Here is a 115,343-nt window from a genome sequence, read left to right as displayed (position 1 = left end):
CTTTCCTGTGAGGCCTTCCACAATTTTTCAAAAGCCATAGACATGCCCCACGGATTGAGCTTTGCTGCTTTCAGAAATTCATAACCGTAGTTGTCGGCCTGGCTTTCCTGGTTGCGGGAATACGCGGAGTTAGCAACTGCTTCTCCCAATTCGCCGAGCTGTGAATCGCTCAGGGTACCGGCAGTACCGCCCTGTGAAGAAACGCCATCTTTCAGTGCAGAGGTCATCAGCGCTGTTTTGAACGCATCTTTGGAATCCTTGTTTTTTACATGCCCGATTTCATGTCCTATTACACCCATCACTTCATCATCTGTCATGGTTTGTAATAACCCGGCGCATACACGCACGCTGCCATCTGCACAGGCAAAAGCGTTGATATCCCTTACCAGGTACACTTTAAAGTTAAGGTTCATGCCCTCATAGCTGGTTACATGGTCGGTGAGCTTTTTCAGCCGCTGTGCCATCGGATCATCAGCAGGTGCAACGGGGTTGTGCTCATCCATCCACTGGATATACTCTTTGGTATACCTGATCACATCATCATCTGTGAGGGTGGCTGCTTTCACTGCTTTGGCGCCGGCGCCCAGTGTTTTTGCGTTTAATTTTAATTGTGCATTTGAGGCTAACGCAAATGACATAGTCAAAGCGCATACGAAACCGAATCGTGCGTAAACAGACATAATAAAGGTTTTTATTGTTGAAAAGGGTTAAATACTTAATGACTGCATTCAAGGCTACGGCGCGAAGATAAATATTGTTATGATTTCGTACAAACAATTTTAAATCCTCCGCCACGGTAAAACTATTTCATATATCGATGATAAGATCTGATCTTCACCTATCTTTGCCCCGTTGATTCTAACAGGTGATCATTTAATTGATTTTTAAGATGATAAACTTATATCGTAAAACAGCATTGATCGAAGCCATATCTTATCTGATATTATTATTTGTGGCGATGCCCATGAAATATATCTTCTCTGTTCCCGAGCCGGTAAAGTATTTCGGGTGGCTGCATGGTGTATTATTTATCCTGTTTATTGCGCTCCTGCTTTCCTGCTGGATTAAATACAGATGGAGCATAGTTAGGGTTGCCGGCTTTTTCGTGGGGTCGCTGCTGCCGTTTGTGCCATTTATATTTGAAAAAAGGCTAAAGAAAGAGTACGGAGCCTGATAGGTCCCTGGGTGTGCTTCACGCGGGCAGTATCAAAAAAACAAGCGGCAAATGGCGGTAACCGCCTTGCAGGGTGTCTACTCTAAAAGCCGTCATCACGCAATGCAGATACCACGTATAAGAAACGCCCGCCGGTTTTTCACCGGCTTACTTTGCAGCTTCTCCCTCGCCACAGCTGCGCAACAAAAAGAACTGGTCGCCTATGCCAATACATTACAGGGCACCAATTCCGAATTTTCACTCAGTAATGGCAATACGCATCCTTCTACAGCACTGCCTTTTGGCATGCATGCCTGGTCTGCACAAACAGGCAAAAACGGCGACGGCTGGAAATATCAATATAAAGCCACTACCATCCGCGGCTTCCAGCAAACGCACCAGTGCAGCCCCTGGGTGGGCGACTATGCCGTATTCAGCCTGATGCCGGTAACAGGAAAGCTCACCGTTGGAGAAGAGGAGCGCGCTACGGCTTTCAGTCATGCGGATGAAGTAGCCCGCCCGGACTACTACAAGGTAACTTTCGCCAATAAAATCACCACCGAATTATCGCCTACGGAACGAGGCGCACACCTGCGTTTTTCTTTCCCGGCAAAGCAACCTGCCTACATCGTGCTGGACGGCTATGATGCCCTGAGTGGCGTACAGATATTTCCGTCAGAAAGAAAAATTACCGGCTACGTCACCAATGGCCGCTTTATTCCCAAAGGCTTCAGGAACTATTTTGTGATCGTGTTCGACCAGCCCTTTGAAGCCAGCGGCGCCTGGGAAAATACAAACAACCGGATCTTTGCAGATACCCTATCCGCCGAAGGAAAAGGGGTAGGCGCATTTGTCCGTTTTAAAAACGGCGCTGTGGTACAGGCCAGGGTTGCTTCTTCCTATATCAGTACCCAACAGGCGGAACTTACCTGGCAACAGGAACTCAAACCCTTCGCCAGGCTGGAACAAACAAGAGCGGCTGCCACCAGAATCTGGAACACCCTGTTTGGCAGGGTGCTGGTGGAAGGTGGAACAGAAAAAGATAAAGCCACTTTTTATTCCTGTCTTTTCCGCGCCAATCTTTTCTCACATACATTCTTTGAATACAACAGTAAAGGAGAACCTTATTACTTCAGTCCATACGACGGCAAGATACACAACGGGTACATGTACACCGACAACGGCTTCTGGGATACTTTTCGCGCACAGTTCCCGCTAAACACCATCCTGCACCCCACTATGGAAGGGCGCTATATGCAGGCGCTGCTGGATGCGCAGCAACAATGCGGCTGGCTCCCCGCCTGGTCGTTTCCCGGCGAAACAGGCGGTATGCTCGGTAATCACGCCATTTCCCTGCTGGCCGATGCCTGGGTGAAAGGTATCCGCACCTTCAACCCCAAACAGGCGCTGGACGCCTATTTCCACGAAGCCATGAACAAAGGCCCCTGGGGCGGCGCCAATGGCCGCGCAGGTTGGAAAGAATATTATCAGCTGGGCTATGTAAGTTTCCCGGAGTCGCACGGCAGCACCTCGCAAACATTGGAATACGCATACGATGATTTCTGCGGTTATCAACTGGCGAAGCTCACCGGCAACGATTTCTATCAGTACGTTTTTGGTCGCACCATGTATAATTATAAAAACCAGTACGACAGTCTCACCGGGTTTATGCGTGGCCGTAAGCTGGATGGCGCCTGGCTGGAAAACTTTGATCCGTATGAATGGGGCGGCCCCTACACAGAAGGAAATGCCTGGCACTGGCAATGGTCGGTATTCCACGATGTACAGGGCCTGATTAACCTGATGGGTGGAAATACACCCTTCATCACAAAACTGGATTCGGTTTTCAGCGCCCCCAATAAAGTGAATGTTGGCGCTTACAAACAAACGATCCACGAAATGACGGAAATGGTAAACGCCGACATGGGACAATATGCACACGGCAACCAGCCCGTGCAACATATGATCTATCTTTATAATTATGCCGGTCAACCCTGGAAAACACAGGCGCACGTACGGAATGTAATGACCAGACTTTACAATGCAGGCGAAAACGGGTACCCCGGTGATGAAGACCAGGGGCAGATGTCGTCCTGGTACGTGATGAGCGCTATGGGCTTTTACAGTGTGTGCCCCGGCACGGATCAATACGTGATCGGCAGCCCGCTGTTTCCGAAAATGACGGTAACACTGGAAAACGGGAAGCGGTTTGTAGTGGAAGCCCGCAACAACAGCCCGGAAAATGTATATATCCAGTCGGCGGTGCTCAACGGCAAACCCTGGCCGCATAACTGGCTCCGGCATGCGGATATCGTTAATGGCGGCGTGCTGCTGCTGGAAATGGGCAATAAACCGGCTACCGGCCGGGGCATCACAAACGAGGATAAACCTTTTTCGTTAAGCAGCCGGTAATAACACGGCTGCAGGTAATTTCGTACCGACATTAAGAATTTCGTACTGAAACGATTAAATTAGCCCGTAGTTCGAATTCATGTCGATGCGAAAAGATTTTTCCACGTATACAGATGAAGAGTTGTTCCTGTTTGTAAAGCAGGGGCACAAGGATGCGTTTGAGGATATCTACAGGCGCTTCTGGCAGGAGTTACTGGATGCCGCTTACCGGCGCGTAAAAGTGCAGGAATCCGCCATGGAGCTGGTGCAAAGCCTGCTGGTAGACCTGTACCTGAAAAGGGAAACCATTTCTCTGAACACCTCGCTCCGCAATTACCTGCACACGTCACTGAAAAACAGGGTACTGAATACCATCCGTTCACAATTGGTGCGTAACACCTATCAGCAACACGTATTGAACGACAACAGCCACTATGCGTCCGATGCCGCCAGCACCCTGCAATTAAAGGAATTGCAGCGGCACATAGATGAGTCCTGCGCCAGCATGCCCGAAAAATGTAGGGAAGTATTTTACCTGAGCAGGAGAGAGCAGTTGTCGTACCAGCACATCGCGCGGCAACTGAATATTTCGGTGAACACCGTAGAGAAACATATGGTGAAAGCGCTGAAAATACTGCGCTCTCACCTGAAACAATACCACTACATCGTGTTCTGGTGCGTGGTATCCCTGTTGCTGCTGTGGGGGCAAATGTCAAACTATTTTGAATCGTGATGGCGGTAAGCCATTTTTCAGGTGTCTAATGTTAGAGAGACTATGGATATGAACAACACCCGGTTAAAAGAATTATTGGATAAATACCTGGACGGTACAGCCACTGAAGTTGAAATCAGTGAGGTGGACAATTGGTACAGGTCTTTCGAAAATGATCCGGCCTTCACCGCGCAATTCAGCCCGGAGCAACGCGCTGCGTTGGAACAGCTGATCTTCCTGCGTATCAGTCGCCAGGTAGACGCAGCGGAACCACGGGTGAGCTACCGGTCTGTTCGTTGGTGGGCCGCCGCTGCTGCTGTGGCTTTGCTCATTACCGCAGGCGCATTCTTCCTGATTCGTAAACAACCGGTTCAACCGGGAAAAACGATAGCAAGCGTAACAGAACAAACAACTAAAAAAGGTATAAAAAAGATCAGCCTGCCGGATAGCAGTATCGTGTGGTTGAATATAGACAGTAAGATCCGGTATGAAGAAGCTAAAGGCCGGGAGATCTGGCTGGATGGAGAAGCCTACTTTGAAGTAGCACCCAAACAAGGCGCTCCCTTTTTGGTACATGCCGGTACACTCAACGTTAACGTACTTGGAACCAGCTTTAACATCGACGCCTATACGCCGGAGGCAAAAGTAACCGTAACGGTAGCCAGCGGAAAAGTAGCTGTTGGCAATGATCAGCGTAGCCACACTACATTGGTGGCCAATCAGCAGGCTATTTACCACGCTGCAAAAGATCAGCTGGAAACAAACAACATCGCTGCCGCCGACATCAGCGCCTGGACACAGGGCCAGCTGATCTTTAAGAAAGCTTTGTTCCGTGATATTGCACAAAAACTGGAACGCAGGTACGATGTACGTATCCTGTTTGCCAGCGAACAAATTGCCAACTCATTGCTCACCGCCCGGTTCGATGCCAACGTACCGTTTAAAAACGTATTGGGTATGCTGTGTGATATCTATGGGTTTAGCTACCGGCAAACGCCGGGCAAAAACGAATACCTGGTTTACAAAAAAAGTCAACCAAATAAATAATCCGGAAGGATCAGCCATGAGGCGTGATAATTTCAAGTTATGAAAGTGAAAACAGCGGAGTGCTTGCACATGACGCCCAGGTGGCTTGCCTGCCTGGTGCTGGCATTGTGTTGCCTGTACCCGCCGCGGATCACGGCCCAACCGGGAACAACAGAACTGAAACGGACTACGGTAGATATATACGTTGTGAATGAAACACTCGATAAAGTGTTTGAACAGGTGGAAGCAGCCACCACATTCCGGTTTGTATATAACCCGTCGGAAATAGCAAAAAGCGGAAAAGTAACGATCAATAAAAAGAATATTCCGGTGGAACAGGTGCTGAAATTATTGCCAGCTGTATTACAATATGAACTGCGTGGCAGGAACCTCCTCATCACCCGGAAGGAACCGCCGCCTTTGAACCAGGCTTCGGTATTAACAGGAAAGGTAACGGATACCAATGGCAACCCACTGCCGGGTGTATATGTGATGAAGAAAGGGTTGCCACCCCGCATCGTAACAGATCCGGACGGCTCCTTCAGCATCCATGCCGATCCGGGCGATACCCTGCGCTTCAGTCTTCCGGGCTTCGGTGAACAGGAAGTGCCGGTGGAAAGAGTGAATATGCTGTACGTTTCCCTGCTGGCAAAATATGCCTCTCTCAAAGAAGTAGTGGTGATCGGCTACGGCACTTCCAGCAAGGAAATGCTCACTACGGCCGTGGGCACCGTAAGCGGCGATGTATTAAAGGAACGCGCTACTACCATGAACCTCATGCAGGGACTGGCCGGAAAAGTTGCCGGCGTAAGCGTGATGATGAATTCCGGAAAACCCGGCGGTAACCCGATCGTAAAAATCAGGGGCACGGGTTCCATCAACGCTTACAACGGCCCGCTGTATGTGGTAGACGGGATTGTGGGCGCCGATCCGCTGATCCTTGATCCGAATATTGTGGCTTCGGTAGACGTGCTGAAAGATGCGGCTGCCTCGGCAATTTATGGCGCAAGGGGATCCAATGGCGTGATCGTGATCACCACCAGGAAAGGAACAAAAAGCAGCCCGGCTATTTCGTTCCGCAACACCCTCAGCTTTGGCTCACTGGCCCGCAAAGTAAAGCTGATGAATGCAGAAGAAGCACTGGAGATGTTTAAACGGGAGTATGAATATCTTCCCGGCCGCACAGCGCCGCATCTCGATGCCTCCTGGCAGTTTCCGCGGAAGGAAGAACTTTTCAATGCGGATGGTACGCCTAAATATCATACGGACTGGCAAAAGGAAGCAAGTCGCCTCGCAGTGTCCCACGAGCATTCGTTGTCGCTGTCTGCGGGAAAGGATGGCTTCTCTGCCCTTGTCAATCTTTCTTACAACGACCAGCAGGGAATCCTGATCAATAGCTACTCCCGGCAAATCAACGGCTTTATCAATCTCGGCTGGGATGTTACAAAATGGCTGCACGTACAGGCGGTGATCAACAGCGGCGCGGCGAAACAAAATAATGTCGACATCAATACATTCGGACTGAATGCTGTGCGCCAGATCTATGAATTTCTGCCTTTCCTGCCGGTACGTTATGCCGATGGCACGTATTCGCGCAAAGGGGATTACCCGGGTGCAGAGGATTCTGAAAACCCGGTAAGACTCATGCGGGAAGTGAAGTCGGTGGCCGGCCGCACATATACGATGGGCAACCTGATCACTACCATCCGCCTGAACAGTAAACTGCATATCACAGCAGGTTTGAGCGGACAAACAGGCGCCACCTACAACCTGTATTATTCCGGCCGGGATATCCGTGGCTATTCTGATACACAACAGGGCGTGGCCACCCGTGCAAATGGAAATTCCGGCTCCTGGACTTCGGAAGATTACCTGACCTGGAACAACCAGTTTGGCAAACATAAAGTCACCGCCGTGGCTGGCGCCAGCTGGTACTATTTCGGGAACATGAGCACCCAGGCGGGAAGCGAAGGCTTCTTCGATGATTTCTTTTCCTATAACAGCCTGCAAACAGGGCTGGTGCCGCAACGGCCACAGTCGGGAACAAGCAATACAGCGATGAACTCCTATTATATGCGGTTCAATTACGACTACGACAGCCGCTACCTGTTCGGGTTTTCTTTCCGCGCAGATGGGTCTTCGCGTTTCGGCGCCAATAACGTGTACGGCTATTTCCCCAGTTTCTCAGGCGCGTGGCGGTTGTCGTCGGAGCCTTTCCTCCGGCACGTGCGCAGCATCAACGACCTGAAGATACGCGGCAGCTACGGCATTGTAGGCAATGCGGATATCGGCGATTATGTAACACAGGACAGGCTGAGGAGCGGCCAGGTAGCATTCAATGGTCAGGCCGCACCGGCCGTGATGCTGGAAGCATTGGGCAACAAAAATCTTAAATGGGAAAAAGCCCATCAGCTGAATATCGGCGTCGATGTTTCACTGCTGGATAACAGGATACAATTTACCGGCGACGTTTATAACCGCGTAACAAAAGACCTGTTGTATTACAGGTTGATGCCTGCTACTACCGGCTACGAGGGCGTGTTTGACAATATCGGTTCTATCCGCAACAGGGGCGTTGAACTGTCGCTGGTCACCAACAACATCCGGCGCAAACAGTTTTCATGGAACACTTCCCTGATCTATTCCATGAACCGCTCCCGCGTGCTGGAACTGAATGGCGATATCATGTATCCCTGGGGCGGCCGCATCATGGAAGGACGCCCGTTAAACGAATTTTATGGCTACCGCCGGCTGGGCACCTGGGGAACAGCTGAAGCGTCCGAAGCGGCTGCCTATGGCAAAAAGCCAGGCGATGTGAAATATGAAGATGGAAACAATAATAAAGTGAAAGATGCCAACGACCGTACGGTACTGGGCAACGGCATGCCCGCCTTTGAGGCAAGTCTGAGTAATACGTTTACCTATAAAAATTTTTCGCTGTTGGTAGATGTGCAAACGATTTATGGACACAGCCTGGCAAATTTTACCAGGATGCTCATGGAAAATGCAGCGCCCACCACCAACAGTTACCGCAACCTCCTCAACGCCTGGACGCCGCAACAGCAAGGTGGCATGAACCCGGCGCTGCGGCTGCCACAGGACGGACTGGATAATGAGATGGACAGTTACTACATAGAGAAAGGCACGTTCCTGCGTATACGCAATATCGCGCTGGCATACCGGCTGAAGGAAGACTGGCTCGCACGGTATCATATAAAGTCCGCCGCCATCAGTGTCAGCGCAGAAAACTATTTCCTGTTCACAAAGTATAAAGGATATGATCCCGAAGCCTCCTCATTCGATGGCGACTTTAACCAGGGAGTGGATATGTATCAGTACCCGAAAGCGAAAACACTGGCGTTCACATTAAATGTTACATTCTGAATAAAGGAATTGAAATATGAAACAACTGGTCCTGTTGGGGATGATCATATTGATTACTTCCTGCAACAAATTCCTGGAAGAGGAACCCTCGGGTTCTCTCAGCCTCACACATTACTACAAAACACGGGAGCAGGTGAGCGCTGCGGTAAACGGTACATACGACGGTCTTGCTACTCCTTTCGTAGCAAACATCGGCGTAGCCGTAAGCCCCGTGTATTCACTGGAATATATCACCGGGTACAGCCGCCGGCCACGGCCATCAGGTTTTGAAGACGACCAGTTCCTGCGGTTAGACAGGCTCGATAATGCCAATTCAAAATTACAGGCATGGTGGAACGCTACTTATTACCCGGTGGAAAACTGCAACAGCGTTATTGAAAACGTGAGCGTAACATTGGTGGTAGATGAATTAACAAAGCAGCGTTATCTCGGTGAAGCACATTTCCTGCGGGCATGGTATTACTTTCAGGCAGTACGGCTTTTTGGTGATATCCCCCTGAAGCTGACCACTACAAAAGATATTAATGACGTGAAGATTCGCCGCTCGCCAAAAGAAGCCGTGTATGAACAGATTGTGAAAGACCTTACAGCAGCAGAAAACGCCGGCCTCTCCTGGACGGATCAAAGCGGGCATGTAAGTCTGGGCGCCGTAAAATCTTTGCTGGCGAAAGTATACATCACCATGGCGGGTTATCCTTTGCAGAAAGGAATGCCCTATTACCGGATGGCATATGATAAAGCGATGGAAGTGATCGACAGCCACCAGTTTTCCCTGTTTGAGCAATACAGCGATCTGCGCAACCCTGCGGTGCAAAATACGAGGGAGCATATTTTTATGCTGCAACGTCATCCTACTGTGGCAGTGAGCAACATTCACTGGGCGTATCTTCCATATCCCGGTCAGCCGGTTTCTATTCAACCGGCCTATGGCGGGGCAATGGCGCCGGCCCCTGCATTCTATAATTCATATGCAGCAGATGATGGACGCAAACAGGAAAAGGCTTTTTTCTACACAAAATATCCGCGTTATGGCAACCCGGCCGAAACCATCTTTTTCTCCGAACCCTACATCTTCAAATTCTGGGATGAGGAAGCAGAGAAAACCGGCCGCTCAGGAGCTAACTTTCCGCTGATACGTTATGCAGATGTGCTGCTTTTATGTGCAGAAGCAAAAAGCGTGATCGACGGTGGTATTACTTCTGATGCCGCCGCTATCGACGCGTATTATTCGGTGCGCCACCGGGCATTTCCCACGGCGCCCAAACCAACAACTTTAACAACAGATGATATCCTGAAGGAAAGATATTGGGAACTGTGTTTTGAATTCCAGACCTGGTACGATATGCTGCGCACCCGCAAAGCCTTTGATGTGGCGCATGGCAGCATGATCAACCTGGTTGGATACAAAGCCCCCAATCACCTGCGGAGCTTCGAAGAAACTGATTTTCAATTTCCATTACCATTAGCTGAAGTTCAGAAAAACCCGGACTTGGCCCTTTAACAACAGCATGAAACGAATGAATATTTGCCTGGCGGTTTTACTCACCGCTGCGGCACAGGAATCTTTTGCCCAGCAGCCTCACTTTATTGATGGCTATCACGGCGGCGTTTACGGACATTATCCCGCAGGATACACCCGGTTTATCACCGGCCAGCTGCAGGCGAATCCATACTGGAAAATTAACCTGGAAATAGAACCCGAAACCTGGGATATGGTGAAGGTCCGCGAACCGCAGGCGTATGGTGTTTTCCAACAACTGTTTGCCGATCAATCCGGCAACGGCCGCATAGAGTATGTGAACCCGGGATATGGCCAGAGTTATCTTTACACCGGCTCCGGCGAAAGCATGATCCGCCAGTTCAGCTACGGCATGCAAAAAGTAAGGGAACATTTCCCCGGCGCTGTATTCACCACCTATTCAAGTGAAGAACCCTGTTTTACCAGCGCACTGCCGCAGGTGCTCCGCTCGTTCGGATTTAAATACGCCTCCCTGAAAAATCCCAATACCTGCTGGGGTGGCTACACCCGTGCATTTGGCGGTGAGCTGGTACAATGGGAAGGCCCCGATGGCAGCCGGTTGTTAACCGTACCCCGATATAGTTCGGAAGCCTTATTACCTAATTCTACCTGGCAAACTACCGCGTGGAATAACAGCAAAGAATATTTAGCATCCGCCCGCGCAGCCGGCATTGCCAATCCCATTGGTATGTGCCTGCAGGATGCCGGCTGGCACAACGGCCCCTGGCTGAAACAAAATGCGCAGTATGAAACGTGGCGGAATTATATCGGCAACGTGGCCAACAAAACAAATGTGCCATCGTGGCGGGTGAGCCAGGAAGATATCCAGGTAAGCCTCGTATGGGGCGCACAGGTATTACAACGCATTGCGCAGCAGGTTAGAGCCGCGGAAAATAAATTGATAGCCGCCGAAAAATATGCCGCTATCACCGCTTTATATGATCATGTTCCGTGGCCGCAGCAAAAACTGGATACCGCCTGGAAATCGCTGCTGCTGGCCCAGCACCACGACTGCTGGATTGTGCCCTACAATGATACCTGGATCGATAAAGTGCAGCATTGGACAGATAACACTATCGCCGTAAGCGACAGTATCTTACAAAAAAATAACAGCGCCACTTATATACGCGTATTGAACACCACCGCACTTCCCCGTGAAGAGTGGATTGATTTGCAGGGTAATTGGAAAGTAACAGATAGTAAAGGAAGACAGGTGCCTACAGTGCCGGGAGCCATTAAAGTTTCGGTGCCGCCAATGGGATTCAGTGTTTACAGGTTGCAGCCGGTAACAGGTGGTGAAAACCACATCACGCCGGAAACCCTGGAAACAGACTTATACCGCATAACGATAGATCCCGCCAGGGGTGGCGTTATCAGCAGTTTGATTGTGAAAGCCACCGGCAAAGAAATGGTGGATACAAAAAACAACCGCGGCTTCAATGAACTCCGGGGATACTTTTACCAGGAAGGCGCCTGGCGCTCCAGTATGGACACTGCAGCAGGTATCCGCATCACGGAAAATAGCAAAGCCCGCGTGTCGGTGGAAATCAACGGCTTTATCGCCGGTCATCCGTTTACACAACACGTTACACTCACCAATGGCCAGCGGAGAATAGATCTGAAAGTGAAAATAAACTGGAAAGGGAATCCCGGTATTGGTGCATATTCCCAGGCGGATAATTATAACACGGAAGCATATCGCAAAGCGTTTTATAACGATAGCTGCAAACTACAGGTACTGTTCCCGCTTTCTCTCTCTCAGCAAAAACTTAGTAAAGACGCACCGTTTGACGTGACAGACAGCCGCCTGGAGAACACTTTCTTCAGCAGCTGGGACAGCATCAAAAATAATGTGATCCTTCACTGGGCGGATGTAACCGACGGCAATACCGGCCTGGCCCTGTTTACCGATCATACTACCAGCTACGTGCATGGGAAGGATTATCCATTGGGCCTTACGCTGCAATATGCAGGCCGTGCGCTCTGGGGGCGTAACTACGATATCACCGGACCTACGGAAGTAAACTATGCCATCGTACCGCATAATGGCAACTGGGAATCTGGAAGCATCAGCAACGAAGAAACGCGCTGGTGCGAACCGTTGCAGGTATTGCCTGCCACCGGAGGAAAAGATTTTTCATTGCTCGCCTTGCAGGATAATCATTGGCAGGTATCCACCCTGCTCATGGACGGAAAAGACTTGCTCATCAGGTTGTATAACGCCGGTGGAAACAGCGGGCAACAGCAACTGTCTTTCAACGGTAAAGCCACGCAGGCTGTGATAGAACAACTGGATGGCCAGGCCGTGGAAACCCTGCAACGCCGGCTGGTGGCCGGTAAAACAATCATCCGCCTGGCAATACCCCGTTTCGGTATCCGCACCATCCGGCTGAAAAATGTAATTGTAAATAATTAAACCACTATATGAAAAAGTTCGTGTATTCTATCGGGTTATGCCTTGCCACCTTGTTTGCACAGGCACAGGTAAAGCCCTTTCAACAAAATGATCGCGTCATTTTTGTAGGCAACAGTATTACCGAAGCAGGCGCCTATGTCTCGTATATCTATCTCTACTACATGACCCATTTCCCCGGAAAAAAACTGGTGATCCTCAATGGTGGAATTGGCGGCGACAAAGCTTCGGATATATACCGTCGCCTGGATTATGATATCCTGGCGAAAAAGCCAACGGTACTGGTGCTTACTTTTGGCATGAACGATACCGGCTATTATGAGTTTAACAACAGCGATGCCGCTAAAACCGCCGCTGAGCGCATAGCCGCTTCCCACCGCAGTTACGGGCAAATAGAGCAACGGCTCCTCAAATTACCGGCGATACAAAAAATAATGATGTCGTCGCCGCCATACGATGAAACCGCGAAGATCCCGGGAAATTATTTCCCTGGAAAACAGCAGGCGATGCTGGAAATAATAAAGTTCCAGGAAGAGGCCGCACAGAAAAACAACTGGCCTTTTACTGACCTGTTCCGGCCCATGAAAGCGCTGAATGAACAACTGCAGCAAAAGGATTCTACTTTCACCATGATTGGCCCGGACAGAATTCATCCCGGCAACGCAGGACACCTGGTAATGGCATCCCTCTTCCTGAAAAGCCAGGGACTGAACGGAAAACCGGTTGCGGAAGTAAGCATCAACGCAGGCGCCGGTAAATTGCAGCAGGCAGTGAATTGCAATATCAACCTGCTCACGGCCTCCAACAACAAAGTAAGCTTTGGTTACCTGGCCGCATCATTACCTTTCCCTATAGATACGGTGGCCCGCGTTTGGGGCAATACGCAGAAACAATCTGATGCATTGAACTGGATTCCTTTTACGGAAGATTTTAACCGGGAAATGTTACAGGTAGCAGGACTATCCTCCGGGGATTATACGCTGCTGATAGATGGTCATGCTATGGGGAAATGGTCCGCGGCCGCATTTGCAGAAGGTATTAACCTCGCCACATTAACCGAAACGCCGCAGTACAAACAGGCATTTTCCATCATGCAGCTCAACCTCCGCCGGGCAGAGCTGGAGAGCCGTTTACGCCGCTACTACTGGATACAGGGCAACTTTTTTGATAAAAAGAATTTATTATTGCATGATGACGCAGCTGCATTAGATAGTGTACGCACCTATGCAAAAACAGATGGTATGCTGCGTTACCACGAAGAAAATTATGAAACAGCCATGTACAAAGAACTGCGTACCGCCTGGCTGCAGGAGATCGATACCATCGTTAAACTGATCTACACTATCAACAAACCGGTGCTTCATAAAATAGAGATCGTTAAAATTTAAAGATGAAAACCACTGCTTCCATATTCGTTTCGGCACTCTTCTTTGTTGCAACTACCAGCAAGGCGCAAGGTCCCGCCGCTTATGTAAATCCTTTTATAGGCGCCAGCACCAGTGAAGATGCGGCCGGCAGCTATCACGGTCTTGGTAAAACATTTCCCGGGGCCGCCACGCCTTTCGGCATGGTGCAGCTGAGTCCCAATACCATTACCGGCGGCGACAACGGCTCCGGGTACAGCTATGAACATACCACTATCGAAGGCTTTGCTTTTACGCAAATGAGCGGCATCGGCTGGTATGGTGATCTTGGTAACTTCCTGGTAATGCCTGCCACCGGCCCGCTGCAAACCGCCGCGGGCAGCCGGCAACATCCGGAAGAAGGGTATCGTTCTCCCTACTCAAAAAAAGAAGAGAAAGCCACTGCAGGTTACTACACTGTTAAGCTCACTGAAAATAATATCACCGCAGAAATGACCGCTGCTCCACACAGCGGCATCATGCGCTTTACATTTCCCGCCAATCAGCAATCACGTATACAAATCGATCTGGCCCGCAGGGTAGGAGGTACCTCCACCTGGCAGGAGGTAAAAGTGATCAATGATAGCACTATTGCCGGGTACATGCAGTGTACGCCGGAAGGCGGCGGCTGGGGAAACGGCGATGGGAAAGGCAATTACACCGTATACTTCTATGCGCAGTTCAACAAACCATTTTCCAGATATGGCGTGTGGAGTGCGGACATCCCCGACGGTTGGTCACGGAAACGCGAAGATGTTGAAAGCGCCCGCTATCAGCAACAGATCGCAAAGGCAACGGTAATACCCGGCGCTAAAGAAAAAGCAGGTAAACATCTTGGCTTCTACACGGAATTTGCTACCAACGTACAGGAAGCGGTACTGATGAAAGCAGGTATCTCTTTCGTGAGCATCGACGGCGCAAAAAATAACCTGGAATCAGAGATCAAAGACTGGAACTTTGATGCCATCAGGCAACAGTCATTCGACGCATGGAACAAAGCCCTCGGCAAAATAACCGTAGCAGGAGGCACAGAAGAGGAGAAGAAAATATTCTATACGGCATTGTATCATACCATGATAGATCCCCGCAATTTTTCTGATGCAGATGGAAAATATATAGGGGGAGATGGAAAGATTCACGCGGTGAAAAACTTCACCAAACGCACCATCTTCAGCGGCTGGGACGTATTCCGCAGCCAGATGCCCTTGCAAAGCATCATAAACCCCCGCGTGGTAAACGATATGGTAAATTCGCTGGTAACGCTGGCAGATGAAAGTGGTAACCACTACCTCGAACGCTGGGAATTCCTGAACGCATACAGCGGTTGCATGATCGGCAACCCTGCAGTGTCGGTGATGGCCGACGCGTGGGCAAAAGGGATCCGTAACTTTGATATCAACAAAGGATACGCCTTCGCCAAAAATTCTGTAGAGAAATTCGGAAACGGAACCAAAGGATATTCCACCGGCGGGTTAAGCGTATCGCTGACTTTGGAATACGCCTATTTCGACTGGTGCCTCGGCAAACTGGCCGGCGCACTGGGCAAAAAGGAGGACGCAAAAAAATACCTGGCCCGTGGCGCCAATTATAAAAATGTATTTGATACGGGCAAAGCGTGGTTCCGTCCCCGCAACGACGATGGCACCTGGCAACCCTGGCCGGAGCAGGGCCGCATGCAGCAGGGATACGGTACTATTGAAAGCAGTCCTTACCAGCAGGGTTGGTTTGTGCCGCACGATGTACCCGGCATGGTGGCGCTCATGGGCGGAAAGGAAAGGGTACTGGCAGATCTGACTACATTCTTCGACAAAGTACCGCAAAACATGATGTGGAACGATTATTACAACCACGCCAACGAACCGGTACATCATGTGCCGTTTTTATTCAACCGCCTGGGCGCCCCCTGGCTTACCCAGCAATGGACCCGCGAAATCTGCGCCCGTGCCTATCATAATTCTGTAGAAGGACTGGTAGGTAACGAAGATGTAGGACAGATGTCGGCCTGGTATGTACTGGCCGCCAGCGGACTGCATCCTGTATGTCCGGGAAGTACGCGGTACGAGATCACCAGCCCGGTGTTTGATAACATTACCATCGCCCTCGATCCGGCCTACGCCAAAGGCAAAACGTTTACCATCAGCGCCCGTAATAACACGCCTGCCAACCGCTATATTCAGCGTGCATGGTTAAACGGAAAACCATACCAACACTGTTATATCAACCACGCCGATATCACTGCCGGCGGTACACTGGTGCTGGAAATGGGCAGCCAACCGGCACAAAACTGGGGAATTAAATAAAATTTAACGGAAGAATGGCGGTACTGTCTTTTTAAGGTGTCATACCATAGGGACAAACAGTAACCAATCAAAAAAAGATCCCGCAGCACAAGCCACTGTAGAAGACTGCTTTTACAGACAGGCGATGTCATGCCACGTATGTAAATTTTTATCACCAAAAGCTGGATGCTAACACGTATTAACGTTATGAAAATGAAATTCGCGTTCACTGCTCCTGTATGCCTGTGCATAGGAATTTTTACCCTTGCTTCCTGCGGTAAAAAAAACTTCCTGGATCAGACGGAAACGACTAACCTGAACGAGCAAACGGTATTTGCCGACAGCGCCCGCACCGTCGCTTTCCTCACCAACATTTACGTAGACATTGGCTTTGCAGAAAGCGCCACCCGCTTCGGCAACGGCGGCCTCGACGCCTCCTGCGATGAGGCGGAACCACAGAAATCCGCCACCGTCACCACCTCCATACAATTTGCCACCGGGACTGTCAATCCTTCCATCATCAGCGCCGATGCCTGGAACCTGCCCTATACCAATATCCGCAGGGTGAACCAGTTACTGAAACACCTGCCCGGCTCACCCATCCCGTCGTTTATCCGCAACGTAATGGCCGCGGAAGCACGCTTCCTGCGAGCATGGTATTATGCTGATTTGCTGAAACACTATGGAGGCGTTCCACTACTCGGCGATGCTGTGTATAAGGTAGAAGATAAGATCCCCGCAGTGCGCAATTCCTATAAGGAGTGTGTGGACTACATCATATCGGAATGCGATGCCGCAGCCGCCGTGTTACCGCTGGTGCGGATCCGCGAAGACTATGGCCGGGCCAGCGGAGGCGCCGCCCTGGCGCTGAAAGCCAGGGTGCTGCTATATGCTGCCAGCCCGCTCTTTAATGGTGGCGGCATCAACCCGCAGGATGCCCCTACCGGGTATCCGGACAATGTTCCGGAACGCTGGAAACTGGCTGCCGATGCTGCTGCTGCCGTAATGAATACCGCCGCTTATTCTTTGAATGAAGACAATACTACCGCACCCGGTTATGGCTTTTACAAATTATTTACCCTGCGGGTGAACCCGGAATACATCTTCGCCAGGATGCAGGGCGGCAACCGTGAACTCGAAAGCGCCTGGCAACCACCATCGCGGAACGGCGCCCAGGGAGGCTTTCCTTACCAGGGTTTTGTAGACGCCTTCGGCATGGCAAACGGTAAATCTATTACCGACCCCTCATCAGGCTACAATGCAGCCGATCCGTACAGCCACCGCGATCCGCGGCTGGCCTATTCCGTGATCCGTGATCAAACGCTGCTGATCCAGAACACCGGCCTGAAAGAACCTGTCAATATTTATCTCGGCCCCGATGGCAAAGGTATCAGTCAGGATGCAGTACACGCCGGAACCCCCACCGGTTACTACACCAATAAAATGCTCGATGAAAATATTGCGGCCAACTTTATCCACGGCTCGCAACGCTGCTTTCCGCTGATGCGCTATGCAGAAGTCCTGCTAAACTTCGCAGAAGCGCAGAACGAATACGCCGGCCCGGTGCAGGAAGTATACAATGCGGTGGAGCTGGTGCGTAAACGGGCAGGGCTATCGCCGTATGAATTGCCCGCAGCGCTTACAAAAGAACAAATGAGAGAGGCCATCCGTGCGGAAAGGAGAGTGGAGCTGGCTTTTGAAGGCCACCGCTTCTGGGATGTAAGAAGATGGAAGATAGCAGCGCAAACGGAGAATAAACAGATGACCGGCATGGAAGTAAAACGCAATGGCGCTAACGTTACCTATACCATCTTCCCCGTACGCAAACACAATTTCCGCGAGGCCATGTACCTGTGGGCCATCCCGCAGGGAGAAACCGCGAAATCGCCTGAGTTAAAACAAAATCCATCCTGGTAAAAAGCAACATGATGAAATCAAGATTCCACATATGTTTACTGATGCCAATACTGGTACTCTTTATCAACTCCTGCCACCGCAATGAAATACTGGTGCCAGAGCCGGTAAAAGATATTGCCGGCGAATGGCGCATCGTGAAAGCAGCGCGCAACGGCGTAGATATCACTACACTTACGGACTTCACAAAGTTCAGGATACGGTTCACCACAGATCTTCAATACACCATTGAAAATCCACTGCCCTTTATAGTCAGCAAAAACGGCAGCTATGCACTGGATGATCCCAAATATCCTTTCCGGATCAGCTTCAGTCAAACAGGTATCAGCAACCCGGTCAGCACCACCTTCACCTACCCGGTGGTGAACGGGAAACGGAACATCAATTTTACGTTCAGTCCCGGCTGCGCCGCCAACACATACGACTACACACTTGAAAGATTGAATCCCTGATCCAACACAATACAACACGTTATGAAAAATTATACATACGGTATCGTCCTGTTCCTGCTGCTGCTGGCTGGCTGCGTATTCCTCGATGGGGTAGACGAGCCCTCCGCTGCGAAAGCAGGTGAGGAAATGACCATCACCATGCACAACCGGATCGATGTGGCGGATGGTGGCCGCACTGGCGTAAGACTGATCATCGGCTTCCTGGCGCCCAAAAGCTGGGCCGCTGCAGCCAATTCTACCATCACCTATACCACCACTTCATATGGCAACGGTAAAATGGTGCCGGTGCCTTCGTCTGTTCTTGTTGGGGGCTTGCCCTGGCCCGCTGCATTGAAAAACAGGTTCGGCATGGGCGGCAACTACATGACAGATAACCTCGAATGGGTGGTGTTCTGGACAGATCAGGCATATAATGTACCACAAGGGGTAAAAGATAAGATCGATGTAACAATGGTGATCAAACCCGGTCCGGATAATATACAGTTTAAAACGGGCTATTTCCTCGGCACCAGCAGCGATGGACTTAACGATGTATTCGGTTCCAACAACGTATACAAATGCATGTTCAAAGATTGCTTCTCCATTACAGATGGTCAGGGCGATATCATCGATTTCTGTAATCCGCAGATAGCGGCAGTAAGTCCCGGCGTAGCCACCGACAATGATTTCCTCACCCTGAGCTTCGACCCGGATGTAGTGCCCACAGCGCTCAATGGCGTAGGCAATATTTACCTCTGCGCAAAAGGATATACCAGCGATGGACATGTCCTCGAAGTTTGCACGCAAACGGAAACCTCAAAACTGAAAAGTTATACCGGCAATAAATCTGCTATCACCATCTGGCCCCGCTCATATTTCAACATGCAGGAAGGACAAACGCTGGAGAAGATCGAATACTTTTTTACAGATGCCACCGGCACGGTGAAAGTAGGATTTAGCAATACTGCTGCTCCTTTTGTGTACACATTCAAATGTCAATAACAATGGCTCACAGCTACATCAAAAAATATATTTCAGCCCTTGCCTGTGGTGTACTTGCGCTTTGCGCGAATGTGCAGGCACAGCAAACCGGTATCATTTCCGGCCGGCTGATTGATAACTATGGCCAGCCACTTGCAGGGGCAGCCATCTCCGTAAAAAATACCGGCGACACCACCAGCAGCAGTACCAACGGTACATTCAGTATCCATGCGGCACTGAACAGCACCCTTGTTATTCAATATCCCGGCTACAAAGCGATAGAACAAAAAATACGCGACACCACAGCGCTCACACTGCGCATGGATGAACTGTTTATCCCTTTACCACAACGTATTCCCGTACTCTATGGAGAAGCCTCCCCCAAAAGTTCAGTAGGCTCCATCGCTACGGTATACACCAATCAACTGTCCACTACACCGGCTACACTGTATGCCTATGCGTTACCGGGCCGTTTGGCAGGACTCTACACCCAACAGGTAAGCGGATTCCGGAATCCGGGTACGGGTAATAATTTCGATGTAGACATCTTCATCGGGAATATTCCTAAACCAGGTGCGTCGGAACCCAATGATAACACCGAAATGAATTTATCATTACGTGGGCAGGTACCGGTAACGATTATAGACGGAATCCAGCGGGATGTGTTTTCCATCGATCCTGAAAATATAGAATCGATTTCAGTACTGAAAGATGGATTGTCTACTATCATGCTCGGCCAACGCAGTTCCCGCGGCGTATTGCTGGTTACCACCAAACGGGCCCGCGCCGGCAAACCGCGTGTATCCTTTACTGCACAAACAGGTATCCAGCAGTCGCTTAGCCTGCCAAAGCCATTACCCGCGTGGCAGTATGCCTACCTGCTGAATGAAGCGCTGCAGAATGATGGTAAAGCGCCGCTGTACAAGGAAGCCGACTTCATCGCATTCCGTGATCATACAAAACCTTATACCAACCCGGATGTGAATTGGTACAACACCATTCTGAAAGATAACGTGCCTATGTCCCGCTACAACCTCAACATCAACGGCGGTGGTAATGTGGCCCGGTATTCTGTGTCACTCAATTACACCGGTCAGCAGGGTATCTTCAAAACGTCTTCCGATAATAACTATAATACCAACGCAGGATTAAAGCGTTACCTGATCAATACGGATGTGAACATCGATGTTACCCGTAACTTCAATGTAGGTATGCAGCTCTTTGGCCGCCTCCAGGAAGGAACACAGCCGGGCGCAGGAGCGAATAATATTTTGAAAACACTCCTGGGAACACCCAATGGCGCATATCCCGTTTATAACCCTAACGGCAGTTGGGGCGGTACCAGTAACCTCACCAGCAACCTCCTGTCGCAAACCATCAACAGCGGCTATATACAGGACAACAGCAAAGATGTAATGGCAAATGTGGATCTGCGCTACAACCTCGGCGACTGGCTGCCCGGACTGTCCGTAAAAGGGAAAGGCAACCTGTCTATACAATCAGCAAATGCAATAGACCGCAGTAAAAATGACCTGGTATACCGGGTAACCATAACAGATGAAGACACCCTGTATACCAAAGCCGGTAACGCCGTGGCGCAGCAGAATAATTTCATCTCCGTTTTTAACGCGCAGTATTTCTTTGGACAGGTATCACTGAACTACGACAGGCAGTTTGGTCCCCATGGCGTGAATGCCGTAGTGCTGGCCGATACCAGGCAAACCATCTTTAACTATGATCTGCCAGGTAAATCCACCAACATATCAGGTAAAGTAGCTTACAATTACGCCAATAAATATTTCATAGAGGGCGCTCTCAACAGGAGCGGCTTTAACCGGTATCTGCCCGGTAAACAATACGGTACCTTCTTTGGCGGTGGTATCGGCTGGGATCTTGCGCAGGAAAGTTTTCTTAAAGAAAACAACGGTTGGTTAAACCAGTTGAAACTAAGAGGTACTTATGCACACACCGGCAACGGTATCGATAATTCCGGCTATTACATCTGGCGCCAGGATTTTAGCGAAGACAATGGCATTGGCGGCGGCATATACTCCCAGGGAACGGCGCGCTCCCCGGCTTCCGGCTTCAAAGAGAACGGCCTGGCAAATGTGAACATCTCCTGGGAAACAGCACGCAAACTGGATGTGGGAATGGACCTGTCACTCTTCAATAACAGGTTGCAGATAACAGGCGATTACTACCACGACCGCTACGAAAACCTCCTGCAGATACGTGGAAAAAGTATTGCACTCTCCGGCGCCGCTTATCCCCCGGAAAATATCGGCATTAACCTTTACCAGGGCGGAGAACTCACCGCCACTTACCAGGGCAGGATAAAGCAGCTTAACTTTTTTGTTACTGCCAACGGAAGTATTGAAGGAACCAAAGTGATATTTATGGATGAACAACGCCGCGATTATGACTGGAACAAAAGAACAGGTCAGCCGGTAGGCATGCGCTTCGGATATGTAGCGGACGGCTTTTTTGCATCAGCAGAAGAAGCCGCCGGCAGCGCTACCATCGCCGGTTACAAGCCATTGCCGGGCGACATACGTTACAAAGATCTCAATGGCGATGGCGTCATCAACCAGTTTGATGAAGCGCCCATCGGTACTTATAAGCCACGTATTTATTATGGTGTTAACATCGGCTTTTCGTGGAAAGGAATAGAAGCAAGCGTACTGTTACAGGGCGTTGCCAACAGGATTAATTATGTAGACAATTTTGCCACCGAAGCAGGTTTTCAGTTCCAGAACTTTACGTACGGACAGGCATATGAGCAGATCACCGGCCGGTGGACACCGGAAACAGCAGGTACTGCAACCTATCCGCGGTTAACTGCCGACGCGAATAATAACTACAATAAATTCAGCTCCTCTTTTTGGGTACGCAATGGTAATTACTTCCGCCTGAAAAATATAAACATCGCTTACAATCTCCCTTACAGCTGGACAAACCGCGTGCGGCTCGGCAGCGTAAAGGTGTTTGCCAACGCGCAAAATCTGTTTACACATGCTGCATACGATTTCGTTGACCCCGAAGTAGGCGTGGGAGCCTATCCCATCCAGCGGGTACTGAACACCGGTATCAACATAAAATTCTAGTCAGCCATCTAAACAACGCACCATGAAACATTTCCGCATATTGATCTTCCTGGCCGGCTGTATGACAGTTATCATCAGCTGCAGAAAAGATTACGAAGTTATTCCACTCGAAAAGGTAACCATCGAGTATGTATTTGACCAGGATGATTCACTGGGTACCTATGCCAACAAATTTCTCAACAGCATCTATTCTAAACTTCCCGGTGGCTACAACCGTGTAGGCGGCGATTTGCTCGATGCCGCATCCGACGATGCTATTTCCGGTTTGGTGGGTACCTCCGCGGTATCGCAGCTCGCAACAGGCGCGTACACTTCCTATGCGCCTATCGGGGATGAATCGCCCTGGAACAACTGCTACGCCGCCATTCGTGCTGCGAGTCTTTTTGTATCCAATATCGATGTATCGCCCGTAAAAGAAAAATTACCCAACGGCGCCTCTATCCGCTACGCATGGAAAGCAGAAGCCCGCTTTATCAGGGCCCTGTTTTATTTTGAACTGCTGAAACGCTATGGTGGTATACCATTGATGGGAGATAAAGTAAGAGAATTGGGAGATGATGTACAGATACCACGCAGCTCTTTTTCAGACTGTGTAAACTATATTGTAAGCGAATGCAATGCTATCAAAGACAGCCTGCGACCCAATCCTGTTGTGGCGCCGGAGCTGAACAGCCACCGCGCTACGAGGGGCGCTGCACTGGCTTTAAAAGCGCGCGTGTTGCTATACGCGGCCAGTCCCTTGTTCAATGGACAAAATATTGAGGGCAATAATCCGCTGACAGGTTACAACAGTTATGATAAAGCCCGCTGGAAACAGGCTGCAGATGCCGCCCGCGAACTGATCAATGAAAGAACTTTTTCGTTGGTGCCCAATTTCAAAGACGTATTCATCACCCAAAACAACAGTGAGGTTATCTTCTTCCGCCAGGGGGGAAACACTACGGAAATTGAAAGTACCAACGGACCGGTAGGTTTTGCCGCGGTAGCGAGAGGGCGCACCAATCCCACGCAGGAACTGGTAGATGCCTTCCCTACCAATGCCGGGTTGCCAATCACCGATCCTGCATCCGGCTACAACTCCAATGATCCCTATGCCCGCCGCGATCCGCGCCTGGCCATGAGTATCCTGTACAATGGCGCCCGCTGGCTGAATACAGAGTTGCAAACATTTCAGGGCGGTCAGCACAGACCGGGCGGCGCAGAACCCGGCACACAAACATCTTATTACATGCGCAAGTTCATGGGCAACTTTGAAAATGCCACGCAATACAGCAACACCAGCCACGACTGGATCATCCTGCGCTACACGGAAGTACTGCTCAATTTTGCCGAAGCAGAAAATGAGTCTAACGGCCCCACCGCAGAAGTATACCAGGTGCTGAAAGACCTGCGCGCACGTGCAGGTGTCGCAGCCGGCAGCAACGGTATGTACGGGCTTAAAGAAAATATGACAGCAGATGAAATGCGCAACATCGTGCGCAACGAAAGAAGGATAGAACTGGCCTTTGAAGAGCACCGCTTCTGGGATATCCGCCGCTGGAAAATTGCGCAGCAGGTGTATGGAAAATCACTGCACGGCATGAACATCATCAAGGATGGACCAGCCTTTAACTACAATGTGGCAGCAGTATTCAAACCCGTGTTTATAGCGCCCAAAATGTATCTGTACCCCATTCCATACGATGAAGTGGTGAAGAATGATAACATGCGTCAGAATCCGGGCTGGTAAAGTCATATTCCTTACAAGAAATTTAACTGACTGAAGATGAAAAATATTATACTGTTTCTCCTGCTGCTGGTTGTTGCACCATTCTTCGCAACGGCCCAGCAAAAAAATATAAGTGGCACCGTGAAAGATGTGAATGGGGTACTGCCCGGCGCTTCTGTTTCGGAAAAAGGCGTGCCCACTAACGGCGTGATAGCGGATGCCAATGGCCGGTTTAAACTCGCGCTGAAAGGCAGTTCCCATACATTGATCGTAAAACTGATCGGGTTTTCCGTCCAGGAAGTGGATATAGCCGGCCGCGATGCGGTGGATGTAGTGTTGCAGTCTTCCACGCAAGGCATTGATGAAGTGGTGGTGGTAGGGTTCAACACCGCTAAACGTATCACCAGCACCGGCGCGGTAAGCGCTATTACCGGTGCTGAAATCAGGAACGTACCTACGGCCAACGTGCAGAATGCACTGATGGGGAAGCTGCCGGGATTTGTTTCGCAGCAACGTTCCGGTCAGCCGGGAAAGGATGCTTCCGATTTTTTTATCCGTGGCGTTAGCTCGCTTAACAGCGATGGTAATAAACCACTGATTATTGTAGATGACATAGAATATTCTTACGATCAGCTGCAACAGATCAACGTGAATGAGATTGAAAGTATCTCTATCCTGAAAGATGCTTCCACCACGGCGATATATGGTATCAAAGGCGCCAACGGTGTACTGGTGGTGGCTACCCGCCGTGGTAAAGTAGGACTTCCGCAGGTAAACCTCCGCGTGGAATCAGGGCAGCAGTCGCCGGTAAAAACGCCCAGGTTTTTGAATTCCTATGACGCTGCTACGCTGGTAAATGAAGCTTACAAGAACGATGGACTGGCGCCGAAGTTTACCGCCCAGGACCTTGAATTATTCAAAACCGGTGCCGATCCCTACGGTCACCCGGATATCAATTGGTATGACGCCGTATTCAAAAAACACGCTTACCAGGCTAATACCAACGTAGATATTTCCGGCGGAACAGAAGCCGTGAAATACTTTATCTCTGGCGGGTTCCTCACACAAAACGGACTGGTAAAAGATTTCTCTGATCCAAGAAACGAAGTGAATACAAACTACTTCTTCCGCAGGTATAATTTCCGCTCCAATCTCGATATGCGCGCTACCAAAACGTTAACCATGCGACTTAATCTCACCACCCGTTTCGGTGATATTAACCAGCCGAGGTCGGCCAACGTGGTATCGGAAGTATACAACTTTGAAAAAATACATCCCTACTCGGCGCCGTTAATGAACCCCAATGGCAGCTACGCTTATGCCGTGGATACAAAGGATGCGTTGCCCACACTCAACGCACGGCTGGCCAACGGTGGCTACAGCCGCACCAAAAGAACGGACTTCGATGTGCTGTACGACATCACACAGCAGCTCGATTTCCTGACGAAAGGATTGTCGCTCACAGGCCGTGTGGCATACGGCGGTATCGAACAGTATGCAAGAAATTTATTCCGCGAAGCAGAACCGCCGTCGTATTATTATAACCCGGTGGATCAGTCGTACACGCTCGATCCCCGTGGCAACTACCGCCTGCAGAAATACAGGGTAACAGGTAATACAGACCTCTACAGCCGGAATGTGAATACACAGGCTTTCCTCAGCTATAATCGTATTTTCGGCGATCATACCTTTAACGCATTAGCGCTGTATAACAGGCAAAGCTATACGTCGAAGGCAGATATTCCTGCCAACTTCAGGGGCTTCTCCTTTAAGGCCGGCTACAACTACAAACAGAAATACCTGCTCGATTTTAATGGCGCCTACAATGGGTCCGACAGGTTCCAGGCAAAGAAACGCAATGGCTTCTTCCCTGCTGTGGGCGTGGGCTGGAGCATTTCTGAAGAACCATTCTTTAAACGTAACAACAGCTTTGTAAGTCTCCTGAAAGTGCGTGGCTCATATGGCGTGGTAGGCTCCGACGTTACTTCAGGTAACCGTTACCTGTACCGCCAGGAATATATCAATGGCGGCGGTTATTCTTTTGGGGAGAATGATACGCAATCCGGCTCCATCTATGAAGGCGATCTTGGCAATATGGACGTGAGCTGGGAAAAAGCAAAAAAGGCAGATGTAGGGATCGATGTAAATCTTTTTAAAGACAAACTATCTTTTACGGTAGATTATTTTCACGATATCCGCTTCGATCAGCTGGTACGCAAAGGCTCTGTGCCCAACATGATAGGCATTGGCTACAGTCCCACCAACGTGGCCAGAACCAGCAACCAGGGCTTCGACGGGCAGATCAACTACCGGGGAAATATCCGCCAGGTGAACTTTAATACCAGCCTCGTATTCCAATACTTCAAAAACAAAGTACTGTTTAAAGATGAAGCACAACCCGCCTATCCCTGGCTGCGGCAAACAGGACTACCCATCGATCAGCCATTCGGGTACACTTTTATTGGTTTCTACACACCGGAAGATGTTCAGAAGATCCAGGCCAATACGCATGATAAACCTGCTGCACCACTTAGCGAATATCCCATCCAGGCGGGCGATCTCAAATACAAAGACATTAACGGCGATGGCATAATTGATAACAACGACCAGGGGCCTATTGGTAAACCCAATCTGGCCAGCACGGTGCTGGGTCTTACGCTTGGCGCCAACTACAAAGGCTTCAGCATCAACCTGCTGTTCCAGGGTTCTTTCGGATACAGCTTTAGTGTTGTAGGCACTGGTATTGAAACTTTCCAGAGCCAGTTCCAGCCAATTCACCAGCAGCGATGGACGCCGGAAAACGCTGATAAAGCGCAGTTCCCGCGGCTCACCAGTAACCCTACTACGGTAAACAGTGCACGTACATATATGTCGGATTTCTGGCTGATAGATGCGCGCTATGTAAGGCTGAAAACGGTGGACCTGGGCTATCAGCTGCCCAGCCGCTGGCTGCCGGGCCGGTTGAATAATGCGCGTGTGTACCTGAGTGCGTATAACCTGTTTACATGGACCAACTACGATAAATACCAGCAGGATCCCGAAGTAGCAAGCAATTCCGCTGGTGATGCCTACATCAATCAGCGCGTAATAAACCTGGGTCTCCAAATCAGCTTTAAATAAATAATCTTATGAACAAAATGCTATTGCTATTGATCACCGGCGGCATTTTCACTTCCTGTGTGAAGAACCCGCTCAGTGGTTATCAAAGCCAGGAACGCGCCATCATCTCTTTCCGGCTGCCGGAAGGCCAGGTGGGTACTTCAGAGATAGTAAACGGAGCAGATTCTGCTACCGTTACCGTTTGGGTAGAAGATGATGCGGACCTGAGCGCCGTCAGTCCTTTGGTAATGGTGTCTAAAAACGCTACGGTACTGCCGGCGCCGGGCGTGAAGGTGGATTTTTCTGCCAACAATAACCGTTATGCTTACCGGGTTACTTCCGAATCAGGGGAGCAAAAATACTGGTATGTGCGCATCCTGAAAAAGAACCAGGCCACAACCGGCCCGCGTTTGCAACTGCTGCAGAACAATGGTAAGTGGAACCCGGCGGTAACGGTATACAGCGATCTTGATTACAACGATTATCTCACGCGCTACCAGGGCTGGAACGGCGGCGATGGCTGCTACTCGGTATTACTGCCGGATGGCCGCCTCTTATGGTCATTCCAGGATAGCTTCTTCGGACAGGTAAGCGCCGACCGTAACCGCACCAACAACGTGATGCTCCGCAACGCTGCACACCTGCAACTGGATACCTCATTGCAAAGCTTTGTTCAGCTTAACCCCGGTTCAGGCAATGCCAGTCAAACCTGGATCAAATATGGCACTGCTCCTGAAGACCAGGACTGGTACTGGCCCGGCGCCGGACAGGTATATAATAATAAAGTGCAGATGCTGTTAAGTCATGTTAAGAAAACCGGCAGCGGCACCTGGGATTTTGCACACGTAAGCACAGATCTCGCCATTTTCGATTTGCCTTCCATGCAGCTGAACCAGTTGATCCAGGATAAAGATGTACTCAGTAACTACAGCGCCGGCAGCATGAAAGCCCCCGATGGCTATACGTATATGTACAGCACCGAAAATGGTTTTCTCACCTCCTCTATGTACGTAGCACGCGCCGCTAATCATGATCTGACGGGAACCTGGGAATATTACAACGGAACCGGATGGAGTACCACCCCGGTAAAGTATAATGTTTGTAATGACATCAGCCAGCCGAATGTGTTCTATAAAAATGGGAAGTATTACCTCGTATCGCAGCAGATTATTTTCGGACTGGATATCTATATTCTTGAATCAAATACGCCGGTAGGACCGTGGACGAATAAACGGACACTGTACCATATCCCGGATCAATACAGCGTAGGTTTCATCAGTTATAATTCGTTTGTGCATCATGCATTAAGCAGGGAAGGGGAGCTGGTAATTTCTTACAATATCAATCCTACTGATTTTTCTACCAACTTCAACAGTCCTGGTAGTGCAGACAGATACCGGCCGTATTTTGTACGGGTGTTTAACTGGCAATAGTATTTCCCTGGAAAATTGGCTTTATTTTCGCTCTTTTATATGAATTCCGGAAAATAGAGTGAAATTAAAAGGCTTTTTACCATTGCTATTCCTTAAATAATTTAAAAAGGTGAGCGGCATTTATGTAATGAGGTATTGAATGCCGTTCACTCACTTTTAGCACCCCCGTTTCACTTATAGGGCCGTATAGTCTACAACGCCGGATATTTTTTCGTCTGTAAAGCCCTGTGGTAAAGGGTTCTGTGATCAAGTCCACGTCCCCTCCACGTCCCCTCCGGGTTATCTCCATGTATTAAGCATGTACTAAGTATATGCTAAGCGTATGCAAAGTAACCATGAAGCACCCTATAGTCAATGTTTAAGCACGCTGTATTCAGCGCGTAATTCCCGTTAATTATATATATGTATGCTGCATCTGCCTAACGTTTTATTTTACTACTAAGATGAGTACCCATAGCTATCCTGTGTAAAATTTGTTAATAAAAGGTTGCGAAAAAACGATACATTCATAGTCAACCAAAATCAACTGCTGCTATGAGAAATCCAGTTCTTACCGGATGCCTTATTCTGTTATGCCTGTTTATAAGCATACTAACCCATGCGCAGGTAACCACTGCCACCCTGAGTGGTACTATTCAAAGTAAGGAAGGCAAACCACTGGCCGGCGCCACCGTAAAAATTGAATACCGGGAAGCGGGCATCAGCAAAGTCATTATTACCCAGAATAATGGCTCCTTCCAGGTACCTAACCTCCGGGTAGGCGGGCCTTACAAAGTGACCGCTTCTTTCGTGGGTTATTCAGAAAAATCGGAAGAGAATATTTTCCTTGAACTGGGGCAAAACACAGCGCTGGACTTACAACTGGAACTCAGCTCTGCAAACCTGTCGGCCATCACTGTTACCGGCCGTTCCAAAATTTTTGACAACCAGCGTACAGGCGCCTCTTCCAATATCAGTTCACGGCAATTGCGTCAATTGCCAACCATTTCCCGCTCCGCGGACGATTTTACGAGGCTCACTCCCTCCGCTTCCGCAACGATCAACGGTACCTCTTTCGCCGGCCGCAACGGGCAATATAACAACTATTCACTCGATGGCGCCGTATTCAATAATCCCTTTGGCCTGGATGCGCCTACACCCGGCGGACAAACAGGCGCTCAACCCATTTCCCTGGACGCTATTGACCAGATACAGGTGAACCTGGCGCCCTATGATGTAACCCAGGCGGGCTTCACCGGCGCCGGCGTTAATACCGTTACCAAATCAGGTACCAATACTTTTGGCGGTACCGTTTATGGTTTTTATCGCAACCAGGGCATGACCGGCAAAAAAGTGGACGGCAACAAAATCGCGGTACCCGACCTCACACAGCTACAGGCCGGCTTTGCAGTAGGAGGCGCCATTGTCAAAAACAAACTTTACTATTTCGCCAATTTTGAAACGGAACAACGGGAAGATGCCGCCAGCAGCTATGTGGCACGCACTGCCAGCAACGGCAACAATAACAATACTTCCCGCGTGCTGGAATCAGACCTGATAGCCGTAAGCGATATCCTGCGGGATAAATTCGATTATGAAACCGGTCCGTGGCAAGGTTTTAATCTCAAGCAAAAAAATTATAAATGGCTGGCAAAACTGGATTGGGTGATCAACGAAAATCATAGCCTCGCTTTTACCTACAACGGTTTGCAGGCAACGAAAGAAAAGCCTGCCCATCCCAACGCCATCCGCGATCGTGGCCCCGATTACCAAACCTTGCAATTCAGGAATTCCGGTTATGAGATCGAGAATAGATTGCAGTCGTTCGGTGCCGAGTTGAAGTCCAACTTCGGCAACCACTACGCCAATAAGCTGAGAGCGGTGTATACCACTTTCAAGGACAAGAGAACGCCTTTCTCAGAACCCTTTCCTGTACTGAATATCACCAAGTATGGTACCATGTACATCGTAGCCGGGCATGAACCGTTTTCCATCAACAACCGGCTGAACCAGGATGCTTTCCAGGTAACAGATAATTTCAATATCATTCTTCCAAAACATACTATTACTGTTGGAGGATCTTATGAGTCCTTTAAATTCGGAAACTCGTTCAACCTCACCGGTTATGGCGCCACCCTTTTCAGTGATGCGGATATCCAGGTTTTCAAAGACAGCGTTCCGGTGAGCGGCAAATATGTTTTTGGCGCATATCCCCTGGATGTTGATGTAGCGGCCGCAAGAGCCGCAGGCGCCGCCGATAAATGGAACTGGTATTACATCACTGTGGCACAGCTATCAGCCTATTTGCAGGATGAATGGAAAGCGTCCGATAACCTGCGCGTTACCTTCGGTCTCCGGATGGACATTCCGCTTTATATGAATTCCTCTTTTCAATCGCCGGACGGCAAAAAAACTTCGCCAACCATTCCTAATAATGATAACCTGACCCTCTTTGATGAACACGGAGAACCGGTTACAAACGGCCAGGGGAAACAACTGGATAATACCAGGCTTCCTTCGTCCAAGCCCCTGTTATCCCCGAGGATTGGTTTCAACTGGGACGTAAAAGCCGACAAGAGCCTGCAGTTAAGAGGCGGTTCCGGTCTCTTTACTGGCCGTTTCCCGTTTGTTTGGATTGGTAACCAGATCGGTAACCCCACTTCCGGTTTTTATTGTGCCACCGACCGCGATTTTAAATGGCCGCAGATCTGGCGTACCAACATCGGCGCCGATATCAGGGCCGGACTGGGAACTATCTTCAGTGTGGATGTAGCCTACTCGAAAGATGTAAACGCCATGATGGTAAGAAACTACAAACTGGGTACGCCTACCGGGTCACTGAACAGCGGCATCGGTGATACACGAAGCATTTATAAAGACACCGACAAAGGCGCTGTGAATGCGTATATTTTCACCAATACAAAAACAGGCGACCAGTTCAATACCAGCTTCACCGTTCAGAAAACGTTCAGCAACAACCTGTTTTTATACGGCGCCTATAATTACCTGGTGTCGCGCGATGCAAGCTCTATTTCAGCAGAGATCAGCGGCGACGCATTCGACCGGAACCCTATTCTCAATAACGCAAACGAGGCCAGGAATACGCCTTCCCTCTATGGAAACACCCACCGATTCGTAGTGGCTGCCAGCAAAAAGTTCAACTACGGAAAAGGTAAATATGCCACCACCGTTTCCCTCTTCGGTAACTGGAGCAGCGGCAACCGCTTCGCCTATATCTATGGAGGAGACATCAACAACGATGGTACTACCAGCAACGACCTGCTCTACGTCCCAAAGAATAGCGAAATCGACTTAATGCAGTTTGCACCCCTTACTGACGTAAACGGTGTAGTGCAGAATGCCGCAGCACAGAAAGCTGCGTATAAAGCATTCATCGAACAGGATCATTACCTGAGAAGCCGGCGGGGGATGTATACCGAAAAATATGCAGGAGTAAGCCCCTGGTTCAGCCAGGTGGATATGCGCGTATTACAGGACTTTTATTTTAAAACCGGGGAGAAAATCAGGACGGTGCAAATCAGCCTGGATGTAGTTAACCTCGGTAACCTGATCAGCAGTAAATGGGGCGTCCGGAAGTATGCGAGCAACTCGGGGTATTTCCAGCCGATATCTGTGACCGGCGTAACCAATGGAGTACCCACTTACCAGTTCGATCCTTCCTTGAAAGAAACCTTCATTGCCAGCCCGGATTTGTTAAGCCGCTGGCAAACGCAGCTGGGGTTGCGGTTTATATTCTAACGAAGCAGGATGGCAGGAATCTTTAAATAAGTAAGCAAAAAGAAGCTACCTCGTTAATAATGAGGTAGCTTCTTTCTTTATGTTTGCTTTAGTTATTTGGGATAACAATGAATGACAGGCCGGCTACTCTATCAGGAATTTAACAGACAGATAGTAGTATTGATCTGTAACCGGCCTGTAAGTGAGGTTTTCTTCAGATCCTGGTTCAGGAGAACTAAGATCTGTCACCGTAATAGCCGCGCCTAGTTTTCTATTGATTGCCTTTGCAATGCTGGCGGCCTTTTCTTTGCTGTCGCTAAATGCGGTCTCATACAGTTTTTTACTGTCTTTAACAGGTTTAAATTTTGACCTTGTGCTTATTATATTAACTACAACTCCGTTTGCCAATTTTGCAACTTTCAAAAGTTCTTCTTTGGAGCGGGTTTCAAATGTGTATAAGCTGCCTTCCCTGTAATATTGCAACGTCTGATAACCCATTTTATCTTCTTTAAACCGGCTTTCCTCAAAACCTGCTGCTTTAGCCTGGGCAAAAAATGCGTTCTTAATATCTTCAAAAGTTTTTTTCCCGTCATCTTCTCTCAGTTCGTCTATTATTGCAAAATCTATCAGGTAGGATTCAACTTCCCGGTCTATTTTGGCAATACCTCTCACTTCGATGGAGCTTTCCTTTTCCTGGGAGTAGCCATTCAATGCTGCAAACAATATCATTGCAGCCAGTAGTATTTTTTTCATTGGTTTATTTTTGACTTACTGGAAAATATATACTTATGCGATCGTAAATATTAAAGATGCTGCGATCATCCATGCGCCTACGATAATACCCAGTATTCCGAGTTTCCCTTGTTTTGGAGCAATTTTCGCCCTGATCTGTACTGCCTTTTCCATAGCTTTTTCACTTTTGGAAAGGAATAATTTGGTGATGAGCGGATATCCAAGTAAAAAACCTAAACAAGCTTCTACCAGGCTGCCTGCCACTAACGTTCCCCACCAGATGGGTGCTGCTGTAAGCCAGCCCATATGCAGTACGGCGGTTACTATGCCCCAGATTCCCCAGAAGCAGAAAATAATTCCTATCCATCCCTGGTATGGTTCCACTTTTTCCAGCAGTTCCTTTGCATTGGGCTTTCTTGACAGTAACAGGGAAGGGACAGCGATGATGCTCAATAAGATCAATGAGATTCCGTAAATCATAGTTATTATTTTTTAGTATTAGAAATGAAAATTGCAAGAATGATGAACAGCATTACCAGGCCGGAACCGGTAAACAGGTACCAGGGGATCTTTGCCTGTTTTTTAAGGTCACCGGCTTTTGCATGTAAGTCAGGCGGCATTTCGTTGCTGGTTAGGGCCTGCCGGCAATTGCTGCAAATGCTGTAAGTTTTTTTATAAACGGGGAATACGGGGATCCAGAACACATGGAAGTAAACGCAGTTCGTTTGTATGTACAAACTTTTCCTTTGTGAACAATGATTACAGGAGTGCTGATGCGCAGGCTCCAGGCTGATCTTCTTTTCCCTTATTCCAAAAAAAACTATCATGCTGTTTTATTTGAAACAAAGGTAGACCTGCACGTTGTGGGCAACAACATGGTTTCCAGTGAAAATCAATACCCTGTTTTCAGGGGGTTAGCTGAGTAGTCCCAGCTTAACGGCATACCTGGTGAGTCCTGCCAGGTTGCGTACTTTTAATTTGAGGATAAGTGTTTTGCGGTAGCTTTCAATGGTGTGTTTGCTTAAAAAGAGTTTATCGGCAATTTCCTGGGTGGTGTATTCTTCTGCAATTAATTTCAGTACATCCTTTTCCCGCGAGGTCAGCATTTCAAGGGTTTCTTTTTCCTTATAGAAAGCACTGTTGAGGTAACTCTGTTTTACGGCGTCTGAAAAGTATTTTTCACCTTTCAGGATCATTTTAATCGCTTTAAGAAATTCGCCGGAATCTGCGTTTTTTGATAAAAAGCCATCTACCTGGTGCTGGATAAGGGCATCAATCATGTTATTGTCCGTATGCATGCTTACCACCAGTGTGCTGATTTCCGGTCTTTTTTCTTTGATGTGATTATTAAGCGTTATGCCATCCACATCCGGCATACTGATATCCGTGATTACCAGGTCTACCTGCTCCTCCGGATGCTGATCCAGGTAGTTCATCACCAGTTTGCCATTGTGTGCATAATACAGAACATGCAGGTCGCTCTCTTTTTCTATGAGCCTGATAAGACCTTCCAGGAATAATTTGTGATCATCTGCTAGAATAATATTATGCTTCATACCATTCTGGTTTTAAGGATATTTCAATATCTATTACTGTGCCTTTCGATGGGAATGAGTCAATAGAAAGCGCCCCATCGAATAATTTTAACCGCTCCCGTATATTCTGGAACCCAATACCATGTTTGGTTGTTTCCACAGAAAACCCTTTGCCATTGTCTTCAAACAGCAGCTTTAGCAAGCCATCGATCTTCGTTAGTTGTATTTCAACTTTCGATGCCTGGCTGTGCTTTTGTGTATTGGTGATCAGTTCCTGTATTATCTTATAGATCTCCACTTTCAGCGTAGTGCCAATCAGGTCTATTTCTTCCCTGGGATAAGCCTGGAAAGATATCTTAGCGTTCCCCGGAACATCAAATTGCCTCAGATACCCGGCAATCAGTTCTGTAAATCCTGTATTGTTGAATTTCTGCGGAATGAGATCATGTGAAAGATCACGCACCTGGATGTAGGTGTCATCAATCTGTTTTATTACCTCTTTTAATCCATTCACACTATCCTGGTTCGACAGGCGAAGCTTAATGGCAGCCAGGTTCCCGCCAATGCTGTCATGCAATTCTTCCGCTATCCGCTTTCGTTCTTTTTCCTGTCCGCTTACAGAAGCTTTCAGCAACGCCAGTTCTTTATCTTTTAACAGCACCGCAATTTTTTGCTGATTCATTTCATCCATTGTTGCATTCAGCTTGCTTTGCGCCTGTAACTTCTGATAATACATATACAACAGGCCGATAACGGGTAACAGGATCACCAGGAATCCAATTAACAGGCTATATTTTATTGTTTTCTGGTGTTGCAGTTCGTTTTCTTTATTTAATATCTCTTTTTCTTTCTGGACAGTCTGGTATTTTATTTCCAGCTCATTGATCTCTTTTTTATTTTGCAGGTTTAACATTTCCCTGGAGATGCCCATATACTGCGTCATGATGGCATAGGCATTTTCATAGTCGCCGGTGGCTGCATGCACGGTTCGCAGGCTATTCAACACCTTTAGCTGTGCTTTCATGTCGTTCCACTGGATAGCATTTGTATATACCAGCGAAAGTAAGCGTTTGGCATCTTCATATTCCTTGTTGATAATAAGCAGATCTCCCAGTCGTTGTCCTGCGTTAATATAGATATCAAAAAACTGTTGGGCTTCTGCATTATTTTTTACTTCGTTGTATATGGAAAATGCTTCTTCCGTATGCTGATTAAGTTCAGCGATAATGCCCAGTGCCAATTTTGTCTGAAGCTCGTTTTTTAGCTGGTGTTCCTGCCGGAAAAATAAGAGCGCCTTTTCAGTATACGCTTTCGCCGTGGCCAGGTCTTTTTTCTCCAGGTAAATTATACCCAGTTGCTGATATGCAATATGTATCAGTTGCTCATCGTGGGAGGTATTCAGCAGATCGTTGTATGCTTCAATCGCTTTGTTGTATTCGTTCCGCGCAAAATATACATTTGCTATGCCCAGTTTATTTTCGTTAACAGCCGCATTATCGTTCAACGCTTCTGCACACCTGATCCCTTCCAGGTAATAGCGCAGCGCTTCATCATGCAACCCCTGTTCGCTATAAGCTTTCGCTAAAGTATGATATAGTGTGGATTGATAGGAAAGCTTGTCGTGATCCTTCACCGCACCATTGTTTACCGCATCGATCATCTGCCGGGAATAAAAGATAACCGAGTCTGTTGTTCCGTGAGCGGCATGGAATGCCGTTAAAGACTGTGTGGCAAGCATTCTGGCTTTAATATCACCGGCCTGCCTCAGGTGCTGCAATAACGAGTCAGGGGTTTTTACCGGAAGATTACCAAACCCCACAAAGGCTCCCTGGTTTTGCGCCAGGCAGGAAATAGAAACCAGGAGAAGACAGATAGAAAGCAACGCTCTTTTATTCATTCGCTTAATGCTGATATGACACCATTGTGTTTTGTTTCAAACATGGAAGATAATTAAACAATCCATTCCTGACAAAAGCCGCTCATTTTCACTGAATTGAATATTTTTTTGCTGATAGGTCCTAAATGCCCGGTTGCACGTCTGTTTTTAAGAAAGTGCCACGTTTGAAAAGATGAAACAAATGAAACATATTGGACTGTTGGTCCTGAGCTTGCTGCTATGCTACCTCGCTTCAGCGCAGCGCGTAAAAATTATTTTCGATACGGATATGGATTCCGATGTGGATGATGTGGGCGCCCTGGCGATGCTCCACGGTTTCGCCAATCTCGGGGAGGCGGAAATACTGGCGGTGATGGTGTCCAGTCTCAATCCGTGGTCGCCGGGAGCAGTGGATGTGATCAACACTTATTACGGCAGGCCGGATATCCCTATCGGCGCTGTGCAGCGGTTTGGCGTGTACCATAAATCAAAATATGCACGCCGGCTTTGCGAAGAATTCAAGCCCGATGCCAAATTGGGCGAGGATATGCCCGAAGCGACCATGTTATACCGGAAGGTCCTCGCATCGCAACCGGATACAAGTGTGGTAGTAGTAACAGTGGGCGACCTGACCAATCTTTCCAAACTGCTGGAAACGGAAGCAGACCAGTTTAGCAGCCTGAAGGGAATTGACCTGGTAAGAAAGAAAGTGAAGCACCTGGTATGCATGGGAGGCAGGTACCCCGCAGACCAGGACCCGAGACCCTGGGGGAATTTCAAGTCCGATCCGCGTTCTACCCAACATGTTGCTGCAGCATGGCCCACCCGCATATATTTCACCGGCGGTGGCGCTTTCGCCGACAGCGTGCCTACCGGGAAAGTTTTTTTCAATGAAAAATATAAGCACACCCCGATGGCTCATGCGTACAAACTGTTCCTTGAAAGCTGGAAAAGGAACTGGCATCACAGCGCTGATCTCATTGCTGTTTATGTAGCGGTTAAAGGCCCCCGGCCTTATTTCAGGCTGGAAGAACGGGGATATAACCATATTTTTGAAGACGGAACGAATGTGTGGCGTTTCGCACCAAACGATGAGCGGCATTTCCTGGTCAGTGAATTCGCCGGGGGGATTGATCCCAGGGCGATTGCCGAAAGATTCGATTCACTGATGGTGATACCAAAACAGGCGGAATAATCTACAGCCCCAGCAATCTCTCCGCATTTCCGCCGGCTATCTTCGCTACCTCTTCAGGAGGCAGCGGAATGCTTTCCAGCAGCTGCTTTCCTGCTTCGTTTGTGCTGAAAGGATAATCTACGGAAAACATGACATTATCGATACCAAAAGTTCCCAGTGCAGCCATCAGTGGAGGTAACGTAAAAATCCCACTGGTGGTAATGTGTACCTGGTCGCGCAGGGTTTGACTGACGGTGCGCTGGTGATAACCTGTGCTGCTAACATTGAATTTTTCATCCAGCCGGGACATCATCATCGGTATCATTTCTCCCATATGCCCAATGATGATCTTTAACCGGGGATACCGGTCTAATGTTCCGGTGATAATCAAACGCAGTACCTGCAGGGCTGTTTCAGCGTGCCATCCCCAGCCGCCGCATGCAAGCATAACCCCTGTTGATCCCGGCAGGTCGTTGTAATAGGCTTCGGCCACCGTTTCAGGCGGCATGCCGGGATGCAGGTAGAGAGGCATTTGCAATTGTTCCGCTCTTTGCAGCAATGGCCTGAATTCCGGAAGGTCCAGGAATTTACCATTTGTTAGCCCATTTATCAGAGCGCCGCAGAAGTGATGTTCCTCTTTTGCTCTTTCCAGCTCGTTTGCCGCCGCCTCCGGGGAAGACATAGGCAGATGTGCGAATGCTTTAAACCGGGTAGGGTGGGCGGCAATTCTTGCGGCAAGGATATTATTGTACCTGGCGGCAAAGCTCAGCGCTTCCCGTGTTGGTAAACTTTCTGCGCCCCTGCCTACTACAGACAGTACCTGCATGTCAATACCGTTATCGTCCATTGATTTTAAGCGGGTGTTACTGATGTCGGCGAGTTGCTCCACTGCCTGCTTAGGCAACGGCCATTGCTGTATCTCATGGGCAAACTCAGGCAAGGCAATGTGTTCTTCTAATGATATAATACGCATAGCTGATTGAATTGAGCTACAAAAATCCAGCTATTCAGTATGGATATTATTGATCCTGATCAAATAATCGTGTGCCGGATTTTATTCTGCTGAGTGCTTCCTGGGTAATATTGAGATAATTTGCCACCAGCTTATTAGGTAAACGGAGCACCATTTGCGGGTTTTCTTTCAGCAGCAATTGATAGCGCTCCCGTGGATTTAGGGTTATAAGATCTTCCAGTCGCCTGGTATTGGTTAAATAGGCATATTCCAGAAAACCACGATAAAATATTTCCCAACCGGGAATAGTATCCAGGAGGGAGTAAAAATCCTCGCGGTGGATATACAGCAATTCCGATTGTTCAATAGCTTGTGTATCTTCTTTGAGCAATGTACCATCAATAAAAGATGATAGCGAAGTAGAAAAGGAGTTTTCGAAAGCAAAACGGCGTGTAGCCTCTCTTCCGTCGGGTTTTATAAAATACACCCGTAAGCATCCTTTGTTTACAAAAAACATACGTCTCGACGGTTCTCCTGTTCTTCCTACCAGCTCATTCTTTTTTGCTTTCAGGAGGTTAAAACAGGAGAGTACTTTCTGCAAACCGGCTTCACTTAATTGAACCCTGTCTGTAATATATTTAGTCAGCTGTTCATACATACGGCAATATACTAAGGTAAAAGCGCATTTAACTGTTCATTATCTTTATCCAGTCTTTTACTATTTTCTGAAGATTAGCTTTGTGCTTTTTTACCTCCTCCATTGACCGGAATTTAGCATATGCTTTGCCTTTCGGTCCGGGTTCGAGAAGCCCGGTATTGTCGTTTAACAGCTCACCTTTGTGAAAAATTACGGCTACAAAATCAGTCATCCGTGGATTTAACGTGGGCATCGGTTCTTTGTAGTCAAAACTCGGGCCGCCCCATTTTACGTCTTCTTCCATTTGCGGGCTGGCTTCACGTTATACTCCTGCATCTCTTTACTGGGTCATCTTCACTCCCGATTTGGCTAAGCAGTCTAATAAAGTATACAAAAATAATTTAGAAATGAGTACAGTAATATAGCCTTATGAATTAATAAGGAGGTATTTTTCAGTGAATATAAACAGGCCTTGCCTGTGCTGAAAGCCGGCACCGGCTGCCGTAAGGTAACCCGCATCTCCGGACCAGACATTGATGTGGTAACTGGTGTATGGGAAGATGGTCGTATAGGTGTGCTCCGCGCCATAAAAAAGGGCCCCTATGGCTTCGGAGGCCATGTATTCGGAGAAAAGGCCATTGCTCCTGTCAGCGACTTCGATTCTTATAAACCACTGGTATACCAGATTGCCGCCTTTTTTGACACCGGTATAGTACCGGTAAAACCAGAAGAGACGCTGGAAATAATCGCATTTATGGAAGCGGCGGATGCAAGCAAAAGGAAGAATGGAGCTACTATAAAAATGGGGAACACCATTTTTTGATCATGGGAAAATGATTGATAAAATTTGAGAGGTGTGCTTGATAACTAATGTTTTTTTGCTGCAGACAGGGTTACTTCTTTCGGATCAACTGATCCCGGTGTAAGGAAGGAGTGGACCGCCGCAGTCGCCACTACGGTAGGGCGCCGGCCAGAGATCCCCTATGCAGCAGTTCACTTCTTGTTTTGCGGCGTGCCTCATGCCAAAACGGTGGATTACAAACAAAAAGGCATCGTTAAAAACGATGCCTTTTTGAATTTTGGAACGTCACTCCGGTGTACATGAATCCGTCATGTATGTGTTAAGTTTTACAACATCATAAAATGTTTTCATCTTGTTGATTTCGTTTTAAAACATTTGTAACATGCTATCTTGCTGGTAAGAGAGCTCCCTACCCAAATTTCGGCTCCAACGGCGATTGCCACTGTTCCCCATCCAAAGTCCCGGTCACCTCCATCAATCAGGGAATTAGCGGTAAATGTTACTGGATTAATTTCCGCAACTGAAAATTGATTACCGCCTACTGCCTGTTGGAGCGAATGCGCTTTAAAGAGAATAGCGGGACTTGCTTTTTGCCCGGCCAGAAGCAGATTCCCTTTTTCCGTCCAGCGTAAATTGTCGGTGAGAAAATCCAACTGGATATAGGAATCAACGATGGCTCTATTCAGTGAAAACCTCCATAATCGGCGCTTTGCCCATTCCGAAACATAAAGAATTTGTCCATCCCTGGATATTTCAATGCCATTGGCCCCTGATAGTAATTTGCCATTAAGCGTTTGCCATCCTTGGCCAGAGGTCCATTTCCAAACCTGCCCGGTAGGCTTGCCCTTTTCGAATTCGTCAATGAACTTTTTATCTGCCGGGTCATACATACTGGTCACGAAAACCGTTTCGTCCGGAGATACCACAATGCCATTGGCCCATACTGTTGTTGGAAGCCCGATACTCTTGCTCCAGGTAATCTGCAGGTCTTCGGACCGTAAATCAACATCAAAAATCTCAATTGTCTCTTCGCTTCCATGACTTATAACAAATAGCCGGTACTGATTGATTCCGGTTTGAAGACAATTTATTCCATGCGGTCTGAATAGTTTATTGATAGGATTATTATCAGGTAGATTGCCGTTTTTGAGAGGTGTCGGGCCTGGAAAAATTTCTAGTGGCGCGGTACCCTGTTTATCCAGATCAATAGCCATAAGCTTCCCGGATTTAGCCGTCGATGAACTGTAGCAACTGACAATGATCCAATGAGTCCCTGGTAATTGGAGCAGATCCTCCGGGTTTTGTACGCCGGTCAGAAATCGCTCTGGTTGATCCTGGGCCATCAGTTTTTGCCAGGAACCCGGTATTAGCAGGAGTGCAATCACCGGCAGTAAACTGGCGATAAATCTTTTTGTCATTAATTAATATATTATTTGAAAATCAGGTTATCAGTGATTAACCATTGCCATAGCACCTTCGCTGTAACGGGCGCCAATATTCGGATATTTCGCAGCTATTGCATCAATCAGTGCCAGCTCCTGATCGGTCAATTTAATCTCAACCGCACCGGCATTTTCTTCGAGATATTTTCTCCTTTTGGTTCCAGGGATCGGGATGATATCGTCGTCTTGCGCAAGTACCCAGGCTAACGCCAACTGGGCAGGAGTGCAGTTTTTATCTTTTGCCAATAGGGCGAAGTCAGCAACAAGCCGGGCATTATTTTCTGCATGCTCGCCATGAGAGCGTGGCAATGTTCGCCTGAAATCATCTTCGGCGAGACTACTGAGATCGAGTACATTGGAAAATAGCCCTCTTGCCAGGGGAGCATAGGGAATCAGACTGATTTGTAGCTCCCTTGTAGTTTTCAGGACTTCGCCTTCTACATCACGGGCCAGCAATGAATATTCGCTTTGCAGGGCTGCAATCGGGTGGATCGTATTTGCCTTTATAATGGTAGCGGGTGATGCTTCGCTCAAGCCGATATAACGGACCTTGCCTTCTTTGACCAGATCGGCCATTGCACCTACCGTTTCTTCAATCGGTACATTCGGATCAACCCGGTGAGCATAGTACAAATCAATGGTGTCAATTCTCAGGCGTCTCAGGCTTTGCTCCACGGCAATTTTAATCCAGGCAGGCGAACCATCGAAAAATGTATTTGCTGCTCCGCTATGCCCTGCTACACCATCTTTAAACCGAAAACCAAACTTTGTCGCGATGAATATTTTTTCGCGGTTAGGGACCAATACTTTTGAGATTAGCTCCTCATTCGCTCCATTGCCGTACATATCAGCCGTATCCCAAAAGTTGATGCCCAGGTCTAATGCCTTTTCAAGTGTGGCTATGTTTTCTTTATCATCTGCCGGGCCATAAGCAAAGTTCATACCCATGCAGCCAAGGCCGATAGCTGACAGCCGTTCATTGGTTTTTCCCAGATTTCTGTATTGCATAATCCTTAAATTTTATTCTATGCAAAAGTAGAAATAGGAAAAGCCTCCTGTTTATAACAATCAAACGGATTCTTACACTATTCAAACAACCATATTACGAAGTTGGTTGGGTGACATGCCGGTGTGTTTTTTGAAGAAATTGGTAAAATACGATGGGTACTCGAACCCCAGGCTGTATGCGATGTCCGCAATATTCCAGTCCGTATGTTGCAAAAGGGCGCCCGCTTCTTTAGTTATCCGGGCAGCGATCTGTTCGGAAGTCGTTTTTCCCGTGGCTTCCTTTACAGAGCGGTTCAGATGATTAATATGCACTGATAGCGCATGAGCGTAATCAGCAGGAGTTTTCAATGACAGACTTGCTAATGGCGAATCTATAGGAAATTGTCGCTCCAGCAACTCCAGGAATAGCCCCGAAACCCGCGCCGAGGCATTGGCATATGCTCCAAAATTATCGGCTGGATTGGATTTCATAGCCTCATGGATCAGCAAGTGCAGATAACTACGCAACACGTCATATTTCTGAGCGTAGCTGGAAGCCATTTCCGCCATCATCTTTTGAAAGATGACAGAAATTTCCTGCAGCTGTGCTTCTTCGGGAAAGAAAATGGGATTGCTCCCTATTTTAAAGAGTGGGGAATCCCGTAGGCTTTCTACGCGTTCAGTGTGCTGGATAAAGCCTTCAGTAAATAGACAGTACCATCCGGATTGGTTCTCGGACTCCGGTTCCCAGGAATAGGGGACTACCGGATTTGAGAAAAGCATTGCAGGGCGGTCTATCTGTACCCACTTGTCTGCATAATAGAGCTTGCCCCTCCCAATGATCAGAGATGCCTTGTAAAAATCCCTGCGACTATAGGGTGAAACAACAGAACAAGACTCCCGGCTGAAGACATTGAAATGACCTATCCCCGCATTATTTGTTGATTGCAGCGAGGTAACCTGCCTGGGCAGCCTTTTGTAAAAATCTTCAACACTTTCTGTCGTTTTCATGATACAAAATTATAAAAATCAAACATAACCCCAAAAGAAGATATAACGATGTTTGTAAAAACGCTTTTTGGAATGGCGGGACGGGATCAAATTAAAAACCATCATACCATCAGGGAAATTAGGGCATATTCCTGTACGTGTTCAAAATAGTTACTCCGCTTCTTCAAAACCATCCCAATAATATTCTCCCTCATAAATACCTGTGTCAATGTAATAATCAAATCGGAGTGGCAGCTACGAAGAAAATTTGCCCCTGTTTAAAGGTTTACTTATATTAGTTCAATCACTGTACTAACCAGCCCTAAGGCCAAAATAAAGTATAATGAAATTAGCACCTATCCAGACGTTTGAAATCCAGGATGCCGGACAAAAACAATTTCACAGGATCGTACTCTTAAATACAGGAACCGTTGTGGGATATTATTCGCAGGACGAGACCTGCTTTTTAGAGTGGTTTAAAGGAAATGAAATCGTGGAAACAAAGGTAGATGAAATAGCCTGTGATGTTTTCGAAACCCCGGCTTTCTTCCATTTTCAAAACTACGTAGGACTTTATTCTTCCAAAAATGACTTCGTCATTCTATATAGTGAAAGCAATAAAAACACTCCCACCAGGATTTCTATCACGAATCATCTTCCTGAAACAAAGTATCCAGATTTCGATAGACCCTTGTCGAATTACCACTCGGCAGGCAACACTGATACCAACATAATGCCTATACTTTTCACCAATGGAGGCATGTTACCTGTATATGCAGCCAACCTTCAGGTTGATGTAGAAAAGGGAACTGCCAGTTGGCTGGATTTAAAGTACTGGAACAACAAACAACCGATCGCCCTGGAAAACGAGAGTTTCGATAAGCCGCAAAAACCATTTACAATCTTGCATGCACTGAATAAAAAGAACGTTACTTTCCTGTACGGGATCGGCGACAGGGACGGCGGTTATTTAAAGCCGGGAATGGAGTTCTCGGAATTAAGTATGGTAGATGAAAAAGGAACGGTAAAAGAGACATTATTTTCTCTGGGAAGATTGTACAAAGAGCATAAAAAGGGAGGTAAAGAATGCACATTCTCCTCATCGGGCAAGTATGCCATACTGACGCCGGCATTTAAATCAGACGATTGGAAAAACAAACAGAAGTTATTAGAGCTGGATAGTAAACAGCTTATAGACCTGGAACTTCCGAAAGCGCTTTCGGATTACCGGGTAATCGATCATAATAATGAAGTGTTTTTGTTAGTGAACCGGCATCGCAACCTGGTATTTGCCGGTACTGATAGTATTATTATTTGTAAAGCGCAATAGCCGTTAGCGTTATATCAACATCCACAAAAGTTACTTTGATAAACAGGCATAGACTTGCTATCCTTTTCTTTTTCTTAGACAGAGTATTCCCCGGAAGACGGAGTAACGGCAACAATAGACTTAATATACAAAGAAGGTTGATGCCAGTAGCATAGACCATTCTCCAGGCATGTTACATGCGAAGCCTGTAGTTTACCTATGCGCTTCTGTACCCATTTCTTTGATATGGAAGATCAGCCTGTCTTAATTGTTTTTGAATGTTTGAAGGATCATTTACCCAAAGTAGTAGCGGATTCCGAAGGGCGGTGCTGTGATATGCCTGTGCAGAAATGCTCTGACTTCGGCTTCGATATGACAGGATCACTGGAAGGGCTAAACGATGAACTAGTCGTTAGCCATTCATGTCATTGTTGTGATAGAAAAGTTGAAGAAACTGTAAAAGCTGACTGGACGGATTTCTCGCGGAGGGAAGCGAACTCTAAAATCTGGTAATAAAAAACCGTCGTAAATCTATTGTTTTTCAAATAGTTACGACGGTTTTAAGTGCCCCGGATGGGCACTGTTTGGAACACATTAAACGAAATCATTCATAAGCAACTAAGGTTATATTCCTGTAATTCATCAATCAGGCATCCACCATATCCTGCTGGTAAATATATTGATGATCCCCTGCTGCTTTACATTTTCAGCATTGTTAATATACTCAAGGCTCTGGTAAGGCATTCTGACTGGCAGGATATTGGAAGTGCGCCCCGGATCAGCAGATAAGGGAATGGCAGGATAAGCATTGTTCCGCCTGTAATCCACCCATGTTTCGAATGGCTCAATGCCATTGAATGCCAGGTATTTCTGGAACATCAGCAATTTGTATTTATCCGGGGCAGCAGCCCAGCTTACATTTGGATTTCCGTTACCTGCCTGATCGTTATACCATTCATCAAACACCGCTTCAGACAATTCCGGTAAGGTGCTGTTCCTTCCTACATTAAGCCATCTGAAAGATTCTTTTACGGCATTTTTGTAAGCAGATTCTGCATCTCCTGGTATCCACCTTCTTTGTACAGCTTCTGCCTGCAAAAAAAGGCTTTCAATGCTTGTAATTATCCACGACTTCATATCATATCCTTTCAGTATCCCTGAAGAAAACGGCGTAACGGGCCCGTGGGCAGATATACTTCCCACCTGCGATACATACAGTGCGCCCTGGTGCTGATATTCAACCTCATTAACAGGAAGTCCGAATTTATTGCCCCTGTATTCCAACGGGCCAGGTTGAGAAAAGGGTTCAGGCGCCCCCGCCGGCACAGGCTCCCTGGCAGGAGCATAGAAAAACTTTAGCCTTGGATCATTATTCTCTTTCAGGAAATTCAGGCTTATAACATTCGCTGATGCCACGTCCGGGAAAAAGGAATAGATATAGTGCCTGCAATATACCTGGTATAGCAAACTTGGTTGTTGTTCATTATACCCCGGATCAATGGCTGCATCCTCACCACTTCTCAGGAAGCCTGATCCGTCCGCCAATATTTTAGCCATCTCCTTTTGAATGTACGCAGTTCTTTCGATACGGTTAGCCTGATGAACAAGCAAACGAAGTTTCAAGGTATTTACAAACCTGATCCATTTAAGCTTATCGCCATGGAACATAATATCAGCTGTTGTTATTCTCTGGTTCTTATCAATGGAGGCCTTTTTTATAAGACTAACAGAGGTATCCAGCTGCTTCATCAATTCTTCGTAAATAAATTGTCCCTTATCATATCTGGGTTGCCTGATCTGTTGTTTAAAAGCCTCCTGGTAGGGAATATTATTCAGCACATCCACATTCCTGCTCCAGGTGAGTACCTGTATGATTTTGGCAATTCCTTCGTAAAAGGTCTGATTAGTACGGTGGGCCTTATTTTCCAGTAATACTGCACTGATCTTCGGATCGCAGGACCAACTGGAGCTTACGATATTATATGTCTGGCCCGGAGTACCTGAGGTAGCTAACGGGGCGCACCAATATCCCATCCATTCGTTTAATAAGCCATTAAAATTTACTTTGAAATCGATACCGTTTGCGGCTGTCCATTCATTCAGCAATGAAGGCAACACCAGATCGGGAGTTGCAAGGCTGTCTGTAAGCTCTCCTGGATTGTAATTCACATCCAGCCAACCTTTACGGCAGCTTGTGTGCATCACGGTGAGCAATAGAAGCACGAAAATTATTTTATTACGAATACTCATACTTGTTAGTGTTGATAATAATTAGAAACCTACGTTTACCACAAATCCATACATGATAGTACCGGGAAGTCTTGATTCATTTGCCGCAGCACCTGCCACATTGCTCATATTGGAATCACCGCCGGTATTGATCATTGCCCTTGTCCATCCCGGGCCTCTAATCATCAGAGGATCTCCGTAGATATTCTCTTTTGAGTAAACGGATGCTATATCGCGGCCATACAGACCCAGTGAAACACTCTTAATGGCTTTTATTTTAAATGTCCAATTGTAGGAGAGAGAGAGTTCCCGCAGTTTAAAAAAGTCAGCTTTAACGAGATAGGAGGTAGTTGTGTAGGTGGCGGCGTTCTGATAAAAATCACGGATGGCTGTTATTTTTACATCCGTATTCTCCACATACTTCCCTGAGCCATCGTCATATACAGAATTGGGGAATACAAATGGCGCTCTGTTATTATATAGTGTGAGTGGCGACCATCCTGTGCGGGTATCAAAGCCTCCGGCGCCATTATACTGGTGATTACCTCCTCTGAATTCTCCGAGAATGTAAAGTTTAAATTTCTTCCACTCCAGGTTTAAATTAGCTGCGGCAGAATAGCGGGGCAGTGTTCTTCCGGTAAATACCGGATTCCTGGAATCCGGTTCCGGCATTCCGGTTACATTGTTCACAATTACTTTCCCATCAGGCGTGCGCACCCAATCGGTTAAACTAAACTCAAAAGCATGGTGGCCGGTACGGGCAACCACCTGTGCAGGACCTACATAGGCTATTAGCTGATCATTATATACAGGTGGCAGTGAAATCACTTTATTGTCATTCAGCGCCAATCGCATATCAATGCCTGCAATGAAATTACCTGCTTTCAGTAACCTGTTGATCTTTACATCAAACTCCCATCCCGTATTATCATATACTCCTGCGTTATCGATGGTTGGCGATCCGCTGTAGATGGAATTAACCACTTCAAGTATAAGCCCGTTATTTCTTTGCTTATAATAGGTGACGTCCAGGTTGATACGCTCGTTTAAAAAGGAAAAACTACCGCCATACTCCTGTGAGATAACATTTTCCGGTTTTATGAACGGATTGGGGTTATTTGGTTTGTAAATATAGGATACCTGCTCGCCATAGATCTGGTAGAGATCGAGGATCCTTTCCATTTGGTATGGCCTGATGTTCATATTGGCTGTACGGGTAACAGATGCCCGCAACCTGGCGGACGACAACCATTTCATTTCTGATAACCAGGGGATCATTTCTGAAAGCACCACTGATGTATTGGCTCCGGAATAAAAGTTTTTATTGCGGGCACTCACGGCAAGTTTAGAATCCCAGTCGTTCCTTCCTGTCAACTCAACAAATACCATGTCTTTGTATCCCACTGAAAATGTACCGAACAAAGAATAGAATCTTGAAAGCACAGCCTGCTCCCGGGAATAGGTGTTTCCCATTCGTCCGAATGCAAGATTATAAACAGGGATGACTAGGTGCGATGAACTGCCTGTAACTTCTTTTGTATAGTTTTGCCTTATGGTATTACCCAGTGTGGTGCGGAAGGAGAAGGAACCGGCATTGTGCAGGCCTGTCAGCAAAAGGTCGTTATTAATAGCCAGTGATGTAAATGTTTCCTCATTGAGCCTCGCCGGAAGATCCCGGTAACTCACTGATCTTCCTATAGCGCCATATGCTTTTGCAAAATCAGAATAGAACCTGGGTGCCGTGATTGCCTTAGTATAGGAAGCGCTATAGGTGATCCCCGGACGCTCTGTGATACTAAGCCATCTCAATGGCTTTATCGTAAAATCAAGATTCCCTGTTAATGCATTCTCTGTTGATTTACGCCTGTTACCGTTTATTGTTTCATAAGGATTTTCGGTTTCATCTGCCCAGTAATGATTACGATCCGCCCAATGATCATTTGTAAAATCTTTATAGCTTGTGAGCGGAACATGTGGCGGCGTCATATCTGTTCTGATAGTGCTTGGCCCTTTATCAGCATTGGTCAATGTATAACCGAGGTTGATGCGAACATTCCATTTATTGAATTGCCTTCCTGTGTTCAGGAGTATCCCCGCTTTATGCTGTTTGTCGCCCGGAAGAAGGCCTGTTTGGTTGGTATAAGAAAGGCCAAGATAAAAATCAGACCTGTTGTCGGATTGTGAAATGGAAAGATTGTGCTGCGTATTCCTTGCAAGGTCCCAGAATTTCTGCCTTTCATTCGAATAGCTGTAAGGGACTTTCTGAGTATCCCCATTTTCATCCGGCCTTCCCAATGGAACGAGCATATCGTTATACGCCGGTCCCCACAATTCGGATCCAACGGGATTATAAATGGGGTTGTTCTGATCATCCGTAAGATCTCCTGCACCGAACTGCTCCTGCACTTTTCTCTGGCTAAAATCTATATACTGAAAAGAGGTGCTGCTCCTGAAATTTACTTTAAGCCCTTCTTTATCGCCCCGTTTGGTTGTAATGATAATAACGCCGTTCACGCCTTCAGGGCCATACAATGCAGCACCATTCGCACCTTTCAGCACTGTGATATCCTGAATATCGTTCGGATTGATATTATTCAGAAAGTCCAGCGCCAGGGTAGCTGAATTCTGGTCTGCCCCAAAAGAAAGGGGAGAACCATTCAGTATAAATAAAGGCTGATTATTCGAAGATTGATTGATAGATCTGATACCTCTCAGCATAATGTTATTATCCGGCGTCATATCAGGACTTAATGAAGAAATATTCAGGCCGGATACCTTACCTACCAGCCCTGTAAGAATGTTCCCCGGGTTGGTGCGGTTAATATCTTCGCCCTTTATTTTTGCGACAGCATACCCCAGCTCTTTTGTTCTTTTTTCAATTCCATATGCGGTAGTGACAATCACGTCATTCAGAGAAACAGGCTGCTGCTTAAGCTGTATAACACCGGCATTGGCTGCATCGATCCTGACCTCTCTTGTACTATACCCCATAAAAGAAACGATCAGCACATCGCCTGTTGCAGCTTCGATGGAAAAATTTCCAAACTGGTTGGAAGTTGTTGTGAGGCGCGGTTTATTCTTAACCGCAATAGTAGCGCCACTAAGCGCCGCGCCGGTTGAATCAGTTATTTTGCCTGTGACCGGCTCTGAGGTATTGGGTTGCCGGTCAGAGAACGCGGCAACCCTGGTATCAGGATATATATTAATAGTCTTACTGCTGATCAGGTACTTCAAGGGCTGATCCCTGAAAATATTATCAAGAAACTGCAAAAGCGGCTGGTTAACGGCCTTAATGGTAACAGGTTTGGCTGCTTCCAATGCATTTTCCCGGTACAGGAAATGATAACCTGTTTGTTTTTCTACCGCGGAAAAAACTATTTCCAGGGCAACGCCCTTTCCTGAGAAGGTTATATTCTGAGACAATCCTTTGGCGGATACCATTATACAGGCGACCGTGAGAAAAAATACAGTTAGCTTCATAACTAACAGAATTTGGCTGATATGACGATTGCTTCCACGAACTGACCAACCGCATAAAGCAGTTTTTACCATATATTTGTCTTGTTTAGGTGATTAAATAAGCCGTCTTTTCCGAGACCGGTGTTTGTTTTATTACTGAAACATCCGCCGGAAAGTGGTGTCAACACTTTCCGGTTTTTGTTTGAATTGTGTATTTATGAACCTGCAGTTGGTTCTTTTATTGTCAATGTTCTGCCTTCCTGCCGTACCTGTAGCCCGAATCCCTCTATAAAGCGTATCAGGTCAGATAGTTGTACTCCTTTATCCATCTTACCTTTTAGTTTGAAAGCAGGTATAGTGCCTTCATACTTTACCTGTATGTTATACCACCTCTCAATATCCTTCATGGCCAGCTTAAAATCCAGGCCTGTGAAATTGAACATGCCGTTCTTCCAGGCCAAAACCTTTTCCAGGTCTGCATCAGGTCTAAGGGTAAGCTCTCCGGTATTGCTTATCTGTATTGCCTGCTGGCCTGGTTTTAACGTAATACTGTTGCTGCTCAAAACTTTCACACGTCCTTCCACCAGCGTTGTTTTTATTTCCCCGTCATCTGCATAGGCGTTGATGTTGAAGCTTGTGCCTAACACCTGTACAGTTAGTCCTCCTTTGAGACCGGCTATGAAGGGTTTATTTTTATTTGGGGCGACTTCCAGGTAAACTTCGCCGGATACTTCTATTCTCCGGTTATCACCAATAAAAACTACGGGGTAACTAATGGAACTTGCAGCGTTCAGCCAAACTTTTGTACCATCAGGTAATACCAGTTTGTATTGTCCGCCGGCGGGGGTACTCATTGTGTTCGTCATTATTTCACCCTGTGATAATCCTTTCTGGTCATACTTGATCTCGTCGTTGGCTAGTTTAATGATAGAAGAATTACCCTGTTGCGCAATAGCCCCATTTGCAGCGCTATCAAGGATAATGCTGGAACCATCAGAAAGCGTGAGGGTAGCCTTGTTAGTGCCGGGTAGAATATTATCGGTCTTCGGCGGGACCTGGCTGATAATAGTTCTTTTATTATTACTGGAGGTGAAAAGGTATGTACCGGTTGCCAGCAGCGCCAATATTGCAGCCGCCCAACCCCAGCGGCGTAAAGCACGGACCTTGCCGCCAGCAGTCCTCGCTGCAGTAAATGCGGCATATGCATTGTCGGTTGCCTGATGATCTGATACAACAGATAAAAAACCGGCAAAAATCTTCGGATCCTGCACCTGCCGGAATACTTCCCGGTTAGCTTCCGATGCTGCCAGCCACTGGTCCAGCGAGTGCTGTTCTTCCTGGGAAAGCGGTTCCCCCTGCAGGGACCGGTGTATAATTGTTACAATATGTGCGTGCTTTTGCGGCATGTTATACATAGTATACAATTGAGGTGTCCGGAGCATCACACCAAAATCAGAAAAAAAATAAAAAAAGTGGGGAATAGAGTCCTTTTTTCAATAAGAGGGTTCGTAACTTTTCCAGTGCACGGGCCTTTTGGTTACGTACATTGTTCGGCGTGGTATTCAACCGGGCAGCTATTTCGGCAGTATCCAGTCCCTCGAGGTAGATCATTTTCAACAAGGCTGCCTGTTGCGGAGGGAGGGCCATCATCTCCTGGTAAATACGGTAAAAGAGATCGGTCTGGATCAACCTGGCTTCCATCTGGTCATCAATTGAGTCTATGCCGCTTAGGATATGATCCTGTTTGCCGGCCTTTATCTGCTGATGTTTAATGTAATTATATGCCCGGTTGCGTACTACAGTGATCATAAATGCTTCCGCGTCGGTTATTGCCGCAGCCCTGAATGCTTCCCGCCGTTGCCAGAATGCCATAAAAGCTTCCTGCACCTGGTCGCGGGCCTCATTTTCATTTTGGATAAGTTTGAAAACATAGTAATACAATCGCGGATAACAGCGATCGAATAAGACTTTCATTGCATTTTCATCCCCGGCGGCTACCTGGGCCAGCAAGTCCTCTTTATTATATAAACTATGCCCGAACAATATATAGATAGGTGATTTTGGTCGCCTTAAAAGTAGCAAAATTAGCCGAAGCTGTGCTGCATATCTTACCAATGCGCTGAAGGCAAGTTCCGGAGAGCAGGAAAAATACGGTGTTACAGCACCTGGGTATGTATTGCCTGCAGATCAGTTATAGGCTTCCTTTTATTCAGCGGGTCAGAGGTGGTAACGCTGTCCGCGGTCCAAAAGTAAATTTTTGAAAAGATTTGCAGCAAAAAAAGAGGCAATAAGATAACCTGCAGCACAGCAACACTGTTGTGAAATTTTAATGTGGGATGTCTTTGATAACGAGGATCTCGATGAATAGTAAAATCTTAAATATCATCTGTGAAAAAAATCAGGAGAACAAGTTTTGAGAGAGTTTTTGAAAAATGCTATTGCTTATCAAGGTAAGAGTTATAGTGCAAAGTGAGTTCATGATCAGTTAGACGAAGTTTTAAGAATGTTATGTTTCACATCGGAGTAAATAAATTACGTTACAAGCGAATCTAATAGGTTGTTGCGTTAGTCTGTTAAAAATGTTGAGGCTACTGTGCAGGCCAGGAAAAAAGCGCTTGCGGAAGTTAATTCGAATATTCTTAAACTTGAATCGCGGTTTATGAAGGAGGAAATTTCCACGGAAACGCATAAACGTTGGTATGAAAATTATATGGCAGAACGGGGAGTAATTGAAGCGGAGTCACAGAATGTAAATAAGGTTAATGTTGAGAGGAGAGAAAAGGTTGTGCGGGTTCTTCCTACGTGGGTTGATCTGAAATCCTTGTATCGTAAGGCTTCTGATGGTCAAAAAACTACTTGCTAAACCTCATTTTCTAAGCTGACCTTATCCCTCTCTGACGGGATACTGGGAACGTCCAAACGCCATCCCACTTTAATTCCTAACTGGTTCAGCCCTTTCCGGACTCAGCCTCGAGTCCGATGTGTACCCCAGATGGGAATTATTTGGAAAATACTACCTCTTTTCTATCTGAAATACCTGGTATTACAATTACCGCTGCAGAAATTTAATGTTTCCATTTTTCCTGCCATTTCTTGAATTCGGAGGGGCGAACCAAGTATCTGGCAAAATTCCCATCATGCAGCGATAGTAACTCTGATTCTACCACTTCGATTAACTTATTTCTCTCCGCCTCTGGTAATTCCTGGGCCTGAACTTGTATGTATGGCTCTACTTGGGGTTTGGCCATTGCCTCGGATATTATTTTATGGATGATGGATCTGATTTGATCGCGGTATTTAAGCCGGAATGGATCTGGTTCACCCAATGATTGTCAGGAATAGCCCAGATCTTTACATCTGGAATCCATATAGCACCTAATTTTTTTGTTTCATCTTTCTGATTAAAAGGTACGTTAAGTTTAATGGGCATGATGGATGACTTAATATGTTATAAAAAACGTAGTATCTGTTTTCTTCTGGTGTAGTGAAGGCAACGTTGAAATGCACTTTCAGAACGAAGTGCGTCGATATTGAGATTTTCAACCTAATATTTCTATAAGTAATATAAACAAAAAAAGGCACCGATTTTCATCGATGCCTTCTAAACGCGTCCGCGTTGTACCGATCTCGGGAGTAATATTGAACCACTACTCCGGTTTATATCGTTTGTAAAAGACATTGTCCATGATACCGATCTCGAAGAACCTGATGCCGCAAAGGAATATTGATATTTTTAAAATGACAAACATTGGTTTATATATTAGGGTATAATATGCTTTATTTGATCAATGTAAAATATGACCATAATTTATTAACTGATCCCCAAAAATGTCAGAAAACACAAAGAAAATCTCATTTATGTTTCTTCACCGGTGACTCCACCACCTATTTTTGTAAGCTAAAGTTCTACCTTATAGCAGCAATTTCTTATAAATCCAAAGCCTTCAGTTGATAACATGCAGATAAAAATCCTTTGTACACGATGGGGCCACGAAAACATCCCCGTAGAAGCTTTTCTCGAAAAGGTAATATCCGCAGGATATGACGGCGTGGATTCCTGGCTACCCGAAAATAAAAATGACAGGAAGGTATTTATCAAACGTAGCAAAGAACTGGGATTACCAATAGTTGTGCAACAGCATCAGGCGGAAGGTGCGGACATACAAACCTTTTGCAGGAGCTTTGAATATCATCTGAATGCGGCAATGGAATGTGAACCGGTAATTATTAATTCGCATTCAGGAAGAGATTTCTTTACGATCAATGAACAACTTGCCGTTATTGATGCGGCGGAAAATTTTTCAGCGGGGAATAATATTGCTATCGCGCATGAAACGCACCGGGGAAGAATTGGATTCAGCCCGGGCAATGCAAAAGAACTGTTTACGCTAAGACCTTCCATGAAAGTAACCGCCGATTTCTCACACTGGGTTTGTGTTACAGAAAGCTATCTTGAAGGATTCAAAGAAACGGTTAACGAAGCAATCAGGCGCACCGTACATATACATGCCCGTGTGGGTTTTCCTGAAGGACCGCAGATACCTGATCCGCGACTGCCGGAATGGGCGGAGCCGCTGAACTACTTTACCGGCCTGTGGTCCGGGATCATCCGGGAAAAGAAAGCCGAAGGCATATCCCTGCTTACCATTACAACGGAGTTTGGGCCACCGCCTTATATGTGGACTACTTCACCGGGTAATACCCCGGTAGCTTCGCAATGGGAAGTGAATTTATTTATGATGCATCTGCTGAGAGATATCATTGCTCCACAACAATAACCCTCATGTATTCAGCTTCACATTATTTTACCTGCTAATTCATTTTTGCTAACTTTATCTCTTAACACGTTATGCTGTGTTGATGGGCGGAAATATTTCTCACCTTTAATAACGCCGGTTGCCAACAATATTTAAGAGAAAAGATAATTCAATGGGTAATAACTTTTTTAAATATCTGAATACAGGTCCAATCGAGGAGAAATGGGGAATTTATGTAACTACGGTGGGGTATTCAAAAGTAACACCGAATGAACGTTATCCCAAAGAAGAACATCCCCAAAGCCATCAGCTTACATGGAACAGGGGAAGGATGCTGACGGACTATTACATGATATTTATTTCAAAAGGAAAGGGAACATTCTGTTCGGCATTAACCGAGCCGGTGGAAATTGAGGAGGGAACCTGTTTTTTTCTTTTCCCGGGAGTATGGCATCGTTACAGGCCGGATATCCGCTCGGGATGGGAAGAATATTGGGTTGGCTTTCACGGGTACTATGTTGATCAACTGATGAAACAAGGCTTTTTTGATCCCAATCAGCCATGTATCAAAACAGGGCTGGATAGAGATATGCTGGTATTATTTAAAAAGATGATTGATGTTGTAAATGCCTCGCATGTAGGTTACTCACAACAGATTGCAGGTTTAACGCTTCAGATACTAGGTTTGGTCAATACCATATCGCTCAGTAAACAATATGATCATAGCCCGCTGGAAAAGGCAATAACGAAAGCAAAGTTCCTGCTACAGGAATCACTGGAGCACCCTGTAGATATCCCGGAACTTGCCCGGCAATTGCCTATGGGATATTCTGCATTCAGGAAAAATTTTAAGGCAGTAACGGGGCTGTCGCCTAATCAATACCATTTGAATTTACGCATAGAGCGGGCAAAAGAACTGCTTGAATCAACATTGCTTAACGTGGAGGAAATCGCAGATCAAACAGGGTTCGACAGCATTTATTATTTCTCCAGGATCTTTAAGAAGAAAGTTGGCCTTTCTCCTAATACTTATCGTAAAACATTTGCCGTTGAATGAAACTCCATTGCAGGTAATTATGTTTCATCGCTTTATTTGCCTTTTATCTTATCGCGGTATTCACCGGGCGATAATCCCGTTTTTGATTTAAAGAACGTTACAAAATAACTGGCAGACTCAAAGTTCAGGTGAAAGGCAATTTCCTTTACCGGTAATATCGTACTGGCCAGCAATTCTTTTGATTTCTGCAATTTTATTTCAAGTTGATATTGTGCGGGTGAAAATCCTGTATACTGTTTAAACACTCTTCTGAACCAGGAATAGCCAATGTTTAGCGTTTTAGCGATGGATTCGGGAGTAACATCATCACCGGTTTTTTCGCGCATCATCATTCTTGCTTTATCAATCTGAGCGATGATGGCTTTATCTCTGAAAGAGTTGTTTTTCTCGGCGTAAAAGATGAAGCCCAGCAGCAGGCTGGTAATGCCGGCAAGTACCTGCTGGTAGGCCATTTTCTGGTAATTGGCTGTTTCAATACCCTGGTTGAACAAAGCCACAATCTGTTCATTAAACCCCACATTATAGACCGGGTTTTCCCTGGAAAAGAAAAGATTACCGGTTAACTGTTTCATATAACTGCCATTAAAACCTACCCAGTATTCATTCCATCCTTTGCCTTTGAGCGGCCGGTAGGTATGCCATTCGCCGGGAAATAGCAACAGGATGGTACCGGCAACGACTTTAGTTAGCTTGCAGCTTGCCGATTCAAATGAACCTTCTCCTTCTGTAATGTACAGCAGGATGTATTCCTGCAATACCCTTCCGGTATTTGGACTGAACCAATATGCCGATGGATGGCTTTTAGGAGGGTAGTCACTATTGGGCGCTATCACCTGGAAACCAATAGTAGTGGTGTATAATCCCCACAGTTCATCTGTTTCATTTACTGTCAGGTAATTGACGTTTTGATTCCTTTTATTTTTCATTGGTGTGTCAAAAAGTTAAATGATTCCATCAGAATTTATCACTGCACCTTTTAGATTCAGGTTACTTTGCATTACCAACTTAATTGAAAAACAGGATAGAAGATTACTGAAATATTAAAGTTCCGGCTGACTTTAAATTGTTTTATGGCTAAAAATTTTTGATAGAAAGTTTTCATATAAAAGTAGCGCTTTTTGTGATGATATCAACGTTTCATTCCGGCTGCAGATCAACAACCGGGGGTTAAATTCACGTTTGAAAAATTAATCTTTATGAATGCATCAACCACCTGTCGGCCTGCCGCCGCACAGAAGTAACCGTCATTTCTAAATTGTAAATAATTCCACTACCAGCGATGTTTAAAACCAAAATCTCATGTTATGTTAAACAAGCAATTTGATTCTCTATTGCCTATCAAAGCATCATTTTTATTGCTATTCCTTTTGGGCATCTCACAAATTTCCTTTGCTCAGCAAAAAATAACGGTAAGCGGTAATGTTGTATCAGACAGCAGTCAACCCGTTTCCAATGTAACTATAAGAATAAAAGGCGGGACTGCCGGTGGAACCACTGATGAAAACGGCTCCTTTAAGATTAGCGTTGCTAAGGGTGCAGTCCTGCTTTTTTCTTCTATAGGATATGAAGAGAAACAGGTAACAGCCATGAAAGATGGAGCGGTACTAACGGTGATGCTTACCCCAAGCAATGCCAGGTTAAATGACATTGTGGTGGTTGGATACGGAACCCGCAAAAAAGAAACGCTGACAGGCTCCATTGCTTCTGTTAAAGGAAGCGACCTGGTTAAATCACCGGCGGGTAATTTCTCCAATTCGTTAGCAGGCCGGTTACCTGGTTTGGTGGCTATTACCAGGACAGGCGAGCCCGGAAATGACGGATCCACCTTAAGGATACGTGGGGCCAATACACTTGGCGATAATTCCCCGCTTGTGGTTGTTGACGGCATTGCCGGTAGAAGCCTGGAACGGCTGGACCCCGCCACCATTGAATCTGTTACGATCTTAAAAGATGCATCTGCAGCGATATACGGATCACAGGCCGCCAATGGCGTTATCCTTGTCACCACCAAACGCGGCGCATCCGGTAAGCCCACCATTCAATTCTCCCTGAACCAGGGATGGAATACACCTACCGTTCTTCCCAAAATGGCGGATGCGCCTCTTTATGCACAATTACAGAATGAAATTTCCGCTGCTTATCATCCCGGCGACCCATTGCCTTATTCGGCAGAAGATATCCAGAAGTATAAAGATGGCTCTGATCCCTGGGGGCATCCCAATACGGATTGGTTTAAAGAAACAATCAGGAAAAATTCCCCGCAACGCTACGGCAACTTAACATTGTCGGGCGGCGCTGAGGCCATAAAGTATTTCATTTCACTTGGATCGAATTTTACCGACGGGATTTTTAGGGACGGAGCTACCAACTATTCGCAGACTAATTTTCAAAGTAATATTGACGCAAAAGTTACTAACAACATCCGTTTGAGTTTTGATGTGGTTGGGCGGCAGGAAAACAGGAACTATTCAGGCGGAGGCGCCAATGGAGGAAGCGCCGATCAGGCACAAAATGTTTTTTGGGCATTAAACAGGTCTTTTCCTACCTGGCCGGCGAGATGGCCTAATGGCTTGCCCGGACCGGATATTGAATATGGCGCTAACCCGGTAGTGCTGGTTACAGATGCCACGGGTTACACCAAATCAAGAAGTTATATTTTTCAGAGTAATGTAAGGCTCGTGGTTACTATTCCATGGGTAAAAGGACTGTCGTTAACCGGTAATGCAGCAATGGACAGAACTATTGTCAGTACCAAACAATTCAGAAAGCCATGGTTCCTCTATACCTGGGATAAAACAAGTTTAGATGCCAATGGAACTCCGCTGCTGGTAGCATCAAAGAAAGGAAATACTGATCCGCGGCTGCAACAGTGGATGGATAACAATTCTAATGTAACCCTCAATGCGCTGTTAAATTATGACAGGGTTTTTGATAAGCATGATATTAAAGTTCTTTTCGCCGCAGAACGTATTGCCGGTGATAACATGAATTTCTGGGCTTTCAGGAGAAACTATACCAGCGATATTCTTGACGAACTGGATTTAGGAAGTAATGAATTAAAAGATAATGGAGGATCATCCGGTGTGGCCCGCAGGTTAGATTATTTCGGAAGACTAAGCTATGCCTATGACGCAAAGTACCTCGCTGAATTTGTATGGAGGTACGACGGCTCTTATATTTTTGATCCGGCCGGTAAGCAATTTGGATTTTTTCCAGGGATATCCCTGGGATACAGGATCTCTAATGAAAAATTCTGGAAAGATAATATCGCTTTTATCAATGAAATGAAAATAAGAGGCTCCTGGGGAAAAACAGGTAACGACCGGATAGGGCCCTATCAATACCTTACAACCTATGGCTACAATGGTGGTTATGTATTTAATGAAAATGTTCCGCAACAGGCGTTGAAAGCATTACGTATTCCAAACGCCGGGGTTACCTGGGAAATAGCCAATCAATCCAATATCGGCGCTGATGTGGAGCTGCTCAATAATAAATTAGCGGTAAGCGCTGATTATTTCTACAACCTGCGTACCAATATCCTGGCCTACAGAAACGCTTCTGTGCCTGGTTCTGCCGGATTAAGCCTGCCGCAGGAAAATATCGGGGAAGTGGTTAATGAGGGCTTTGAATTGCAGGCATCATATCGCGGTAGTGCCGGCAATTTCAAATACCAGGTGTCTGCCAACGGCGCCTGGGCAAAGAATCATATCAGGTTCTGGGATGAAACACCCGGCGTGCCCGACTATCAGAAGTCTACCGGCAACCAGATGAACGCAAGATTGTATTACCAGGCAATAGGTGTATTCGCAGACCAGGCAGCGATTGATAAATACCCTCATTGGACAGGCGCCCGCCCCGGAGATATTATATTCAAAGATGTAAATAAGGATGGACAGATTGATGGCCAGGACCAGGTTAGAAGCAACAAAACTACCATACCAACATTTACCGGCGGGCTCAGCATCGATTTACAGTATAGGAACTTCTACGCAAATGTATTATTCCAGGGAGCAGCCGGTGCGGAAAGATCCTACCGGACTTTTTCCGGCGGGCCAGGTGTCGGGAATTTTATGTACAACCTTGTAAAAGACCGCTGGACACCGGAACATCCAAGCGCTGTTAACCCGAGAGTATGGGAGCGTGGAGGCGCATATTGGATGACAGATGGAGAACCTAATAACACCTACTTCGTTAGAAGCAGTGATTATTTAAGATTGAAAAACTTTGAGGTTGGTTATAACCTGTCATCCGGCATTGCGCAAAAAATAGGCATACAATCGCTGAGGATCTATGTCAGCGCCCTGAACTTTTTAACGTTTACAAAGATGAAGGATTTCGATCCTGAATCTCCTGACGACGCTCCGGGCTCCATTTGGGTGAACAGTGAAGTATATCCATTGAACAAAACCACTAACGTTGGATTAACGGCAACATTCTAAAATCAAAGTGTATGAATTACAGAAACTCAAACTTAATATATATCGCTACGGGGTTTATATCACTGCTGCTAATATCATGTGGCAAAAGTTTCCTTGATACAAAACCTTCCACACAATTTACAGAAGTGGATGTCTGGTCTGATCCCAACCTGGTACAACTGAACATGAACAGCATTTATAACCAGAACCCCTGGTCGTTCTTCATGACTTCGCTGGCTGTAGATGAGGCCAGGTGCTATGATGGGGGAAATGATTATAATATGAGCAACATGCTGATGTCGCCTGATAATGCAGGCTGGGGCGACTGGAACGGCAGGTACAGCGCTATCCGGGACTGCAATATATTCCTGGAAAATATAGACAAATTGCCGGATGATCCGGCGCTGATTGATGGCGTTACACTGAAAGACAGGTTGAAGGGCGAAGCCACTTTTTTCAGGGCCTGGTATTATCAGTTGCTCATCAGTTATTTTGGCGGTGTACCCCTGGTTACGAAATCCTATAAATTAACAGACGATTTCTCCGCCGCGCGGAACAGTTACGCAGAGTGCGTGCAGTTTATTTCCGGCGAATGTGATAAGGCGGCTGCATTATTACCCCTGGTGAATACAGGTGTCAACAAAGGAAGAGTAACAAAAGGCGCCGCTTTGGCGCTTAAATCAAGAGTATTGCTTTATGCAGCCAGCGATCTTCATAATACAACATTTTCCGGGTTTTCCAACCCTGAGCTCCTGGGATATGTAGATGGCGACAGGAAGCAACGCTGGCAGGCGGCCAAAGCCGCCGCTAAGGCTGTAATAGACCTGGGCATATACGGTTTGTATCAGCCCGGTCCTGCATCAACAGAGGAGGCCGTTCAGAATTATGAGAACCTGTTTATCTCAAAAAATAGTATAGAAGACATCTTTATCCGTTATTACAATGCCTCCGTAAACCAGGGAGCTGACTACTGGCAGGTTTTCCCAAATGGATATGGCGGTATTGAAACAAACGGCGCCCCCAGCGAATTGGTAGACGCTTATGAAATGAGTGATGGCACTAAATTCTCCAGAACCAACCCTGCACAGAATCTTGAACCATATAAAAACAGGGACCCGCGTTTTTATGCTTCCATTTTATACGAAGGGGCAACGTTCAGGTCAAGGCCGTCCAACTTACTGACAGCCGACCCCGTAGGAGTTTTGCAGGTAGGTACCTGGGAAAAGTGGGATGCCACCACTAATAAAATCGTGTATACGTATGGGTTAGATAGCAGGAACAGCGTGGTTTATGGAGGCGGTTATAATAATACCGGTACCTGTATGCTCAAATTTATAAACCGCAAAACCGATATGTATGTGAATCACCAGGATGACCTCACCTGGCGCTTCATCCGTTACAGCGAAATCATACTCAATTATGCGGAGGCCTGTATTGGATTGGGAGAGGAGGCGGAAGCACGCACCTACATTAATATGATCAGGAAAAAAGCGGCCATGCCTGATGTAATGGACGCCGGCGTGGCCTTGTCAGCAAGATACCGGAATGAAAGGCGTATTGAACTGGTGTACGAAAACCACCGCTTTTTTGATGTGCGCCGCTGGATGATCGGGCCGGAAGCCTATCACCCAATGCATGGGGTTAATGTTGTGTACAAACTGAATCCCGATCATACAACTGCCACCATGCCTACTGTTACCCCGGTGCAGATCACAAGTGGAAAGTGGGATAATAAGGCCTACTTTTTACCAATCGCAAGGAGTGAAATGAATAAGAACGATAAGTTAGTGCAGAACCCCGGCTATAATTAATATCGCGTGTAGCATTGATGGATTTTTATTGAAAATAATATTCATACCAGTTATTAACTCAAAACAGTAATGAAATATACATATCTGAACATCCTTTTTACCGGTTGCCTGCTGACAATTACTTTGAATATATCCGGGCAATCTGAATGGCAAAAAAAATATAGCGACCCCAAAACGGTTCAACAAATGTTTGTTAGCCCACCAATGTTCTATGCTCCCCATACTTTCTGGTTCTGGGATGATACCATCAGGGATGAGCATTTTACGGCTGCTATGGCAGAGGAAATGATGAAGCAGGGACTGAATCCCGGATATGCACATCCCCGGGGTTCAATGGATCGCTTAAACCCGGCATTTTCTTCATTGCCATATAAGCAATACCTGGAAAAACCCTGGTTCAGCAGTTTCGGAAATGCTATGCAGGCAGCAAAGAACAAAGGATTTACCCTGGGGTATTGTGATGAATATGACTGGCCAAGCGGGCAGGCAGCAGGGCGGGTATTAGCGCAGCATCCTGAGCTGGAGGCAAAATACCTGGATTGGAAACGGTATAAGGTAACGGGGAAATCGACCGTTTATTATGATTCAACAGATTTTGCCGTGGCAGGTAAAATAGCCGGCAATGCCATTGATGCTGCATCGCTGCGGATCATTGGAGAAGGTAGCCATTTCAAATGGACGGCGCCACCGGGTGAATGGGTGGTGTATACTTACACAAAAAGATTCCATCCCGGAATTGACGGTGGGAAAGTTAACTATCTCGATCCCGGATTAATGGAAGTTTTCATCCCGCTTGTTCACGCGCAGTACGCCAAACATTTTGCAAATGATATGGGGAAAACAATTCCTGGCGTTTTTGTTGACAATGAAGGCGACTATGGCTGGCGGATGGCGTGGTCAGAATATCTTGCCAAACGGTATAAGGAAATGAAAAACCAGGATATCCGTTTATGGCTTCCCCTTTTAACAGAAAAGGACAACAACGGTTTGTTTGCAAAAGCCCGTTGTGATTGGTTTGATGTTGTTTCAGACGTATATAACAAATGTTACTTTGAGCCTTTGGTGAACTGGCTCAAACAATACAATATGTATTACATCTCCAATCTGTGGGAAGAATCATTGTTGTTACAAACTGCCGCCATGGGCGATTTTATGCGCGTTACAAGAACAGCAACTATGCCCGGAACGGATTGTCTTTTAATGAAATCGCAGGATGTTCATGATTTTAAGGAAGTGCAAACAGTAGCCGAATTGGAAGATCGTCCTTTTATGAGTGAAATTATGGGCGTTGCAGGATGGGAGCAAACACCCGCTATGATGAAAATGACTATTAATTCTATTACATCATTTGGTATTAACCACGTAGTGCCACATGGAATTAACGTTAACCGGAAAATTGAACAGGATCCGTATCCGCCGGATTGGTTTACCGAAAATCCATATTGGCCTTATCTGCATAACTGGACGGACTTTTCGAGGCGGGCTGCTTTTGTAAACAGGCAAAGTAAGCTTGTGGCGGATGTTCTCCTGGTAAACCCGCTTGAAAGTATCTGGGCAAATGCTGAAGGCTTTTTTACGCATGAGGAAAATTTTGGCCTGCTGGAAGGCAAAGAAATCTGGGATACGCTTTCACTCGAGATCAACCAGGTGTACTCCGATGCTATGAGAGAATTAAATAAAAATAACATCGACTTTTTAATCGCTGATAAATATTACCTGGATAAAGGAAAAACAGGAGCCAATAATAGCGGTGCAAAGATCACTATTAATGACCACAACTTTTCGGCGATCGTTCTTCCACCGGCTTGTGTTATTTCTCATGCCGTATCAGGTAAGATACTTGAATTTGCTAAAAAGGGTGGCGTTGTGCTGCTCCTGGGTACAACACCCGAAGGATCGCCGGAGAAAGGCATGAAGGATGCATTGATCATTAGCCAGATGAATGCATTAAAGCGGTTGCCCAATGTTATTGATCTGTCGGGAGATAAAGACAGGCTGAGTAAAATGGTTACGGCTTTGAATGAAAGGGTCCGGCCACAGATCCGGTTGGAAAACTCAGGCCGGCTCTACACTGCTCACAGAACTATTTCCAATAACCACTTTTACTGGCTTGCCAATAACTCCGATACCGTGAGAAATTTTTCAGCCTGGTTCAGGGATGGCGATGGCATGGCGCAGATATGGAATTGCGAAACCGGTGAACGTACACCCGTTGCATACGTGAAGGAGAAGGGATATAACAAGGTAAAAATGACTTTACAACCTTACGAAGGTTATTGGCTTGTATTTGAGCCCGGAACAAGCGATATGAATCCATTGGTACAGCATGAATCTGATTTAAAAGAAATTAAGCTCGATGATAAATGGACCATCAGTTATCCGGGGAAAGACACTGTTTATAAAACTACGGCCACTTCATTCACGTTAGCAGGCAACGGGTTAAGCGAAGATCTTATGTTGTTGGCATATAATGATTCAAAATGGAAGTATACCAGTTTTATGACAGCGCAAAAACGGAACGGGGATGAGCAGAAAGATGAAATAAAGGATAATGATGCCACTAGTTACCGCTACTGGAGGGTCAATATACCGGTTGGTGCAAAAAAAGTAGTGTTCCCTGATAATATGATTGGCACAACGGTTTGGATGGACGGTGTAAAAACAGACGTGGCGGCGGCATCAATTGACTTGCCTGCTGATGCAAGGTTGCTGTCGTTTGCAAGGTCCGTCAAAAGTGAACAGACGCTGACTGCCCCCTTGAAATTTATTGTTGGCAGTAAAGCAAACTGCACCCTGCAATCCTGGTATGCCTATGGACATCAGCAGTATTCAGGATATATTGATTATGAAATACCTGTTGTGCTGAAAGATGTAAATACCAGGACTACAATAGATCTTGGTGATGTAAAATATATGGCGGAAGTGTTTGTAAATGATAAACCCGTTGGAAACCGGCTATGGGCGCCCTTTGTATTTGATATATCCAAATACCTGCAGGAGGGAGAAAATAAAATAAGAATACGGGTCGGGAACCTGATGGTTAATGAAATGTGGATGAAATCGGATCTGGGCAAGCTCCGCACCTGGGGCTGGGTAGGTGTGCCCGATTTTAGTAAATATGACGCTGGTTTGTTAGGCCCCGTTAAGTTAATACAGGCAAAATAATAATACTATGGGCTTACAGGCATTTGCCTGGTGTGCCTGATATTTTTCAAAAAAAGTTGCAGATATATGAACACGTTACTCACGCAAAAGCAGATTCAATCTTATCGGGAAGATGGATTTTTATTAATTGAGAACTTTCTTAACCAGGAAGAACTTTCCCATTGGCGGCAGGTTATTACGGAGGCCGTTGAACAGAGAGATGGCAGGAAAATGCCCGGTAGTGATAAAAAAATGGGGGAAGACGACGGGATCAATACGGAAAGTGAATATTTTGGAAAGGTGTTTGACCAGATGATTAATATCTGGCAAACAAACGATGCGGCAAGGCAGATTATGCTTGATGAGAGATTGGGCAAAATGGCCGCAGAATTAGCGGGGTGGGAGGGTACCCGGATCTGGCATGACCAGGTGCTCATAAAACGGCCCTGGGCCAATCCTACTTCGTGGCACCTGGATACGCCTTTCTGGTCGTTCACCGATAAGCGGGCATTATCAATATGGGTAGCTTTAGACGACGCTACAAATGAAAACGGGTGTCTGTATTTTATTCCCGGATCTTACCATGAAACCGGTTTTGAAAACCAGGGCATCGGGAAAAATATGGATGCAATATTCCAGGTTTACCCACAGCTTGTAACTAAAAGCGCTGTTGCTGCGCCCATGAAGGCGGGTAGCTGTTCTTTTCATAATGGTTTAACAATACACGGCGCCGGGGCCAATATGACCAATGGCTTCCGCAGGGCGATGACCTGCGCTTATATGCCTGATGGCGCCAGATTTAACGGCATAAAGAATATATTAAGTGATGCGCAGGTAACCAGGTTGAAAGTCGGGGATCTGCTGGATGATGATGCACAGAACCCGCTGATTTATACAGCCGGGATTCAATAGGCCCATCAGGTAATGCTGATTCAAAGTACATTTCATAAACTGTGTAAAACATATAAAACCGGGGTTCTTTCAGAGCCCCGGTTTTATATGTTTATGTTCGATTGAAAGGAGGAGCTTAATGAGATATTTCCCTGATTGAAAAGTTAACAGGCGTACTACAATGTTTATTCAGGGAAATGCTGCCATTGTTATTTGCCTGAAGCCGGGTAATATCTTTGTTTGTTACTACTTCATATTTTGAGCCTGGTTGCAATCCATTAATGGTGAATTGATAGTTGCCGTGTGATGAAATAGTCCATGCAAATACATCATTCTTCCACGAAGTAATTTTCATGTCAATACGATTGCCCGGATCTGCACGAACCAGGAGTTGCGCAGTATCTTTATTACCAGGGTAGAACTTAAGCGTGTTCCCGCTTTTATCTGCACCAAAAGATTCGTTACTTTTTACAGAAAAGCTACCGGTGCTCATTAAATAATCATTAACGCTCAATTCAAGGTGATAAACGGTATGCCTGTGGATATATGAAAACTTCGTTCCGTTCAGGGTTTCAGGCATATTGGGTTCCAGCCCCATCCTGTTCCATTTTGGACGAAGGCCGTAAATATCCTTGTATAACGCTGTAATGCTGGTACAGATGCCAGCCAGGATATCATCCCCCAGTCCAAGCTGGGTTGTTCTGCTGTAGCGCTGCGAAGAGAGTCCGTCTTTTTTATACTGATCAAGGAGATGATTAATGAATTTAAGCGCAATGTGCTTATCATATTTCACATAGGCGTTGATACCAAGATATCCCCATGTGGGAAATATATCCCCGTTTTCATATTTAGGGAAAGGCCAGTTGCCATCGCTTACCTCTTCTCTTTTAAAGGAATCGAAGCAAAGCGGCCAGTGAAACAGGTGTTCTGCCGTTGTTCTTTGTTCTATTTGATCAAGAATGAGTTTTATGCGTTCCTTGTCGTCACACAATCCAAAGGCAATGGCAGCAAAATTTACAGGAGTAACCAGGTTGTCGCCATGAATGGTGTTGTCTTTATCACGCCAGTACACATACTGCTGTTTGGCCGGCGACCAGAAGCCACCTTCATCAACCGGCCTGTTAAATGCACTTTTAAGACGGGCAGCTATCGCTGAATAATGGCCGGCCATTTTAGGATTGCCTAAAATCGTTTCACATTTGGCCCATAGCGTTAATGCTTCGTATAATTGCGCATTTACAAAAGCGTTTTCAAAGCTTGCCCAAACAATGTCTAACCAGTCGCTTGCCTTTTTTTCCGCTACGCCGTTATTCATCATTTCATAGATCCCGTTGTCGTTGGAATCCCGTTTTATCAGCCAGTCCAGCGCCTTTTCACAGCTTGCCTGATGTGCACGCAGCCATTGCAGGTCACCATTCAACTCAAACAGTTCGCTTGTATTGATCACATAGCCCGTTTGTGAATCAATGGTATATCCCCACATGGCTTCATAATAGCCTGTTTGCGGGTTATATGTGCCGGGAATTTCATCGCCGGGTACATTATGCCAGCGGGATAACACACGGCCATCGTTGAGCATCGCCTGATCTCTTTCCTGGTCCAATGTTGCCGCCAGGTTTTTTATATAGTGTGGATCATTCAATGCCATCCCGATCTGCGCAAAAAATGGCTCATGCAAACATTTCCAGTTGGTGAGCCAGCCATTTGCGCCTACTATATTGTTGTCTACCACGCCATATCGCCCGGTTGTATTTAAAAGCTCGCGTACTGCTGGTGCATCAATACCGGGAAGCGTTCCTCTTGCATATTCCTTATTGTAATCAATGTATTGTAGTTCCAGGCTTAGCTTTACGCGTCCTTTTTTTACCTGGAAGGGAGCAAATACATCATACTTTTGTGATACGAAGCGGCTCAGGTGATGGCGTTGCTGTAATTTGGAATCAGTTAGCAATTGTGTAAAAGTGAACTCGCCATTTTCGCTGTGGGAATATTTTGAAGCCATTTTACTTGCGCTTCCTGGTTGAGGCGATATCCTTAACGCATCTCCCGAATCAGCATTCCAGAATGTTACGCCACCGGTATGAACGCCATAGGTATCGTTAATTTGCTTTAGGTATTTGCACCAAACCATCCCGCCGTTATCAATAATTCCTCCTTTCCAAACGGATAGATCTGTAAAATTCCATTTTGGAAAGGCCATGTCTTCCAGGTCGCTTGTTGTGCTATAGTTGCGGGTAATATCCCAGGTTATTTTATCTCCTTTGATAGTAAAGTCCCATGTTTCTTTAATTTGAAGCGCCCCGGTTCCGTAGGTGATACCACTTAGCGATATGCCTTTCGGGGTATTTGTTATTTTAATATCGCCTGTTTGATCAGCAGATGAGGCGGTTCCACTTCCTGCAGTGATACCGGTGTATACACCCGAAGATGATATCGTATTTTTATTTTGCAGGTTTACCTGTTTAATAATGCATCCCTTTGAATAGTCAATCCTGATGGAAAGCTTTTGATCAGGAGTGGTAATTGTAATTATTTTGGCAGCCCGGTTGTGTAGAATACCATTTTGCGAAAAACATAGATCGGGGATCAAAATGAAACTGATAATAATTGCTAATATTCGCGTCATAAACGGGATGGAATTGAACACCGGGAGCCCACTGGCATAACAGTGCTGGTAAAGATTGTTTATAAAATTAATAATATCCTCAGGTTGGCCTGCCTGCACCAGCTAATTTACGTCCGAATATTAAGAGCGTTTTTATATGAAAGCGTTTTTTATTTGCACTTTTTGCCAGTTGCCGGACGCCTGCATTTTTTCTGATGATCCCTGCCAACGCTTTTAGTATTCATAGCTGGGATGCGATGTGCTGTATGCAATAAAAGGTCTCATCGATTTCGATGAGACCTGTCTTTCCGGAGCGTCACTCCGAAGTTGTACTATTTCGGGAGTAATATTGAACCACTACTCCGGTTTATATCGTTTATAAAAGACATTGTCCATGATATTGATCAGGCACTTAGGCATTTTCTAATAGCATTAAAGCAGATGTTCTTGTGCGGCCTGATAAACTGTTCTGATCACTGGTTGAAAGCCCAGGCTTCTGGCAAGCGAACTATCGGAATGGAGATACCAGGGGTTAACCAAAGGTTCTGACGACGGCTCCATCGTGTTGCCTGCAAGCTGCAATAACTCGTAGAGCGATGTCGGGGCCTCATCAGCAATGTTCACTATGTGGTTATCCATAATGCCATCCAACGCCATGCTGATAGCGGTATAGATATCGTGGTGGTGAATGGTACTCATTCTCATGGCAGGGTGAAACTTTGCAGCCGCCACATGTTGAGGTAATGTGTCGAGATGCCCGTCACCATCTCCGTACACAAATGGGAACCGAAGGATTGACCAGTTAAGCCCGCTCCCCCGCAGCTCATTTTCTGCCGCAACTTTACTGGCCGGATAAGCATGTTGGGGGGTAACTTCATCATCCTCACGGCCGGGATGCGGGTTATTTATGTTATAGACATGGCTGGTACTGGCAAAAATGAAACGTGCATCAGGTGCATGTGCTTTCGCTGCAGCGATCAGGTTGCGGGTCCCCTCCAGGTTACTCTTCCAGATCAAATCTGTATCGGGTGATCGGAATACGGCTGCCAAATGAATGATAGCTGAAACCTCTTTTACAGCTTTGGCCAGTGATGCAGGATCTAACAGATCACCTTCCACAACCATTGTTCCGGGTGGAGCTTCTTTCTTACCGCGCATCAGTGCGCGGCAATCAAAGCCAGCATTAATAAGTCGCGGCAACAGCCGCGCACCAACCAGACCGCTCCCACCGGTTACTAATATTGTTCCTTTTTGTTCTTTCATTTTTTGAATTTTATCCTGAACAAAGGTCGGAGCTGCTCTTTTAAACATGCCGGACAAATAGTATTAGTTCCCTGACAAATCCTTAGAAAATTGGGCAATTGTTTGCCCCGTGACTTTTTTAAAAAGGCGGGAAAAGTATTCCGGATCGTTAAACCCCAGCCCATAAGCCAGCTCCTTGATCGTTGTTTTTTCGGCATAGCTGATACGTCGCCTTGCTTCCAGGATCAGCCGCTTGTTGATGAACTCTTTTGGTGAAAGCCCGGAACAGTGTTTAACGATCTGATATAAGCCATTGGTATTGACACCCAATTGCCGGGCGATCCTGCTGATACTGTAATGATTCGTCAGGTTATGTTCTATGAATATTTTAAAAGCTATAAACGTAGAAAGCTTGCTGTCCACAGGATTTCCCTGCAACCTGAAATAAGCGGTATTGATTTCTGTAAGCAAACTGTTTAGGTGTGCCAGGATCAGTTCCGGCTCGGTATGCCAACACTTTAACAGATCGAGCAGCATAGTGAAGATGGCTTTCATACGCATTGCCGCAGATTGTTTAAAACTCACCTTCTGATAATTCAGCGGATTGATCAGAAAAGAATAGTGTTTCGGCAATAGGGACAGACAGCTTTCGTCAAAGCCCAGTTTGATGAAATTCGCGCCTTGCCCCAGTACCGGCTGATCATGGACCTGGTATGGCATAACAAATATCAACTCGTTGTCGCCCGCTTCATACTGCTGTAAGTCTATGTTGTGCCAACTACATCCATCCAGCATAAACAAGAAAAGATAGTATGGCGTGACCTGCAGAGCATTGTAGTCAGCTGCCTCCAATTGTGATAGGTGGCCGAAATCAGGAGAAACGATCCGGATCGGAAGCTTGTCGTTTTGCCTGAGTTTGTAAAGAAAGGAGGCACTGTTCTGCATATTCAGTAAATTTAAAAAATGTATTGTAAGGCATGCAGGAACTTTAATTAAATGACTTTACAGAAACATAATAGAAAGTGCTGATAGGGTCAGAACGTCTTTTCTCCGATCAGTTAAAACTTTGCCGGAAATCTAAAGGGCTTTGCCTGGTTTTACTTTTAAATAATTTATTAAAGGATTGTGGATGTTCAAAGCCAAGCCCGTATGCGATTTCACTTACGGATAATTCGGTTGTGGACAGTTTTTCTTTGGCCTTATCGATCAGTTTATTGTGAATGATCTGCCGGGTGGTCTGCCCGGTCAGTTGTTTCAGCAGGCTACTCAAATATTTAGAGGAAATGTTAAGCGCGTCGGCGAAGTATTGTACAGAGGGTAAGCCTTTTGAAAGTAAGGCTTCGTTGCTTAAATATTCGTTTACCATCTCTTCAAACCGATCTAGGATCTTATGGTTGGTGATCTTCCGGGTGATGAACTGGCGCTGGTAAAAACGTTCTGCATAGTTCAGCAGCGTTTCCAGGTTTGAGATGATAATGTCCTGGCTGAACTTATCAATGTTAGAATGATATTCAGTTCTGATATTCTTTACCAGGTCATTGATAACCATTTCTTCCTTATCGGAAAGGAAAAGCGCTTCATTCGTGGAATAGCCAAAGTATTCGTATTTCTTGATCTTTGTGGCAAGTGATGTGTTCCATAAAAAGTCCGGGTGTATGAACAGCATCCAGCCTTCGAGATCTGGCGGCACGCCGTTCTCTTCACCACGCAATACCTGGCCGGGAGACATAAAAGCCATGAGCCCTTCGTCAAAATCGTACTTCTGCTGTCCGTAGAAAAGATTGTCGCAACCCCTTTTCATGGATATTACATATAAGTCAAATATAACGGCGTGGATATCCGGATCACTTTTCAGGCCTTTAAGATCGAGAATACTGATCAGCGGGTGATGCGGTTTGGGAAGCCCCATCAAACGGTGTATCTCCGTTATAGACTTTATCCTGTATGGCTTTGCATTTGGCATATCTATGAATAATTTAATCTTTGAACGGATACTTCAGCCATATCATAATTAAAGGCATGGCTAAGAACGGGATTTCTATCAATGCCATCTTCACATTCCCGGCCCGTATAGCAAACGCTATGATCATCACAATTGATATTGCATTCAGCAAATTACCCAAAAAGAACGTTCCAGGGATCAGTAAGAGGACACCGATTGCGATAGTCAAAAAAACAAAGATCGGGATCGCTGGTTCACTTATTCCTAAGTCCGCCATCATTTTAATTGTTTCTGGATTGTTTCTAAAGTGCGACGTGTCCCAGGCATGTTTGAAACTGAGTGATACGGACACAATCAATAATAACAAGGAAATTAAGTTCTTTATCATAATTAATTAGGTATTTAAGATACAGGAAAAATCCTATTAGCGGAATGGCAATGGAAAGCAGGAACCAGAACCTTGACAGTAGAAATATTAATTGTCGGCGCACAGTTATTCTACACGTTTCCACTTGTAGGTTTTACCCAACATAGGAACACCTTTGTAGCCGCGTGTTTCAAGGCTGTTTGCGTTTTTCAGCTGGCCTTTCAAACTATAAGTATTGCCATCCTGCACGCTATACAGTTTACCATCACGATATTCACCATCTTTGTAAACAAGCTCAGTGATATGGGTAAGGCCTTGCACGGACCTGCTTCTCAGTTTCCCGTTGGGATTTTTGACATCTTTCTTCGGCGTTTTACCATCAGCTTCAAACATATCCTTTGCCCATAACAGTTTGGCCGCGTAGGTGTTACCTGCTTTAAAGACCTCTATTTTATAATCTTCGCATTGCCAAACACCTATGATTTGGTCTGGTGATAATTTCTGAGCGAAAGATGAAATAGACAGCAGGAGTATGATCACCGCTAAAATTGATTTTTTCATTTTTGAAATATTTATTTGCTGGTATTTAGTTGTTTAAATTTTTCGAACTCCCTGTGTCCGAATCTCATTAATTGACCTGGCATGATCCTGCTAAGTAGCTTAACTATTTTAACTAAAAATGGCTTGATCTCCGGTGTGTCTTTTATAAGCCCACTAATGGCAACATTTACCATTTTATCCACCTCCATCATTTGGCCCGGATTGGGTTGCAGTACCCAATCATTTTGGAGATTGGTGTTAACGCCCGGAGGGATCACTTCGAAAACTTTTACATTGGTTTTGCTAAGCTGTAGCCGCAGTGCCATCGTGTAAGCGTGGGCTCCCGCCTTTGATGCACTATAAACAGGTGCCGATGAATAGGCCATAAATGCAATTGCTGAAGAAACATTGACAATCGCAGCCGACCTTTTTTTAATCAGATGTGGCAGGAACTGATGTACCATGCGAATCGTGCCTGAAAGATTAATGTCGATCTCACGCGTGATGTTTTCCAGGTCTTTGCTGCTGTCCTGTACATCGATGAGCCGCATCTCGCCCGCATTATTGATGATGATATTCAATTCGGAGAATTGTTGTGTCACCTGAGCATAAAGACGCTCAATGTCCCGTGGGTTACTCACATCGCTTTGAAAAACGTGTATTTTCGGGAAAAGCTTTTTGGTATTATTTAAGGTTTCCTGGTTGCGACCTGTAACAATGACCTTAGCTCCCTGGTCGGTAAGCTGTTTCACAAATTCCAGACCTATTCCGCTGGTTCCTCCTGTAATCAGGACGGTACTGCTTTTTAAATCCATATTACTTTACATTTTGTTGATGCAAAGTTCAGTCACAACCAGTCATGGAATGTATCCAAAAGTCGCGAAGGTGTAGCAGAAAGACATATGATTGCTTAGGCCAGAACTGTGTGTCCCCAGGTTATTTACCTGAGAGGCGGTTCAAACATAATCTGGTGTTTAAAGAGAGGGGATATTGAACCGCTTCTATCGAAGGGGGCTTCAGGCATAACTCATTGAGTTTAAAAGAAAAAGGTCTCATCGATATCGATGAGACCTTTCTTTCCGGAGCGTCACTCCTAAGTTGTACCGATCTCGGGAGTGATATTGAACCATTACTCCGATTTACATCGTTTATAAAAGGCATTGTCGAAGATATTGATCTAAAAGAACTCGAAACCGCAAGGGAACATTAATATTTTTAAATTGGCAAAGATTTGATCATAGTTAATTTCCGAATCCAAGTGATCAGCGACTCCGAATTCTCCACTTTATACAATACTTTGACAGCTACAAACAAAAGCGGCAGTAGCGACGCCACTGCCGTTTCCATTAAATCTGCTCCGCTTACAATAGCTCACCCATCCCGAACACCGTCAACCCTTTGGCAAATTGTTCGGCTACGGCCTGGTTGGCGGCTTCAATATATTGGCCGGTTATGGGGTCAACCACGGTGCGTAATGGCCTAGTGCCTTTTGGCGTGCCGATCAGTTTTACAATGGCATCGGCCACGTCCTGTGGGTTAGGGTTTTTAGCCTGCATCTCTCCGCCCAATGCGGCTATCATTTTGTTCGGTATATCAGCAATGGCGCCGTACCCCTCAAATACCCCCTGATCAGATGCGGGGTTGTTCTTTTGCTGCATTTCGGTTGGGAAAGCACCCGGCTCCACAAGGGCGACGTCAATGCCTAAACGCTTTACCTCGTAATGCAGGCCCTCGCTTATTCCTTCCAGTGCAAATTTGGAGGCCGCATAAATCGTAGCGAACGGGAAGGATACCCGCCCAAATCCGCTGGTCACATTAATGATCAGTCCTTCGGCTTGTTTGCGCATTGCGGGCAGCACCTGTTTGATCAGTCGCCAGGGGGCATAAACGTTAATATCAAAAGTGGTGTGCACGTCGGCTGTGGTAAAGCTCTCCGCCACACCGGTCATGCCGTAACCGGCGTTGTTCACCAGCACATCAATAGCGCCTTCTTTGGCCAAAATGGCATCAACTGCCTGTTTCACACTCTGGTCGTCAGTCAGGGTAACGTCCAAAACAGTCACGTTCGCTACGGCAGCAAGGGCCTGGGCTTTATCTGCATTACGGCCATGGGTATCGCGCATGGTTGCGTATACCTGATGCCCTAAGGCAGCCACGCTGTGGGCGGTAAGCCAGCCAAATCCACTATTTGTTCCGGTTATCAATACGATCTTTTTGCTCATCTTTTTTAGTTTTAAATGAATAAGCAAAGGTTGAAAACGGCAACAAAAAAACATTTATCATTTGGTAAAAAACGCCCTTAACGGATATTACGGCGTATACGGCTCAGCGATTGCTGGGTGATGCCCAGGTACGAAGCCACGTACGAAAGCGGTATGCGGTTGATCAGGTTTGGGAACGCCTCAATGAATGACAGGTAACGCGTCGTGGCATCTTCTGAAACCAGCGGACTGCGCCGCTCCATGGCCAGCGTAAGGCATTTTTTTACCATGTTGGCCTTCATCATCTCCCAGCCCACAATGGTGTTGGATATCTCGTCCCAGCTCTTCTTGTTGAAAACCAGCACTTTGCAGTCGGTAGCGGCCTGTACGTATTCGGACGCCGTGATCTGCGATTCGAATTTTTCATTATCTACTACAAAATTGCCTTCGTCCACGAAATAATTGGTGATTTCTTCGCCCCTGTTGTTATAATAGCAAAAACGGAACACCCCTTCCAACACGAACGCCACATACCGAGGCACCTTCCCGGCTTCCGACAGGTAATCCTCTTTCTTGAATTCAAGTGTTTCAACCTTGCTCAACAAAAACTCGATCTGCTGTTTGTTCAAGTCACCAAATTGCAGGATAAGATTTATTAGCGTTTCCATCACGTAAAGATAGTACACAGTGCAAAATACTCACTTACCATATGGTAAAAATGAGGAGCGCCGGACACAGTGCTCAAAGCTAGCGAAATCCTTCGGGAACCGTTAACGCTGTTGTGATATTAGAAAAATGTATGGTCCACATTTTTCTCGCTATTGTTGATGCAAACGGTGGTACTGACAGGCATAACATTTTAATGTGATTTATATTGTCTGTCAATCCTGCTATCTTTAGGCGTTAATGGTCAGTAGTTTTGATACTCTTTGAGTAATTGTGTCAGAGAGCCATTGTGCGGTAAATACCTGAAGATTGTTGTAACTCATTTTGTATTTATGTTCTATACTTTTCTAATTACGTTTCTCAAAAATTGCAATGCCGACATTAATGCAGGTAACCCAGGAATTGTAAATAAATAAAGATGTTCTATACCCATTGGAGACAACTCCCTATTCTTATTATTTATGCTTTGATAGTGATGGTTGGATTTAGTTCATGTGGAAAGCCACTGCCTGATCTGCCTGACCAGATGCTAAGCACATCAATAGACACTGTTTATGCTAGCCCTTTTGCCGGTGTTGATTCCGTTATGCTTATTTCATCTGATAGCTGGAGTATAAGCGGATCTCCGGATTGGCTAACGATAACTCCTGCTGCTGGTACTGGCGATGCCTGGATCGTACTGAGATACTCACAGAATACTGGCAGCCATGAAAAGAGAACTGCTAATCTGATTGTACAAAGTGGTGAGAGAACACGCACCATTACACTAATTCAGAATATTTCTATGCTGCCCGCAAAGGCGATTCTTTTTGCCGGTGGTGGATATCCCAAAGATCGGGATGATTATGACAGTCGTGATGGTATTGGGAATGATGCGGTGTTCCGTTGGGTCAGTAATCCGTGGTTTGACACCAAGGGAAATCTTATTGTAACTGATAAAAATAAAATCAGAAGTATAACCCCTGAAGGTGTTGTTACTACCCTTCCCGGGCGCTTTCCGCATCCATATTGGCCCAAAGGTGTAAACGATTCATGGGATAATCCCCATGGTGCTATTAAGGATAACCAGGGAAATATGTATGTGTTGGAGGCAGATGAAAACGTTATTTATAAGTATGCCGCTGATGGTACTATTAGTATTCTGGCTGGAAGTAAAAGAGAGTGGGCATTTGCAGACGGAAAAGGAACCGCCGCCAAATTCATGGGTCTTACATGTATGATTATGGATTCCGAAGGTAACCTTATTGTTGCCGATAACCCTTCTATGATACGCAAGGTAACCCCCACGGGAGTGGTTACGACATTAGCTGGCAAAACTTTTTCAGAGCTTGGTGATGGCCCCGCGGACGTTGCCCTTTTTTCTATAATCTATAGCCTTGCAATTGATAAAGCCGGTAATATCTTCGTGGCTGATTGGGGTAACTCTGCGATCCGCAAGCTTACACCGCAGGGGGTGGTTTCTACCCTGGTAAGAGGAAGGGGAATTATGGATGGCCCGCTACTACATGCTAACGTGGAAGAGGCCCAGTCGATGGCTGTTGACAAAGATGGTAATCTTTTTAGCTTTGACTTTTACCATAATATCAGGATGATTACCTCTAAAGGTTTTGTATATACGATTGATCCAGGAATAAAGTGGCAATGGTGTTTTAATGGCCTTGTGGTTGGTCCTGATAACATTCTATACATTGCCGATTCATATAGAAACATTATCTATAAAATAATTATAGATAAGTTGCCTGATTAGAGTTAGGCCTGGGAACGGCAAGAAGAGGCTGCCAGATGTTAATGTGTTAAACTTAAATTATATAACGCAACGGTGCGGAGAAATCAAGCGCCGTTGTTATTCACATTTTATTTATTAAAAATTTAGCTTATCTACCCCTATAGGGATGATTTTGCATAGTTTTTTTATCCTCCCCGTAACGTTTTATCAATTCAAGATAGAAGCGATCAGCAAATCATTATTCTTTTGTTCCAACAGTTGCTCAATCTTTTCCAGTACTTTCTGCCAGGTTGGATACATACTTAGCTGCTGTTTTAGCACTTTTTTACATTCCACTAAGTCTTTATTTTTGATACAGATCACCTTTTCTGCGATTATGATGTTTGTCGTCGCATCAACCAGGAATAAGTGTGCAGCATTACCCGTTTGCATGAGCCACCCTTCTATATCCTCCAGTCGGGCTATAGATCTTATATTGATTGGCGAATTAATACTCCAACTTCCGAAATCAACGACAAAGAAGGGTATCCCTTCAATAAAGTCAAATTGAGCAGTTATGTTTTGATTGTTCGTCCAATCCTTCATTTCCTGTTCACTAAGGCCATCTGTATAAATGGCCACATCGAAGAGCGAAACCGTTGGTAAAATGGCATGGAGGCTTATGCCCGGGTTGGGGTTGGCCTGATAAAATTCTTTTCCCTCTATGGTCCCAGCTCTCAAATAATGATCTGCAAAATAGATTAGTTCATTTGTTTGGTTAAGGTCTGCAGGCACCAGTTTAGAAAGGCCGTTAGATTTAGCATACCCCAAAAGGCCAACCACAAATGAAATATATTTTCCAAGTTCTTTCTTTGCACCTAGCTTGTAATGCCCCCAGGGCGTAATGTCAATAGTCCCATTGGCCTTTATAATACCCTCTTCAAAGCCTACACAGCGATCACCATAAAACAACTCAACCGCAATATGATTTCCTTCAAATCCTGTCATGTCCAGCGTTTCTGCTGCTTCTTCGATAATGTAGACATAATGAATCTTATTTTTTGCATCAACGACCGCTACGCCCGATGCTGCGGCTTTTTCATTCCGCAGATAATTTGACCGCCAGAAGTTCCACCACCATTTTTCGGCCTTAATGACATGTATTAAACTATCACTGACCAGAAAATTTTGATGCGTGCAGTTCGGCAATTCTTTATGTCTCGAATTACGTATGGCTATGGAGTCAAAAATCATTGGTAGTGCCTCCGAGCGACTAAAAAACTCCTCCTCCTGTTGTCTGTAACCGCCGAATTTTTGGGCCTGCTCTAAAGATTGAGGGTCACACTTTACCCATGCCAAAGATGGGAAATCAGAATAATTAATACTCATTGGTAGATATTAGAAGTTTCGAGAATTTTGGGTGATATTTTCAGCTAAGCACTGTGGTTAATTTTGCAATAAATGCATCGAAATCAGCGGCAATTTATATCATTTTTCTGAACTCAATAACCAAGTATAAAAGAATATTTCTCTTGAATTAATCCACGAAAAATTTCTTTAAAACGCATAGTACCTTTTCTTTTTACCCGTGTAATATAAGGGTAGTGGCTCCGTAGGAATTGAAAATAATAAAAAAATCACCGAGAATTTTAGTTGCGTCGTAAAGAAATGCTAATACTAAGTTTTCGGATTTGAGATGTACTGTCTTTTTTTTTAATGTACCCTTGGGAAATTGAAAAATAGTACCCTTCAAAATTAATTGTACCGTAGGAGCCTTATTTATTGCAGGATATATCCTGATTAAGACTGGACCGGGCCTGTGGAATATTCATAACCGCTTTGCGCCCGCTCGCAGACAGCAGTTGGGATCTTCAAACTGCTATATTGACAACCTAAGCCAGTCCCGACCGCGTGCGGGACTGGCACTTTTTGTGTCGGAGATAGCAACAGCGGATAACTGGAGGTAGCAAAAGAAATTTAGCCTTTTGGCTCCGGCCCGGTTGTAGGTTGTTCTTCTGTATTTTTATTTGTTTGAATACTTATAACCCTCAGGTCGCATAACGAAACCTGCCCGATTGACCGGTGCCCCACCTTTACGGTCTCTTTCCTCAATGTCAAAGAACTTTGCTTTACCCCCGTTTAGTCAATTGAGGGAACGATAATCCGCGGATCTCAATTCCAATCTACCTTCAGATTTTCTATCTTATATACCTTATCACCTATGTGACCATAATCCAGGGAAAGAATACACCTGATGTGAAAATCAGTAATTGCACCGGTGCTTCTATCCAGTTTATTTATTCTAACGATAAGCTTTCGCGTTTCGGTAGGAGGTATTTGCTGGGCAACGGTGGCTACCCAGGTGAACTTCTTATCGCCAAATTGAATAAAGGGGATATCCTGGTACCCCTTATTCGTATTTACTGCATTTCCATCGGTATGCAATTTGTACTTGCGTCCCTTCGCATCCGTTATGCCGAAATCAGGAAAGCCGCCGAGAGATAACGATACTCCGGCCATTTTGGAATAATTATTTTTGAAAATCATGCTAACCTCAATGGTCCCTGTTTTTACATTACCGCTTGCTGTCACAGCTGTTAAACCGAGTGAATCGAATGGAGCCGTTATTTTTAATTCACTTATACTTTGTGCTGAGGCAGGAAACCCCACCGTGATGGAGATGATACACGTAAGCAATACTACTGCCAGAAACATTTTTTTTCTCATAACGCTTTTTATTTTAAGGTAGTTAAAATCTGACCATTATCCTGATATTTTACGCTTTGGTAGGTAGTTTATCTCCTGATCCTTTTCCGCGTTTTTTCCTTTGATAATGGGTTGATATTTTTGTATCCCGGAATAACTTTGGGCCGCTGCGCAGGAGGTGGTTTTAAGCCTGGAATATTCACAGCGCCACTATGGGATATATATACCCTTCTGTTGCCTAAATGGATATCTAGCCTGTCTTGCAGGGGATTGGTCTGTACTTTAAACCTGGTTCTGGAGCCACTGGTAAGTAAAATCATCACTTCCTCCTTGTTCCCCTGAGCCAGGGATCGGATCAGTTCTTCCCTGGATGAATGGCGCCCGAAATCGGCAAGCGGCAGCTGTGCAATATGACTTGCAATATCAAAATGCCGGTCCTTGCCCAAAGTCGTCATCAGGTAATTACCAGAAGCGGTAAGCATGGTCAGGTCGTATTTGATCCAGTCTTTATAATAGTCTCCGTCCGGCGCGCAGAATTCTTTATTGACCCATCTGCCTTTTAGGAGGTTATATGCTTCAATAAGGCTTGGTGTCCTGCTGGCCGTATCGTAATACTCGACCTGGATGGTTTGTTGTTTATATTTTAATCCTGTATCCTCAACAGTACCTGACAGCGCGATGGTGTAATGATCCATAAAGTAATTACCCATACCGGACCTGCTAAAGGAAAGCTCGCAGGTCAGTGTGTCCTGCCCCATTAAAGTGCGGTAAGGGAGGATGATTTTGGGTATCTCAGCCCGCATCTGTTGCCATAAACTGCCAGCCAGCAGTTCACCAAAGCCTAAAATATTTACCTGTCTTTTTAGTATTTCAAAATTTGCAGTTCTGGGATCTGCTGCCAGTCGTGTTTTTTCATCTGCTGTTAGTGGCGCAAACCCGTGCTCGTCAAGCGCCCTCGCTATTTCTTCTATATTGCTATTTTCTTTCATCTTCTACGGGTTATTTACAATGGTCGTCTGGGGCTTCCAGATTCACCTGACTGGCTCGTTTACGGTAATACGAAGGCTTATATTGGAGATATCCATATTCATCAAGTTGCCTGATGACCATAAAATAGGTTGCACTGGTAGAGATCTTTGCCATAGGCATGATCTGCCAGCTATATACTGACAGAAAACCTTTGAATTGTTGTTTACTCCATAAGTAGAATAAAGCCATGTATACAGCCATATGTGCTTTACTGATTCTGGGGTCATTAACCACCTTGCAGAAAATATTGAGCAGATGATGTTGGTTATCCATAACTAAATTCTAGTGTGGTACTTTTGTTTTTTTTCCATTTGCCGCCTTCTTAGACTGTTTGTTCCTGTATTTTGGAGGAGCTTTACCATTAGAGACCTTTTTTTCTGGTGCTGTTATGCTCTGTTTGGTTGTTTCGGGAGCGTAGAACTGGGCAAGATAGAGGCCAAGCGTCCTGTTATCCACCACATCTTTCCCGGTCAGCAGCTTATTGTCGCCAGTAGCTCTTTTTAGCGTTGATCCTGATGACATGACTTGCTTGGTTTCCAGCTTATTCGGGTCCACTGATTTCCCCTTTTCATCCAGCAGCCTGACCATACCTTTTTCAGGGTCAGCTTCAATTAGCATCGGTATTTTTTTTCCCTGGAGCTCGATGTTTACCGGCGCCCGCTCTCCCGAAATCAGATTGCCTATTGCGCGTAGCTGATCAAACTGGTTCATGCGCCGCCAGAAGGGGAGGCCTTCACAATGCTTACGGGTATCGAAGGATTCAGCAGAGATATACTTCATCAGGAAATTGCCCTGCTCATCTTTTCTGGTATCCAACTTTACCCATTGCTGGCTAACATGCCCGTTCTGAGAAACAGTTTCCAGTATGGCCCTGCCAGCGATCAGGTGTGTGGCTCGCTCGGCATGTACGATGCCCGCTTCATCGGTACTGAAAGTGTGCTGTCTTACCTCACCAGGCTTTAAGCTATTGCGATACCCTGCCTGGAAACCATCAAAGGAATGACCCCTTGCCTCATCAAAGGAAAACTGAAGGTTGAAATGAACCTGATCATTCTGCCTGATCTCGGCAGAAGTAGGCAGGGAGAAACTCCGCTCTCCCTGCCTGATCTTTTTAAATACTGCGCTTACATATTTACCAAAACCAGCCTTTTGCATATGGGTCTGAATTCTGGCCAACTGCTGGTCCTGCCTGCGCAGTTCTGCATGTTGTCCGATCATAAACCTGAATGGCCGGGTGATGCGGAAAATGAATTTCCGAAAACCCTGTCCCTTTGGATACGCTGTCCGTACGAGCTGCCGGCGTTCAATCGCCAGAATTCTTAGGCTTTCCTTTTCCGCTTTGCCGGCTGTTAAAGACAGCTTTGCCGCCACCTCATCCAGGTGCTTTAACCTGATTTTTGCAAATTCAGGACTGTTCATTACCACTGGTGGAAACATGTTGATATTGTTTTCCTCCATCCGCTTCCATTCGGCCAATGCCTCATGAACCCTGTTAATCGTATGTGCCATAGCTAAACTTTATGACCGGCTTTTTTCCTTCCCACCGGCGTTGTTTTATGATTTTTCCCTTTGGTTTTTCCGGCGCCCTGCTTTAGAGGCTGTTGAACCCTATCGGCTGCCTTGTGTGCAGCGGGTTTTTCGGTTTCCGCTTTACTGGTGCTGTTTTTACCGGCAGCATCGGACGGCAATTCAGCAGATTTGGGCAGATCAGTCTTTGCCGGACTGCCGTCAGGATACAGGGGGACCACCTTCGTTTCATGAGCCTTAGCGGGATTATCAGGGTTTAAAGTGGCAGCTGGCGGCTGGGCAAGGTCTGCTTGTGTTTCAACCTGCCCGGCGGCAAGTTGCCGCTCAGCTGCCGCTTGCTTTTTTGCCAGCGCCTCTTCATTGGAGATGTAAACCCTGGGGTTGGATTCATAAATCCCGATCTTCTTGAACTCCGCATCAATCGCAATCCACCTTACGATCTCCGTTTCGCCATTTTTCAACGTCACCCGCTGCACGTTTCCTTTTTTCATAGAACGCACCAGTCCATCGGCCAGGTCCGGATCTTTCAGCAGCTTAAGGGCATGGGAGTCGCGCAGCTGCTTTTCCATCAGTGGCCACGCGATGTTTTTTTTCGGATAGGACTTGTATTTAGTCAGTTCACGGTGATCAGCTTTTCTAAAACCTGTAAAACTGATCTCCTCTTCTTTGCCTGTCTCCTCATTTTTTTTCATGTAGGAAATTTCCTTTTCTACAGAGCCGCCGAGTTTGAGGTTATACATCTCTTTTAACGTGTAGGTATTTTTTTTGAACTTGTGGTCCACTTTTACCGTTTCCCAGGTTGAGGCAGCGACATCATCAGGACGGTTAGTGATCCGGGTATCGTAGCTGTTGAAATGATACCAATCCTCTTTACCCTTGTTAAAATGTAAGACGGATTCGGTGGTATCCCTGTAGTCCTGATCCCCGAAATCCCTTTTGACATTGATCGTAAAGGAATCCAATCCTTTACTGATATTCTCACGGATCTCTGCTTCGTAGATCTCGCCGAAGCCTGTCATTTTCACCCGATCATTCAGGTACTTCACATTTTTTTCGATTACCATTGTCTTATTTTTTTGAGTTAACATTTTGCCCTCCGCTGTCATGCGCTCTCGCTCTCTCGCTCTCTCGCAATACAGTAGGGCGCCTTTAGTGGAGGACTTTTTTTCTTTTGAGCGTAGGGTTACAGTTGAATGACGTGCGTCAAATGATGATTACGGATTCTGATCAGCAGGTTTCTGCCACCATCCTTCTCCATCATTTCAATCACCAGAAATTTTTGGTCGGGGATCGTGAATTTGGGCATAGCCACTACAATGTTTTGCCTGGAACGCGAACCAATCTGCGCCGAATTTCCTGCCACATACAGTGGATTGATCTGTAGCTGCTGGGAAGCGGTGCGCTTAGCTTTCTTTTGGTCCTGGATATAAAACCGGAGTTGATCAACGGTATAAGCTATAGTGCTGTTGTTCTCCAGTTCCAGCTGACAGTACAGCACATCATCTTTGATGTAAAGGCCGCTACAGCGCAATCCGATCTGATTGGCAGAGGCCCGGATATTTTTGATCACTGGCCGCTTATGACCCAGCGCTGTGGCCAGGTCATTGACCTTTGCCTCATTGTTGTCCCCGGAGGCAAACAGCGCCCAGGGAGACTGGGCCACGACCTTTCCCAAACTGAAATTCAGTTGCGAGGGGCTGGCCAGGTAATGAACGATAAACGAATACAGTGTACCATCGGCGCATACCACTGTCAGGTTGGTTTCTTTCAGGGTATCATTTGCTGCCTTCACCTGTAAGATGTTTTCTACCCCTTTGGCTTTTTGTACCAATACATCCTGATTTCCGCGGTCTACAGATTTGATCCCGTAGGGAAAAATCAGGTTGGTCGTTTTCCACTTGGAAATGTCCAGGTTCATAGGGATCACTTTTCCTTTCACCTGGGTAATTAAATTCTGGGCACGCATACTTAGCCCGCTAAACAACATGATCACACACAGGATCACTCTCACACACTCTCTCATGTTCTATTATTTATGATAAATACTCAATTGATTTCTTCCGCTTTGTCGTCCTTAAGCAGCAGCTTGTAACCCGCTTTGAGCGTGATTTTGACCAGCTTCACTTTCTTTTTTATGAGGTTCTTACTCAGTTCAATACCAGCAGAAGCGGCCTGGGTGGCCAGGTTCGGATCAAAGCTGTTGATGCCCAATCCCTGTAAGGCATCTGTGCCGTTCTCCTTTGCTACATCGCGGCTGATGGCGCCGGGGATATGGATGCCCTCCATTCCGTCCAAATCGCAAACTGAAAGGTTGACCGGGTAGATAGCACCCTTGTAGCGGATGCTGTTGATTTCAATGGTTAGCCGTTCGCCGCTGATCTGGGCCTGACCGAAAACAAAATTGTCTTTTGGGATCAACTCTCCGCGGATCATGATGTCACTACTCAGGCGCATTTTCACAATTGATCCCGAAACAATGGTCTGGTTATCATGCACGACCGCTGCAATGGTGTTGACCTGCTCCTGGGGCGTGGCGTCCGTTAAACTATAGAAGCCACCATAGGCTTGTTGCTTGCCCTGCGCAGAAGGTGGCCCGTTCATTACCGTGACCACATTTTCATCTGCTCGGGTGGTCACTGCATAGATTTTACCACGGCTACGGTCACCAGCGTTTTTAAGTTTATCTTTCGCCAACTCCGGGTGCTGGATGTCCACGATCTTCTCCAGCATGGAATTGATCTGCTGCATTTCCGGATCTCCTGCGGGTGCGCCTTGCTGCATCATGTTCATCATATTTTCCAGTCGGTTCAGATCACTTTTACTAACAGCTGAGGTGCCATTTCCTGCCGGCGTATAACCGTAAGGGTTAGCTGCTGGTGCGGCAGGCTGGTTTAAGGCCGTATTCAGTTCTGAGAGCTTGCGGTAAAGCTGCGCTTCATTGGGATCGCTGTAGCCCTGGTTACCATAGATAGCTGGATTTATGCCCTGCGGTCCATAAGGATTAAAATTCGAGGAGCCATGGGAAATGGTGGGAGCTGAACTCAGGTAAGGATCGTTTTTAGTCTGCTCAGATCTGCGGTTACTGTCAACTGCAGCTTGCGCATAGAAGCTCATCTTATCCTGGGGCTTGTCCTGATCAAAGCTGGCATCGGGTAAAGCCATGTTTACTTTGCTGCCAACTGGGTTTGTTGCTGCAGCGTCTTTCGGATCACCAGTCAGTGCCCAAACGATGAGCAGAATAAACGGTAAGGTCAGTAGGGGTAACACCAGCAAAAATTTGCGGCGTTTTTCATCCGGGGTTGTCTCTAAAGTTTTCATCTTTTTTTAATTTTTGGGGTTCATATTTGGGCCTTGCGGGTCAGTAGGCCTTGAATTTTGTAGTTGGTAGGTGCTTTCATACAGCCGTACGCTGTCTATTAATCCGGGCCTGGTAGCCATAATGTGGTCATACTCTGCTCTTCCCGCTCTGGTCAGGGAAAGACTGTCCATGTAGGCTTTAAACTGCATGATCCGGCGATGGCTATCCTGATCAATACCGGCGTCAAACCATTTGCCTTTAAAGGGATTGTTGCCTAGCGGGATTGAGATTTGCTGGATATTAAAATTCCCAACTGTCGGTACCACTTTAAAGCTGTGAATGATCAGCCAGATGTTATACCCACCCAATGCCAGGATCATTATCGCAAGCAGCAATAGTTTTTTGCGTTTGGAAAAGGTCTTCGCGCTTTTGTTAACACCAGCACCCGGCTTTTTCTGAATTTGCTGCTGATTGCCGGGTAACTGGCGACCTTTTGTGGATGGGGTATGCTTTGTCCCTACGGGGACTTGATTTTTTTTACTAAATAAAAAGCTCATATTTTTTTTGGTTATTCGTTAGGCCACAGGCTAACGAGGGTTAACAGTCAGGTCTTTATTTTCTAGAATATTCCAGCGTTCAATGAGCAGTCCATGAGCGTTGTTTTCACTACGGGACACCTCGCGGAGCTGCCCTTCAGTCAACAGGTTGCGGGTCAGGATACTGGTAGGACGGGTGAGGGTCTGCACCGCGTAGCAGCGAAAGCTGATCGGGCTGGTATTCATATCCAGTAATACGCTGTCCACCCGAATGGTTTGGTTGATGTTGGAGCTGATGATATTGGAATAATAATTTCCTTCTTTCAAATCATCATACTGCCGTTTGGCAGATTCGTCAGCGAGGTACAAGGCCCTGGATATGGTCGCCTCGATCCCCTTATCATCCGGGGGAAGATTAAAAAATAGGGCATGGAATATTTTTACCTGGTCTTTGGCCTCTACCGGTAAGTTGTCCTTTCGCTCACTCGCGTAAGCTTCAAGGGCCTTGCCATTGACCAGCACATATACTTTTTCATTTTTACTTTTGACCAGATCATAACTTCTGTACACGGTGAACAGGCACAGGGCCATCGCACCAATGATCACCACCACACATAACCTTCTGATATAGCGGAACGTGCTATCAATATTTTGCATTTTTTTGAACATCTCTCTTCACTTTTCTGGTTCACATTGTTCGTATTACACTATATGTCAAGGCTGATCTGTTGCCTTGCTTCTGCGAATTGCTTTTCGCAGATTTCTATGAAGTCCACCTTTTTCTTATCTAAATGATAGCTTTCATGTATCACGATTTTTTCTCTTGATCACTGCCTCCCCGAAGCTTACTGGCCATATAGGCCGCACTGTGACCAATACTCCGGCCAACTGCTCCGGCAACGCCGCTGCCGGACTCCTTGCCGCTTTGGCCCTCTTTGAAATTCTGCCGCATGTTCGCAACTTTATCCATCGCTCCACCGATTGATCCGCCAATTTTTCCGGGACCACTTGTTGCAAGACTGGTGATCTTCTGCACCATCGCACCTCCGCCTCCGGCGTTCACCACAAAGCCGGCTACTGAAGGCACAGTGAAGTAGCCGACGATCCCGATGAGTAGAAAAACCAAATAGCCGGTATCCGAGGGACTGAAGAAAGTATCACCGGTTTGCTGAATCTGCCCGATATCCATTTTGATCAGATTCTCCTGAATCTTGCCAATGATCGCCCCGAAAATGTTGGCCACCGGCAACCAGAGCGATACGTTGATGTACTTTGCGATCCATGCCCCTAACGTATGCCCGAGCCCATCAAAAACTGAAAGGGCAAAGACCAGCGGTCCTAAGATGGACAGTACAATCAGCTGGAACGTGCGCAGCGCGTTTATGCACAATGCCGCCGCCTCGAACAACACATGCAGGATCTCGCTCATCCACTCTTTGACTGAGTTTCGAAATTTGTAGGTCGCCTTTTCAATGGCAAACTTTAGGCTGTTGCCAATTCCGTCGTACCATTTTTCTCCTTTGGGGTCATCCCCGTTGTGGGTATAACGATACCACTGATCGCGGTTACCAGCTTCGTCTTGTCCGACATACATCTGGTACACCGGAGATTCTTTGATGGCAGCTTCCTTCTTTTGCAGCAGTAGTTTGACCGTCTGATTGGAACCTTTCACCATTGCCCCCGTGCCTTCAGAAATCGGGTCTAAAATTCCATTCATTACTCCTAAAACGAGGGGGAAAAAACTAATACAGAATCCCAGGAGGAACGGTTTCAGCAAAGGGTGGAAGTCGATCGCCTCTGCATTCAGAATGTGTTTCCATACCCGCGCGGCGATATAGAATAGGGCAGCAAAACCAGCAATACCCCTGGCCACATCAATCAGCTTTTCGCATTCCGGCATCATCTCTGTGTACAGATCTTTCAGCACGTCCTGCATGCTGTGAAGGTTATCGGCCACACCACCCTGAGCAAAACAAAACATCGGCACTAGGATAAAGATGCCCAGCAGTTTGATTATTCTAAACTTCGTCATCGCTCAAGGTTTTGAATGCCATACATTGTTTCCATACCCCTGACCTGGTTTTTAGCCTTACTGCGGCCAAGGGCCATCAGCGAACAGGTGCTGCCGAATTCCCGGACGAAAGTCAGCTTGTCTTCCATATCCGCATAGATCTTATCGATGGTACTTAACCGCTCATCATCGCTCATGCGCAGGGAGCCGGCAGTGACTACATTCAGCAACTCGTCGAGATTTTTCAGGCTGCCCGCACCTACCTTTTCATACACCCCGACCATATAGCTGATTTCTGAAGCCTGAAAAAGATCCGGTGCGCTGATGCGCCTCACAGCGATCTTACATTCTTTGAACAGCCGGATCTGGTAATCGATGATCCCGACCACCTTGCGGTATTTTTTTACTGCAGGACTGACCTGCATCAGGCCGTCCAGGAAAGCCTTGTGTAAGCTGAAATTGCCCTGAGTAAGGGACTTTACTGTACCATAACCGGAGGAGACAATGGTAAAACCTTTCTTTAAGGTGGTCAGGATACTTTTCAGCTGGGCGAGCTTCTCTATATTCAGCGCCAGCTGGGCCGCCTCATTGGCTTGGGCATTTGCCCGAAAGGGGAGCTGGCTAACCGCAAGGCAAACCAGTAGTATTAACAATATCTTTTTCATTACTGCACATTTTCTCGTTCACAAATCTTGTTTCTTCCGCATTGTAGCCTGGAGCTAGGGTTGCGTTACCCCGTTTAGAAAGTCGCTCCCGCGGATGTCTGCCTGTCTTTTTTTCTTCATCCGAAGCAGAAGCGATACCTGCTCATCAAAGCGTTGCACAAATGAACCCTGATCAAGTGCCACCAGATACAGGCGCTCAATTCTTTCAATCCTTTCATCATCCTTCAGATCCAGTTGGTTGTCGGTAATGATCAGGATCAGCTCATCGATGGTGTCCGCAAGCATCTGAAGTACATTTTGCACTACTTGCCGGATAAACTCCTGCTCCGCATTGCTCATCAGCTCTGAACGGGCCAGCTTGTTCAGTTGCTTCAGACGAGTAACGGCCTGCACACTTATCCCCATCAGTCCGGCCACCTTCGCATATTTTTTTATTCTCGGGTTAACGATTTTAAGGGCGCCAAAAAAATCACGGTGCAGGTTAAAATCACCAGTCTTAATTTTATTAATGAGACCGACACCTTTACTGATGATGTCATAGCCTTTTTTGATATAGGTTTTATAAACCTCCAGGGCAGCAATCTGCTGTGCCAGGAGTTTCCGGTTTTCCTGTTTCTGGGAGAATAAACTTCCCAATACCTGTCCCCAGGAAAAGGTGCTGACCAAACAGGCCAGCAGGGTTAACAATATTGCTTTCATATCAGGATTTTGGGATTACAGTTTTCTTCTTCTATTTTTTTTCGCTGTCTTTTGATTCTGAAGGGCTAAAGCATTGGCCTTTTGTGCCGTTGGCAATTCCTGAAGGGATTTTAATGATACAGGCGCGGGTTCATTGATCGACGTACCTTTACGGGCGTCAAAACGGATGATCCGTAGCTGATCTGGCCTGAATCCATGTTCAGGGTCATACTGTACCCTCATCATACATACGGTACGGAGGTCAGTGATCAAACTGCCCTGGGTGATCGTATGTAACCAGACAGGGAAAGCATTAACGTTATCGATGCCTCCAGGCCATCTGTTCAGGTAGGTTAACATGGTATGGGCAAGTTCTTTCTCTGGAACACGCGGCGCCATAAATTTCCCCGTGTACCCTTTAGCATGCAGCGCCTGGATAAACCGGTCCAAATGTTCAGCCTGGACCAGCGGTTGTTTAACCATTGCTTTTACAATCTCCGCGTCCTGCGTGATTGGTAAATTTGCCTCATGAAAATCCATCGTCAACACTTCATCCCTAGCCGGGATATCGGGCCAGGCTTTAAGCTGTTCACTGACATTAAGAACCTCAGTTTCAGTACCCGCTTGCTTAAAAACCTGCATGCCCGTCAGGTGTAATCCGCCGACCTGATCATAATCTATCTTAAAAGAGCAAAGCGTGTAATGCAGGCTGGATTGATCCCCTTCGATAAAGCTATTTAGGCGAAAGGGAAAGGCTTCCTTTACTGGTCTTTGCACTGCCTGGTTCTGTAAATAGTCTTTAAGGCAATTCTTTACATCGGTTTTTTTCACGCCGTCAGTATAAAATTCTCCGGTATAACCTTTCTCCAGAAATATTGCAGAGAACTGTTCAATATGTTTTTCGTCAATCATGGGCACCAGGGTTATTGTTCAAATTTTTTATTCACGCTTAGGCAAAATCAGTTGACTGGTTATAAGCTTTTTCCTTTGTTCATTTTTGGGCTTGCCACATCAGGAGAAAGGAGCAGCCAGGCCTTTTCAATAGTTGGGGTATCCATATTTCGGGAGAGCTTAAATATTCTTACGGCAAGGATATTGTGGTTCAGGTCGCAGGTTTCAAAGCTGACCTGTTTGATCTTAATACGTTCAGGTTGGTCCAGATCAATTACAAACTTTGCCTGCATATATTGGGTCCTGGATTTATTGAAACTAAAATGTGTCATCACCACCGGATCTTTAAATTCATCGGCCTTGCCACTGTGTTTTACGGCAAAACAGGATTTGATGACCTGCTCAACTGATCCTTGTTCAATTCCGTTAATGTGCACCTGGCCGTGGTAGCCTTTAAACTCCAAAACTTTTTTTAGCTGTGCTATTTTTGAATCTATTTCTTCCATCCTTCTTTCTCCTTTTTGGGGCGTTCGCCGTCTGGTTCATTTCACCTGAAAACGAAGTGCTTTATTTGCTGCTATGGGTTCACTGCTCATTTGTTTTCTCTTTTGCTCTCGCGGTATCACTCTCTCGCTCTCGAACGCTCTCTCGAACGCGCTCTCGGATGCTAAGCGGCAGCACTTCAGCACACATCACAGCCTCAGGCTTTTTTTACTACCGGCGAATTGCGCGCGGACCATTTTAATTCCTCGGGATTTTTCCGGAATCTCGGAGCGGTGTTTGATCTGCTTGAAATACCGGTATAGCGGATATTTTTCTCCTTCACGCAAGAACTGGAATTCATACGCTTTGATATGCACGCCATCTTTGGAATTGTAATCCAGCTCAAATTCGCAACGGGTATATCGGCCTTTCCGGTCGGTTAGGGAGGTAATCGTTGATACCTTCACCGGAAGCGCAAGGGTCATGGGCTCTGCAAAGGCCATTGCCATATATCCTTTAAGTAAGTCTGGTAACCTCTCCGGACCTTTCCCGCCAAGGGCAAATAAACCATCGTATTCTTTTCGCTGTAAATAGCGACTGAGTTCATCGATGTAATTGTTGATTCTTTTCATTTCATTGTTCTTTAACTTCGGGCTAAGTCATTGCCGGAGGTATGGGGTTAACACAATTGCCGATTAGCGTAAAATTGAATCGTAGAATTTTTAACCTGGGGGTACTTGGATCGAAATTTTAATTGCCATCTTGTTTGTCATTTAATACCGTACATGATCTTCAACTGCCGGGCCTCCAATTCACTTTTTGAGCGGGAGAGCGAAAGCAGGTAGTTCTCGCCATTAAACCGTTTGAGGGCTGAATAATTCTGATCTACCTGATCAGCGGCAGCTCCGATAATTTCCAGACGCTTCGCATCACTCATCGTTGTGGAGAAGGAGTTCACGACCATCGATAGCTGATCCACATTGCCGAGGGTTTCATCCAGAATTCCCTGGTACACCCGGGCGATGTAATTAATTTCCTCAGCGCTGAAATGCTTGTCCTGCCGGATTAGCTTCCATGCCCGTTTATATTCATTCACCAGCTGGAGCTGTTTCTCGCCGAGTTCCTTGATCCGCTTGTAATAGGTGATGATGTTCTTTACTTTGTTTAACTCTTCAAAGTAATTTTTGTAGAGCGAACGCTGTTTTTCGGTCCAGTCAGAGATCTCTTCCAGCTTTAATTTTGACATGGCATTTTCTATCGTTTTCTCGACATTTTGTAGCCAGATTACCTTATTCTGCTGTCGCTGAATCGCCAGGTCGGCAGCCAGAATTGCTTTTTTGATAGCAGCCTTTATTACCCACCACCATACCGCATGTGCTTTTTGAGTGGGTGCAAACACCAGTCCCATAAGGAGCATCAGCATCACAATTTTCTTTTTCACATTTACCTCCTTTTTCTATTTGTTCACCTCTTTTATTTTTAACTAGGCTACAACGGATTCATCGACTCATCTTACGATGAGATTTCAATCTATTTGCAGAGTCAAACATTTTGATCGCTTCTACTTTGGTTGGTATTTCATCAGTACTTTTAGGAAAAAGCGTTAAACACCTGTGTTTTTTTAAGTATGATTCATCCGTATGTATTTCCATTCTACATATAATTAATCTGTACTGGCCGTTGAGATCGACTTTAAAATTGGCAGCGACATTACGCTGATCATAGTCACCATTCCATTTTAAATAGGTGCTTAAATTAAGGCCATTCAACATACCTGGTTTATAGCCCTCAATCGAAGCAAATAAGTATCGTTTAATACTATTGGAAAGGCTGTCCGGATAGCACGTAGCGGCCATAAAGCACCTATCGTAGCCTTTCTCAACAAGTGCATATTCAAACGCATCAATACTTTTAAACAACTCAGCCAGTTTCATTTCTATTCCCATTCCTGTCATTTTTTTAGTGTTTATGCCCCAATTCCGCTGCAAGTACCTTAATGCCCTTTTCTATGCTACCAAACCGCTCTGCATATTCCTGCACCTTTACTTTTTCAGTTTGTTCCGTCGTATAGGCTAAATACTCTTCCGGCGAGACTTCTGTACGGTATACTTTGGAATGGATACCCCCTAGGGAAATAAAAACTTCCTTATATTTTTTCGTAGGGTCATTGGCTTTGTTCACTGATAATACCAATGCTTTTTCTTTTTCGGTAAGGCCCAGCAGATCCTGGATCTGGTCAAATTTGTTTTGGTATTTACTCTGATCCAATAATATTTTGCAATCGCTGTTGTTGATGATGGCCTGCTTTACAATAGGCGAAGAAATGATGTCTTCTATCTCTTGGGTCACCACAATTGCCTCACCGAAAAATTTACGTACGGTCTTAAATAAGTACTTGATGTATTCCGCAAACCCCTCCTTCATCAATGCTTTCCATGCCTCTTCGATCAAAATCATCTTCCGGATGCCCTTTAATTTTCGCATCTTATTGATGAATACTTCCATGATAATAATGGTTACCACGGGGAACAGTATCGGATGGTCTTTGATGTTGTCCAGCTCAAATACAATCAGCCTTTCCTGGAGCAGATTCAGGTTTTCAGTCGCATTGAGCAGGTAATCAAATTCACCTCCTTTATAGTAAGGGCGCAGCACATACAAAAAGTTGCTGATGTCAAAGTCTTTTTCCTTTACATTCTGCTGTGCCAGTTGAGGTACAAAATCCTCTTTCAGGTAATCATAGAAACTATTGAAACAAGGGAACAGACTTTTGTCAGATTCAAGCTGATCATAGTATCCACTGATCGCATTACTTAGCGCGACATATTCGGAACGTTTATATTCATCGGAATCTGACTTCCATAACGCCAGCAATAAGGTCTTAATTGATTCTTTTTTCTCCGTATCCAGTGAGTCTCCCTCACCAATAAAAAACGGATTGAACTTTATGGGGTTCTGTTCAGAATAGCTGAAGTAATAGCCATTCACCATATCACATAAACCCCTGTAGGAGTGACCTACATCCACTAACACGATATGCGTACCTTGTTCGTAATAGCTACGGCACAAATGGTTAGTGAAGAAACTTTTCCCTGATCCAATTTGGAGGCTTACCGGGTCATTTAATTAAAAATGACCCGGTAAGCCCCTGACGGACCTAAAATGAAACGGTTTCTCGAGGTTATCCATCCCCGTCTCATCGGCTCATCGCTCAGGTCCACATGAACGGGGCGCCCTGTTTGACGATCACCCAGGCGCAGGCCAAAAGGACTGACTGAGGAACGGTAACTGGTCTCCAGGTTCAAAAAACAGGTGCTTTGCTCTAAGAAGGTGTCAAAGCAGTCGTTCGATGGAAAGCCGGCGCCGTTGCCAGGAATACCGGCCCAAAAGATCTGCGGCGCCCCGGCTGTTTCCATCTTCGCTACCGCATCCATTTGCGCGAGGCCAGAACTGACGAGGTTCTTCAGGTCTTTGAGTTCATCCTTATTGCTGGTCCACACCATGATGTTGAAATGTGCCCGGACCGGAAGACGTCCTTCTGAAATGGCTTCATTCAAAAAGTCATTGGTAGAGTCCCTGGAGATCAGGTTTTCCCGCGAATAGGCGGATAGAGATTGCAGGCGAAGCCTTTTGGTTTCCAGTTTCTGAATCGTTTTGCTCGCATCCTCGATAAAGATAAACTGGTTGTAGATGTGCGAACAGCCCAGAAGCTGGCCCAGTGTGGAAGCGAAGCCCACACTGAATTTAGTCCGGTCACTGCTGTAACGGTCGTAATTGATCCGCGATCCGCACAGCGCGGGCAGGTCGGCTGCATCACCCAGGGTGTAGATCTGCACATGCTGAGGGCCAACCTGTATGCCATCATCAAACCTGATATCTTTCACCAGCAGATCATTTTCATTTTCTGCGAGTGAGCAGTAGCGCTCGATCAGCCCGATCTTTCTGCTTTGGCTCACCAGCTCGGCGCTACCAATTCTTTTCAGCATTACAAAACCACTGTCCTCTAATATGCGTTTGAACTGCCCGCAACTATCGAGAAAATCCTGTAACGCGCCTTCCTTTACCGTTTGGTCGGGTACAATCGAAGGACGCAGCAGGTTAGAAAATACCGAACTGCTTAATTTTCTTCCCTGCGGTTTTTGGGTCAGGTAGATGTAACAGGAATGATCCAGGTATGGACGTTCATTAAAAAACCTGTTACTGGCATGGTTTAAGAAACTGCTGTGCTCCTTTGATTCCGTTTTATCAAATTCAGGATCGAACTTTTTATCTAAGAACCAGTCTTGTTTGTGGAATACCGTGAATTTCGGTAGTACCTTAATCGCTTTCACCCAATTCTGGTGAAAGGCTTCATAATCCTGATCACTCAGGGTGAAAATTTCGGGTAGTTCCGCTTTGTAAACCAACGTCACATCACCCTGTTTGGACACGATCAGATCGTGTTCCACACCCATAATGGGCATCATATCATCCATCCATTTTTCCATTGCACATATTCTTTTTCACGCTGGGTGGCACTATTGCCGTTTCACTACTTGATCGCCGGTTACCCGGTACATTTACTTCATCTGTTCATCCTCTTACGTTTCTCCCCACGTTGGTTATTTTTACAATTAAGGCTTACCGGTTTAGGGCTGTTTTGCAGCTCCTGCTCAATTTGATTCCTACGTACCAGTTCAGGGATATTTGTTTCTTCCAATCGTTTAACTTGAAGGGCGACATCATTGGGGTTCCAGGGGAATTCGCAGATCATTGCACTTGGAGACAACCCATTTTTTATACTGTACCCTACAATATCCAATTGGCTTAGCCTTGGGAAAACGATACAGATAACATCCCTGGGGTACTCATTTATTTTGGGATCAAACGGTATTGGTTTCATTTCCCGGCTATCAAACAAATGTTCGCTAGATTCAAATAATGCCCGCTGGGGGAAGACAAAGCGATTTTGCGGGCAGTCTGACTGAAAGATCTGCATGTTGTTAATGTCAATAACATATTGGAGTCCGGCTATTTGCCGCTCTGGTAAAATCCCATTGAGACGGCCAGACAATTTCTCCGTTATATATTGATATCCCTTTTTCTTCTCCAGGCTTTCTGAATTGTAACTTTCAATTTCCGTATCTGGCAACTGATCACCCTTCTCAATTATCAGACGGGGTATCCTGATTCTGCTATAACCAGTACCTAACCAACTATTTGTTACGGCATGTACAGCAAACCTTCGTTTCTTATCATGATACAGGGCAATTACATGTTCTCTTCCATGTGCCAGATTCGCAATGCGCTGATAATTATTGGGATTGGTATGATCGATTAGATACTCTCTGGCACTATCAAATTCAAATAAATCTCCGCGTATGGCAATCATATCTTTGTAGTCAGGCATGCTTTAAAACATTGGTTAAAAATTTTGTATGGGTCGTTTCCGCTGTCGGGGTTCTCCGGGTCGTGATTTTCATTTTCTATAGACTGTCATTGCTTAATATCCTTCATTCCCTTAGCCAGATCACAGAAAACCTTTCTGCTGTTACATCTCACCAGTTTGGGGATGCTCCGTCGCGCCAGCTCCTTCATCAGTCCAAATTCACCATACTTACTACTCATCGCATATATTTTGAACACCATCACAGCTCCCAGGGCAAGGACAATAAACATGGTCACATAGGTATTGATACCAATCAGGTAAAGGATCGCAAAAAGGAGCAGAAGCACCATCACGCCGCCACCCAGATACCATATGTATTGTGCCTTCAGGCCACGAAATTCAATGGATTTATTGATTCCCTTATTAATGACGTATACGCTGTTTTCCATGCTTAATAGATTTTTATTTGGTTTTATCTATCCTTCTTATTTGGTTCTCCTGCTTTCGAATTAGCGTTTATGGGATCTGCGTTTACCCGGTTCACGTAAGTACAATCTTGTCAAGATACTCAACGTTGTATCCCAAAGCCCTTAGTTTTGTGAACGGGAGATCAGGTAGTCCTGCATTTCAGCAATGACCATGTGCCGCATAAAATGATCGTCCAGATTTTCCTCAGAAAACTCAAAAGCGTCAAAAGCATTGCTACAGGCTACAATCATATTGGTCAGCTCAGACCTGAGTACGCCCACCTGTTCAAACTGTTGGTATTCCTGGGGGAATTCTTCCGCCATCACCTGTTTTAGATAATTGAACTTTGAGGGGCCAAATGAGGAGGTGAGTTCTGCAATGGAAAGATCAATAATCTCCTGCAGCTGATCGCCCTGCTGGATAAGCTCATCGATCAGTGGTTCCACAAAGTTCATCCGGTCATCCAGATACTGGGTGAGTGTTCCTCTTTCAGAAAAAAGGAGGATGATCTCCGGATAATTTTCCTGTAAAAAACCAAGTAGGCTTGCTCTGATTTCCGCTTTCATTTTACACCAAAAAAACTACGTAAAATTGCTGCCACTACCACCAGAAATATACAGGCACCGAACCACGCTGCCGCAACCTTGCTGGTATCCTGATCCCCTCCCGACCATTTCTGGTAAACCTTTACCGCACCTATTAATCCAATGACGGCGCCAACGGCGTACATCAGTTTCTCACCAGCCCCAAAGTACCCACCGATCTCCGAAGTTGCTTTGTCTATCCCGGCCTTTCCACTCTGCGCCTGCGCCGCCGCATGCTGTAAAATCAACACGGATATTACGGCCGCAGTCATTAACTGTTGTCGGGAAATTCCCTTAATTCTCACTCTGCACATATTGTTTCTCACATTTAAGGTTAATCCATCTGTTGTTTATCCTGCCACACTACAGGGTAGTCTTCGGATAAATAAAGCTGCCACGCACCGATCATCTCACTCATGCTCACGTACCTACGTGCTGTCACGCTCTCACGCTCTCCACTCAAACCAACACCCAGCCTATCTTCTTGTTGTTTTCTAATCACTGTTCGCTATTCCATGCGTTCTGTTCTGGTATTGGGTCCAGTCTTATTTTTTTGATCTTTCCCGTTCTTCCTGCCCTGTGGGGCAGGAAGGGGAAAGCTGACCGGCTGATCTGCACTCACATTCTCACACAATTGTTCACCATTTGCTTTCTCAGCAGGGAGGAGATCGCGGGTCAAATTTTTGGGGTTTAATTTTCTTCTGCTTCGCCGTTGTTCCCCCGCCTGGGATGGAGCGGGGGACATTGGCAAATGGTTCATTAGCCCAGCGCCATCTTCCACAAGCCATCTACCTCACTACGGCTGGCACTAATGAAACCATGTATCTTCATTTCCGATAGGATCAGTTCCGTAATTCCTGCCCGGAGTATTTCATCTTTTAGCGTTGGATATTCTACCAACAGGTCCCTCACAGAACTCATCACTTCCGGTTCTGCCAACTGTCGATCGCGCGACTCGGAGATCAGCTCCTTGATCCGAAGGATCAGTTCTTCAGCCAGCAGATAATTGTCATCCGCTATCGGCTCCAGGTTAACCGGCTCATGGTAGCGCTCAAAGGGATCGATTACCGCTACATCATTTTCCAGTTCATCTGCTCCCTGTTCAGGGGCTTTCCCTTTGATAAAATCATTGAGTTCTTTCCGGTAATACCGCAGAATGATATAACCGTAGTAGATTACCAGCAGGACAGCTAAGCTGAGCAGGATGTCTTTAAAGGAGTAGGGCAGAAGGGTCATAATCTTTAGGTTTTAATGTTAGGTCGTTTTTCGTTGTTTGTTGTTCTGAATTACGATACAAAAGAAGCGAGAATTGGAAGGCCCATAAAGATGTAAGAAAAATTACCACCTGATCACCACCCTTATAACTATTTGATTTTCAGTTAGAAAAAATTCAAAAAATATTTTTCCGGCCTGCAGATTACCACCTCAGAGTTGGGGTGGTCTTTAGCTAAGGAGAGGGGAAATGGGTTGATATGGTCTCGGGATTGGCTGATCAGCGTTACACAATAGCCATGAAATGCACAGGTCGTAAATCATCTGGTACCGTCTAGGTACCTTCAATAAAGATTTGATGGGCCAACGGCCCATCAAATCTTTCAAGCTCGTGTCGTCGTATGCTTGTTTTGGGTAACTTCATTTTCTAAAAACTGAACATTATGATACCCATAGGACCTTCATTTGACTATAAGGAACATAGATATGCCGTGATATACATCATCGATAAGAAAGAGGGACTTATAAGAGTAGCGATAAGCGAAAGGAACAGTTGCGCCGGCGGGCAGTATGTGTTTAAGGTTGTAGATGGACAAATAGGTCGTACGCTGGATTTCATAATGGACAGTGACCAGCAGAAGACTGATCAACTTAATTTCTTTCTGCGGGAGCATATAGCACCTAAGGAATATGCAGATTAAAGGGTTACGGCCATTAATAGCTTTAAAAACAGGAGGTTACGGATCATTTTATACCGGAGTGTTTCAGCTGGCGGGGTGGAAACTTATGAAGAGGGGAGAAAAATACCATTTGTGTTTACAATTCAAAAGACAAACAAACTCATTTATTCCCGGAAATACGCCTCCGATATCAGCACAGATGAGATCGGGTTTTTAAGCTAAGATTGACATCGAAATATCCGATGTCAATCTCGCTGTTAGTAATTTTCAATTTTCTTAATGAGTTGCTGCAGGGCTTCTATAGCAATTCTTTTATCTCTTTCTTCACCGGCATAAACCTTTCCCAGCATGCTTTTCCAGCTCAGTTCCTCCTTATGGTTGGTTGAAATATAGGGGATAATGGCCTTAAATATGGCTTCTATCGATTTGGATACAAAGAGTTTCAGCTCCTTTGCGGCGCGAAGGATTAATCCGATCTGATCTGCCGATAAGGCCACCAACACTTTGAAGGGAATGACTTTCTCTTTTAGTTTGAAGCTTGATTCAATCAAAGGGCTAAATCCCTCTTTTTTCTTTTCCAGGTAACCGATTTCATTGGTGATCCAACCGGTAAAATACGATTTCATGCTCGGATACCGTTTATCATAAATCGTTTTGGGCTTGACAGGAAGGTGCAGCAGGCGTTTAAATTGAAAATGCAGGAACTCCAGTTTAGCTTCCTGGCTTTCCTCATTTTCAAATAGCGCTTCCAGGCCACTGGTGAAATACGCAATGGACTCGCTCGTGTTGAAGTTCCAGTAGAATAGCAGCTCATGTAAGGTGGGGCAATCAGGCAATACCCGCGGCTCCTTTGGGTTGAGGAAGTTTCTGATCATTTCTTTGTGGTATTGAGTTTCTTTCACAGTAATCATGTCCTGTTGATCAATACGATTTACAAACTGGCGTAGTGCATCCATCACAATACCAATGATTTTGTCGCTGTTATTTCCGGCTTTCAGTGCATTGGGGAGCAGGAGGAACTGTTCTTCCATCTCCGTCTTTATGGCCATCAGTTCTGGAATGGGCACCCTTTCTTCGGGGCTTAGAAATTGTGGGTAGCTCACTTCAATAAATTGTTGAATTTCCTCCAGGCAGATAAACAGGTACTCAAGAATTTCACGGGAACTCATGTCCAGGTCTTTCTGCTGATGCACTGCATTATAGGTTTGATTGATCAGTAAGATGAGCGCGTTGTAATATTTTTGCACCATAACTCTGGTATGGTCTTCCTGTTTAATGTTGAACAGCTCTGCCTTTAAACGGTTGTAAATTTTTACCTTCTCATTGGAAATGTTTTGGATCACAGAGGCAGTCTGATCCTGATTCCTGGCGGGTTGATTTTCACTGGTGACTTCCAGTAGTAACGATTCTAGCGATTGTAGCACATAATTTTTTTTCATCTTGTAGTTTGAGGGTTAGGATATGGTTAATTGGACAATTCAGAATAATACGTGGTCATACAACAGGCTTCCTTACCCGGAAAAACTACCAGGTCTGATTTCGTGACTAATGGATATGGTATCTGTTCGGGCTAATGGTTAACAGCCTGTATTTCTTAATTGCAGCATCACAGTAGCGTTAATAAAATTATAAGTAGTACTTTAAAAATAATTACACCACAATTAAAGGTCTTTTTTGTTTTACTTATTTTGTTTTATGTTTTAGATATGATATTTTGAATGAATAGGTTTAATACACATGATGCATTTCTGCTGGCCTTTCCATAAAAGGCAAATGATTACCTTCTCATGCGGATGAGCAAGAGCTTGGGTTTGAGCGGATCGGGCGTGAAGTTCAATATGGCGTAAAGTACAGTAAGCCTGTTACTTCAATGACTACGCTTCAAATCTAGGGGAATTTGAGGTTTTAGTAGATTGACATTTGTCAATTTTATAGTTTGGAGGCTTTTATTCTTGAAAGGGTTTCCGTAGTCACCCCTAAATAGGAAGCGATGTATTTTTTTGGAACCCGGTTGATGATTTCAGGATATTGGTTCATAAAATCTGCGTACTTCTCCGTAGCGCTTTGTTTGCGTAAAGCGATTGTTTTTTCCTCGCTTCGGCAATAGTACTCTTCTGTCAGTACTCTTCCAACTACATTGAATATTGGGAATTTTCTATACAGTTCCATCAGGTCATCATAATGAATATACAAGAGTTCACTATCTTCCAATGTCTCAATTGTCTCAAAGCTGGGTTGCCGGCGATAGAAAGACAGTAGCGATATGGCCAGGTCATTTTCCAACAGAAACCAATTGGTGATATCCTGATCTTCTTTATCGTAAAATGACCTTAGCAGGCCTTTCTGGACGAAATACAAATAGTTGCATACCTCTCCTTCTTTGAGCAGGATCTGCTTACGGTCAATTTTTGCAAATGTCAATTTGCTGGTAACATCGCGCTTTAATGCGTTTGAAAGAGGTATGATCTTCGAGATCATATCGAGTACCGGGTTGTTCATAATAATGGTTTTAAGTGATACGGCTGGAATATAATCGGTAGCGCTTAGCTATACAATAGGCAATTTAAAACTGAAATGATCTCGCGTAGCCTTTGAGCAAATTTTTAACACCATTGATGCTTACCGTTTGCTCATAACGGCAACACTACCACAACAGGATTAGGTTTTCTAAAACAGCTTTCGTTTTAAATGGCTCGGGTTTAATTGATAAGTGGTTTCTAACCAATTCACAAAAATAGCGATTTAAGATAATTGAGCCATGCTTAATTTTGTGCATAGACAACAATAGCAGCCAGAGGCTTTGCTTATTGGCTCGGGTATTAATCATGCACTCCTAACCATTTGAGGTAGCTTTATTTCGGGCCGGGGAAATTCCCGGTACAATAATTTGTTGGAAGTTTTATTTTGCAATGTTACGTCAACTTGAATCTGACATCAGGCTTCTGGATGCTTTATTGTATTCATCAAATGATTCCTATACGATGAACTTTTCTAATCAGCAGGCGGCTGCTATACAATATGCCAAAAAGTTAATTGAATGCTCTCCTTTTAGGCGTTACAGGATCAAAGAACTGTCCAGGCTCACTGGCATCAGTAATACGGTACTAACTAGTGGATTTCTTCACTTTTACCAGATCACCATAGGTAAATATCATTTATATACATCTATGGAGTATGCCAAAGCCCTGTTGGAAGGCGGAATGCCGATGAAAGAAGTCTTCATGCTTTTTGATTATCAATCACTGGCAAACTTCAACCGGGCCTTTAAAAAAGTTTTTGGGAACTTACCGAGTGCTTACCGGCTGAGAAAATAGTGCGGTAAAAAATGTTGTTTTGGACTACTTTTTTTCTTTGTGACCTGGCGGTACTGTTGTAATTTGTTATCTGAAATAGTCAAGACAAATCACTTTGTTAACCTGATAGACAAACACTTTAACATTGGGTGTTGACCTTCCAATTGTTGCGGGTTTACCGGGCCCGCCAAAATGGACAATTGATACCGGTATTGGTCTGGCTTTATTTTCATAAGGATAGACAGTGGCAATTTTAAAGGTAGTTATCACCAATGCCTGAATACTTTCATTATGCTTGTGGGCCAATGAAAATCGTTTATTCGTTTAGTGATAATACCTTTAAATTGTCATTGATACAAATACGGATTCCATTGATTGGTTGAGAAACCTGTTCCTGATATCATGTTATTGAAGAAGATAATTCCAGCCTATACCTTACATCCCAACCATAACAGAATTTCAACTGCAAATAGAATGCGCTGTCTTTTCCGACCTTATGAGGGTTTAAGCCCTCAAAATGAAATTTTTGCCGACTTTCATTCTCATAATCTTATGCCCTATTCTGGCCTGGTCACAGGAGAATACCCGTGGCCAGATGAGTGGGCGCATTCTGGATGCCGATACACGAAAACCGATAGAAGGGGCCTCTGTTTCTTTAATCCAGGCGAATGATTCTTCCCGAACTCCCTACGCCACTATCACCAATGAATACGGGAGGTATTTGCTGACTGGATTGAAAACGGAAACCTATAGGATCTACATCAGCTTTTTGGGCTACCAGCAGCAGCTATGGACCACGCCAATCAGTGTTACCGCCAACCTTGTTCAACAGCCGGATATCTATCTGAAAAGGAAATATCTGGAGCTTTCCCAGGTGGAGATCATTGAGTCCAGGCCTCCTGTTTCCCTGAAGAAAGATACCACTGAATTTAGCGCCAGCTACTATAAGACCAAAGAGGTATCGCCAGTAGGGGACTTACTGCGTAAACTTCCCGGCCTGGAGATAGCAGCTGATGGCAGCATTACTTATAACGGCAGCCCTGTTAAACAGATTCTGGTAGACGGCCGGCCTTATTTTGGGAATGACCTGAAAATGGCAAGCCGCAATATACTGGCAGGAATGATCGAAAAAGTACAGCTCATAGACCGCAAACCTTCCGCTGAAGAAATGGGAACCACAGGTAATCCGACGCCGGAAAAAGCAATTAATCTTACTCTGAAAAAAGACCGCTATGATGGCCTGAACGGGTTGGTATCGGCGGGCTATGGAACAGATGGCAGGTATGCTTCCAGGGCGACGATCAACCGGTTTAATGCACAGCAGCAGATTTCTCTGGTTGCCGGCGCAAACAATGTAAATTCCTTTGATGAAGATATGGGGATAGCAGCCGGTAATGACAATACAAAAGTCTGGAATGCCGGCCTGAACTACAATCAGGAGCTTAGTCCCCGAATAAGTTTATCTTCCAGCTATAGAATTAACGGGGAGAACACGACTGTGGTTACCAGTTCGCTCCGTCAGAACTTTTTAAAGGATTCCAGCTTTGACAACAGGCAGACTTCTACAGCTACGAGTACCGCTACAGTGCACAATGGGGAGATTGGCCTGAAGCTGCAGCTGGACTCCAGCTCTAGCCTGGTCCTGTTGAACCGACTCTCCTTTACCTTAAAATCAAACCTGCTGGAAAATGATTTTTCTACCAGCAATAAATCAGGTTTGATCAACACTGGTCATACGGATAATCAAAGTAATGGCAACACGCTTTTCTATCTCACTAACTGGACCTACACAAAAAAGTTTTCTCAACCTGGTCGTATCCTGATTGCCGGGTTCAACTACAGCCACGGCAGCACCCCTCAGAAAACTTTTAACCGGTCGGAAACCCTGTTTAATCTTCCCGCAGGGGAGCAGCTTTCGGATAGCCTCAACCAGATGGCCGACCAACATGGTATCAATTCCATTTTTCAGCTGACGTTAAACTATGCCCAGCCGGTATTTAAAGACCGTTTCGTAGATATGGCCTATATCTACACCCGGTTTGGTAACAGGACCGATAGATCGGTCTATGGCGCTAGTTTCCCCAAAGGTCCTTATGATGTGAGGATAGATTCCCTGAGCGCCGATTTTAGAAGCCTCACTGTTGCGCAGTACGGAGGTCTGAGTTTTCGGACACAAAAGCAAAAGTTTGATTATTCTGTCGGTGTTGGGATGATCCGGAACACACTCAACAGCCGGATCATTTCTACAGGCAGTGCCTTACAAAAGAATCTGCTGAATGTCTTTCCAACAGCCTCGCTGAATATGGACATCAGCAGGAACTGGAAACTTCATTTTGATTACAACAGGAATATTCAGCCACCAGGCGCCTCCCAGTTGCAGCCGGTACCTGACAATAGCAACCCCTTATTGCTGCAATCAGGCAATCCGGATTTAAAACCCGCGACGCAGGATTATTTTAACCTGGGTATCCGTTCTTTTAATCCGATGTCTTTACTCAGCCTGAACTTCAATGCCAGCACCGGATTGTTGCATAACCAGATAGTTACGGAACTACAGACAGATTCCATGGGACGGCAGATCTCCCGTCCCGTAAATGTTAACGGTGCATATTTTATCAGTTTATACGCTGGAGCAGGGATCCCCCTAAAGAAGCTGAAAACGTCGGTCAACACCAGTACTTCATTGAGTTTGAATAGGGATCTGTCAATCAATAATGGCCTGTTAAGCACCGCCGATAAAATGGTGCTTCGTCAAAGCCTGAGTTTTAATTATTCCCATAGGGAGCTGTTTGAATTGATGGCCTACCTGAGCCTGACCTATAATACCGCCAGCTACGCGCTTCAGCACAACAACTATAAATATTACGATTATGCTTTTTCCTTTAATGGTAACATCAACCTGCTTTTAGGCTTTACCCTCGGTGCAAACCTGAACTATACTTTGCTGGCTGGACGCGCCGAAGGGTACAATACGGACATGCTGATCATCAATGCAATGATTGCAAAATCTTTGCTGTCAGGTCAGCGGGGGCAGCTGAAATTGCAGGTCTTTGATCTGTTGGACAGAAACCTCAGCCGGCAAAGAAATGTAGGGGAAAATTTCATTGAGGATAGCCAAACAAGTCCGCTCAGGCGCTTCGGCATGCTCAGTTTTACCTACTACCTTAAGAAGAGATAACAGCAGGGGGAAGGGGCAGCTTGGTTAAGATCCCGCGGTTTCAATCTGTTCCAGCCTTTGTTTCAACCGCTGTACAATTCCGGATTTGGCCTCCGATGAGAGGGTCATTTCGGTTTTCGTAATAAAATCATCCCATTTATACCAGAGCGGTGAGTTCCTGCGGGAACCGATGGCAACCTCGGTGCCATCAGTGAAAAGAAAAGTCGGGCAGCTTTTATCGTCCAGCACCTTAAAGGGGCCGTTCCATTGCCGGAGAAGTTTGGATAGAGGACAGTCCTTAAGATATTGTCGAACCAGAGGTCTTTTCTTTTTCCTGGCATACAATTGTTTGATCAGGTAGATTTCTATTAATGAGGGTGCGACACCCAATCTGCTCGCTTCTTCACCGCAGATCAGTTTAAGATGGTCAATGGTTTGCTGAAGGGTCATACACTATTTTTTTGTCAGCTTGCATTTTATTCCGGATTCCTGCACTCATGCCGCATAACAGGGTTCAAATACACCCGATATCCGGTTGTATAGCACCCTGGTGATGTGCTCTCGCACACCTGGTACAATGGCATGGACACATGCGTAGATCAAAGCGTCCCACCGGCATATCCTGGGATGCAGGTCGCAATAGTCCGCCCCGATGACCCTGCCATCCTTAAACCGCAGGGTAGGCTGATCCTTATCCAGTAAGACCGTAAAGGGGCCGTATGCATTTTCAAGTAGCCTGAACAATGCTCCGCTTTGAAGATATTCAGGGATCAGATATCTTCTGCCGGATTTAAACAATTGTTTTACGATGATCACATCTATCAGAGCTGGCGCTACTTCAAAATTAGCAGCTTCCTCAATACAAATTTCCTTTAGGCTTGCAAGTAATTGCGTGTCCATACATAATTGATTAGGATGAATGAATGAACGGCTACCGATGGAACACCATTAAAGGTGGATGTTAGTTGAAATGTACGTTGTGCGATGAATCAAAGGCATATTTGATCGTTGTAACCGCGGTTAAATTGTCTAAGAATATGGATACTTCACCGGTTTTATCTAATGCCCCGGTGAATCTCTGGTTTAACAGGTCTGGATTATCAATGTAAATGTTAAGGTTGTACCATCTTTCCAGAATCTCTTTAATCTCTTTCAGATCTGAATTGTGGAAATAATAAATCCCTTTTCTCCAGCTCAGCGCTTGGTTATCCTTGTTTTGTTCCACGCTGATCTTTTCTTTCTGCCCTGCAATAGCTGTAGTACCTGGTTTCAATGTCACCTGACTCTTAGGAGTGACCACCTTTACAGAACCCTGGACCAAGGTGACCATCATGGTTCCCGGATCATAGGAATTCAGGTTGAATTCAGTTCCCAATACCCGGACCTCACCGGAACTGGTACGCACGGTAAAGGGCCTTGAAGGATCTTTGGCCACGGTTAAATAGGCTTCCCCCTGGATACTGATCTCCCTTTTCCTGCCACCAAAGACCATTGGAAAGTTAATTTCGGTAGAGGAGTTGATCATAATTTTACTGCCATCGGACAACAACATGGATAAACTCCTGCCTGCCGGAACTTTTAGCGTACTGTTTCCTTCACTGGCTAAATTTACATCGAAGGAAAGCAGCTTTTCTTGACTATTATAGTGAATCCCCTCCTGACCACCACCATTAAGCTTGCTGAGGTCGATCTCACGACCATCAGCAAGCTTTAAAACAAACGCTTCTTGCTGTACTGGTTTGTTAATGGATGGCTGGACTTTTTTGGGAATCAGTAAACCTGCCGGGTCTTTTATAATGAACAAGGCGATTAGAATCGCAGCGGCATATAAGGGTATATACTTTTTGCTAACCAACACGGATAAAGGCCGGCTTACGGTCGGTTTGGCATGCAGCTCCGCCGCAGTAATAGGCTTCCATACGCGGTGATCATCTAAACGTGAAAATTGATCCTGGATATCTTCTTCTTTAAAATCCTTACAGAACGCTTGCCAGCGCTGATGAATGGCTTCATCCTGCTCGATTAACGCATTGATGTAAATGAGATCTTTATCGCTAATCGAACCGGCAAGTTTCTGCGAAAAATAGATTTCAATATCCTCATGATCTTTACGGTTCAAACCTCCCATATCAGTAAAACACTTATTTTCAGAAAATCTTTAGTCTTCGCTATGTTTTTCGTAGCTTTTTCCGTAATATTTTAATGGCAGCATTGATGTGCACATATACGGTATTGATATTCATGGATTTGGAGTCGGCAATTTCCCTGTAAGACATTTCCTGGATGAAACGCATTTCAAAAATATTCCGGGTAGCAGGGGAGGGAATATAAGAGAGGGCTTCGTGCAAAATAGAGGTATCAGAATTGTTTTTCAGCTCATAGTTCGGGTGCTCGGCTTGCTCTTCAGAATTGATCAGCGCATTGAGCTTCTTATTGTTCTGGTCCCGCAGGTAATTTAGGGACCGCGATTTGACATAACTGAATAAGTAGGAACTGATGTTTTTATCCCTGATCGCGCCCGACCGCTTTTGCCATAGGTATATAAATGCATCATGAGCAAGCTCATAACAAACCTGCTCATCCTTCACAATTCTAAAAGCGTAGATGAATAATGCCTTTCGGTACCTTTCATAAAGTAGGTTAAAGGCAGATAAGTCATCTCCCTTTAGTTGATCCAGTAATTGCGCATTCTCATGGTTATCCTCCAGCATGTGCTATAAATGACAATCTAACAGTAAGCGGTTGCTTTCCGGTTTGGATTTCTTCTGAGGGAAGCGAAGCGTTGGTTTGTTCACCAACGGTGATACTCATGCAAAAACAATTTCTACGTTCAATATTCAGACCTTCAGATCCCCATCAGATGGCCTGAATGTAATTGAGATTTCCAAATTAGCTGATCAGTAAGCGTAAACGAGTCAAGGTTACTTCAATTGAAAACAGTCTGTCGAAATTATTTACGACATAAAACTACTTCTAGTTTTCATTTTTTAATAATTATTTTAAAAATATTTTTTTTCGCAGGACAACCACCTGCCGCCCTTTCCTGATGCAGAGCAGAATAAAACTAGGCGAAGAAAAAAACGCTTGGAATTAATCGTTTTCTGATTAACGAATCGTTAACAAGATGCTGTATCTCTCTGCCAGTAAGGAGTAGCGGGCTTTGTGATCAGTTTGTGGATAAATGAAACTCATTTTAACTAAAGGTTTATCTGTTACCGGTGTTATATCATAAAGTGATTTGTCCATTTTAGCTTATTTCCCCAAGGCAACAACAGTAAACGAACTTGACTAGAACCAATTCAAATTGAAAGCGGGTAGATTTTATCTAGCACCCAATGCACTTCCTTATGTCCAGATCTATACTTCGTATAGCCGTCAGCGCTATGTTTTGCTGCATGATCAGCCATACAGGTTTCGCTATTCAGGCGAGAACCATAACATCAGCCAAACTCGTCTCACTAAGTTTCACCAATGTGGAACTGGGCGAAATTCTGAAAAGCATCCAGAGCCAAACCGGGCTCGCCTTTTTTTACAGCAACAATTTGTTAAATGAACAGCAGAAGCGGACAATCAAAGTGAACAATGTGCCGGTGGATCAGGCGCTTTCCCTATTGCTGGATGCCAAAAGATTCAGCTGGCGAATCGATGAGAATACCAGGTCGATCCGGATCGCTGGCCGGGAATCAAAGGTAGCTGCCATTACTCCTTTAAGTGTAGATTCGACTATTAAAAATAGTTTGACGGGCAGGGTTACCGATGCCACCGGTCACCCATTGATCGGAGCCACCCTACGGATTAAAGGAACCAACCTCGGTGCCCAGGCAGATGCCTCTGGTAAGTTCGAGATCCGGGATGTGCCATCGGACGCCATCCTGCAGGTTTCCTTTACCGGTTACCAGCATCAGGATCTTTATTTGGGCGGAAGGCAAATTATAGATGTGGTTTTGACTGGTTCTGCAAATGATCTTTCTGAAGTAGAGGTGGTATCCACCGGTTACCAGAAATTACCCAAAGAACGGGCAACCGGTTCTTTTGCTTTTGTGAATAACCAATTGCTGAATCGTAGTGTAAGTACAGATGTACTTTCCAGGTTGGATGGTGTGACGAGTGGAGTGATCTTTAATAAGCAAGCAAATAGAGTCGGAGGAGATCCAAATAGTGGAGGAGATCCGAACATAAGCATCAGGGGAAGAAGTACACTTTTTGCAAATACCCAACCTTTGATCATACTGGATAATTTTCCCTATGAAGGAGATCCTGCTAATATCAATCCGAATGACATCGAATCAATTACGGTATTAAAAGATGCTGCCGCGGCAAGCATTTGGGGCGTCAGGGCAGCTAACGGGGTGATCGTCCTGACTTCAAAGAAGGGGCGGAGTAACCAGAAAGCAAAGATTTCCTTTAACACCAATGTCAATATGATTGACAAGCCGGATATTTTTACCGTGCCTCAGTTGACTTCAAAGGAATCCATTGAATTAGAAACATATTTTTTTAAAAAAGGCAAGTATAATGTTTTACTTAATTTTTTGCCCTATTTCGTTCAGACCCCGGTTGTTGACATCTTAGATAAAGAAAAAAAGGGGCTGATAAGCCATACTGAAGCTGAAGCGCAACTTAATCGACTAGGTAACAATGACTACCGATCTGACTATTCCAAATACTTTCTTCGCAAAGCGTTAGACCAACAGTATGCCCTTTCGATTAACGGTGGCGGGGAAAACAATCTGTATTATATATCGGGCGGCTTTGATAAAAAACTGGCGAGCCAGATTCCTAATGATTATAACAGGTTTACTTTAAACGCCCGTAATACTATTCTGTTTTTGGAAAAGCGTTTGGAATTCACTAGCGAACTCTTATTTGCAAAAAGTAAGACAGAAAGTAACCCTAACAGCTTTACCGCTACGAGTCCTTATGAAGAACTTGTAGACGAAAATGGGAAGGCATTGTCTGTAATACGCGATTGGCGACAGGCAAGTAAAGATGCTTTAGATAATAAGGGGTTGTTAGACTGGAATTACTTTCCCTATGATGAGCGGTTGAATAAGGGCAATAAAACTGATATGACCGACTACCGTATAAACGTTGGTCTGAATTACAAGATCTTAAAGGATATTTTCTCTTTGGGGGTAAATTATCAGTATCAACAAGGAAATATAGATCAATCAGTATATAATGATCAAAATACCTATGCTACAAGACTATTAATTAATCAATATAGCCAGATTGATCCATCTGGCAATATTACTTATGCAATTCCGTTGGGAGGAATTCTTACAAGTACTAATACAATCTATAAGAGTAATACAGGGCGAATACAATTGAATTACAATCAGATTTTTTCCGGCAAACATGAAATTACTGCATTGAGTGGATTTGAAATGAAAGACTACAATGCGTTTAGCATGACCAACCAGGTTTATGGCTATAAACCAGACAATGCTACAAGTATTCCTGTTGATTTTTTTAAAGATTTTACACCACAAATTGGTCGTGGAACTGTTAGAATACCAAATGTATATGGTCAGAATGGTTCATCAGACAGGTTTATTTCTTACTACGCCAACGCCTCCTATTCGTATAATTATAAGTATACCATCTCTGCCAGTGCACGCAGGGATGAATCAAATTTATTTGGTGTTGATGCGAATCAAAAAGGTGTTCCACTTTATTCATTTGGCTTGTCCTGGGATATCAGCAAAGAAACATTCTACAAGATCAATTTCTTGCCATATTTACGTCTGAGGGTAACGGATGGATACAGCGGCAATTTGAGCAAGAGTCTTTCTGCTTATACAACTGCCAAAACCCAGGATGTGAATAGATATAATTCACCACAGCAGTCTATCATCAATCCACCTAATCCACAGCTGAGTTGGGAAAAGGTTCATGTAACGAATATAGGAATCGATTTTGCTACAAAAGGGAACAGGTTGTCTGGGAGTATTGAACTTTATTCCAAGAAAGGTCTGAACCTGATTGGAAATAGTCCAATTGCGGCTCAGACTGGAGTTATCCAATTTACCGGCAATACTGCAGATATGATTACTAGGGGAGTAGATTTTACGCTAAACAGTATAAATACTAAAGGGAAGTTAGTGTGGACAACAAATTTTTTACTGAGTATCGTTAGGGATAAAGTTACCTCCTATAAACTTCAAACTGGGGTGAATGATTATTATGTCACCCAGAATTACGATAACCCCATTGTTGGTCGGCCATATTCTGCAATATTGACTTATCCCTGGGCCGGCCTGGATAGTATGGGAGATCCACAGGGTTACCTGGGTGGCAAAGTAACCAAAGATTACAATGGAGTGCTAAATTCTACCGATTTAGCGGACCTTAAGTTTATGGGTGCTGGTACGCCTACTGTATTTGGTAGTCTTAGGAACAATTTCGCGTTTAAGGGAGTAGATTTTTCATTCAATATCATTTACAAACTGGGGTATTACTTTAGAAGAGGTTCATTTTTGAACTCTGGATCAACATTCCGACAGGCAGACTATGAGAAACGCTGGCAAAAGGCAGGGGATGAGCATACAACAATTGTTCCTGCTTTAAAATATCCAATAGATAATCAAAGAGATTTGTTTTTCAGGGGCTCAGAAGCCCTGGTTGAAAAGGGGGATCATGTTAGGCTACAGGACTTGCAGGCTGGTTATAGTTTTAAAGTGCATTTGGGTAAATATGCTGCGACAAACTTAAGAATTTATGGTTATGTGAGCAATTTGGGCATTATCTGGCGGGCAAATAAATTAGATCTTGATCCTGATTTTACAGGCAACTGGTCCTACTTGGTTCCCAATCCTAGAAGTTACGCCATTGGTATAAATGTAAATCTCTAAATCTTAAATCCAGACGCTATGATAAAACAAATTCTCGGTTTTTCTGCCTTGTCTGTTATGGCATTTGCCGGTTGTACCAAAAGTGATTTCTTAGAAAAGAAGCCTAACACAAATATCGTTATTCCTTCCACACTTGATGACATGTCTCAATTGTTGGACAATCAAACAGTAATGACCTTCAACTCCCCAGCGTCTGGTATAATGTCTGGCGATGAATATTATTATCCCACACAGGAAAGCTTTGATGCGGTTTATACAAAAACTGAGAAGAATTGTTTTTTGTGGAGCAAGGATATTTATTCAGGTGAAAAAAACATAGCTGAGTGGAACGCCCCCTATCAGGCAATATTTTATGCTAATGTCGTTTTGGAAGGTTGGGATAAACTAAGTACAGAAGAGAAGGAAAGCGAAAAAGGAAAGTTTGTTAAAGCCTGGGCTTTATTCGACCGTAGCTTCAATTACTTTAATCTGGTTCAGACGTTTTCAAAACCATACGACCAAAGGACAGCCAATAGTGACTTGGGGGTTCCCCTAAAAATAAGCGCTGATATAAATGATATTCAGAAAAGGGCAACTGTTCAGGCAACTTATGATCTTATTCTTTCAGATTTGTATGCGTCGATCAATTTGTTCACGACAAAAATTTCCAGCAGAAATTTGAATAGACCTTCTAAGTCCGCTGGATATGCGCTGCTTGCGAGAGTGTATAACTATATGAGAATGTATGATAAAGCGTTGCAAACTGCTGATAGTTCGCTGATAAATTATAGTAATTTGATTGATTACAATGCTTTAGATCCTGACGCTTATGAGCCTTTTACAAACTATAATTCTGAATTGCTATTTTTAGCCATTACCAATTTGGATTATAGTATAGTTACTGTCAATACCGGTTATTCTGTAATTGACACCTCACTTCTAAAGCTATATGAAACCAACGACCTTCGTAAATCGATTTATTTTAATGTCGATAAGGAGAATTACTCTATGCGAAGTGGATATAATGGGACAGGCGGATTTCCGTTTACTGGTCTTGCAGTTGATGAAGTTTACTTAATAAAAGCAGAAAGTCAGGCAAGATCTGGAGATTTAAATGGAGCAAAGGAAACATTGAATACTCTACTCATAAACCGTTTTAAGACTGGAACCTATATTCCTATCGAATCCTCCACTCAAGCAGGCCTTTTGGGAATTATAATCAATGAACGTAGAAAAGAATTAGTATGGCGTGGACAACGATGGCCAGATATCAAACGGCTTAATCTGGAAGGTGCGAATATTTCTTTAAAGCGGGTGTTAGGTGGGATAACCTATACATTGCCTCCAAATGATCCCAGGTATGTCATGCCGATCCCTGATGATGAAATTGCGCTGAGTCATATCGATCAAAATGTGCGTTAAGAATAAACCATTATAACGAAGAGAATATTAAACAATATTGAATACCAATAAAATAAATATTATTTGCAGATTTGTAGAAGAGATATTCTATTCAGATGAAATATCGTGTGTTAACCGATGAGCAGTTGATCAGCAGATTGAGATCTGGTGACCAGTTGGCATTCGCCCAGATTCATGAGCGTTATTATCCTTTACTGTATAATTTTTCTTTAAAGAAGAATATAGATCCTGAGGAAATCAAAGATATGATTCAGGAGGTTTTTATAAAACTCTGGCAGAACCGAGAATCGATTCAACTCACCACCAGTTTGCGTAGTTACCTATTCAGATCGGTATGGAACAGGATGATGGACTTGTTCCGG

At 45.4% G+C, this 115,343-nt stretch carries 89 protein-coding genes and 3 pseudogenes (2 of these 92 cut by a window edge); 35 read left to right on the top strand and 57 right to left on the bottom strand.

The window, feature by feature from the left end; translation table 11 throughout:
- Positions 1-638 carry the 5' portion of a M48 family metallopeptidase gene (locus PV783_RS25395; RefSeq protein ID WP_079473498.1) on the bottom strand. It extends 127 nt beyond the left edge of the window, so the window shows 638 of its 765 coding nt (coding positions 1-638); the start codon lies at positions 636-638; its stop codon lies off the left edge, out of view.
- A gap of 251 nt (positions 639-889) precedes the next feature.
- Between PV783_RS25395 and PV783_RS25390 the strand changes: the two genes are divergently transcribed.
- The 17 genes from PV783_RS25390 to PV783_RS25310 all read left to right on the top strand — a co-directional run bounded on the left by PV783_RS25390 (position 890) and on the right by PV783_RS25310 (position 32,688).
- Positions 890-1,174 (top strand): DUF3817 domain-containing protein, encoded by a 285-nt coding sequence (locus tag PV783_RS25390; protein WP_363439223.1) that lies wholly within the window; start codon positions 890-892, stop codon positions 1,172-1,174.
- Between the two features lie 51 nt (positions 1,175-1,225).
- Positions 1,226-3,565 (top strand): GH92 family glycosyl hydrolase, encoded by a 2,340-nt coding sequence (locus tag PV783_RS25385; RefSeq protein ID WP_420990080.1) that lies wholly within the window; start codon positions 1,226-1,228, stop codon positions 3,563-3,565.
- A gap of 85 nt (positions 3,566-3,650) precedes the next feature.
- Entirely contained in the window at positions 3,651-4,277 is a 627-nt protein-coding gene (locus PV783_RS25380; protein ID WP_159454476.1) for an RNA polymerase sigma-70 factor, read from the top strand.
- A 42-nt stretch (positions 4,278-4,319) separates the two neighbouring features.
- Positions 4,320-5,303 (top strand): FecR family protein, encoded by a 984-nt coding sequence (locus tag PV783_RS25375; RefSeq protein WP_420990079.1) that lies wholly within the window; start codon positions 4,320-4,322, stop codon positions 5,301-5,303.
- 39 nt (positions 5,304-5,342) lie between these two features.
- Positions 5,343-8,666, top strand: a complete 3,324-nt coding sequence (locus tag PV783_RS25370; RefSeq protein ID WP_420990078.1) for a TonB-dependent receptor — start codon at positions 5,343-5,345, stop codon at positions 8,664-8,666.
- 16 nt (positions 8,667-8,682) lie between these two features.
- Positions 8,683-10,167: a RagB/SusD family nutrient uptake outer membrane protein gene (locus tag PV783_RS25365; RefSeq protein ID WP_420990077.1), complete on the top strand. Its 1,485-nt coding sequence runs from the start codon at positions 8,683-8,685 to the stop codon at positions 10,165-10,167.
- Positions 10,168-10,174: 7 nt separating this feature from the next.
- Positions 10,175-12,601, top strand: coding sequence for a glycoside hydrolase family 38 C-terminal domain-containing protein (locus tag PV783_RS25360; RefSeq protein WP_420990076.1), 2,427 nt, complete (start codon positions 10,175-10,177; stop codon positions 12,599-12,601).
- 8 nt (positions 12,602-12,609) lie between these two features.
- Positions 12,610-13,986 (top strand): SGNH/GDSL hydrolase family protein, encoded by a 1,377-nt coding sequence (locus PV783_RS25355; RefSeq protein WP_420990075.1) that lies wholly within the window; start codon positions 12,610-12,612, stop codon positions 13,984-13,986.
- Between the two features lie 2 nt (positions 13,987-13,988).
- Positions 13,989-16,301, top strand: a complete 2,313-nt coding sequence (locus PV783_RS25350; protein WP_420990074.1) for a GH92 family glycosyl hydrolase — start codon at positions 13,989-13,991, stop codon at positions 16,299-16,301.
- Positions 16,302-16,487: 186 nt separating this feature from the next.
- Positions 16,488-18,197 carry a RagB/SusD family nutrient uptake outer membrane protein gene (locus PV783_RS25345; protein ID WP_420990073.1) on the top strand — a complete coding sequence of 570 codons (1,710 nt, stop codon included), beginning with the start codon at positions 16,488-16,490 and terminating at the stop codon, positions 18,195-18,197.
- An 11-nt stretch (positions 18,198-18,208) separates the two neighbouring features.
- Positions 18,209-18,646 carry a DUF5004 domain-containing protein gene (locus tag PV783_RS25340; RefSeq protein WP_420990072.1) on the top strand — a complete coding sequence of 146 codons (438 nt, stop codon included), beginning with the start codon at positions 18,209-18,211 and terminating at the stop codon, positions 18,644-18,646.
- A 21-nt stretch (positions 18,647-18,667) separates the two neighbouring features.
- The gene (locus PV783_RS25335) at positions 18,668-19,627 is read left to right on the top strand and encodes a DUF4961 domain-containing protein (RefSeq protein ID WP_363439196.1); all 960 of its coding nucleotides are present in this window, start codon (positions 18,668-18,670) and stop codon (positions 19,625-19,627) included.
- Between the two features lie 2 nt (positions 19,628-19,629).
- Positions 19,630-22,710, top strand: coding sequence for a SusC/RagA family TonB-linked outer membrane protein (locus tag PV783_RS25330; protein WP_420990071.1), 3,081 nt, complete (start codon positions 19,630-19,632; stop codon positions 22,708-22,710).
- A 22-nt stretch (positions 22,711-22,732) separates the two neighbouring features.
- Positions 22,733-24,439, top strand: coding sequence for a RagB/SusD family nutrient uptake outer membrane protein (locus PV783_RS25325; RefSeq protein WP_420990070.1), 1,707 nt, complete (start codon positions 22,733-22,735; stop codon positions 24,437-24,439).
- 36 nt (positions 24,440-24,475) lie between these two features.
- Positions 24,476-27,538: a SusC/RagA family TonB-linked outer membrane protein gene (locus tag PV783_RS25320; protein ID WP_420990069.1), complete on the top strand. Its 3,063-nt coding sequence runs from the start codon at positions 24,476-24,478 to the stop codon at positions 27,536-27,538.
- An 8-nt stretch (positions 27,539-27,546) separates the two neighbouring features.
- Positions 27,547-28,950, top strand: a complete 1,404-nt coding sequence (locus tag PV783_RS25315; RefSeq protein WP_079473158.1) for a DUF5005 domain-containing protein — start codon at positions 27,547-27,549, stop codon at positions 28,948-28,950.
- Between the two features lie 534 nt (positions 28,951-29,484).
- Positions 29,485-32,688, top strand: a complete 3,204-nt coding sequence (locus PV783_RS25310; RefSeq protein WP_420990068.1) for a TonB-dependent receptor — start codon at positions 29,485-29,487, stop codon at positions 32,686-32,688.
- 123 nt (positions 32,689-32,811) lie between these two features.
- Here PV783_RS25310 and PV783_RS25305 read toward each other — a convergent pair whose 3' ends face one another.
- Together PV783_RS25305 and PV783_RS25300 are read right to left on the bottom strand one after the other, a co-directional pair.
- Entirely contained in the window at positions 32,812-33,420 is a 609-nt protein-coding gene (locus PV783_RS25305; protein WP_420990067.1) for an SIMPL domain-containing protein, read from the bottom strand.
- A 33-nt stretch (positions 33,421-33,453) separates the two neighbouring features.
- Positions 33,454-33,879, bottom strand: coding sequence for a hypothetical protein (locus PV783_RS25300; protein ID WP_420990066.1), 426 nt, complete (start codon positions 33,877-33,879; stop codon positions 33,454-33,456).
- Between the two features lie 24 nt (positions 33,880-33,903).
- Here PV783_RS25300 and PV783_RS25295 point away from each other — a divergent pair, with 24 nt between their 5' ends.
- Positions 33,904-34,065, top strand: coding sequence for a hypothetical protein (locus tag PV783_RS25295; protein ID WP_420990665.1), 162 nt, complete (start codon positions 33,904-33,906; stop codon positions 34,063-34,065).
- A 14-nt stretch (positions 34,066-34,079) separates the two neighbouring features.
- On the opposite strand, the pseudogene PV783_RS25290 reads toward PV783_RS25295, so the two are convergent.
- The 3 genes and pseudogenes from PV783_RS25290 to PV783_RS25280 form a co-directional block, all read right to left on the bottom strand.
- Positions 34,080-34,226: pseudogene (locus tag PV783_RS25290) on the bottom strand (hypothetical protein); the annotation flags it as partial.
- A gap of 87 nt (positions 34,227-34,313) precedes the next feature.
- Positions 34,314-34,955: a response regulator gene (locus tag PV783_RS25285; RefSeq protein WP_420990065.1), complete on the bottom strand. Its 642-nt coding sequence runs from the start codon at positions 34,953-34,955 to the stop codon at positions 34,314-34,316.
- Entirely contained in the window at positions 34,945-36,831 is a 1,887-nt protein-coding gene (locus tag PV783_RS25280; protein WP_420990064.1) for a tetratricopeptide repeat-containing sensor histidine kinase, read from the bottom strand. The genes PV783_RS25285 and PV783_RS25280 overlap by 11 nt, the downstream gene beginning before the upstream one ends.
- Positions 36,832-37,012: 181 nt before the next feature.
- Here PV783_RS25280 and PV783_RS25275 point away from each other — a divergent pair, with 181 nt between their 5' ends.
- Positions 37,013-38,005, top strand: coding sequence for a nucleoside hydrolase (locus PV783_RS25275; protein WP_420990063.1), 993 nt, complete (start codon positions 37,013-37,015; stop codon positions 38,003-38,005).
- A 1-nt stretch (position 38,006) separates the two neighbouring features.
- On the opposite strand, the gene PV783_RS25270 is transcribed toward PV783_RS25275, so the two are convergent.
- The 3 genes and pseudogenes from PV783_RS25270 to PV783_RS25260 form a co-directional block, all read right to left on the bottom strand.
- Positions 38,007-38,957, bottom strand: a complete 951-nt coding sequence (locus tag PV783_RS25270; protein WP_420990062.1) for an amidohydrolase family protein — start codon at positions 38,955-38,957, stop codon at positions 38,007-38,009.
- 46 nt (positions 38,958-39,003) lie between these two features.
- A complete protein-coding gene (locus tag PV783_RS25265; protein WP_420990061.1) occupies positions 39,004-39,594 on the bottom strand; it encodes a Crp/Fnr family transcriptional regulator in 591 nt (196 codons plus the stop codon).
- A gap of 28 nt (positions 39,595-39,622) precedes the next feature.
- Positions 39,623-39,880, bottom strand: a pseudogene (locus PV783_RS25260) (DUF1801 domain-containing protein); the annotation flags it as partial.
- Between the two features lie 171 nt (positions 39,881-40,051).
- On the opposite strand from PV783_RS25260, the gene PV783_RS25255 reads away from it, so the two are divergent.
- The gene (locus PV783_RS25255; RefSeq protein WP_420990060.1) at positions 40,052-40,396 is read left to right on the top strand and encodes a hypothetical protein; all 345 of its coding nucleotides are present in this window, start codon (positions 40,052-40,054) and stop codon (positions 40,394-40,396) included.
- 326 nt (positions 40,397-40,722) lie between these two features.
- On the opposite strand, the gene PV783_RS25250 is transcribed toward PV783_RS25255, so the two are convergent.
- From PV783_RS25250 to PV783_RS25240, 3 genes are all read right to left on the bottom strand, one after another.
- Positions 40,723-41,793 carry an SMP-30/gluconolactonase/LRE family protein gene (locus PV783_RS25250; protein WP_420990059.1) on the bottom strand — a complete coding sequence of 357 codons (1,071 nt, stop codon included), beginning with the start codon at positions 41,791-41,793 and terminating at the stop codon, positions 40,723-40,725.
- Between the two features lie 30 nt (positions 41,794-41,823).
- A complete protein-coding gene (locus PV783_RS25245) occupies positions 41,824-42,825 on the bottom strand; it encodes an aldo/keto reductase (RefSeq protein ID WP_111580689.1) in 1,002 nt (333 codons plus the stop codon).
- Between the two features lie 81 nt (positions 42,826-42,906).
- Positions 42,907-43,815, bottom strand: coding sequence for a helix-turn-helix domain-containing protein (locus tag PV783_RS25240; protein WP_111580690.1), 909 nt, complete (start codon positions 43,813-43,815; stop codon positions 42,907-42,909).
- 322 nt (positions 43,816-44,137) lie between these two features.
- On the opposite strand from PV783_RS25240, the gene PV783_RS25235 reads away from it, so the two are divergent.
- A complete protein-coding gene (locus PV783_RS25235; protein WP_420990058.1) occupies positions 44,138-45,124 on the top strand; it encodes a hypothetical protein in 987 nt (328 codons plus the stop codon).
- Between the two features lie 621 nt (positions 45,125-45,745).
- On the opposite strand, the gene PV783_RS25230 is transcribed toward PV783_RS25235, so the two are convergent.
- From PV783_RS25230 to PV783_RS25215, 4 genes are all read right to left on the bottom strand, one after another.
- On the bottom strand, positions 45,746-47,353 hold the full coding sequence (locus PV783_RS25230) for a SusD/RagB family nutrient-binding outer membrane lipoprotein (RefSeq protein ID WP_420990057.1): 1,608 nt from the start codon (positions 47,351-47,353) through the stop codon (positions 45,746-45,748).
- A gap of 21 nt (positions 47,354-47,374) precedes the next feature.
- The gene (locus PV783_RS25225) at positions 47,375-50,812 is read right to left on the bottom strand and encodes a SusC/RagA family TonB-linked outer membrane protein (RefSeq protein ID WP_420990056.1); all 3,438 of its coding nucleotides are present in this window, start codon (positions 50,810-50,812) and stop codon (positions 47,375-47,377) included.
- A 194-nt stretch (positions 50,813-51,006) separates the two neighbouring features.
- The gene (locus PV783_RS25220; RefSeq protein WP_420990055.1) at positions 51,007-52,197 is read right to left on the bottom strand and encodes a FecR family protein; all 1,191 of its coding nucleotides are present in this window, start codon (positions 52,195-52,197) and stop codon (positions 51,007-51,009) included.
- Positions 52,198-52,243: 46 nt separating this feature from the next.
- Positions 52,244-52,801: an RNA polymerase sigma factor gene (locus PV783_RS25215; protein WP_420990661.1), complete on the bottom strand. Its 558-nt coding sequence runs from the start codon at positions 52,799-52,801 to the stop codon at positions 52,244-52,246.
- A 649-nt stretch (positions 52,802-53,450) separates the two neighbouring features.
- Here PV783_RS25215 and PV783_RS25210 point away from each other — a divergent pair.
- Positions 53,451-53,654: a hypothetical protein gene (locus PV783_RS25210; RefSeq protein WP_420990054.1), complete on the top strand. Its 204-nt coding sequence runs from the start codon at positions 53,451-53,453 to the stop codon at positions 53,652-53,654.
- Between the two features lie 396 nt (positions 53,655-54,050).
- Here PV783_RS25210 and PV783_RS25205 read toward each other — a convergent pair whose 3' ends face one another.
- Positions 54,051-54,221, bottom strand: coding sequence for a DUF5710 domain-containing protein (locus tag PV783_RS25205; protein WP_420990053.1), 171 nt, complete (start codon positions 54,219-54,221; stop codon positions 54,051-54,053).
- Between the two features lie 526 nt (positions 54,222-54,747).
- On the opposite strand from PV783_RS25205, the gene PV783_RS25200 reads away from it, so the two are divergent.
- The gene (locus tag PV783_RS25200) at positions 54,748-55,569 is read left to right on the top strand and encodes a sugar phosphate isomerase/epimerase family protein (RefSeq protein WP_420990052.1); all 822 of its coding nucleotides are present in this window, start codon (positions 54,748-54,750) and stop codon (positions 55,567-55,569) included.
- 151 nt (positions 55,570-55,720) lie between these two features.
- Complete coding sequence (locus PV783_RS25195; RefSeq protein WP_420990051.1) at positions 55,721-56,605, top strand: helix-turn-helix domain-containing protein; 885 nt, start codon at positions 55,721-55,723, stop codon at positions 56,603-56,605.
- Positions 56,606-56,637: 32 nt separating this feature from the next.
- Here PV783_RS25195 and PV783_RS25190 read toward each other — a convergent pair whose 3' ends face one another.
- Positions 56,638-57,531, bottom strand: coding sequence for an AraC family transcriptional regulator (locus PV783_RS25190; protein WP_420990050.1), 894 nt, complete (start codon positions 57,529-57,531; stop codon positions 56,638-56,640).
- A gap of 378 nt (positions 57,532-57,909) precedes the next feature.
- Between PV783_RS25190 and PV783_RS25185 the strand changes: the two genes are divergently transcribed.
- The 4 genes from PV783_RS25185 to PV783_RS25170 all read left to right on the top strand — a co-directional run bounded on the left by PV783_RS25185 (position 57,910) and on the right by PV783_RS25170 (position 66,893).
- Positions 57,910-61,047 carry a SusC/RagA family TonB-linked outer membrane protein gene (locus PV783_RS25185; RefSeq protein WP_420990049.1) on the top strand — a complete coding sequence of 1,046 codons (3,138 nt, stop codon included), beginning with the start codon at positions 57,910-57,912 and terminating at the stop codon, positions 61,045-61,047.
- Positions 61,048-61,058: 11 nt separating this feature from the next.
- The gene (locus PV783_RS25180; RefSeq protein WP_420990048.1) at positions 61,059-62,837 is read left to right on the top strand and encodes a RagB/SusD family nutrient uptake outer membrane protein; all 1,779 of its coding nucleotides are present in this window, start codon (positions 61,059-61,061) and stop codon (positions 62,835-62,837) included.
- Positions 62,838-62,906: 69 nt separating this feature from the next.
- Complete coding sequence (locus PV783_RS25175) at positions 62,907-66,002, top strand: glycosyl hydrolase (RefSeq protein WP_420990047.1); 3,096 nt, start codon at positions 62,907-62,909, stop codon at positions 66,000-66,002.
- Positions 66,003-66,068: 66 nt separating this feature from the next.
- The gene (locus PV783_RS25170) at positions 66,069-66,893 is read left to right on the top strand and encodes a phytanoyl-CoA dioxygenase family protein (protein ID WP_420990046.1); all 825 of its coding nucleotides are present in this window, start codon (positions 66,069-66,071) and stop codon (positions 66,891-66,893) included.
- 115 nt (positions 66,894-67,008) lie between these two features.
- Here PV783_RS25170 and PV783_RS25165 read toward each other — a convergent pair whose 3' ends face one another.
- The 9 genes from PV783_RS25165 to PV783_RS25125 form a co-directional block, all read right to left on the bottom strand.
- The gene (locus PV783_RS25165; RefSeq protein ID WP_420990045.1) at positions 67,009-69,498 is read right to left on the bottom strand and encodes a hypothetical protein; all 2,490 of its coding nucleotides are present in this window, start codon (positions 69,496-69,498) and stop codon (positions 67,009-67,011) included.
- 411 nt (positions 69,499-69,909) lie between these two features.
- Positions 69,910-70,788, bottom strand: coding sequence for an NAD-dependent epimerase/dehydratase family protein (locus PV783_RS25160; protein WP_420990044.1), 879 nt, complete (start codon positions 70,786-70,788; stop codon positions 69,910-69,912).
- Between the two features lie 15 nt (positions 70,789-70,803).
- A complete protein-coding gene (locus tag PV783_RS25155; protein WP_420990043.1) occupies positions 70,804-71,664 on the bottom strand; it encodes a helix-turn-helix domain-containing protein in 861 nt (286 codons plus the stop codon).
- A 109-nt stretch (positions 71,665-71,773) separates the two neighbouring features.
- Entirely contained in the window at positions 71,774-72,682 is a 909-nt protein-coding gene (locus tag PV783_RS25150) for a helix-turn-helix domain-containing protein (protein ID WP_420990042.1), read from the bottom strand.
- Between the two features lie 13 nt (positions 72,683-72,695).
- Positions 72,696-73,049, bottom strand: coding sequence for a hypothetical protein (locus PV783_RS25145; protein ID WP_420990041.1), 354 nt, complete (start codon positions 73,047-73,049; stop codon positions 72,696-72,698).
- Positions 73,050-73,154: 105 nt separating this feature from the next.
- Positions 73,155-73,589 carry a DUF2147 domain-containing protein gene (locus PV783_RS25140; protein WP_111580696.1) on the bottom strand — a complete coding sequence of 145 codons (435 nt, stop codon included), beginning with the start codon at positions 73,587-73,589 and terminating at the stop codon, positions 73,155-73,157.
- A gap of 11 nt (positions 73,590-73,600) precedes the next feature.
- Entirely contained in the window at positions 73,601-74,383 is a 783-nt protein-coding gene (locus PV783_RS25135; protein ID WP_420990040.1) for an SDR family oxidoreductase, read from the bottom strand.
- 546 nt (positions 74,384-74,929) lie between these two features.
- Positions 74,930-75,772 (bottom strand): SDR family oxidoreductase, encoded by an 843-nt coding sequence (locus PV783_RS25130; RefSeq protein WP_420990039.1) that lies wholly within the window; start codon positions 75,770-75,772, stop codon positions 74,930-74,932.
- A gap of 95 nt (positions 75,773-75,867) precedes the next feature.
- Positions 75,868-76,437: a Crp/Fnr family transcriptional regulator gene (locus tag PV783_RS25125; protein WP_420990038.1), complete on the bottom strand. Its 570-nt coding sequence runs from the start codon at positions 76,435-76,437 to the stop codon at positions 75,868-75,870.
- A gap of 416 nt (positions 76,438-76,853) precedes the next feature.
- Here PV783_RS25125 and PV783_RS25120 point away from each other — a divergent pair, with 416 nt between their 5' ends.
- Positions 76,854-78,182: a BACON domain-containing protein gene (locus PV783_RS25120; protein WP_420990037.1), complete on the top strand. Its 1,329-nt coding sequence runs from the start codon at positions 76,854-76,856 to the stop codon at positions 78,180-78,182.
- Positions 78,183-78,368: 186 nt separating this feature from the next.
- Here the strand turns inward: PV783_RS25120 and PV783_RS25115 are convergent, their stop codons facing one another.
- The 24 genes and pseudogenes from PV783_RS25115 to PV783_RS25000 all read right to left on the bottom strand — a co-directional run bounded on the left by PV783_RS25115 (position 78,369) and on the right by PV783_RS25000 (position 99,620).
- Positions 78,369-79,529, bottom strand: coding sequence for a hypothetical protein (locus tag PV783_RS25115; protein ID WP_420990036.1), 1,161 nt, complete (start codon positions 79,527-79,529; stop codon positions 78,369-78,371).
- A gap of 783 nt (positions 79,530-80,312) precedes the next feature.
- A complete protein-coding gene (locus PV783_RS25110) occupies positions 80,313-80,867 on the bottom strand; it encodes a hypothetical protein (protein ID WP_420990035.1) in 555 nt (184 codons plus the stop codon).
- 68 nt (positions 80,868-80,935) lie between these two features.
- On the bottom strand, positions 80,936-81,835 hold the full coding sequence (locus PV783_RS25105; protein WP_420990034.1) for a hypothetical protein: 900 nt from the start codon (positions 81,833-81,835) through the stop codon (positions 80,936-80,938).
- Between the two features lie 10 nt (positions 81,836-81,845).
- The gene (locus PV783_RS25100; RefSeq protein WP_420990033.1) at positions 81,846-82,064 is read right to left on the bottom strand and encodes a hypothetical protein; all 219 of its coding nucleotides are present in this window, start codon (positions 82,062-82,064) and stop codon (positions 81,846-81,848) included.
- A gap of 93 nt (positions 82,065-82,157) precedes the next feature.
- Complete coding sequence (locus PV783_RS25095; RefSeq protein ID WP_420990032.1) at positions 82,158-83,384, bottom strand: hypothetical protein; 1,227 nt, start codon at positions 83,382-83,384, stop codon at positions 82,158-82,160.
- Positions 83,385-83,386: 2 nt separating this feature from the next.
- A complete protein-coding gene (locus PV783_RS25090; protein WP_420990031.1) occupies positions 83,387-84,466 on the bottom strand; it encodes a hypothetical protein in 1,080 nt (359 codons plus the stop codon).
- 119 nt (positions 84,467-84,585) lie between these two features.
- Entirely contained in the window at positions 84,586-85,425 is an 840-nt protein-coding gene (gene traN, locus PV783_RS25085; RefSeq protein WP_420990030.1) for a conjugative transposon protein TraN, read from the bottom strand.
- A 23-nt stretch (positions 85,426-85,448) separates the two neighbouring features.
- Entirely contained in the window at positions 85,449-86,720 is a 1,272-nt protein-coding gene (traM, locus tag PV783_RS25080; RefSeq protein WP_420990029.1) for a conjugative transposon protein TraM, read from the bottom strand.
- 6 nt (positions 86,721-86,726) lie between these two features.
- Positions 86,727-87,257, bottom strand: a complete 531-nt coding sequence (locus PV783_RS25075; RefSeq protein ID WP_420990028.1) for a hypothetical protein — start codon at positions 87,255-87,257, stop codon at positions 86,727-86,729.
- A gap of 30 nt (positions 87,258-87,287) precedes the next feature.
- A complete protein-coding gene (gene traK / locus PV783_RS25070; protein WP_420990027.1) occupies positions 87,288-87,893 on the bottom strand; it encodes a conjugative transposon protein TraK in 606 nt (201 codons plus the stop codon).
- Between the two features lie 151 nt (positions 87,894-88,044).
- On the bottom strand, positions 88,045-89,268 hold the full coding sequence (gene traJ, locus PV783_RS25065; protein ID WP_420990026.1) for a conjugative transposon protein TraJ: 1,224 nt from the start codon (positions 89,266-89,268) through the stop codon (positions 88,045-88,047).
- Positions 89,265-89,912, bottom strand: coding sequence for a TerB family tellurite resistance protein (locus tag PV783_RS25060; RefSeq protein ID WP_420990025.1), 648 nt, complete (start codon positions 89,910-89,912; stop codon positions 89,265-89,267). The genes traJ and PV783_RS25060 overlap by 4 nt, the downstream gene beginning before the upstream one ends.
- 54 nt (positions 89,913-89,966) lie before the next feature.
- A complete protein-coding gene (locus tag PV783_RS25055; protein ID WP_420990024.1) occupies positions 89,967-90,611 on the bottom strand; it encodes a hypothetical protein in 645 nt (214 codons plus the stop codon).
- Between the two features lie 15 nt (positions 90,612-90,626).
- Positions 90,627-91,502, bottom strand: coding sequence for a hypothetical protein (locus tag PV783_RS25050; protein WP_420990023.1), 876 nt, complete (start codon positions 91,500-91,502; stop codon positions 90,627-90,629).
- Positions 91,503-91,561: 59 nt separating this feature from the next.
- Complete coding sequence (locus PV783_RS25045; RefSeq protein WP_420990022.1) at positions 91,562-91,987, bottom strand: hypothetical protein; 426 nt, start codon at positions 91,985-91,987, stop codon at positions 91,562-91,564.
- A 186-nt stretch (positions 91,988-92,173) separates the two neighbouring features.
- Positions 92,174-92,596: a hypothetical protein gene (locus PV783_RS25040; RefSeq protein WP_420990021.1), complete on the bottom strand. Its 423-nt coding sequence runs from the start codon at positions 92,594-92,596 to the stop codon at positions 92,174-92,176.
- Between the two features lie 137 nt (positions 92,597-92,733).
- Positions 92,734-93,387 (bottom strand): conjugal transfer protein TraI, encoded by a 654-nt coding sequence (locus PV783_RS25035; protein WP_420990020.1) that lies wholly within the window; start codon positions 93,385-93,387, stop codon positions 92,734-92,736.
- Positions 93,388-93,463: 76 nt separating this feature from the next.
- Positions 93,464-93,919 carry a hypothetical protein gene (locus tag PV783_RS25030; RefSeq protein WP_420990019.1) on the bottom strand — a complete coding sequence of 152 codons (456 nt, stop codon included), beginning with the start codon at positions 93,917-93,919 and terminating at the stop codon, positions 93,464-93,466.
- A gap of 4 nt (positions 93,920-93,923) precedes the next feature.
- Positions 93,924-96,451, bottom strand: a pseudogene (locus PV783_RS25025) (TraG family conjugative transposon ATPase).
- Positions 96,452-96,528: 77 nt separating this feature from the next.
- On the bottom strand, positions 96,529-97,353 hold the full coding sequence (locus PV783_RS25020; RefSeq protein ID WP_420990018.1) for a hypothetical protein: 825 nt from the start codon (positions 97,351-97,353) through the stop codon (positions 96,529-96,531).
- Positions 97,354-97,439: 86 nt separating this feature from the next.
- Positions 97,440-97,781 (bottom strand): DUF4133 domain-containing protein, encoded by a 342-nt coding sequence (locus PV783_RS25015; RefSeq protein ID WP_420990017.1) that lies wholly within the window; start codon positions 97,779-97,781, stop codon positions 97,440-97,442.
- Between the two features lie 141 nt (positions 97,782-97,922).
- Positions 97,923-98,366, bottom strand: coding sequence for a hypothetical protein (locus PV783_RS25010; RefSeq protein WP_420990016.1), 444 nt, complete (start codon positions 98,364-98,366; stop codon positions 97,923-97,925).
- A complete protein-coding gene (locus tag PV783_RS25005; RefSeq protein ID WP_420990660.1) occupies positions 98,363-98,656 on the bottom strand; it encodes a DUF4134 domain-containing protein in 294 nt (97 codons plus the stop codon). Before PV783_RS25005 ends, PV783_RS25010 begins: the two co-directional genes overlap by 4 nt.
- A gap of 487 nt (positions 98,657-99,143) precedes the next feature.
- On the bottom strand, positions 99,144-99,620 hold the full coding sequence (locus tag PV783_RS25000) for a hypothetical protein (protein WP_420990015.1): 477 nt from the start codon (positions 99,618-99,620) through the stop codon (positions 99,144-99,146).
- 419 nt (positions 99,621-100,039) lie between these two features.
- Between PV783_RS25000 and PV783_RS24995 the strand changes: the two genes are divergently transcribed.
- Positions 100,040-100,297: a hypothetical protein gene (locus PV783_RS24995; RefSeq protein ID WP_420990014.1), complete on the top strand. Its 258-nt coding sequence runs from the start codon at positions 100,040-100,042 to the stop codon at positions 100,295-100,297.
- Between the two features lie 236 nt (positions 100,298-100,533).
- Here the strand turns inward: PV783_RS24995 and PV783_RS24990 are convergent, their stop codons facing one another.
- Positions 100,534-101,700 (bottom strand): hypothetical protein, encoded by a 1,167-nt coding sequence (locus tag PV783_RS24990; RefSeq protein ID WP_420990013.1) that lies wholly within the window; start codon positions 101,698-101,700, stop codon positions 100,534-100,536.
- 505 nt (positions 101,701-102,205) lie between these two features.
- Positions 102,206-102,775, bottom strand: a complete 570-nt coding sequence (locus tag PV783_RS24985; RefSeq protein ID WP_420990012.1) for a Crp/Fnr family transcriptional regulator — start codon at positions 102,773-102,775, stop codon at positions 102,206-102,208.
- A 410-nt stretch (positions 102,776-103,185) separates the two neighbouring features.
- Here PV783_RS24985 and PV783_RS24980 point away from each other — a divergent pair, with 410 nt between their 5' ends.
- Positions 103,186-103,590 carry a helix-turn-helix domain-containing protein gene (locus tag PV783_RS24980; RefSeq protein WP_420990011.1) on the top strand — a complete coding sequence of 135 codons (405 nt, stop codon included), beginning with the start codon at positions 103,186-103,188 and terminating at the stop codon, positions 103,588-103,590.
- A 574-nt stretch (positions 103,591-104,164) separates the two neighbouring features.
- A complete protein-coding gene (locus tag PV783_RS24975) occupies positions 104,165-106,747 on the top strand; it encodes an outer membrane beta-barrel protein (RefSeq protein WP_420990010.1) in 2,583 nt (860 codons plus the stop codon).
- Positions 106,748-106,771: 24 nt separating this feature from the next.
- Here the strand turns inward: PV783_RS24975 and PV783_RS24970 are convergent, their stop codons facing one another.
- From PV783_RS24970 to PV783_RS24955, 4 genes are all read right to left on the bottom strand, one after another.
- Entirely contained in the window at positions 106,772-107,176 is a 405-nt protein-coding gene (locus tag PV783_RS24970; RefSeq protein WP_420990009.1) for a hypothetical protein, read from the bottom strand.
- 45 nt (positions 107,177-107,221) lie between these two features.
- Positions 107,222-107,626 carry a hypothetical protein gene (locus tag PV783_RS24965; protein ID WP_420990008.1) on the bottom strand — a complete coding sequence of 135 codons (405 nt, stop codon included), beginning with the start codon at positions 107,624-107,626 and terminating at the stop codon, positions 107,222-107,224.
- Between the two features lie 61 nt (positions 107,627-107,687).
- A complete protein-coding gene (locus PV783_RS24960) occupies positions 107,688-108,854 on the bottom strand; it encodes a FecR family protein (RefSeq protein ID WP_420990007.1) in 1,167 nt (388 codons plus the stop codon).
- A 40-nt stretch (positions 108,855-108,894) separates the two neighbouring features.
- Positions 108,895-109,437 carry a sigma-70 family RNA polymerase sigma factor gene (locus tag PV783_RS24955; protein ID WP_420990006.1) on the bottom strand — a complete coding sequence of 181 codons (543 nt, stop codon included), beginning with the start codon at positions 109,435-109,437 and terminating at the stop codon, positions 108,895-108,897.
- 684 nt (positions 109,438-110,121) lie between these two features.
- On the opposite strand from PV783_RS24955, the gene PV783_RS24950 reads away from it, so the two are divergent.
- The 3 genes from PV783_RS24950 to PV783_RS24940 all read left to right on the top strand — a co-directional run.
- Positions 110,122-113,580: a SusC/RagA family TonB-linked outer membrane protein gene (locus PV783_RS24950; protein ID WP_420990005.1), complete on the top strand. Its 3,459-nt coding sequence runs from the start codon at positions 110,122-110,124 to the stop codon at positions 113,578-113,580.
- Between the two features lie 18 nt (positions 113,581-113,598).
- Positions 113,599-114,981 (top strand): RagB/SusD family nutrient uptake outer membrane protein, encoded by a 1,383-nt coding sequence (locus PV783_RS24945; protein WP_420990004.1) that lies wholly within the window; start codon positions 113,599-113,601, stop codon positions 114,979-114,981.
- Between the two features lie 95 nt (positions 114,982-115,076).
- A protein-coding gene (locus tag PV783_RS24940; RefSeq protein ID WP_420990003.1) for an RNA polymerase sigma factor crosses the window boundary here: on the top strand, positions 115,077-115,343 show its 5' portion. It continues 309 nt past the right edge of the window; only the first 267 of its 576 coding nucleotides appear in the window; it begins with the start codon at positions 115,077-115,079; its stop codon lies beyond the right edge, outside the window.

This window comes from Chitinophaga sp. CC14, assembly GCF_048957795.1.
Lineage (GTDB): Bacteria > Bacteroidota > Bacteroidia > Chitinophagales > Chitinophagaceae > Chitinophaga > Chitinophaga ginsengisegetis.
Note: the sequence above shows the minus strand (reverse complement) of the source record. Positions and strands in the feature narration are given on the sequence as shown.

Excerpts from the sequence above, each read along its gene's own strand:
- PV783_RS25390 (WP_363439223.1), top strand. The coding sequence starts at position 890 with ATGATAAACTTATATCGTAAAACAGCATTGATCGAAGCCATATCTTAT.
- PV783_RS25385 (WP_420990080.1), top strand. The coding sequence starts at position 1,226 with ATGGCGGTAACCGCCTTGCAGGGTGTCTACTCTAAAAGCCGTCATCAC.
- PV783_RS25380 (WP_159454476.1), top strand. The coding sequence starts at position 3,651 with ATGCGAAAAGATTTTTCCACGTATACAGATGAAGAGTTGTTCCTGTTT.
- PV783_RS25375 (WP_420990079.1), top strand. The coding sequence starts at position 4,320 with ATGGATATGAACAACACCCGGTTAAAAGAATTATTGGATAAATACCTG.
- PV783_RS25370 (WP_420990078.1), top strand. The coding sequence starts at position 5,343 with ATGAAAGTGAAAACAGCGGAGTGCTTGCACATGACGCCCAGGTGGCTT.
- PV783_RS25365 (WP_420990077.1), top strand. The coding sequence starts at position 8,683 with ATGAAACAACTGGTCCTGTTGGGGATGATCATATTGATTACTTCCTGC.
- PV783_RS25360 (WP_420990076.1), top strand. The coding sequence starts at position 10,175 with ATGAAACGAATGAATATTTGCCTGGCGGTTTTACTCACCGCTGCGGCA.
- PV783_RS25355 (WP_420990075.1), top strand. The coding sequence starts at position 12,610 with ATGAAAAAGTTCGTGTATTCTATCGGGTTATGCCTTGCCACCTTGTTT.
- PV783_RS25350 (WP_420990074.1), top strand. The coding sequence starts at position 13,989 with ATGAAAACCACTGCTTCCATATTCGTTTCGGCACTCTTCTTTGTTGCA.
- PV783_RS25345 (WP_420990073.1), top strand. The coding sequence starts at position 16,488 with ATGAAAATGAAATTCGCGTTCACTGCTCCTGTATGCCTGTGCATAGGA.
- PV783_RS25340 (WP_420990072.1), top strand. The coding sequence starts at position 18,209 with ATGAAATCAAGATTCCACATATGTTTACTGATGCCAATACTGGTACTC.
- PV783_RS25335 (WP_363439196.1), top strand. The coding sequence starts at position 18,668 with ATGAAAAATTATACATACGGTATCGTCCTGTTCCTGCTGCTGCTGGCT.
- PV783_RS25330 (WP_420990071.1), top strand. The coding sequence starts at position 19,630 with ATGGCTCACAGCTACATCAAAAAATATATTTCAGCCCTTGCCTGTGGT.
- PV783_RS25325 (WP_420990070.1), top strand. The coding sequence starts at position 22,733 with ATGAAACATTTCCGCATATTGATCTTCCTGGCCGGCTGTATGACAGTT.
- PV783_RS25320 (WP_420990069.1), top strand. The coding sequence starts at position 24,476 with ATGAAAAATATTATACTGTTTCTCCTGCTGCTGGTTGTTGCACCATTC.
- PV783_RS25315 (WP_079473158.1), top strand. The coding sequence starts at position 27,547 with ATGAACAAAATGCTATTGCTATTGATCACCGGCGGCATTTTCACTTCC.
- PV783_RS25310 (WP_420990068.1), top strand. The coding sequence starts at position 29,485 with ATGAGAAATCCAGTTCTTACCGGATGCCTTATTCTGTTATGCCTGTTT.
- PV783_RS25305 (WP_420990067.1), bottom strand. The coding sequence starts at position 33,420 with ATGAAAAAAATACTACTGGCTGCAATGATATTGTTTGCAGCATTGAAT.
- PV783_RS25300 (WP_420990066.1), bottom strand. The coding sequence starts at position 33,879 with ATGATTTACGGAATCTCATTGATCTTATTGAGCATCATCGCTGTCCCT.
- PV783_RS25295 (WP_420990665.1), top strand. The coding sequence starts at position 33,904 with ATGAAAATTGCAAGAATGATGAACAGCATTACCAGGCCGGAACCGGTA.
- PV783_RS25285 (WP_420990065.1), bottom strand. The coding sequence starts at position 34,955 with ATGAAGCATAATATTATTCTAGCAGATGATCACAAATTATTCCTGGAA.
- PV783_RS25280 (WP_420990064.1), bottom strand. The coding sequence starts at position 36,831 with ATGAATAAAAGAGCGTTGCTTTCTATCTGTCTTCTCCTGGTTTCTATT.
- PV783_RS25275 (WP_420990063.1), top strand. The coding sequence starts at position 37,013 with ATGAAACATATTGGACTGTTGGTCCTGAGCTTGCTGCTATGCTACCTC.
- PV783_RS25270 (WP_420990062.1), bottom strand. The coding sequence starts at position 38,957 with ATGCGTATTATATCATTAGAAGAACACATTGCCTTGCCTGAGTTTGCC.
- PV783_RS25265 (WP_420990061.1), bottom strand. The coding sequence starts at position 39,594 with ATGTATGAACAGCTGACTAAATATATTACAGACAGGGTTCAATTAAGT.
- PV783_RS25250 (WP_420990059.1), bottom strand. The coding sequence starts at position 41,793 with ATGACAAAAAGATTTATCGCCAGTTTACTGCCGGTGATTGCACTCCTG.
- PV783_RS25245 (WP_111580689.1), bottom strand. The coding sequence starts at position 42,825 with ATGCAATACAGAAATCTGGGAAAAACCAATGAACGGCTGTCAGCTATC.
- PV783_RS25240 (WP_111580690.1), bottom strand. The coding sequence starts at position 43,815 with ATGAAAACGACAGAAAGTGTTGAAGATTTTTACAAAAGGCTGCCCAGG.
- PV783_RS25235 (WP_420990058.1), top strand. The coding sequence starts at position 44,138 with ATGAAATTAGCACCTATCCAGACGTTTGAAATCCAGGATGCCGGACAA.
- PV783_RS25230 (WP_420990057.1), bottom strand. The coding sequence starts at position 47,353 with ATGAGTATTCGTAATAAAATAATTTTCGTGCTTCTATTGCTCACCGTG.
- PV783_RS25225 (WP_420990056.1), bottom strand. The coding sequence starts at position 50,812 with ATGAAGCTAACTGTATTTTTTCTCACGGTCGCCTGTATAATGGTATCC.
- PV783_RS25220 (WP_420990055.1), bottom strand. The coding sequence starts at position 52,197 with ATGCCGCAAAAGCACGCACATATTGTAACAATTATACACCGGTCCCTG.
- PV783_RS25210 (WP_420990054.1), top strand. The coding sequence starts at position 53,451 with ATGAAGGAGGAAATTTCCACGGAAACGCATAAACGTTGGTATGAAAAT.
- PV783_RS25205 (WP_420990053.1), bottom strand. The coding sequence starts at position 54,221 with ATGCCCATTAAACTTAACGTACCTTTTAATCAGAAAGATGAAACAAAA.
- PV783_RS25200 (WP_420990052.1), top strand. The coding sequence starts at position 54,748 with ATGCAGATAAAAATCCTTTGTACACGATGGGGCCACGAAAACATCCCC.
- PV783_RS25195 (WP_420990051.1), top strand. The coding sequence starts at position 55,721 with ATGGGTAATAACTTTTTTAAATATCTGAATACAGGTCCAATCGAGGAG.
- PV783_RS25190 (WP_420990050.1), bottom strand. The coding sequence starts at position 57,531 with ATGAAAAATAAAAGGAATCAAAACGTCAATTACCTGACAGTAAATGAA.
- PV783_RS25185 (WP_420990049.1), top strand. The coding sequence starts at position 57,910 with ATGTTAAACAAGCAATTTGATTCTCTATTGCCTATCAAAGCATCATTT.
- PV783_RS25180 (WP_420990048.1), top strand. The coding sequence starts at position 61,059 with ATGAATTACAGAAACTCAAACTTAATATATATCGCTACGGGGTTTATA.
- PV783_RS25175 (WP_420990047.1), top strand. The coding sequence starts at position 62,907 with ATGAAATATACATATCTGAACATCCTTTTTACCGGTTGCCTGCTGACA.
- PV783_RS25170 (WP_420990046.1), top strand. The coding sequence starts at position 66,069 with ATGAACACGTTACTCACGCAAAAGCAGATTCAATCTTATCGGGAAGAT.
- PV783_RS25165 (WP_420990045.1), bottom strand. The coding sequence starts at position 69,498 with ATGACGCGAATATTAGCAATTATTATCAGTTTCATTTTGATCCCCGAT.
- PV783_RS25160 (WP_420990044.1), bottom strand. The coding sequence starts at position 70,788 with ATGTTTAAAAGAGCAGCTCCGACCTTTGTTCAGGATAAAATTCAAAAA.
- PV783_RS25155 (WP_420990043.1), bottom strand. The coding sequence starts at position 71,664 with ATGCAGAACAGTGCCTCCTTTCTTTACAAACTCAGGCAAAACGACAAG.
- PV783_RS25150 (WP_420990042.1), bottom strand. The coding sequence starts at position 72,682 with ATGCCAAATGCAAAGCCATACAGGATAAAGTCTATAACGGAGATACAC.
- PV783_RS25145 (WP_420990041.1), bottom strand. The coding sequence starts at position 73,049 with ATGATAAAGAACTTAATTTCCTTGTTATTATTGATTGTGTCCGTATCA.
- PV783_RS25140 (WP_111580696.1), bottom strand. The coding sequence starts at position 73,589 with ATGAAAAAATCAATTTTAGCGGTGATCATACTCCTGCTGTCTATTTCA.
- PV783_RS25135 (WP_420990040.1), bottom strand. The coding sequence starts at position 74,383 with ATGGATTTAAAAAGCAGTACCGTCCTGATTACAGGAGGAACCAGCGGA.
- PV783_RS25125 (WP_420990038.1), bottom strand. The coding sequence starts at position 76,437 with ATGGAAACGCTAATAAATCTTATCCTGCAATTTGGTGACTTGAACAAA.
- PV783_RS25120 (WP_420990037.1), top strand. The coding sequence starts at position 76,854 with ATGTTCTATACCCATTGGAGACAACTCCCTATTCTTATTATTTATGCT.
- PV783_RS25115 (WP_420990036.1), bottom strand. The coding sequence starts at position 79,529 with ATGAGTATTAATTATTCTGATTTCCCATCTTTGGCATGGGTAAAGTGT.
- PV783_RS25110 (WP_420990035.1), bottom strand. The coding sequence starts at position 80,867 with ATGAGAAAAAAAATGTTTCTGGCAGTAGTATTGCTTACGTGTATCATC.
- PV783_RS25105 (WP_420990034.1), bottom strand. The coding sequence starts at position 81,835 with ATGAAAGAAAATAGCAATATAGAAGAAATAGCGAGGGCGCTTGACGAG.
- PV783_RS25100 (WP_420990033.1), bottom strand. The coding sequence starts at position 82,064 with ATGGCTTTATTCTACTTATGGAGTAAACAACAATTCAAAGGTTTTCTG.
- PV783_RS25095 (WP_420990032.1), bottom strand. The coding sequence starts at position 83,384 with ATGGCACATACGATTAACAGGGTTCATGAGGCATTGGCCGAATGGAAG.
- PV783_RS25090 (WP_420990031.1), bottom strand. The coding sequence starts at position 84,466 with ATGGTAATCGAAAAAAATGTGAAGTACCTGAATGATCGGGTGAAAATG.
- traN (WP_420990030.1), bottom strand. The coding sequence starts at position 85,425 with ATGAGAGAGTGTGTGAGAGTGATCCTGTGTGTGATCATGTTGTTTAGC.
- traM (WP_420990029.1), bottom strand. The coding sequence starts at position 86,720 with ATGAAAACTTTAGAGACAACCCCGGATGAAAAACGCCGCAAATTTTTG.
- PV783_RS25075 (WP_420990028.1), bottom strand. The coding sequence starts at position 87,257 with ATGAGCTTTTTATTTAGTAAAAAAAATCAAGTCCCCGTAGGGACAAAG.
- traK (WP_420990027.1), bottom strand. The coding sequence starts at position 87,893 with ATGCAAAATATTGATAGCACGTTCCGCTATATCAGAAGGTTATGTGTG.
- traJ (WP_420990026.1), bottom strand. The coding sequence starts at position 89,268 with ATGACGAAGTTTAGAATAATCAAACTGCTGGGCATCTTTATCCTAGTG.
- PV783_RS25060 (WP_420990025.1), bottom strand. The coding sequence starts at position 89,912 with ATGAAAAAGATATTGTTAATACTACTGGTTTGCCTTGCGGTTAGCCAG.
- PV783_RS25055 (WP_420990024.1), bottom strand. The coding sequence starts at position 90,611 with ATGAAAGCAATATTGTTAACCCTGCTGGCCTGTTTGGTCAGCACCTTT.
- PV783_RS25050 (WP_420990023.1), bottom strand. The coding sequence starts at position 91,502 with ATGATTGACGAAAAACATATTGAACAGTTCTCTGCAATATTTCTGGAG.
- PV783_RS25045 (WP_420990022.1), bottom strand. The coding sequence starts at position 91,987 with ATGGAAGAAATAGATTCAAAAATAGCACAGCTAAAAAAAGTTTTGGAG.
- PV783_RS25040 (WP_420990021.1), bottom strand. The coding sequence starts at position 92,596 with ATGAAAAGAATCAACAATTACATCGATGAACTCAGTCGCTATTTACAG.
- PV783_RS25035 (WP_420990020.1), bottom strand. The coding sequence starts at position 93,387 with ATGCTGATGCTCCTTATGGGACTGGTGTTTGCACCCACTCAAAAAGCA.
- PV783_RS25030 (WP_420990019.1), bottom strand. The coding sequence starts at position 93,919 with ATGACAGGAATGGGAATAGAAATGAAACTGGCTGAGTTGTTTAAAAGT.
- PV783_RS25020 (WP_420990018.1), bottom strand. The coding sequence starts at position 97,353 with ATGCCTGACTACAAAGATATGATTGCCATACGCGGAGATTTATTTGAA.
- PV783_RS25015 (WP_420990017.1), bottom strand. The coding sequence starts at position 97,781 with ATGGAAAACAGCGTATACGTCATTAATAAGGGAATCAATAAATCCATT.
- PV783_RS25010 (WP_420990016.1), bottom strand. The coding sequence starts at position 98,366 with ATGAAAGCGGAAATCAGAGCAAGCCTACTTGGTTTTTTACAGGAAAAT.
- PV783_RS25005 (WP_420990660.1), bottom strand. The coding sequence starts at position 98,656 with ATGACTGCGGCCGTAATATCCGTGTTGATTTTACAGCATGCGGCGGCG.
- PV783_RS25000 (WP_420990015.1), bottom strand. The coding sequence starts at position 99,620 with ATGACCCTTCTGCCCTACTCCTTTAAAGACATCCTGCTCAGCTTAGCT.
- PV783_RS24995 (WP_420990014.1), top strand. The coding sequence starts at position 100,040 with ATGATACCCATAGGACCTTCATTTGACTATAAGGAACATAGATATGCC.
- PV783_RS24985 (WP_420990012.1), bottom strand. The coding sequence starts at position 102,775 with ATGAACAACCCGGTACTCGATATGATCTCGAAGATCATACCTCTTTCA.
- PV783_RS24980 (WP_420990011.1), top strand. The coding sequence starts at position 103,186 with ATGTTACGTCAACTTGAATCTGACATCAGGCTTCTGGATGCTTTATTG.
- PV783_RS24975 (WP_420990010.1), top strand. The coding sequence starts at position 104,165 with ATGAGTGGGCGCATTCTGGATGCCGATACACGAAAACCGATAGAAGGG.
- PV783_RS24970 (WP_420990009.1), bottom strand. The coding sequence starts at position 107,176 with ATGACCCTTCAGCAAACCATTGACCATCTTAAACTGATCTGCGGTGAA.
- PV783_RS24965 (WP_420990008.1), bottom strand. The coding sequence starts at position 107,626 with ATGGACACGCAATTACTTGCAAGCCTAAAGGAAATTTGTATTGAGGAA.
- PV783_RS24960 (WP_420990007.1), bottom strand. The coding sequence starts at position 108,854 with ATGGGAGGTTTGAACCGTAAAGATCATGAGGATATTGAAATCTATTTT.
- PV783_RS24955 (WP_420990006.1), bottom strand. The coding sequence starts at position 109,437 with ATGCTGGAGGATAACCATGAGAATGCGCAATTACTGGATCAACTAAAG.
- PV783_RS24950 (WP_420990005.1), top strand. The coding sequence starts at position 110,122 with ATGATCAGCCATACAGGTTTCGCTATTCAGGCGAGAACCATAACATCA.
- PV783_RS24945 (WP_420990004.1), top strand. The coding sequence starts at position 113,599 with ATGATAAAACAAATTCTCGGTTTTTCTGCCTTGTCTGTTATGGCATTT.